The organism is Leptospiraceae bacterium, from assembly GCA_016708435.1.
Classification (GTDB): Bacteria; Spirochaetota; Leptospiria; order Leptospirales; family Leptospiraceae; genus UBA2033.
In genome coordinates, this window is sequence record JADJFV010000001.1 from 979,050 (window position 1) to 1,094,392 (window position 115,343).

The 115,343-nt window shown below is 36.2% G+C and carries 103 protein-coding genes, 1 tRNA gene and 3 pseudogenes (2 of these 107 cut by a window edge); 58 read left to right on the top strand and 49 right to left on the bottom strand.

All coding sequences use genetic code 11. The annotated features are described in order from the left end of the window. Together IPH52_04735 and IPH52_04740 are read left to right on the top strand one after the other, a co-directional pair. Window positions 1-1,229, top strand: partial view of an HDOD domain-containing protein gene (locus IPH52_04735; GenBank protein ID MBK7054348.1) — the 3' portion only. Its footprint begins 241 nt before the window's first position; 1,229 of the gene's 1,470 nt are visible here — the last part of the coding sequence; its start codon lies beyond the left edge, outside the window; it ends in the stop codon at window positions 1,227-1,229. 6 nt (window positions 1,230-1,235) lie between these two features. After that, window positions 1,236-2,006, top strand: a complete 771-nt coding sequence (locus IPH52_04740; GenBank protein ID MBK7054349.1) for an ATP-binding cassette domain-containing protein — start codon at window positions 1,236-1,238, stop codon at window positions 2,004-2,006. A gap of 1 nt (window position 2,007) precedes the next feature. Here the strand turns inward: IPH52_04740 and IPH52_04745 are convergent, their stop codons facing one another. After that, complete coding sequence (locus tag IPH52_04745; GenBank protein ID MBK7054350.1) at window positions 2,008-3,894, bottom strand: response regulator; 1,887 nt, start codon at window positions 3,892-3,894, stop codon at window positions 2,008-2,010. 29 nt (window positions 3,895-3,923) lie between these two features. Here IPH52_04745 and IPH52_04750 point away from each other — a divergent pair, with 29 nt between their 5' ends. Beyond that, window positions 3,924-4,247, top strand: a complete 324-nt coding sequence (locus tag IPH52_04750; protein ID MBK7054351.1) for a (2Fe-2S) ferredoxin domain-containing protein — start codon at window positions 3,924-3,926, stop codon at window positions 4,245-4,247. 73 nt (window positions 4,248-4,320) lie between these two features. Continuing rightward, window positions 4,321-5,115: a sterol desaturase family protein gene (locus IPH52_04755; protein MBK7054352.1), complete on the top strand. Its 795-nt coding sequence runs from the start codon at window positions 4,321-4,323 to the stop codon at window positions 5,113-5,115. A 194-nt stretch (window positions 5,116-5,309) separates the two neighbouring features. On the opposite strand, the gene IPH52_04760 is transcribed toward IPH52_04755, so the two are convergent. After that, entirely contained in the window at window positions 5,310-6,221 is a 912-nt protein-coding gene (locus IPH52_04760) for a glycogen-binding domain-containing protein (protein MBK7054353.1), read from the bottom strand. A 249-nt stretch (window positions 6,222-6,470) separates the two neighbouring features. Here IPH52_04760 and IPH52_04765 point away from each other — a divergent pair, with 249 nt between their 5' ends. Continuing rightward, entirely contained in the window at window positions 6,471-10,295 is a 3,825-nt protein-coding gene (locus IPH52_04765; GenBank protein MBK7054354.1) for a hypothetical protein, read from the top strand. An 11-nt stretch (window positions 10,296-10,306) separates the two neighbouring features. Here the strand turns inward: IPH52_04765 and IPH52_04770 are convergent, their stop codons facing one another. Continuing rightward, on the bottom strand, window positions 10,307-11,254 hold the full coding sequence (locus IPH52_04770; GenBank protein MBK7054355.1) for a hypothetical protein: 948 nt from the start codon (window positions 11,252-11,254) through the stop codon (window positions 10,307-10,309). Between the two features lie 282 nt (window positions 11,255-11,536). Here IPH52_04770 and IPH52_04775 point away from each other — a divergent pair, with 282 nt between their 5' ends. From IPH52_04775 to IPH52_04830, 12 genes are all read left to right on the top strand, one after another. Then, the gene (locus tag IPH52_04775) at window positions 11,537-11,869 is read left to right on the top strand and encodes a hypothetical protein (GenBank protein MBK7054356.1); all 333 of its coding nucleotides are present in this window, start codon (window positions 11,537-11,539) and stop codon (window positions 11,867-11,869) included. A 282-nt stretch (window positions 11,870-12,151) separates the two neighbouring features. Then, entirely contained in the window at window positions 12,152-12,643 is a 492-nt protein-coding gene (locus IPH52_04780; protein ID MBK7054357.1) for a transcriptional regulator, read from the top strand. 39 nt (window positions 12,644-12,682) lie between these two features. After that, entirely contained in the window at window positions 12,683-13,687 is a 1,005-nt protein-coding gene (locus IPH52_04785) for a TRAM domain-containing protein (protein MBK7054358.1), read from the top strand. A gap of 775 nt (window positions 13,688-14,462) precedes the next feature. Continuing rightward, complete coding sequence (locus IPH52_04790) at window positions 14,463-15,770, top strand: TolC family protein (protein MBK7054359.1); 1,308 nt, start codon at window positions 14,463-14,465, stop codon at window positions 15,768-15,770. A 7-nt stretch (window positions 15,771-15,777) separates the two neighbouring features. Further along, window positions 15,778-16,956, top strand: a complete 1,179-nt coding sequence (locus tag IPH52_04795; GenBank protein ID MBK7054360.1) for an efflux RND transporter periplasmic adaptor subunit — start codon at window positions 15,778-15,780, stop codon at window positions 16,954-16,956. A gap of 1 nt (window position 16,957) precedes the next feature. Continuing rightward, entirely contained in the window at window positions 16,958-20,062 is a 3,105-nt protein-coding gene (locus IPH52_04800; protein MBK7054361.1) for an efflux RND transporter permease subunit, read from the top strand. Between the two features lie 5 nt (window positions 20,063-20,067). Beyond that, window positions 20,068-21,786 (top strand): PAS domain-containing protein, encoded by a 1,719-nt coding sequence (locus IPH52_04805; protein ID MBK7054362.1) that lies wholly within the window; start codon window positions 20,068-20,070, stop codon window positions 21,784-21,786. A gap of 45 nt (window positions 21,787-21,831) precedes the next feature. Next, window positions 21,832-22,839, top strand: coding sequence for an SMP-30/gluconolactonase/LRE family protein (locus tag IPH52_04810; GenBank protein MBK7054363.1), 1,008 nt, complete (start codon window positions 21,832-21,834; stop codon window positions 22,837-22,839). Continuing rightward, window positions 22,839-23,771, top strand: a complete 933-nt coding sequence (locus IPH52_04815; GenBank protein ID MBK7054364.1) for a hypothetical protein — start codon at window positions 22,839-22,841, stop codon at window positions 23,769-23,771. Before IPH52_04810 ends, IPH52_04815 begins: the two co-directional genes overlap by 1 nt. Continuing rightward, a complete protein-coding gene (locus IPH52_04820; GenBank protein MBK7054365.1) occupies window positions 23,764-24,618 on the top strand; it encodes a fructosamine kinase family protein in 855 nt (284 codons plus the stop codon). Before IPH52_04815 ends, IPH52_04820 begins: the two co-directional genes overlap by 8 nt. 215 nt (window positions 24,619-24,833) lie before the next feature. Further along, entirely contained in the window at window positions 24,834-25,538 is a 705-nt protein-coding gene (locus tag IPH52_04825; GenBank protein MBK7054366.1) for a FecR domain-containing protein, read from the top strand. Window positions 25,539-25,547: 9 nt separating this feature from the next. Further along, on the top strand, window positions 25,548-25,967 hold the full coding sequence (locus tag IPH52_04830) for an organic hydroperoxide resistance protein (protein MBK7054367.1): 420 nt from the start codon (window positions 25,548-25,550) through the stop codon (window positions 25,965-25,967). Window positions 25,968-26,117: 150 nt separating this feature from the next. On the opposite strand, the gene IPH52_04835 is transcribed toward IPH52_04830, so the two are convergent. After that, the gene (locus tag IPH52_04835) at window positions 26,118-26,315 is read right to left on the bottom strand and encodes a cysteine-rich CWC family protein (GenBank protein ID MBK7054368.1); all 198 of its coding nucleotides are present in this window, start codon (window positions 26,313-26,315) and stop codon (window positions 26,118-26,120) included. A 73-nt stretch (window positions 26,316-26,388) separates the two neighbouring features. On the opposite strand from IPH52_04835, the gene IPH52_04840 reads away from it, so the two are divergent. Further along, window positions 26,389-26,817, top strand: coding sequence for a DUF705 domain-containing protein (locus tag IPH52_04840; GenBank protein MBK7054369.1), 429 nt, complete (start codon window positions 26,389-26,391; stop codon window positions 26,815-26,817). Between the two features lie 129 nt (window positions 26,818-26,946). After that, window positions 26,947-29,025: a TonB-dependent receptor gene (locus IPH52_04845; protein MBK7054370.1), complete on the top strand. Its 2,079-nt coding sequence runs from the start codon at window positions 26,947-26,949 to the stop codon at window positions 29,023-29,025. A 7-nt stretch (window positions 29,026-29,032) separates the two neighbouring features. On the opposite strand, the gene IPH52_04850 is transcribed toward IPH52_04845, so the two are convergent. Together IPH52_04850 and IPH52_04855 are read right to left on the bottom strand one after the other, a co-directional pair. Beyond that, complete coding sequence (locus IPH52_04850) at window positions 29,033-29,521, bottom strand: DinB family protein (protein MBK7054371.1); 489 nt, start codon at window positions 29,519-29,521, stop codon at window positions 29,033-29,035. After that, a complete protein-coding gene (locus IPH52_04855; GenBank protein ID MBK7054372.1) occupies window positions 29,518-30,822 on the bottom strand; it encodes an adenosine deaminase in 1,305 nt (434 codons plus the stop codon). The genes IPH52_04850 and IPH52_04855 overlap by 4 nt, the downstream gene beginning before the upstream one ends. Window positions 30,823-30,921: 99 nt before the next feature. Here IPH52_04855 and IPH52_04860 point away from each other — a divergent pair, with 99 nt between their 5' ends. From IPH52_04860 to IPH52_04875, 4 genes are read left to right on the top strand one after another with little or no spacing between them, the layout of a single operon-like run. After that, the gene (locus IPH52_04860; protein ID MBK7054373.1) at window positions 30,922-31,359 is read left to right on the top strand and encodes a hypothetical protein; all 438 of its coding nucleotides are present in this window, start codon (window positions 30,922-30,924) and stop codon (window positions 31,357-31,359) included. Further along, on the top strand, window positions 31,356-31,901 hold the full coding sequence (locus IPH52_04865) for a YceI family protein (GenBank protein ID MBK7054374.1): 546 nt from the start codon (window positions 31,356-31,358) through the stop codon (window positions 31,899-31,901). Before IPH52_04860 ends, IPH52_04865 begins: the two co-directional genes overlap by 4 nt. An 11-nt stretch (window positions 31,902-31,912) precedes the next feature. Continuing rightward, window positions 31,913-32,995, top strand: a complete 1,083-nt coding sequence (locus IPH52_04870) for a hypothetical protein (GenBank protein ID MBK7054375.1) — start codon at window positions 31,913-31,915, stop codon at window positions 32,993-32,995. Continuing rightward, window positions 32,996-34,333, top strand: a complete 1,338-nt coding sequence (locus IPH52_04875; GenBank protein ID MBK7054376.1) for an MATE family efflux transporter — start codon at window positions 32,996-32,998, stop codon at window positions 34,331-34,333. A 3-nt stretch (window positions 34,334-34,336) separates the two neighbouring features. Here the strand turns inward: IPH52_04875 and IPH52_04880 are convergent, their stop codons facing one another. From IPH52_04880 to IPH52_04905, 6 genes are all read right to left on the bottom strand, one after another. Further along, window positions 34,337-36,103 carry a hypothetical protein gene (locus tag IPH52_04880; protein MBK7054377.1) on the bottom strand — a complete coding sequence of 589 codons (1,767 nt, stop codon included), beginning with the start codon at window positions 36,101-36,103 and terminating at the stop codon, window positions 34,337-34,339. Then, complete coding sequence (locus tag IPH52_04885) at window positions 36,100-37,578, bottom strand: hypothetical protein (protein MBK7054378.1); 1,479 nt, start codon at window positions 37,576-37,578, stop codon at window positions 36,100-36,102. The genes IPH52_04880 and IPH52_04885 overlap by 4 nt, the downstream gene beginning before the upstream one ends. A 281-nt stretch (window positions 37,579-37,859) precedes the next feature. Beyond that, entirely contained in the window at window positions 37,860-39,458 is a 1,599-nt protein-coding gene (locus IPH52_04890; GenBank protein MBK7054379.1) for a hypothetical protein, read from the bottom strand. Between the two features lie 111 nt (window positions 39,459-39,569). Further along, on the bottom strand, window positions 39,570-40,829 hold the full coding sequence (locus IPH52_04895) for a hypothetical protein (GenBank protein MBK7054380.1): 1,260 nt from the start codon (window positions 40,827-40,829) through the stop codon (window positions 39,570-39,572). 13 nt (window positions 40,830-40,842) lie between these two features. After that, window positions 40,843-43,023, bottom strand: coding sequence for a DUF839 domain-containing protein (locus IPH52_04900; protein MBK7054381.1), 2,181 nt, complete (start codon window positions 43,021-43,023; stop codon window positions 40,843-40,845). Then, window positions 43,020-44,687, bottom strand: coding sequence for a hypothetical protein (locus IPH52_04905; protein ID MBK7054382.1), 1,668 nt, complete (start codon window positions 44,685-44,687; stop codon window positions 43,020-43,022). Before IPH52_04905 ends, IPH52_04900 begins: the two co-directional genes overlap by 4 nt. A 370-nt stretch (window positions 44,688-45,057) precedes the next feature. Between IPH52_04905 and IPH52_04910 the strand changes: the two genes are divergently transcribed. From IPH52_04910 to IPH52_04935, 6 genes are all read left to right on the top strand, one after another. Beyond that, window positions 45,058-45,483 carry a hypothetical protein gene (locus tag IPH52_04910; GenBank protein MBK7054383.1) on the top strand — a complete coding sequence of 142 codons (426 nt, stop codon included), beginning with the start codon at window positions 45,058-45,060 and terminating at the stop codon, window positions 45,481-45,483. 60 nt (window positions 45,484-45,543) lie between these two features. Next, complete coding sequence (locus IPH52_04915) at window positions 45,544-47,718, top strand: sulfatase (protein MBK7054384.1); 2,175 nt, start codon at window positions 45,544-45,546, stop codon at window positions 47,716-47,718. Then, window positions 47,715-48,890, top strand: a complete 1,176-nt coding sequence (locus tag IPH52_04920; protein ID MBK7054385.1) for a CoA transferase — start codon at window positions 47,715-47,717, stop codon at window positions 48,888-48,890. The genes IPH52_04915 and IPH52_04920 overlap by 4 nt, the downstream gene beginning before the upstream one ends. After that, window positions 48,866-49,252, top strand: a complete 387-nt coding sequence (locus IPH52_04925; protein MBK7054386.1) for a DUF423 domain-containing protein — start codon at window positions 48,866-48,868, stop codon at window positions 49,250-49,252. Before IPH52_04920 ends, IPH52_04925 begins: the two co-directional genes overlap by 25 nt. 186 nt (window positions 49,253-49,438) lie before the next feature. Continuing rightward, entirely contained in the window at window positions 49,439-49,810 is a 372-nt protein-coding gene (locus IPH52_04930; protein ID MBK7054387.1) for an AAA family ATPase, read from the top strand. Window positions 49,811-49,877: 67 nt separating this feature from the next. After that, the gene (locus IPH52_04935; protein MBK7054388.1) at window positions 49,878-50,648 is read left to right on the top strand and encodes a DUF4143 domain-containing protein; all 771 of its coding nucleotides are present in this window, start codon (window positions 49,878-49,880) and stop codon (window positions 50,646-50,648) included. 16 nt (window positions 50,649-50,664) lie between these two features. Here the strand turns inward: IPH52_04935 and mnmH are convergent, their stop codons facing one another. Then, window positions 50,665-51,738: a tRNA 2-selenouridine(34) synthase MnmH gene (gene mnmH, locus IPH52_04940; protein MBK7054389.1), complete on the bottom strand. Its 1,074-nt coding sequence runs from the start codon at window positions 51,736-51,738 to the stop codon at window positions 50,665-50,667. A 433-nt stretch (window positions 51,739-52,171) separates the two neighbouring features. On the opposite strand from mnmH, the gene IPH52_04945 reads away from it, so the two are divergent. Beyond that, entirely contained in the window at window positions 52,172-54,592 is a 2,421-nt protein-coding gene (locus IPH52_04945) for a SpoIIE family protein phosphatase (protein ID MBK7054390.1), read from the top strand. Here IPH52_04945 and tmk read toward each other — a convergent pair. Next, on the bottom strand, window positions 54,582-55,169 hold the full coding sequence (gene tmk / locus IPH52_04950) for a dTMP kinase (GenBank protein ID MBK7054391.1): 588 nt from the start codon (window positions 55,167-55,169) through the stop codon (window positions 54,582-54,584). The genes IPH52_04945 and tmk overlap by 11 nt on opposite strands. A gap of 147 nt (window positions 55,170-55,316) precedes the next feature. Here tmk and IPH52_04955 point away from each other — a divergent pair, with 147 nt between their 5' ends. Further along, window positions 55,317-55,733 (top strand): hypothetical protein, encoded by a 417-nt coding sequence (locus IPH52_04955; protein MBK7054392.1) that lies wholly within the window; start codon window positions 55,317-55,319, stop codon window positions 55,731-55,733. Here the strand turns inward: IPH52_04955 and map are convergent. Both map and IPH52_04965 read right to left on the bottom strand, forming a co-directional pair. Then, complete coding sequence (gene map / locus IPH52_04960; GenBank protein MBK7054393.1) at window positions 55,730-56,485, bottom strand: type I methionyl aminopeptidase; 756 nt, start codon at window positions 56,483-56,485, stop codon at window positions 55,730-55,732. The two genes, IPH52_04955 and map, sit on opposite strands and share 4 nt — an antisense overlap. Window positions 56,486-56,497: 12 nt before the next feature. Next, on the bottom strand, window positions 56,498-56,683 hold the full coding sequence (locus IPH52_04965; GenBank protein ID MBK7054394.1) for a hypothetical protein: 186 nt from the start codon (window positions 56,681-56,683) through the stop codon (window positions 56,498-56,500). A gap of 275 nt (window positions 56,684-56,958) precedes the next feature. Here IPH52_04965 and IPH52_04970 point away from each other — a divergent pair, with 275 nt between their 5' ends. Next, window positions 56,959-57,174, top strand: coding sequence for a hypothetical protein (locus IPH52_04970; protein MBK7054395.1), 216 nt, complete (start codon window positions 56,959-56,961; stop codon window positions 57,172-57,174). Window positions 57,175-57,205: 31 nt separating this feature from the next. Here IPH52_04970 and IPH52_04975 read toward each other — a convergent pair whose 3' ends face one another. Both IPH52_04975 and IPH52_04980 read right to left on the bottom strand, forming a co-directional pair. Continuing rightward, complete coding sequence (locus IPH52_04975) at window positions 57,206-60,613, bottom strand: hypothetical protein (GenBank protein ID MBK7054396.1); 3,408 nt, start codon at window positions 60,611-60,613, stop codon at window positions 57,206-57,208. A gap of 120 nt (window positions 60,614-60,733) precedes the next feature. Beyond that, window positions 60,734-61,099 carry a hypothetical protein gene (locus tag IPH52_04980; protein MBK7054397.1) on the bottom strand — a complete coding sequence of 122 codons (366 nt, stop codon included), beginning with the start codon at window positions 61,097-61,099 and terminating at the stop codon, window positions 60,734-60,736. A 156-nt stretch (window positions 61,100-61,255) separates the two neighbouring features. Here IPH52_04980 and IPH52_04985 point away from each other — a divergent pair, with 156 nt between their 5' ends. From IPH52_04985 to IPH52_04995, 3 genes are all read left to right on the top strand, one after another. Continuing rightward, a complete protein-coding gene (locus IPH52_04985; protein ID MBK7054398.1) occupies window positions 61,256-63,205 on the top strand; it encodes a hypothetical protein in 1,950 nt (649 codons plus the stop codon). A gap of 232 nt (window positions 63,206-63,437) precedes the next feature. Further along, entirely contained in the window at window positions 63,438-64,859 is a 1,422-nt protein-coding gene (locus IPH52_04990) for a GAF domain-containing protein (GenBank protein MBK7054399.1), read from the top strand. A 42-nt stretch (window positions 64,860-64,901) separates the two neighbouring features. Further along, the gene (locus IPH52_04995) at window positions 64,902-65,810 is read left to right on the top strand and encodes a hypothetical protein (protein MBK7054400.1); all 909 of its coding nucleotides are present in this window, start codon (window positions 64,902-64,904) and stop codon (window positions 65,808-65,810) included. Here the strand turns inward: IPH52_04995 and IPH52_05000 are convergent. The 8 genes from IPH52_05000 to nrfH all read right to left on the bottom strand — a co-directional run bounded on the left by IPH52_05000 (window position 65,793) and on the right by nrfH (window position 73,057). After that, entirely contained in the window at window positions 65,793-66,500 is a 708-nt protein-coding gene (locus IPH52_05000; protein ID MBK7054401.1) for a sulfatase-like hydrolase/transferase, read from the bottom strand. The two genes, IPH52_04995 and IPH52_05000, sit on opposite strands and share 18 nt — an antisense overlap. Then, window positions 66,449-67,744, bottom strand: a complete 1,296-nt coding sequence (locus IPH52_05005) for a sulfatase-like hydrolase/transferase (GenBank protein ID MBK7054402.1) — start codon at window positions 67,742-67,744, stop codon at window positions 66,449-66,451. Before IPH52_05005 ends, IPH52_05000 begins: the two co-directional genes overlap by 52 nt. 172 nt (window positions 67,745-67,916) lie before the next feature. Next, window positions 67,917-68,129 (bottom strand): transcriptional coactivator p15/PC4 family protein, encoded by a 213-nt coding sequence (locus IPH52_05010; GenBank protein ID MBK7054403.1) that lies wholly within the window; start codon window positions 68,127-68,129, stop codon window positions 67,917-67,919. Next, window positions 68,129-69,061: a ferredoxin-NADP reductase gene (locus IPH52_05015; protein ID MBK7054404.1), complete on the bottom strand. Its 933-nt coding sequence runs from the start codon at window positions 69,059-69,061 to the stop codon at window positions 68,129-68,131. The genes IPH52_05010 and IPH52_05015 overlap by 1 nt, the downstream gene beginning before the upstream one ends. A 98-nt stretch (window positions 69,062-69,159) precedes the next feature. Continuing rightward, a tRNA-Lys gene (locus IPH52_05020) sits at window positions 69,160-69,235 on the bottom strand. A 75-nt stretch (window positions 69,236-69,310) separates the two neighbouring features. Beyond that, the gene (locus tag IPH52_05025) at window positions 69,311-70,855 is read right to left on the bottom strand and encodes an alginate export family protein (protein MBK7054405.1); all 1,545 of its coding nucleotides are present in this window, start codon (window positions 70,853-70,855) and stop codon (window positions 69,311-69,313) included. A gap of 287 nt (window positions 70,856-71,142) precedes the next feature. After that, window positions 71,143-72,573: an ammonia-forming cytochrome c nitrite reductase subunit c552 gene (locus IPH52_05030; protein MBK7054406.1), complete on the bottom strand. Its 1,431-nt coding sequence runs from the start codon at window positions 72,571-72,573 to the stop codon at window positions 71,143-71,145. A gap of 13 nt (window positions 72,574-72,586) precedes the next feature. Next, the gene (nrfH, locus tag IPH52_05035) at window positions 72,587-73,057 is read right to left on the bottom strand and encodes a cytochrome c nitrite reductase small subunit (GenBank protein ID MBK7054407.1); all 471 of its coding nucleotides are present in this window, start codon (window positions 73,055-73,057) and stop codon (window positions 72,587-72,589) included. Window positions 73,058-73,217: 160 nt separating this feature from the next. Here nrfH and IPH52_05040 point away from each other — a divergent pair, with 160 nt between their 5' ends. Beyond that, entirely contained in the window at window positions 73,218-73,721 is a 504-nt protein-coding gene (locus tag IPH52_05040) for a hypothetical protein (GenBank protein MBK7054408.1), read from the top strand. 4 nt (window positions 73,722-73,725) lie between these two features. On the opposite strand, the gene IPH52_05045 is transcribed toward IPH52_05040, so the two are convergent. Next, window positions 73,726-74,160, bottom strand: a complete 435-nt coding sequence (locus IPH52_05045; GenBank protein MBK7054409.1) for a DUF2752 domain-containing protein — start codon at window positions 74,158-74,160, stop codon at window positions 73,726-73,728. 211 nt (window positions 74,161-74,371) lie between these two features. Between IPH52_05045 and IPH52_05050 the strand changes: the two genes are divergently transcribed. The 9 genes from IPH52_05050 (at window position 74,372) to IPH52_05090 (ending at window position 80,995) form a co-directional block, all read left to right on the top strand. Further along, window positions 74,372-74,785, top strand: coding sequence for a hypothetical protein (locus IPH52_05050; GenBank protein MBK7054410.1), 414 nt, complete (start codon window positions 74,372-74,374; stop codon window positions 74,783-74,785). A gap of 316 nt (window positions 74,786-75,101) precedes the next feature. Beyond that, the gene (locus IPH52_05055; GenBank protein MBK7054411.1) at window positions 75,102-75,320 is read left to right on the top strand and encodes a hypothetical protein; all 219 of its coding nucleotides are present in this window, start codon (window positions 75,102-75,104) and stop codon (window positions 75,318-75,320) included. Between the two features lie 116 nt (window positions 75,321-75,436). Further along, complete coding sequence (locus IPH52_05060) at window positions 75,437-75,688, top strand: type II toxin-antitoxin system Phd/YefM family antitoxin (protein ID MBK7054412.1); 252 nt, start codon at window positions 75,437-75,439, stop codon at window positions 75,686-75,688. Next, window positions 75,685-76,113 (top strand): type II toxin-antitoxin system VapC family toxin, encoded by a 429-nt coding sequence (locus IPH52_05065; GenBank protein MBK7054413.1) that lies wholly within the window; start codon window positions 75,685-75,687, stop codon window positions 76,111-76,113. The genes IPH52_05060 and IPH52_05065 overlap by 4 nt, the downstream gene beginning before the upstream one ends. Beyond that, window positions 76,106-76,837, top strand: a complete 732-nt coding sequence (locus IPH52_05070) for an NAD-dependent deacylase (protein MBK7054414.1) — start codon at window positions 76,106-76,108, stop codon at window positions 76,835-76,837. The genes IPH52_05065 and IPH52_05070 overlap by 8 nt, the downstream gene beginning before the upstream one ends. 70 nt (window positions 76,838-76,907) lie before the next feature. Then, complete coding sequence (locus IPH52_05075; GenBank protein ID MBK7054415.1) at window positions 76,908-77,891, top strand: hypothetical protein; 984 nt, start codon at window positions 76,908-76,910, stop codon at window positions 77,889-77,891. 3 nt (window positions 77,892-77,894) lie between these two features. Then, window positions 77,895-79,271, top strand: coding sequence for an MFS transporter (locus tag IPH52_05080; protein MBK7054416.1), 1,377 nt, complete (start codon window positions 77,895-77,897; stop codon window positions 79,269-79,271). Then, the gene (gene mtnC, locus IPH52_05085) at window positions 79,271-79,996 is read left to right on the top strand and encodes an acireductone synthase (GenBank protein MBK7054417.1); all 726 of its coding nucleotides are present in this window, start codon (window positions 79,271-79,273) and stop codon (window positions 79,994-79,996) included. Before IPH52_05080 ends, mtnC begins: the two co-directional genes overlap by 1 nt. Window positions 79,997-80,002: 6 nt before the next feature. Then, on the top strand, window positions 80,003-80,995 hold the full coding sequence (locus tag IPH52_05090; GenBank protein ID MBK7054418.1) for an aminoglycoside phosphotransferase family protein: 993 nt from the start codon (window positions 80,003-80,005) through the stop codon (window positions 80,993-80,995). Here IPH52_05090 and IPH52_05095 read toward each other — a convergent pair. From IPH52_05095 to IPH52_05110, 4 genes are read right to left on the bottom strand one after another with little or no spacing between them, the layout of a single operon-like run. Then, the gene (locus IPH52_05095; protein MBK7054419.1) at window positions 80,992-81,618 is read right to left on the bottom strand and encodes an energy transducer TonB; all 627 of its coding nucleotides are present in this window, start codon (window positions 81,616-81,618) and stop codon (window positions 80,992-80,994) included. The two genes, IPH52_05090 and IPH52_05095, sit on opposite strands and share 4 nt — an antisense overlap. A gap of 1 nt (window position 81,619) precedes the next feature. Beyond that, window positions 81,620-82,042, bottom strand: a complete 423-nt coding sequence (locus IPH52_05100; protein MBK7054420.1) for a biopolymer transporter ExbD — start codon at window positions 82,040-82,042, stop codon at window positions 81,620-81,622. Next, a complete protein-coding gene (locus IPH52_05105) occupies window positions 82,039-82,458 on the bottom strand; it encodes a biopolymer transporter ExbD (protein ID MBK7054421.1) in 420 nt (139 codons plus the stop codon). Before IPH52_05105 ends, IPH52_05100 begins: the two co-directional genes overlap by 4 nt. Window positions 82,459-82,462: 4 nt before the next feature. Then, window positions 82,463-83,299, bottom strand: a complete 837-nt coding sequence (locus IPH52_05110; protein MBK7054422.1) for a MotA/TolQ/ExbB proton channel family protein — start codon at window positions 83,297-83,299, stop codon at window positions 82,463-82,465. Between the two features lie 269 nt (window positions 83,300-83,568). Here IPH52_05110 and IPH52_05115 point away from each other — a divergent pair, with 269 nt between their 5' ends. After that, the gene (locus IPH52_05115) at window positions 83,569-84,213 is read left to right on the top strand and encodes a hypothetical protein (GenBank protein ID MBK7054423.1); all 645 of its coding nucleotides are present in this window, start codon (window positions 83,569-83,571) and stop codon (window positions 84,211-84,213) included. A gap of 19 nt (window positions 84,214-84,232) precedes the next feature. After that, entirely contained in the window at window positions 84,233-84,559 is a 327-nt protein-coding gene (locus tag IPH52_05120) for an STAS domain-containing protein (GenBank protein MBK7054424.1), read from the top strand. Here the strand turns inward: IPH52_05120 and IPH52_05125 are convergent, their stop codons facing one another. Both IPH52_05125 and IPH52_05130 read right to left on the bottom strand, forming a co-directional pair. Further along, window positions 84,560-86,113 (bottom strand): hypothetical protein, encoded by a 1,554-nt coding sequence (locus IPH52_05125; protein ID MBK7054425.1) that lies wholly within the window; start codon window positions 86,111-86,113, stop codon window positions 84,560-84,562. It abuts the gene before it with no gap. Beyond that, the gene (locus IPH52_05130) at window positions 86,114-87,646 is read right to left on the bottom strand and encodes a SpoIIE family protein phosphatase (protein ID MBK7054426.1); all 1,533 of its coding nucleotides are present in this window, start codon (window positions 87,644-87,646) and stop codon (window positions 86,114-86,116) included. It lies immediately after the preceding gene. Window positions 87,647-88,019: 373 nt separating this feature from the next. Between IPH52_05130 and IPH52_05135 the strand changes: the two genes are divergently transcribed. The 4 genes from IPH52_05135 to IPH52_05150 all read left to right on the top strand — a co-directional run bounded on the left by IPH52_05135 (window position 88,020) and on the right by IPH52_05150 (window position 91,659). After that, a complete protein-coding gene (locus IPH52_05135; GenBank protein MBK7054427.1) occupies window positions 88,020-89,009 on the top strand; it encodes a hypothetical protein in 990 nt (329 codons plus the stop codon). A gap of 95 nt (window positions 89,010-89,104) precedes the next feature. Then, a complete protein-coding gene (locus tag IPH52_05140; protein ID MBK7054428.1) occupies window positions 89,105-90,058 on the top strand; it encodes a polyprenyl synthetase family protein in 954 nt (317 codons plus the stop codon). Between the two features lie 146 nt (window positions 90,059-90,204). Further along, entirely contained in the window at window positions 90,205-90,912 is a 708-nt protein-coding gene (locus tag IPH52_05145; protein MBK7054429.1) for a hypothetical protein, read from the top strand. A gap of 174 nt (window positions 90,913-91,086) precedes the next feature. Next, entirely contained in the window at window positions 91,087-91,659 is a 573-nt protein-coding gene (locus IPH52_05150; protein ID MBK7054430.1) for a hypothetical protein, read from the top strand. A gap of 70 nt (window positions 91,660-91,729) precedes the next feature. Here IPH52_05150 and IPH52_05155 read toward each other — a convergent pair. The 3 genes and pseudogenes from IPH52_05155 to IPH52_05165 all read right to left on the bottom strand — a co-directional run bounded on the left by IPH52_05155 (window position 91,730) and on the right by IPH52_05165 (window position 94,235). After that, a pseudogene (locus IPH52_05155) lies at window positions 91,730-92,975 on the bottom strand (ABC transporter permease). A gap of 176 nt (window positions 92,976-93,151) precedes the next feature. Beyond that, window positions 93,152-93,845, bottom strand: a pseudogene (locus tag IPH52_05160) (twin-arginine translocase subunit TatC). 279 nt (window positions 93,846-94,124) lie between these two features. After that, entirely contained in the window at window positions 94,125-94,235 is a 111-nt protein-coding gene (locus IPH52_05165; protein MBK7054431.1) for a twin-arginine translocase TatA/TatE family subunit, read from the bottom strand. A 180-nt stretch (window positions 94,236-94,415) separates the two neighbouring features. On the opposite strand from IPH52_05165, the gene IPH52_05170 reads away from it, so the two are divergent. Next, window positions 94,416-94,637 carry a hypothetical protein gene (locus tag IPH52_05170; protein MBK7054432.1) on the top strand — a complete coding sequence of 74 codons (222 nt, stop codon included), beginning with the start codon at window positions 94,416-94,418 and terminating at the stop codon, window positions 94,635-94,637. Window positions 94,638-94,756: 119 nt separating this feature from the next. Here IPH52_05170 and IPH52_05175 read toward each other — a convergent pair whose 3' ends face one another. From IPH52_05175 to IPH52_05190, 4 genes and pseudogenes are all read right to left on the bottom strand, one after another. Continuing rightward, window positions 94,757-94,963 (bottom strand): hypothetical protein, encoded by a 207-nt coding sequence (locus IPH52_05175; GenBank protein ID MBK7054433.1) that lies wholly within the window; start codon window positions 94,961-94,963, stop codon window positions 94,757-94,759. A gap of 1 nt (window position 94,964) precedes the next feature. After that, window positions 94,965-95,393: a hypothetical protein gene (locus IPH52_05180; GenBank protein MBK7054434.1), complete on the bottom strand. Its 429-nt coding sequence runs from the start codon at window positions 95,391-95,393 to the stop codon at window positions 94,965-94,967. 50 nt (window positions 95,394-95,443) lie between these two features. Then, on the bottom strand, window positions 95,444-96,751 hold the full coding sequence (locus tag IPH52_05185) for a DUF2252 family protein (GenBank protein ID MBK7054435.1): 1,308 nt from the start codon (window positions 96,749-96,751) through the stop codon (window positions 95,444-95,446). A 98-nt stretch (window positions 96,752-96,849) separates the two neighbouring features. Then, window positions 96,850-98,830, bottom strand: a pseudogene (locus tag IPH52_05190) (ABC transporter substrate-binding protein). On the opposite strand from IPH52_05190, the gene IPH52_05195 reads away from it, so the two are divergent. After that, window positions 98,822-100,291 (top strand): alpha-amylase, encoded by a 1,470-nt coding sequence (locus IPH52_05195; protein ID MBK7054436.1) that lies wholly within the window; start codon window positions 98,822-98,824, stop codon window positions 100,289-100,291. The pseudogene IPH52_05190 and the gene IPH52_05195 overlap by 9 nt on opposite strands. 187 nt (window positions 100,292-100,478) lie before the next feature. Here the strand turns inward: IPH52_05195 and IPH52_05200 are convergent, their stop codons facing one another. From IPH52_05200 to IPH52_05215, 4 genes are all read right to left on the bottom strand, one after another. Continuing rightward, window positions 100,479-100,832: a hypothetical protein gene (locus IPH52_05200; GenBank protein MBK7054437.1), complete on the bottom strand. Its 354-nt coding sequence runs from the start codon at window positions 100,830-100,832 to the stop codon at window positions 100,479-100,481. 131 nt (window positions 100,833-100,963) lie between these two features. Beyond that, on the bottom strand, window positions 100,964-101,356 hold the full coding sequence (locus tag IPH52_05205) for a HEPN domain-containing protein (GenBank protein MBK7054438.1): 393 nt from the start codon (window positions 101,354-101,356) through the stop codon (window positions 100,964-100,966). Next, the gene (locus IPH52_05210) at window positions 101,340-101,669 is read right to left on the bottom strand and encodes a nucleotidyltransferase domain-containing protein (GenBank protein ID MBK7054439.1); all 330 of its coding nucleotides are present in this window, start codon (window positions 101,667-101,669) and stop codon (window positions 101,340-101,342) included. Before IPH52_05210 ends, IPH52_05205 begins: the two co-directional genes overlap by 17 nt. A gap of 420 nt (window positions 101,670-102,089) precedes the next feature. After that, window positions 102,090-102,959 carry a hypothetical protein gene (locus tag IPH52_05215; protein MBK7054440.1) on the bottom strand — a complete coding sequence of 290 codons (870 nt, stop codon included), beginning with the start codon at window positions 102,957-102,959 and terminating at the stop codon, window positions 102,090-102,092. Between the two features lie 175 nt (window positions 102,960-103,134). On the opposite strand from IPH52_05215, the gene IPH52_05220 reads away from it, so the two are divergent. Continuing rightward, on the top strand, window positions 103,135-103,794 hold the full coding sequence (locus IPH52_05220) for a Uma2 family endonuclease (protein ID MBK7054441.1): 660 nt from the start codon (window positions 103,135-103,137) through the stop codon (window positions 103,792-103,794). A 219-nt stretch (window positions 103,795-104,013) separates the two neighbouring features. Here the strand turns inward: IPH52_05220 and IPH52_05225 are convergent, their stop codons facing one another. Continuing rightward, complete coding sequence (locus tag IPH52_05225) at window positions 104,014-107,730, bottom strand: PAS domain S-box protein (protein ID MBK7054442.1); 3,717 nt, start codon at window positions 107,728-107,730, stop codon at window positions 104,014-104,016. Window positions 107,731-108,419: 689 nt separating this feature from the next. Here IPH52_05225 and IPH52_05230 point away from each other — a divergent pair. The 3 genes from IPH52_05230 (at window position 108,420) to IPH52_05240 (ending at window position 111,168) form a co-directional block, all read left to right on the top strand. Beyond that, window positions 108,420-108,719, top strand: coding sequence for a type II toxin-antitoxin system MqsR family toxin (locus tag IPH52_05230; protein ID MBK7054443.1), 300 nt, complete (start codon window positions 108,420-108,422; stop codon window positions 108,717-108,719). A 13-nt stretch (window positions 108,720-108,732) separates the two neighbouring features. Beyond that, window positions 108,733-109,140: a hypothetical protein gene (locus IPH52_05235; protein MBK7054444.1), complete on the top strand. Its 408-nt coding sequence runs from the start codon at window positions 108,733-108,735 to the stop codon at window positions 109,138-109,140. Window positions 109,141-109,362: 222 nt separating this feature from the next. Next, window positions 109,363-111,168 (top strand): mucoidy inhibitor MuiA family protein, encoded by a 1,806-nt coding sequence (locus IPH52_05240; protein MBK7054445.1) that lies wholly within the window; start codon window positions 109,363-109,365, stop codon window positions 111,166-111,168. A gap of 182 nt (window positions 111,169-111,350) precedes the next feature. Here IPH52_05240 and IPH52_05245 read toward each other — a convergent pair whose 3' ends face one another. Together IPH52_05245 and IPH52_05250 are read right to left on the bottom strand one after the other, a co-directional pair. Further along, the gene (locus tag IPH52_05245) at window positions 111,351-112,580 is read right to left on the bottom strand and encodes a PAS domain-containing methyl-accepting chemotaxis protein (GenBank protein MBK7054446.1); all 1,230 of its coding nucleotides are present in this window, start codon (window positions 112,578-112,580) and stop codon (window positions 111,351-111,353) included. A 438-nt stretch (window positions 112,581-113,018) separates the two neighbouring features. Next, a complete protein-coding gene (locus tag IPH52_05250; GenBank protein MBK7054447.1) occupies window positions 113,019-113,516 on the bottom strand; it encodes an XRE family transcriptional regulator in 498 nt (165 codons plus the stop codon). A gap of 11 nt (window positions 113,517-113,527) precedes the next feature. On the opposite strand from IPH52_05250, the gene IPH52_05255 reads away from it, so the two are divergent. Further along, the gene (locus tag IPH52_05255; protein MBK7054448.1) at window positions 113,528-114,007 is read left to right on the top strand and encodes a transposase family protein; all 480 of its coding nucleotides are present in this window, start codon (window positions 113,528-113,530) and stop codon (window positions 114,005-114,007) included. A 748-nt stretch (window positions 114,008-114,755) separates the two neighbouring features. Here IPH52_05255 and IPH52_05260 read toward each other — a convergent pair. After that, window positions 114,756-114,920: a hypothetical protein gene (locus tag IPH52_05260; GenBank protein ID MBK7054449.1), complete on the bottom strand. Its 165-nt coding sequence runs from the start codon at window positions 114,918-114,920 to the stop codon at window positions 114,756-114,758. Beyond that, on the bottom strand, window positions 114,917-115,343 hold the 3' portion of the coding sequence (locus IPH52_05265; GenBank protein ID MBK7054450.1) for a hypothetical protein. The gene runs 284 nt beyond the window's last position; only the last 427 of its 711 coding nucleotides appear in the window; the start codon falls outside the window, past its right edge; its stop codon occupies window positions 114,917-114,919. The genes IPH52_05260 and IPH52_05265 overlap by 4 nt, the downstream gene beginning before the upstream one ends.

The following is a 115,343-nucleotide window of genomic DNA, read 5'->3' on the forward strand; positions in this document are numbered from 1 at the left end:
CAAATCCTGAAGATTACCAAAAAGGGATGGCCATTTTTGCTGATGAAGTGACGATGAAATGGGCAGACCAACAAGCCTATCTTGATAAATCGCATTTTTACATTCAATTTGATGCGAAGATCAAAGACAATGTTTTATATGTTCAAGCCGAGAATAACGCACCAGTTTTACCAGAAGAGCAAGAACGAATATTTAAGCGAATAGAAGCTGCAAAGAAATACAATGATTTATCGGATGCATTTATGGACATGTCTGATTCTACAGAGAGTGCTGGGCTAGGACTTATTCTAACCCAAATTCTTTTAAAGAATTCAGGAATCGGTCGTGATAATTTCCGCATTGAGTTTCAAGGTGACAAGACGATTGCTCATTTTAAAATTCCTGGTCAAGTCGTTCCGATCATAACCAATAGCAAATTTAATGAGCAAATACTGAATGAAATTGAAGGCTTGCCTCCTTTACCACAAAGTGTTAGCAAAATTATTATGCTTTGTAATAAGCCTGATACTGATATTAATATTCTAACGAATGAAATTGAAAAAGATGCAGTATTAAGTGCAGACTTATTAAAACTATCCAATTCATCTTTATTCATTACTCGCAATAAAGCAAATACTGTATTATCCGCTGTCAAAGTAGTTGGTTTAAAGAATATAAAAAATATGTTATATGTTTCCGGTGTTCGCAAAATCATGGGTAACCGCTACGACAAAGTTCAAAAGATATGGGATCATTGTGCAAAATGTAGTTTCTTTGCAAAGGTCATAGCCTTGGATAGTTCTAAGCATAAACTCGCTGACCTGGCTGCAACCGGTGGCTTGCTGCATGATATTGGTAAGTTAATCATTCTCTCGCTTGATAAGAAGATTGTAGATAAAATGACGAATTTTCAAATGCAAGAGAAAGATAGTTCTGTTTTAATTGAGGAATTTACAGTCGGAATCAGCCATGCAGATATAGGAGGGCGATTGCTAAAGAAATGGTCGTTTCCTGAAGATTTGATTCATATTGTAGAATTCCATCACAGACCTTTTCTTGCGCCTCCTGAGCACAAAGATTTACTAGAAATTGTTTATCTAGCAAATATGATGTTGGATGCATTAGATAATCGAGCTAATTTTTTCACTATTAACCAGGAAATTCTGAAAAATTTCAAATTGGATAATGAAGCTGTTTTTAATAAGTATTTAGAAAAAATAGATCAACAGTTTAAAGTATCCCACTATTAAAATAGATTGCTAGAACTTAAAAATGTTTCCTTCGTTCGAAGTGATAGATATATTTTAAGAAATATTAATATATCTATTGAGCCTAATCAAAATTGGGTGATTTTAGGAAAGAATGGGTCAGGCAAAACAACTCTTATTAATTTGATTTTTGGTTACCATTGGCCGACTGTTGGTATCGTGAAAGTTTTTGGGAAGACTTATGGAGAATTTCCAATTAGGAATATTCAACATAGGATTGGAATTTTGCAAAGCTATTACCAAGAGGAAAGAGTTCAGAGAAATCTCTCTGTAAAAGAAGTAATTGCGACGGGACTTTTAAATTCTATTGGAATATACTCAGATCTAAATTCTTCTCAAGAACAAAAGTTAGATTTGATTCTAAAAAAAAACTTGTGGATTAAAAACCCCGATCAAAATTACAGCTTGTTATCCGCTGGAGAAAAGAAAAAAATATTATTATTACGAGCCTTGATTTCTGATCCAGAAATTTTGATTTTGGATGAACCCTGCTCGTCACTAGATTTGTCCGCGCGTGAGGATTTTTTTGCGTTGCTAGAGGCATATAAGCTTAATGGGCGAACGATAATTTTAATTACTCATAGAACTGACGAAATTCCAAACTACTTTAATTATGCGCTGCTTCTAAAGGACGGAGAAATTGTTGCATCCGGATTAAAGGAAAAAATTTTTACATCTGATAATTTATCCAATACTTACGATCTAAAGGTTGAGTTAATAGAGAGAAGCGGTCAATACTTTACGAATGTTATCAAATAAATCATTGTGAAATTTTATATTTTTGCACAATGTGAAAAATGTATTCTCTAATTCTAGATACATCTAAGGGTTTCGTTATAAAGTCAACCATTCCCAGATTAATGCATTTCTCCCGATCAAAATTATTAGTATTTGCCGATAAAGCAATAATTAAAGGTTTATCAGTAGAATGTTTTTTTGTTTTATTGATTTGCTCTGTGGCTTCAAATCCATTCAAAACTGGCATTCTTAAATCCATGAAAATAATATCAAAATCATTGGTTTGGCAGATTTCAACAGCTTCCATACCATCGTAAGCTGTTTTTACATTGTAGCCCAATTTCTCGAAAACTTTCTTTCCAAGCTTAATATTGATTTCGTTATCATCAACTAATAATATCTTTAAAGGAATCTTAATTAGTTTTACTTCTTGCTTATTCGGTTCAGGAATTGTATTATCACTTGAAGCGGTATCCTTATGAATACTGTCACAGTCTTCAGTTTCAATTGTAAAATGAAAAATACTTCCTTTACCTTCCAGACTATTTACACCTATAGCGCCATGCATCATTTCAACTAAGCGTTTGCTGATTGCGAGACCAAGCCCAGAGCCTTTGTATTGTCTAGAATTAGAAATTTCTCCTTTCGTATACATTTCAAAAATTGTATCAATTCTTGAAGCAGGAATTCCTATTCCAGAATCTCTAACTTCAAATTCTAATATGAGTTTGAAATCTTTCTTTTCTTTAATTGCTACACTCAAATCTATACGACCTGATTTTGTGAACTTCACTGCATTTGCCAGGAGGTTTAAAAGTATCTGAGATAATCGAATCCTGTCTCCCGAAATGAATTTTGGAACGTCAGGCGAAATAGTATATTTTATAACATTATTATTTAAGGAGGCAATGCTAGATGAAATAGATAAAATTTCTTTTATAAGATGTGGTAAATCAAATGGGTTGTGTTCTAGTTCCGTATTGCCTGCTTCCATTCTTGTGAAATCAAGTATATCGCTTATAAGTGTAAGTAAGTTTTTTACACTTGAATCAAGAATTGTAACGTATTCTTTTTGCTCCTCACTTAATTTCGTGCCATCCAAAAGTTGTAGAATACCTATCACTCCATTCATTTGACTTTGTATCTCATGACTCATATTTGCAATGAATTCATTTTTGTTTTGAGTGGCGATTTCTCCTTTTGTTTTTTCCGCTGTAAGCTCTTCCTTTTGCTGCAATATGATCGCATGAGATGCAAGTTCGCGAATTTTAAAACTAAAGCTGATTCTAGATGCGATAAATGCAAGCATAACGGCTACTGTAGAGTTAACCCAGAGTCCTTCTGTTCTCTCTGGAACACTTTGAAATATTGGAATTATGAAAATGAACAATGCTTGTGCAAAGCCCAGCTTCATGAATTCTAAACCGAATTTGAATTTAAAAAAAACGGGTAAGCAGAAAACAGATATAATAAATATTGAAATATCACCAAATAGCATTTGATCGATCGCAGAAAAAAAAGCGCACCAAATCTGAAGCACAAAGGATATTGTGTAACAATAAAAATTTCGAAAATTCCAGCTTGGTATTCTTTTTGAAAAGAGTAGGTATAGAAAAAATGAAAAAGTTAAAAATGCATAGAGTAAACCATGCATAAAAAAGATATATTTATAGCCAAGGTTTGAAACCCAAAGCCCGTCTCGATATTTAGTATAATCTAGATACAAAATTGGAATATGCAGAACAAAAAGAGCAACGAGTCCAATAATCAAATTGGAAAAATTGGATTCATAAATTTTATCGAATAAATTCGATTTGTTTTGATCGCCTAGCTTTTTAAATTGATTTAGAATCAGACTTTCCATTATCGTATTAGAAATTTTTATGTTCTTAAGTTGTTTTAGAGTCAATATATTAAAGTGAGAGTCCAGTGTATCCTATGAGTCAATTTTATGAAAAGCATATTTTTGTTTGTGAAAATATTAGAGAAGGCGAAAATGCTCGAGTTTCTTGCGGAAAGCATAATTCCAAGAAAATAAGAGAGTATTTAAAGCAAAAAATCAAAGAAGTTGCACCGGGTAGAAATATTCGAATCAATATGAGTGGTTGCTTAGACCGTTGTGAATTGGGACCTGTCCAAGTCGCTTACCCGGACGGGGATTGGTTTGCCTTGAAAACGGAATCGGATGTGGATCAGTTTATTAAACACTATATCCAAGAAAATTCTTTGAGTGCTTTAGGGAATTTAGGAATAAAATTATAATTTACTTTTAGTTTTTTTTAAAGTAATATTGAATTGTCTTTGAAGCAGTTTTTAAATTAATAAGGGGTTTTGCATGGAAAATTCACCGATTACACCTCAACTACTAGCTACAGTTTGGTTCATTAATTTTTCTCTTATGACGATTCGCTATCTTTTATTTGCTGGAGTTGCTTATTCTTTTTTCTGGATTTGGAAAAGAGAAAAATGGCAGTATAAAAGAACACAAATGGATTATCCAGATAAATCCAAACTTTGGTATGAATTCAAATATTCAATGATAACTATGACAGTTTTTGCATTCGTAGGCGTTGGAGTATTTACGGCAAAGAAATATGGTTTTACATTTTTATACACTGATATTTCTGAATTTGGAATTGGATATTTTATTTTGAGCATAATTGTGGCTATCCTCATTCATGATACATTTTTTTATTGGGGTCATCGACTTATGCATCATAAATCCATTTTTAAATATGTCCATAAAGTTCATCATAATTCAACAAATCCATCCCCGTGGGCAGCGTTTTCTTTTCATCCATATGAAAGCGTTATTGAAGCTTTGATTGTTCCTATTCTTGTTGTGATCATGCCGATTCATCCTCTGGCGATATTGGCATTTCTACTGTATATGACATTTATGAACGTGTTAGGACATTTGGGATTTGAATTGTATCCGAAGGGTTTTACAACTCATTGGCTTTGGAAATGGAACAATACTTCAACCCATCACAATATGCATCATAGATTTTTTAATTGTAACTACGGTTTGTATTTCAATTTTTGGGATAGAGTCATGGGAACAAATCACCCAAACTACCATAAAGTATTTGAAGAAGTAACTTCTAGAAAGCCTATTATGGAAGCTTAGTGTATAAATACCTCCATTATTAGAAGGCATATCCCTACAACCAACATAGAACTGACCTAGAAGCCACATAGAAGCCGAATTCGGCTCGAACATGGCTTCTATATTAGAGTAAGATCAGAACTAAGTAAATCCATAACCTGCGCAAGACAAAGCGGATTTCTATGTCATGGAAGGTTGGTTTTTAGTTCAACAAATTAAAGAGAAGAAAATTTATTATCTATTACTTTGAGATAAGAGGATAGTTCATCCGTTTCTACGCGATGGCGAGTTTCGGAATTGTAGGTATCTAAAATCTTTTCTCCGTCCACAATGTAGTTGTATAGATATTCACCTGGACGAAGTTTTTTTCTGAGTTTAAAAATTCCATTTCTATCTTTTTGAAGATAATCATGTTCGGGATTCCATTGATTGAAATTTCCCACTAAAGAAATTACGGATGCATTTGGTTTGTAAATTTGGAATTCTACTGTAATGAAATCTAAGTCCTCTGTCATTTCATCAGAAATTACACGAGCCGAGATATGCTTTTCGAAATCAAAATTTTCTAGAAGATATTCGGAGTAATAAGAACCAGCTCCATCTGAGTGACGATTGGAATTTTCGACATCAAAGTCAAAGAGATTATCTACTTTGAATTTGTATTCATAAGAGACTACAGCTTCTTCTTTTCTATTCTTAAAATTTGCTGGAATGAGTGCATGAAAAACACCGAATTTGTTCTTTGTCATTGGAATGCAACGCCAAGAAGAAAAATTTCCACAGATGGAAACATCTGAGTTTTTCAATCCATTGTAAGTAAAAAGGATTCCTGAATTTAAAAATTGTCCACGCTTTGCGTAAGCGTCAATATCAATCATTTTAATGTAGCGAGGGGGAATGGCTCTCTTTAAGCTAGCAATCTGCCAATAAAAATAGATTTTGTTATTGGTAACTTTCTCTTCTGTTCCTTCTAATTCCTTGCTGGAATAAGAGCCGACCCAATCAACAGTGTCTTGTCCAATGACGCCAAATCCGAATAAGGATAAGAATAAAAATAGGAGTAAATATTTCTTCCGAGAAGGTTTTCTCTGGATGATTTTTATTTTCTTTTTTTTGGATTCAGGCATGTTCGATTTTTAAAGGTATAATTCCCGTATTCTTTTGTCTAGTACTTTCAATGCAATCAGTACACAAATTTATATCCGTAGCAATGATAAATAATTAAACAATTGAGTTAAAGTTAGTTATGTACATTTTCGAACTTATGAAAGGAAAAAAAGTAATTTTTTTTTAAACTTTGTGAGATTTGAGAAATATTATATCGAAATGCTCGCCTTTTCCGATAATGGAAATGACCCACTATAAACCGAACGAATATGGCAAAGCTAACAAAAGATGAATTCAGTAAGATCGCAGAGATTTTATCTCCATTAGATAAAGATCCTATAAGAAATGAAACTCTTAATCCAATGTCGAGAGTGCTCCGCAAGATTAAGGGATTGCCTGAATTAATCCCCGATAAAGACGAAGCTTTAAACGAGGTTAAGGAAGAGCCTGATACTATCGAGGGTGGGATAGAGCTTGCCGACGATGCCATTTTAGAATCTACCACGCCTCCTCAAATGAAATACTTTGATGAGAATGATGTAGATATTGATGAACTTTTAAATGATGCTCCGGATTTAATCTCCGGACAGTCAGTTACACCCAAAAAAGAAATAATTCAAGATACACCACCAATCACTCAAGTCGATGAGGATTCAAACGCATTTGGTGTAGATGATCCATTTGCTGTTTCTTCCGAAGCACAGGATGAGCCTTTTGATGACTTGCCCGCAGCAGATGATTCCATAGCAGAGAGTGATCCGTTTGGTGGCTTCGATGACAAGCTGGAAGATTCGAATACAGACTCCATCGAAGAAGATCCGTTTGCAATGGATGATCCGGATTTAGGTCAGCAGAACAATGAGTATACCGATGATGACCCTTTTGGAAGTATGGACGCTGCTTCCGACGAAGATCCATTTGGGGATGTTGGAACTGCATTCAACAAAAGTTCAGTTCCGAATGCAATGGATACAGATCCATTTGCAGATGTTGTTCCAGGCGGAATAGGAATGGATTCAGAAGACGATCCATTTGCTGATTTAAGTGATACTAGCTCATCTACAGAAGAGGATCCATTTGGGGCTATTGGTCAATCTACGGAAGCAACTGTAGACGACCCTTTCTCTGGGTTCAATGAAGATATTGGTAATACAAATGAAGACAATGATCCGTTTGCGGATATTGGCAAGGAGTCTTTAAGCGAAGAAGATTCTTTTGCTGGGCTCGATGACAATGATTCTACCTCTAACGAGGATTCGTTTGGAGATTTAGGAACTATTTCCGACGGTTTCGGTGACTCTAATGATTTGGCTGGATTTGATGATAGCACATCAAACGATATGTTTGGAGATTTAGATTCTAGTCAACCTGTAACTGACGACAGCTATGATAGCTCTTCCTCTTTTGATTCTTCTGGTGTTGATGACGATCCATTTGCAGATATACAGCAGTCCACTGGAATGGGACATGATTTTGAAACAGAGAATACCGTTGATGACTTCGCCTCTTCCTTTGATGATTTAGGAAGTGGAATTGGAGATGTAAACGGGGATACTAGTAGCTCACTCGATGTAATTGATGATGCAGGTACTGCAACCGAATCAAGCTACGATAGTTTAGATGAAGACTTAGATAGTCTTGCCCAAGAAGAAGAAGCGGAAGAAGATTTGAGTGATGAAGAACTCGCAGTCATTCAGCAAGAAATTCTCAAGTATCCGCCAAAACTCAAAAGAACAGTTATCGATGTAATTACAAATGATAAGCTTCCAAAATCAGAGCAACGAGAATTAGTTGAACTTATTAAGTCGTCCCAAAAGCCCGAGGATATTGCCGCATATCTGACTGAAAAACTTGGATACCCGGTTGATCTTTATGATAAGTCGGGCGCATATTCTGAGCGGGGAATCCCTGTTATCTCCACAAAACCAATCTATACAAAAGAAGGGGAGTTAAGACGCAGGGAGTTAATTAAACGAACAGCCCTTATGGCTGCCGCAGGAATTTTACTAGTCGTAGGATTAATTAGTTCTTATAAATATGTTCTTCGCCCTTTTCAAGCCGCAAGACATTATAAAGAAGGAATTGAATACATAAAAAAAGCTGGTGTAGCAAAAGACTCAACGGAAAGATCTCGTGCATTAGCAGATGCCAAAACAGCATTTGTAAAAGGTGAGAAAATCGAACCAAACAGTTTAGAATACTTAAATAAATTTGGTGTTGCTTACAGCAAAATTGGAGAATACGACCAAGCATTTGAAAAGCTCTTTGGGGTCGTGGAGCCTGACTTTGGGGCAGAGAAAAATGGGAAGGGGGAATCCTGGACAGAAAGAACAGAGGTTCCTTACATACAATTATCTTCAAAGACTTCTTGGGATAATGATAAGTTACCCCTTGGCGGTAGAGTTGTTCCAGATGGTGATATGATGGTTCTTGTTTCTGGGGCTCAAAAGAAGCAAGTCGAACGAAAGATAAAGGTTGCAGGTGCTTATATAGTTGCTAGATTAGAAAAAAATATTCATGATAATCAAACCTATATCAATCTAGGAAAATTTCATTCTAATATTGCAAATCTTTTTAATAAGCCTACGATGGGAACTTCTCGTAGTTTTAAGAACGACAATCTTGCCGTCAGTTATTTTAAAGAAGTATTTACAGATGGCGAAGATGAGAACAATGTAGAGGCTACTGCTGGTTTGGCGAAAGTCTACTACAATCAAAAGAACTTCGCGAAATCAGTATTCTATTATAATAAGATTGTTGAAAAATTTCCAGACAATGCGATCGGTCATGGTGGGTTACTCAGTAATTACATTGAAATGTGGAAAGGGGATCAGAATCCCCAGTTCGTTTTGAATCATCATAGACAAGTTCGAAATGCGCTTGGAATAGAAGACGACTTATCGCTTTTTGTCTTAGCAAAATTGGCTGCTTTCTACATTGATTTGAATGCTTCTGAGGTAAGAATTAAATACAATATCAATCCGGAAGATCAAGTTACGAATATGGATCTTGAGGATAATGTTGAACTTCTCCTTAATACCGCTTTCTTCAAAACGGAGAAGGGCGAAGATGGAGAAGATGTCAAAGGAGATGAATTCGCTGAAGGCTATTACCAACGAGGAAGATTCTTAATAAACAAAGGCGAATCTATTCGTGCACTCAAACAATTTGAATTTGCTGCTAGTTATGATCCAGCCCATTATTTGTCTGTAATGGAAATGGGTGAGCATTATATGAGGTTAAATAATTATTCCGAAAGTATTGACTTACTGGCTAATGCAGAAGAGCGTTATGCTAAATATAAGGACTTTTACGGAAATCGAGAAGAAGATGAAACCTTATTAAATGGTGATCCGGGAAGAATCTATTTTGATAAGGGAAAAATTGCCTTCATGGAATCGTCTCTGATTTCTAAAGATGGAAAGATATCAGAATTTCCTGACAGAAAAGTATATCCGGATAAGAGCTTATCGCAATTATCCGAAGAAGAAAGCAATCGTCGTAGAAACCTTATCAATGCTATGCAAAAATTTGACATTGCATTGAAACTGAATATAAAAGATCCTAAGTTAAAGCGAGAACTTTACTATTATAAAGGTTGGATTGAATACATGCGCTCTGATTACGAAGCGGCATTGAATGAATGGTCTAACCTAAGCGAAGATGATACCTATCTAAACAGTAATGTTATGATTGGTCGAGCCAATGCATTTTATAATTTAGATCAATTGAACGCAAGCCTTGGAAATTATATTAAGATTAAAGAAGACTTTGAAGAAAAAGAATCTGTTATAGCAAGACCAACACCAGAAGAAAGCGCACACCAAGAGATATATAATGTGTTAATCGCTGTATACAATAATATTGGCGCAGTGTATGAGCGCAAAGGAAACTCAGCGCAAGCTTTAAAGCATTATTGGAAAGCGATTGAAGTTGCAAGAAAGATTGGTCTCACAACAGAAATCGCAAACTTCAATAAGGATATGGTCTTTAAGGCTAAGCCAAATGGCGCATTACCGTTGTTAGACGATTGGCTTTCTCCTACAATTGATACTGTAAAAGAATTACAAAATACTAAAAAGGGGAGATTGTAAAATCTCTTCCTTTAAGCCGGCATATAGATTTTAAAATAAGACGGATGGATTTGCATACGAGGATTAAATCCTTCTTCTAATTCTCCGTCAACATTCATAATAAGCGGGTTATCATGATGAATTTCAATTTTCTTGATAAAACCTGTTTTAATATGTGGATGATTTACATGATCCCCTTTGAAAATTTTAGGAAAATTTGAGAATAAAGCCAATCTACTTTTTAGCATTGGAGAGATTAGGAATAACTTGCCGTCATTGACTCGTATATGAGGGGCTATTTGCATTTTGCCGCCTGTAAATCGAGAGTTAGATACAGTCACCATATTGCAATTCAATAACTCTTCCACTCCATCAATTATAGTTTTAAGCTCATAGGGCTTATGACTAAATAGTTTAATAAGACTAGCGACTGTGTAATTCATAGATCCTATCTTTCTCATTCTAATTGCTAATTTTGTTATATCGGAAATTAGTCCTACTCCCCAAATATTAAACATAATACGCTTAGATACATCACCTGCGGATAAGTCTGATTTAACTTTGTTATAAGTAATGATGGCAGAATCAATATTGATAGTAGACTCTTTTTCAAAAGCTAAAAAGAACATATCTCGTGCAGTTTGATAATCCTTAATGTCAAAGTCTCTTAAAAAACTATTTCCTGTTCCGCCGGGAAGAAATGCGACAGGCTTTGTAAGGTTAGTAAAATTAAGTTTCTCGGAAATACCCTGAATCGATTCCGAAAGTGTTCCATCGCCACCCATAAAGATTTGTAACTCTTTATCATTGTAGGTTTCATTTGCAGCAATTCGAATATCAGCAAGAGAAGAAGTTGGACGTAATCTTATTTCTGTTCCTACGATGTCTTTCCATTTTTGAGAAAAGTCAATTGCTCTTTCTCGAGCTTTTCCTTTGCCACTTTTAGGGTTAAATATTAAAACTGCGAACTTTCCTTTCATACAACCTCAAACATTCTTTTGAATTTCTACTAGAATCAACCTAAAGTGGAATGGAAAAACACTATGTCAAGGTTGTTTTTTAAAATCGCAAACATAAGCTTCAAATTGAAAAATAGACAGTAGTTTGTTAAACCAACTTCTTAAAATTACTCAGTGTCTCTGTGGCAATCTTTTTTTGCTGAGTAGTTACATTACAACGTGATATTTGAATCCATGGCAAAATACTCTGAGTATTTGCGAAAAAGGATTGATTATTAAAAAGAGAGTCATGAAGTTTGAAAAATGAGCACGGGTGATAATGTAAGTCCAAGGCAAATTCAACTAATCCAAGGTGCTGCAGTTATATTGGTAGAACGTTTATACCTTTCAAAGGAAGAAGCAATTTCAATTATTTCAGAATCATTGAGAGAAGAGTTAAAGGAAAGCAAGGTATTATTTGAATTTTTAGAAATTGGAACTCTCGCTTACAGGCAAGCTTTCATTCGAAATCTTGTCCATCGAGTTGAACTCAAAATTGTTGCAAACAAAAGCGTTCCCCATTCTCGCATCAAGGAAGGTATTGATGCTTTTGTAAAATTACTCTATGCTAGTTGGGCAAGTCTTGGCAGTCAATAAGGAAGGCAGAAAGGGTTCTAATAAGAAATGCCCTATTTTTTTAATCTATGATTTGTTTGAGTAAAGTCGGAAATACTTAAATTTCGCTACCAAAGCCAATTATCGTTGCAATATTTAATTTATTTACTAAAAACTAGGCTAAAAGTCAAAATTTACTTGACTTGCTAAGTCAATGATTAGATATTTAACTCTGAGTTTAACGGAATTTATTTAAATTATTCAACCAGGAGTCAGATTATTTCTGATATAGAATTTAAAGTCGGCGATTATGTTGTTTATCCAATGCATGGCGTTGGTGCTATCACGGAAGTGAGCAAAAAGACAATTCTAGGCAAAAAGCGTGACTGCTATAGCCTCGAGATACAGTCCTCGAAAATGAAAGTTATGATACCCGTCGATAAGGCAAAACAGGTCGGGATTCGAGGAATTATACCCAAGAGAGAAATAAAAAAAGTTCTCAACCTATTAATGAAAGATGAAGTCGACACAGAAGAAGACTGGAAGATTAGATACCAAAACAATATGAACAAGATAAAATCCGGTTCTATCTATGAAGTAGCTGATGTTTGTAGAAACCTTTTCCGTAGAGCAAATGGCAAGGAATTGTCAATCATGGAAAGAAAGCTATATGAAAATGCTTATAATTTAGTGAAAACAGAAATAGCTTTGAGTAAAGGTGTTCCTCAAGAAGAAGCCGGCAATATTGTTTCTGATATTTTAGCAAGTTCAGTGCAACCGCTTCAACAAGCAGCGGCAATTGTGGATGTAGAATAAATACCGAGAAAACTCAAATTTTAATAAAAGGATTTGAGTATGACTCATGTCTATAAGGTTCTATTCGCGCTCTCTTTTTCTATCGTATCTTTCGGATTCCTATTCCCTATGTATGGCGATTTGCTTCAGCCTAGTATTTATACTGGACTGATTTTTATTGCAACTCTTGGAATAGTCTATTTTGAAGATAAAATTTTCCCTACCATCAATGCCGAAGTTGCTTTTTGTATTGCAGTTGGTTTACTTGTTGGTTTTGGTATTGGGAAACTTCTTACTGGTTTAATTGCTGATTCAAAGAATCCAGGATTAGGTCTAATTGTTTACCTTGGACTTGGTTACGCTGGTGTTAAGATCGGCTATGCATTTTCTAAGAAGCCCGGTCTTGCCATCTTTGGTGGAAGCGGAGGACCGATTCGACCATTTATCTTGGGTAACGAGAAGCCAGAAGAAATTCGCGATAAGATTCTAGATACATCTGTTGTAATTGACGGTCGCATTTTAGACATTGCAGATACGCATTTTATTGACGGTCCCCTCATTTTACCTAACTTCGTTCTTCGCGAAATCCAACTGATTAGTGATTCATCCGATCCGATAAAACGAGCTCGTGGTCGTCGCGGTTTAGATATGCTGAATAAGTTGCAACGCAAAGGCACGATTGAAGTTAAGATTACTTATACAGACTACACGGATACGCGCGAAGTCGATGCCAAGCTCATTAAACTAGCTCGCGACACCGGAGCTAAGCTTGTCACAAACGACTTCAATCTCAATAAAGTTGCCGAATTGCAAGGTGTAAAGGTTCTTAACCTTAATAATCTAGCGAATGCACTTAAGCCTGTAGTTCTTCCTGGTGAAGAAATTGCCATCCAAGTTATCAAAGAGGGCAAGGACGAAAACCAAGGAATCGGTTATCTTGAAGATGGAACTATGGTAGTGATAGAGAACGGCGGTCACTTAGTCGGAAAAGATGTTCGAGTGAATGTAACCTCTATTATCCAGACTGCTGCTGGAAAGATGATTTTCACAAAGGCTATAAAATAATCTTTCCCCACGTTTGTTTTATATTACCACAATAAATTTGTTATCCAAGGGCGGGGCTTAAACCCCGCCCTTGGATAATCGGGGCATCGTAAAGACTTGATTAATCAAGTTCTTACGATTTTAAGCTTGCTTTTTCAGAAAGATTCTCCAAGGTAAAAGTATGAAAAGTATTTTTTACATTTTTCTATTTTTCTTTATAATACTCTTCAGCTTTCAGCGCATAATAGATAACGAATGCATTTGTGGTGGAATTGGGGTTAGTGAGAACGACTGTGTCTTCTCTATTCATTCAGAATCTTCCGATAGCGGTGAACATGCAAAAGAGCATATCTGTGTTAACTGTCCTTGTAATTATATTCTAATTTCTTATTCAATATTCTATCTCAACAAAATCTATACACAAATTACTATTTCTTATATCGTATCTCCGCTTTTTACGGCGGTTAATTTCGATTATCTCTTGAATTTAATTCGACCTCCTAGAATTATTTTTACTTAAAAAGATTACCACCGATAGGGTTCAGGCTTATTCGGTCATCTCGAACATGCGAAGGCGTAGGTTCGCGAATACTTGGAGCGAAGGGCGGGAAATCGTGAGAGATCTATCTGACAAGAATACGATAGTGCTAAGCAAGATAGACCCCTCACATCGCTTGGCGGTCGTGTGAGCGAAACGAAAGGGTGGAAACTGTTCGGGGTGACCGGAGAAGTCCATACACCGAACTTAATTAATCTATCTTCATTGGTAAAATTAAAATCTTCAAAGGAGGAGTTTATGAAATCATTTTATATAATTTTAATTCTATTCGCATTTGGAATTTATGCAATAGAATCAGACTCACATGCGGAAAATTCGCATTGTGCGGGTAATGCAAAATTACTCACAATAGTCGAGTGCGTATTAAATCATAGTCCCGAGTTTAAGAGAACTCGAATTGAATTAACCGCAATCAAAGGCAAGAAAATAGCGGCAGCGTATTTATTTCCTTCCAATCCTAGTATTCAGGTAATGAATGCATACAGAAAGCAAGCACAGTCGGAGGTAACAGTATTTAACCCCAATGCTCAAACTGCGATCAATGGAGAATTTCAACTTTCACAAGAGTTTTACATTTCCGGGCAAAGAGGCAAACGAATGGAAGTCGCTGATTCTGAATTTGCAGCTCAAATAAAAAAAGTAGCGACCATGGAAAGAGATACAACTGCACAAGCACTTTCTGCTGCTGTATTTTATAAAAATTCTTTAGAGGAATATAGGATTACTGAATTCCTCTATCAGAATTCACAGGATATGGCTAGTGTTGTGCAAGGTAGAGCAGAGAAAGGACTCGCAGCAGGAATTGATGCTGATATTGCGAATGCAGAAGTATCTAAAATTTCTAGATTACTCAATTCTGCCATTCGAAAGAGAGATGGGGCAAAGGGCAATTTAACTGTCATGATGGGGGTTAATTATGATTTGTCTCTAACTATAATTGATTCAATCCCAGACATCCAATTGAATACAAAGAATACGCAAGAGTTAATAGCTACCGCACTCAAACAAAGAACAGAAGTAGATGCAGGAGTTTTAGATGTTAGGACTGCTCAAAAAAGAATAGACCTTTTAAGAAGAGAGTCTATTCCCAATTTAACAGTATCAGCATATCTACAGCGAGATGGGTTTAATGAAAATGTGATGGGCGCACGAGCCTCTATACCGCTTAGAGTATGGAGAGACAATAGTGGAGAGATTGTAGAATCAGAGGCTCGAAAGGAACAAGCAATGACGAACTTAGAAGTAAATCAGCATACAATTAAATTTGAAGTGATTCGAGCAGTTTCCAATTTTAATTCCTTGAGAGAGGAAACTAAAAATTATCCGCAGGAGTTAATGAAGAGGGTAGATGAAGATTTACTTTCAATCAAAAAAGCTTTATCGACTGGGCAAATGAATATTCGAGATGCGTTAGTCGCTCAAAACTCTCTCGTTACGTTGAAACTCTCTTACATCCAAAGTCAATCTGACTACGATTTATCCAAAATAGAGTTACTGCGCTCTGTTGGATTTCCATTGTTACAATACGCAGTAGTAGCGAAGTGAGGAAAATATGAAATACTATAAAATCTATACAATACTAGCCATTCTAGTAATCGCCTTTACATCATACAGGGCGTATAAATATTTCTCTAAAAAGAAAGCCGCACCAGAAGCGGTAGAATCAAGTAAGCCTCTAGATGATGGCACTATCAGAGTTGATTCGGAAGTTTCTAAAGATGTAAATCTGCATTCGACACAGGTGAATACAGGAGAGTTTCAAGAAGCAATAAGTCTCATCGGCGAAGTAATGGCAGACCCGGATAGAGTAACAAAAATCAGTGCACGTATTCCCGGTAGAGTTTCCGATGTTCGATTTATCGAAGGATCGAGAGTCAAAAAAGGACAAGTTCTTGTTACACTAGAATCTCCTGAAGCAGCAAGGTCAAAGTCTAAATACTTGAGCACATTATCAAGAGTAAACGCTGTTGAGAGAAATGCAAAGCGAATTAGAGAATTGGTTAATTTAAAATTAGCCGCCGAGCAAGAAGCCATCAATGCAGAATCTGAATTAAGAGTGCAGGAGTCGGAACTTAGAGCGGATAAGGGTAATTTGCTCGCACTTGGTATACCTGTCCCTGATACGACAGGTCTAAATAGTGCAGGGGAGAATTCTGGTAGAATAGAAATTCTTTCCCCAATTGATGGAATTATTCTGAGTAGAGAAATTGTAAAAGGCTCACAGGTAGATGCAATCACGAGTCTTGCTACAATCGGAAATCTAGACTCTGTTTGGTTCATGGTAAAACTCTTCGAAAAAGATTTAGGGAAAGTCGCTGAAGGAGATTTAGCAAAAGTAAAATTAAATCCTTATCCAAAGGAAGAATTCGAAGGTAGACTCATGTATATAGGAAACCAAATTGATTTAGGTTCGAGAACAGTGAGTGGTCGAATCGTAATCAAAAACAAGAATCATATGGCAAAGATTGGACTCTTCGGAACAGCCGAGCTTTATACTTCCGATTACAATGTATTAGCCGTTCCAATCGATGCCATTGCTCCCATGCAAGGAAAAGATTATGTTTTCGTAGAAGAGAAGCCGGGAGAATACAAAGCAAGAGAAGTTAAATTAGGCAGAAGAAATTCTACAATCGTTGAAGTTTTATCCGGTCTTTCGGTCGGAGAATATATTGTGGATACTGGTATTTTTACGCTAAAGTCTACATTTTTAAAATCTACTTTCGGAGAATAATATGAAATTTCTTACATTAATTGTAGAATGGTCTCTCGAAAATAGAGTCATCGTTCTAGCGGCTACCGCGTTATTCTTCTTCTTTGGTTTAGACTCTGCGCGTAAAATGAAGATGGATGCGATTCCTGATGTTACAACGATTCAAGTGCAAGTCATAACTTCCGCACCTTCCCTTTCTCCTTTGGAAATTGAGCAGTATGTAACCTTTCCTGTCGAGCGGTCAATGTCGGGTATCCCCCATGTGGAAGAAGTGCGCTCCATTTCTCGATATGGTTTGTCTGTCGTAACGATTGTATTCAAAGACTCAATGAATATTTTTTTGGCGAGACAACTTGTTGGAGAAAGACTTGCCGATGCGGTGAATAATATTCCAAAGGGATATGGAACACCTACCATGGGTCCAATATCTACTGGACTTGGTGAGATTTACCAGTTTACACTGAGTAGCCGCAATCACAGCTTAATGGAATTAACCACTTATTTGAATTGGTATGTAAATCCAATTTTAAAAACAATTCCAGGAGTTGTTGAGGTCAATACTTTTGGTGGTCATGTGAAGCAATACCAGATTATCCTCAACATGGAGAGAATGCAATCACTTGGCATTGTAATGACGGACGTGATAGAGGCACTACAAAAAAACAATGCGTCTATGGGGGGAGGATACATTGAGCACAACAAAGAACATTTTGTAATAGTAGCGAGTGGACTTGCTGGCTCACTAGAAGATTTAGGAAAAGTGTTCGTAGGCAAGACAAAAGAAGGAACACCAATTTCTCTTACTATGATCGCAGAATTAAAATTCGGTGCAAGACTAAGACTCGGTGCAACAACGAAAGACGGAGAAGGGGAAGTCGTGGGGGCAATCGCTCTTATGCTCATGAAAGAAAATTCTCTTCAAGTAAGTGAAGCGGTTCATGCAAAATTAGAAGAGCTTAAGAAGACTTTGCCAGAAGGCATCGTTGTTGAAACTTACTATGATCGTTCTGCAATGGTAAAGACTACAATCAAAACAGTGCTAAAAAATTTAGCAGAAGGGGCTTTGTTTGTAATCATTGTTTTATTTTTATTATTAGGCAGTGTGCGAGCAGGACTTGTGATTGCTGTAACGATTCCGCTTGCGATGTTATTTGCGATAGTCATTATGCGCATTCGCGATGTGCCTGGAAATTTAATGTCAATGGGTGCGATTGACTTCGGACTGATTGTAGATGGTGCAGTCATCATTGTGGAAAATGCTGTTAGGCGCTTATCGATGGCAATCAAGGCGAAAGGCTCCCTTCTTACTACCGAAGAAAAAATTGAAACGATTAAGCAAGCAACTATTGAGGTAAGAAAGGCAACAATATTCGGAGAAACGATTATCGCAATAGTTTATCTACCCGTTTTATCTTTATCCGGTGTAGAGGGAAAAATGTTTATCCCGATGGCGGAAACTGTGCTGTATGCGCTATTCGGTGCTTTCGTTCTTTCGCTCACAGTAGTTCCAGTTCTTGCAACTTATATTTTAAAAGTAGAAGAGCCAGAAGAGCATGAGACTTGGCTTTTTCATAAATTCAAAATCTATTATATTCCACTTCTCGACAAATTTATGAATGCGAAGAACAAAGTGTTCACTGTTGCAATTGTGTCGATTGTGCTTAGCTTTGTAATGTTCGCAAACTTAGGAGCTGAGTTTATGCCTGAGTTAGATGAGGGCTCACTTCTTTTAGAAGTAGCGCGGCTACCTTCTGTTTCCCTCTCCGAGTCTATTGATACAGGAAGAAGAATTGAACATGCTTTAAAGAAAAATTTTCCTGAGCTACTACATGCTGTATCAAGAACAGGCTCGCCCGATATTGCAACTGATCCTATGGGGATTGATCGAACGGATATTTATTTACAATTGAAACCCAAAGAGGAATGGAGATTTGAGCGAGAGAAATTAATGCAGGCGTTAGTAGAGGATGTGGAAAAATCAATCCCGGAAGTAGCAGTATCCGTTTCGCAACCAATTAAAATGAGAACGAATGAGCTAATCGCTGGTATCCGCTCTGACATTGGTGTAAAAATATTTGGAGAAGATATTAAGACTCTTCGTGAACTTGGAGAGAAGACTTCGAATGAACTTCGAAAAATAAGCGGAGTCGTAGATTTAAAAATCGAGCAATTGGGGGGACTGAATTATTTAAGAATCAAACCTAGACGGGAAAGTCTTGCTCGTTATGGAGTGAATATTTTAGACATCAATCAAGTCACCGAAATTCTTTCTTCTGGTTATATGGCGGGAAGTGTATTTGAAGGGAATAAAAGATTTGATATAACCATTAAAACAAACCGCGAGATTCACTTTAATCTGGAGGAAATTCGCTCTTTACCGGTAAAATCTAGTTCAGGAAATTCCATTCCTCTTGGAGATTTAGCCGATGTATATATAGAGAGTGGACCTGTTCAGATCAGTCATCAAAATCAATACAGGAGAATGATTGTGGAGTTTAACGTTAGAGGAAGAGATATGATGAGCGTAGTGAATGAAGCCAATGAATTACTAGCTAAAAATGTCCCTCTCCCTGTCGGCTATCGTTTTGAGTTTGGAGGAAAGTATGAAAATTATATTTCCGCAAGAAATACTTTGATGGTAGTAGTTCCCCTAACGCTTTGTTTAATTCTTTTTCTCCTATGGCTTGCGTTTGGTCAGGTAACTCCTGCTATGATGATTTTTTTAAATGTTCCATTTGCGATTACCGGTGGAGTATTATTTTTATTCCTTAGAGGTATACCATTTAGTATTTCGGCAGGAGTTGGATTCATCGCCTTATTCGGAGTAGCCGTTCTGAATGGACTAGTGTTAATCTCATTTACAAAGGAGCAAGAGCTAGAAGGGATGACTCATATAGAAGCTGTAATCAGTGCTGCTCATATTCGACTTCGACCTGTATTGATGACTGCAATTGTAGCGGCTACTGGTTTTATACCAATGGCTGTCTCTACTAATATGGGAGCGGAAGTCCAACGTCCATTAGCCACTGTGGTCATCGGTGGACTGATAACAGCTAGCGTTCTTACGCTTCTTGTTCTGCCAGTTGTTTATGCTCGTTACTATGAAATGAAAAAGGATAAAGACTAACGGTGTTGCAGAGAACATTATTACTATTATTTGCTGCCATTTACCCTGCATTTTGGGCAATTTTTAAATTTACTAAGATGCCGATAGATGATCCGAAACAGCGGATAGTAGTAAGTATTCTCTGTCTCATTGGATTTAAACTTTATAATTCTGATAATCCCAAAATCAGAAAGAATCAGAATCTTTTAACCTATGCAGCGTATTATATGGTTACACTGCATAGCTTGTATCTTTCTTACTTGAATCATTTTTCTGTAGAGTTTCAAGTTCAAAGTTTTATACTCATCGTCTTTGCTTCCTTAGGTTTTATTCGCAAGTATCATTTATTCTATTATTTATTTTTTACTTTCTTTTGCTTTGTGCCCATTACGGTTGCGGGTTTTATGAAATTGGAAATCTATTACATCCTTTGCAACTTACTCCTAGTATGCATTGGCTCATTTGTGATTCAGATTTTCCATATACAATTTTTAAAACAACTTCTTGTCAATGATGCAACACTTCTTCGCTCAGTAGATAAAATGAAGGATGGGATTATTATCACCGACATTACTAGCCATGTTTTATTTGTCAATGAAGTGGCTCAAAAGCTATTGGATTTTAATTCCGAATTCTTGATTGGTTCAAAAGTAAATCTTCCCATTCCATCGGAAAATAGATTGACGGGGGATAAGACCGTTATCCGCACAGTGGAAGATAGACTCGTAGAAATTAGAATGCTTAAAGTCGAGCGACTCGGAAGACCTGTGTTCTTTATAATGGTAAAAGATATTACCGTCGAAGAAAGAGCAAGGCTTGAGACGGAAAGAAATAGAATTCTTCATCAGAATTTACTCATAAGCGCAAAAGAAGGATTAGTCGGAATCGATAAAGATGGAAAGATTACTTACTTAAATCCACATGCCCAAGAAATTACAGGATTTACAGAAGAAGAAGTTCTCGGAAAAACATTCCATGAAACTTTTCATCATAGTTGGATGGATGGAGTCCCACACGAAGAAGAGAATAGTCCAATTAGAGATACATTATCTACTGGAGTAATAGTTAGAATTAACAACGAAATATTCTGGAAGAAGGAAGATAAGTTTTTTTATGTGGAATATACCTGTTCTCCCATCAAGAAAGAAGAAGAAATTACAGGCGCAATCATTATTTTTAAAGATATTTCAGATAGAAAGAAAAAAGAAGAGTTGGAAAATAAAAGCTACAATGAATTGGCTTTTATTTCTGAGTCAGCAATGCGATTTCTCGAAACAACTACAAGAGAGGAAATCTTTGAATACGTATCATTATCGCTCTTTGAATATACCAAAGCGCGGGCAATCATTGTAAACTCCTATGATCTTGAAAGCCAAGAGTTTAAAGTCGAATCTACTAGTGGATTAACACAATTTATCAGACCGATAGAAAAGCTAATTAATTGCGAAATCAAAGGATCAAAATTTAAAATTGAATTTGAGCGATGTCCGCCAGCGGCTACTCTTAATAAGCTTATCCATTTACCGGATGGACTGTATGCAATGAATTTTGGTAATTTAAACCGAAAAGAATGTATGCAGATTGAATCCATGTTGAACGCAAAGCGTGTTTATAACTTTACTTTTTCGCTTGAGGAAAAAATTCTAGGATCTGTCATGATCCTTTACGGTGAAGATAAATTTCAATTTGAAACTATGTTGGAAATCTTTCTGCACCAAGCTACAATAGCGTTGAATCGGTATTAATTGTGCTAGACAAGGCGTGGCTTTTTACGCAAAAGTAGGATTACCATGAAGAAAATCTTATTTTTAGTTATCATCTTACTTTTAAATTGTTATGCAAATGTTAAATCGAATCCAATTCCGGGATGCAAGCGAATTCAAGGAATGCCAGGTCCTGAGGATATGGCGATGGATAGAGATGCTGGAATTTTATATGTATCGAGTCATGAAAGAAGAGGCGAGCTTGTAGATGGAAAACTTTTTCAATTAAATTTGAATGCAACCGACGAGCCTATGCCTTCTGTGATTAACACGAATTATCCTAAGAATTTTCATCCGCATGGAATGAGCCTTGTAAAAATAAATGGCAAATCTTTGTTATACGTTATATCACATCCAAGTATGGAGCCACCTACACATGCAGTTGAAGTATTTCAAATAGAAAAAAACAAAATCACTCATATCGAAACAATTCAGAATGAGACGCTCATAAGTCCGAATGACTTATATGTTGCGACTGACGGTCGTATATTTGTATCAAACGATAGAGGAGCCGGCAGTATGTTTCGAGCTTATATAGACGCACTCTTTGGAATTAAACGCTCCAAAATAAGTTACTTCGATGGGAAAAAATGGAAATTATTTGAAGACGCTGTTACATTTGGAAACGGAATTTTGCTAAAGAAAATCGGCAATAAAGAATATATCTATCGCGCCGCAACTACACCCGAACAAATATACAAATATGAAATCATACAGAATAATGGTGAGACAGAACTAAAACAAGTAAAGGTTTTTGATTTTAAGGAAGGTCCTGATAATTTAGAAGAGGATGAAGAGGGTAATATCTATTTTGCGGCACATAAGTCTATGTTTCGTTTTTTAAATCACAAGGATAATTCTAATTATCCGTCTCCTTCGCAAATATTTGTAATGGATAAAAATGAAACTGTAAAGGAAATCTATGCAAATGATGGAACCGAAATTCCTTCTTCTAGCACCGGACTCAGATATAAAAATAAACTTTATATCAGTCAGGTATTTAATCCATTCCTACTTTCGTGTCCAATAAAATAATGCTACCACTTTACGAAGAATCTAATCTGGCCGTAATGGCTGTGAACTGCACAGAAGAAGAAAAGGAATTTATCTTTGCCTGTTTGAATTTGGAAAAAGTAAAAACAATTTTTTGGTCTAGAGAATTTTCTATTCCAACTTTAAAAAAAGGCGAAGTAGTTTTGGTTGAATCCTTTGATCGTCTTGCTTTAAGTGAATTTGTAAATTGGTCTATTCAAGTGCAGATAATCGGACGTTTGTCCTACGAAGAGAAAAGAGCTGCTTCCATTTCCGGTATTACAAGTTATTGGAATTTGGATCAATATTCTATTCAGTCTATGTCGATTGGATTTTTCAAACGAACAGAAGAAATTTATCCAATTCATACTCTTGTTTGGACTGATAATAAAAATTTTAATCATAAGATAAAATCTGTTCTCAAATCTTTTTCGGTAAATGAAATAACTACGAATAATACAGATTATGCGTTCCAGGCACTACGAGAGAAATACTTTGATCTATTGATTTTGGATTGGGATACTGCTGGAATTGAAGTAATTCGGTTACTGAGAGAATTTAGAAATATCAAGTCTACATTGAATTATTTTCCTAGAGTCGTTGGTATAAAGGATTTTACCAAGATGAATATTTTTCAGGACTTGACGATGGGTATCAAAGATTTCTGTCCAATTCTTTTTTCGAAAGCAGAAGTGATGGAGTTACTTGTTGATTCGCTTCCGATTGGTCGAGACGAGTTAGTTGGAAAGACAGTTGTCATGGATAAACCATTTCTGAAATTGTATAAAGGTAAAAACAACAATCAGCTAATATTCATTTACCCCGATGACAAGGAATTTAAAAAAGAGAAATACATTCTTTCGGAAGAAGAGATGAATCTGCATATTTTTAAAAGACAATTCGAATGGCTGAAAGACTTAGTGATTCATGAATAAACTCATTGAAGAAGGTTTGGAATTTCTAAATCTAAAGAATGGAAGATTTGAAATTCGTTTTTTTGCGCAAAGTTGTTTTCCGATTTATAAAGTTTCTTTTCAAGATGAGAATAAATCTATCGCGGTTAAAATTTTAGATCGAGAAGATATGGCTCTCTCGGAGCTTTCAAGTCTTAGATACTTGAAAGAAAAAAATTGCTCTGTTCCTTTCACGTATGGAATTTATACAAAGGCAAATCAATCCTTACTCTACATGGCTTTTATTTCTGAGAGGCAAACAGCTAACAGAAAGGAATTATTACTGAACTCACTGCGTCAAATGTATTCAATCAAAAGCGCAAAATGGGGATTTGGCGAAGAAAACTTTATTGGAGCACTACAACAGAAAAATTCTTTTCATGAAAGCTTCGAGTCTTTCTTTTGGTTGGATAGAATTGAGCCACAACTAAAGCTAGGAATCAAGAAAAATCGAATTGAATTAAAACTTATAGAAAGACTGGAGACTTTGATTTTTCAAAAAAGTAGGGATTGGAACTTGAATTCAATTTCTCCAACTCTAATACATGGAGACCTCTGGAGCGGCAATGTATTGTTTGCCGATAAAGCCTATTTTATTGATCCGAGCATTTGCTACGCACATCCAGAACAAGACCTCGCCATGTTAGAATTATTTGGGAGTCAACTCAATAGAACGGAAGTAGAGGATTTCCTAAATGAACTGGGATGTTCGAATAATTTTTCTGAGCGAGTTCCTTTCTGGCAAATCTATCCGCTTTTAGTTCACGTGAATTTATTTGGTGGGTCTTATGTGAGTCAATTCTATCAAAGTGTTGAATTCTATGATTAGTTTGGGAAAATTTCGATAGAAATTTAATATAGGTAGATTCATTGGGTATTCTTGGGAAAATTTACAAGGGCTAATATAATTATACCGCAAATGCTAATAAAATCGATGAATTTCCTGCTATGAGTATTAGGCTAAATAAAAAAATTATTGTAATATAACTAGATAGTTTCTTAAAATGAAAAAACTCGGTAAATAAAGATAGAAAGGAATAATGTATGAAGTTAGTGAGTATGGTGTTTTTGATTGCAGGTATAATTGGCTTATCTGCACAGGAAAAGGAAACGGCAGTTGTCAGTTTTTTGGTTGGCAAAGTTAATCTGAAGACTACTGCGGATAATAAATGGAAACCGCTGAAAAAAGAAGATAAGGTCGATAGCGGAGATTCTGTTATGACCAGTAATGGCTCTGTAGTTACCATAACTTATAAAGGGTCTGAGTTTAAGATTGCTGCGAATTCTACCGTTGTGGTTAATAGTCTTTATTCGAAAGATAAAGATGGCAGTGTAGAAGTGAAAAATGGCGGAGCTTGGTTCAATATAAAAGATCTGGGAGGGAGGAAGTTTGTTGCGGCTACTCCTACTTCTACCGCTGGAGTTCGTGGAACAGCTTTTGGCGCTTTGTATGATGACAAGACGAAAATTGCTATGCATTGTGTTTGTGAAGGCAAAGTAGAAGTAACCTCTACAGAAGCTGGGGCAAAACCTAAGATGGTGGAAAAAGGAAATGGAAGTAGTTTTAAAGAGGGAAGTGCTGATATCGCAATGAATTCTTACAAAAATTTAATTGTAAAAAAAGAAGCGATGCCTGAATTTGAATCGAAAGTAAAAGAGTCTCCTATGTTAAAGAACTGCCTTTCCTGCCACGCTCCAAAAGGCTGGTCTGCCCCAGGAATTATCAAGGACGACAAATACGGTAAATAAGGAATTAACATGAAGAAATTATACACAGCAGTAATGACAGCAAGTGGCGGAAGATCAGGTAGCGTTAAATCGCCTGACGGTAAATATGAATTTGCCTTATCTATGCCAAAAGAACTTAGAGGCGAAGGGGGAGATGGGGTTAATCCTGAATTGCTCTTTGCCGCTGGTTATTCGGCTTGTTTTCACAGTGCGATGAAAGTTGTTGCTACTCGGAAAAAAGTTGAGATAGAGAATTCTTCTGTTACTGCTTCAGTCGATATAGGAATGATTAGTGGGGGAGGATTTGGATTAGCCGTTACTTTGACTGTTCGCATTCCTGGTATGGAAAAAGAAGCAGCAGAAGAACTCGTTGCAGCAGCGCATCTAGTTTGTCCTTATTCCAATGCTACACGCAACAACATCGAAGTTACACTTGTAGTCGAATCGTAATTAGCCTCAAGACTGTCACCTCGAACAGCTTCATCGTGAGAGGTCTATCTCTCTTAACACGATAGTTTTAAGCAAGATAGACCTCTCACTATTTTTCCGCCCTGCGCTTGGTCGCGTCCTTCGCCTACGCAAGTTCGAGGTGACAGTAGTTCACAGACTCGCAATCTTTTTGAGACAATCGACGCATAGGCAATCTGTAAAATTTTCGGCGATATAATTTCTTTGTGTGGTTGTGAGGGTGATTGCTGCACATTCACAATTTTGGATTGAAGCAACTTTGCACTCGAATGACTTTTTACACGATGGACAAATTTTCGATTTTGATTGATTTATAGTTTCCGTATTCATAATTAGATTATTTTGAAGATAAGATCACAAGTCAAACAAATGGCTGTTATGCGAAATAAAAAAGGAAAATAGAATGGTAATTGTATTTGATATGGATAATACTTTAGCGGATGAAATGGGAGCAGGATTACGACCCGGTATCGTAGATTTTTTGCAGAAATTAAAATCCGAGAAACACGAATTAAAGCTCTGGACAAATTCAAAAAGAGAAAGAGCCATTTCCATTTTGCAAGAGCATAAATTAAAAGCATATTTTACAGAATGCATATATCGAGAAGACTATGATCCTGATGATAAGGGGATACGCAAAGATATCCGCAGAGTAAAAGGTGATTTTTTAATAGACGATGACCCAAAAGAAATTCAATTTGTAAAGTCCATAGGTAAAGATGGATTCTTAATTACTTCTTTTCGAAAAGGCGGAAAGGTAAAAGCAGGAGAGTTAGACGAAATCTACAAAGTCATTAAAAGTAAATCAGCATTTATTAAAAATTTTTTTTAATAAATGCTATCAACTTAAGGACTTTCACAGTCATTTCGAACATCGCTTGGCGGATTGATGCGACCAAGCAAATGGGTGACTGAAGTAAAATAATTGTTCTTACAAACTCATTTAGCACTGTGGATGAAAATGTCTTTTCGAATTCAACTTAGTCTGGTAAGTTTTTGCCTCTGTGGCATATCTTTATGCACAACATCACCATTATCCGCACAAGAGACAAAGAAATCAAATACAGTAGAAGTAATTGGAAAATCAACAGAAAGCGAAGCGGGCAAAACAAAATCCGTAAAAACAGATCCAACTGGATTTACAGAAGTAATTGATGCAGAAAAATTTAGAGGGAAATACACCTCGTTAACCGACGTTTTGGAAAGAGAAGCAGGTGTGCGCGTGAGAAGATTTGGAGGCTTAGGTTCGTATTCAACACTTTCTATTCGAGGCTCAAATGCAAACCAGGTGAGAATCTATGTAGATGGAGTTCCACTGAATAACGCACAGGGCGGAGAAGTGAATCTTTCCGATTTGTCTTTTGACAATTTGGAGAAAATCGAAATCTACAAATCAGGCTCTTCACCCGGGTTCAGTGGCTCAGCGATAGGCGGCACAGTAAACCTCGTTACAAGTAAAAGTTCCCGTAAACCATCCACTCGCTTTATAGTTTCCGGTGGTAGTTTAAACACAATCAAGATGAGTGCAAGTCATAACGCAAGTGTGAATAATGTGCGTTATACTCTATTTGCGCAACAGGAAAAGTCAGATCAAAACTTTACCTTTCGCAATAACAATGGCACTTACTTTAACCAGCTAGATGATTTCGATGACAAAAGAAGAAACGCTCAGTTTAATCGTTATAATTTTACAGGAAATGTTTCGTTTGATGTAAGGCAAACAACTGTTACTCTCTTAAATGATTTTAATTATCGCCAAAACGGAATTCCCGGACCCGGTAGCAATCAAACTAAAAAAGTAGAGCGAGAATATCTAAGAAACACAAGCTCGCTAGGAACTAGCACAAAATCATTCTTATTCACGAACCTAAACTTAGACACTAGGCTTTTTTATACCGGTGCTAGAGACCATTTATTTGATCCACTTTCTGAGTTTTCTAGCGGCACTCCAAACTCAAAAGCTGATATTCAGCAATACGGATTACATATATTACCCTCTCTTTATTTACTTGGCTCCAATCAGATTTTGCGATTCATGCTTGCTTTAGAGCGCGAGACATTTAAGCGAGATAGAAGAAATAAATTTGATCAGGTTGTAGATTTTTCTACTCGTAAATTTAGACATCATACTACCTGGCAGATACAAGATGAGATTCGTCTATTTGATAAGCGTTTGACTTTAACCCCTACCATTCAGCAGGAACTTTATATTGACCGCTTTAACTCGCAAGATAGTCTTTTTCAAAATACACAGAGCGATCCAAATAAAAAAACTACACAATATACAAATTACAGAATGGGGCTACTCGGTGTAATCTACAAAAATACAGAAAATACTTTTAGCTTTAAATCAAACATCGCCCGAGAAAGAAGAATTCCTGACTTCTTAGAATTGTTTGGAGAAAGAGGCTCTGTGATTGGAAATCTTTCTTTGAAACCGGAACGAAGTGTGAATATGGACGCTGGATTTGTATACGATACACAAAGGCAAAATGTAAAGTTTACAGGTTCGATTGCTTATTTTCAAAAAAATATTACCGATATGATTTTGTTTGTTCCTAATTCGCAATTCACTTTACGACCGGAAAACATTGACTCAGCAAGCATTAAGGGAATTGAGTTTACTCAGAATTTAACTCTATTTGAACGATGGAAATTGGAGTCTAATTACACTTACCAAAAAGCAATTAATACATCTGATACAACTTACTTAAAAGGAAAATATTTGCCATTACGTCCAGTCAACGAGTGGCATGGTAGCATTAGCCGCCGCTTCGATAAATTTGAATTAGGATTAGAGAATATCTTCATCGGTGCAGTATTCAAAGACCGCGCCAACGAATACCAAAACTATCAACCCGCTCGCTGGCTTCATAATATTTTCTTTACCTATTACATTAAACGGTCTACTGAAGAGGATAACCGAGAGTTTCTACTTACTCTCGAAGTCAAAAACATCACCGATAAAAGAGCAGAGGATATAGTAGGTTATCCTCTGCCGGGTAGAATTTGGTATGGAACGCTTAGTGGGAGATTTTAGATTTTAGCTAAGCAGTATAAATCTCATTCACCGGCTTACCGATATTAGCCCGTTTGCCATAGAGAAATTTTATATGATGATCGAAATGCCAGTTTGCTTTTTCGATGAGTTGTTGTAGAGTTAAAGTGCCGGCTTGCGAATGAATCCCTGTTCTCTGCAAATCCTGTTCGGAAATGGAATTGAGTATTTGTGCAACATACTCTCTATTAGCCGAAAAAAGTCTAACCGAGGCAGAAACATTCTCTGGTTTATAGGCAAGATTCTCTTTCCATTTGTTTTCATCAAAAGCCATGAGAGTAGGGTTCTCTTCGGCGATTACTCGTTTGATTCTATCACTGAATACTAAGTCGCAATCTACAATATGAAGGATAACTTCTGTTAGACTCCAAAGTCCTGGACCGGGCGTTGCGAGTAAGTCCTCTTTTTTTAAATTGGATGTTGCATAACTTAAGATATGTGTTGCTTTCTCATAAGAGGTTGTTAATTGTTCTTTCATTTATTCCTTCCTGTTAAAATTTCTGATATGTATAATTTTGACTTTTGTTTAATTTGTTCCAACTCTTCTATTGATAAACCTGCATTAGCCGCATGCTCATATTCGCTAACTAAAGTGGTATCAAAAATTCCAGGGTCATCACTTCCAATTGTTACTCTCAGATTATTTTTTATAAATCTTCTAATGGGATGTTCCTTCATTCCAGGCAGCATTCCGATATATAAATTAGACGTAGGGCAACATTCAATAACAGCTTTAGATTCTTCTCGCACTAAGTAAATCACAAAATCCTGAAAAGTATTTAGTTCATCAATATATTGTTTATTCATTTTAAATGAAATCTTGGAGTCAATGTTTGCGTTTTCAAGTATTTCTTTCTCGTGCATTAATTTTGAATAGTTCTGCGTTTTTCCGAAGGATTTAATTTTTTCGTAATGTAAAATTTCAAATTTAATCTGATCGAGTCTTTCGCCTATTGTTTCTGAAAATGTTTTGTCAGCGAAGCTTTCCGGGTTGATGCCAAGAGCGATACAATGACCGAGTCGATGCGAACCGTAGAGAGCTGATTCTCCTATCCATCTTACTGCTGACTTAGGTGTCTTATCCGCAAAGCTTTCTCCCACATGATATAATATGGATAAAGCAGATTGCGGATTATCCATATTATCCCGAATAATGGTTTGAAAAAAAGATTTCTTTTCCTTTGGGGGAAATCCCTCTTCAATGTAACAAAAATCAATACCTACTAAATATTCTCTGACTAAATCATTTTTGTTCATTAATTCTTTGAGCCATTTGTATTGCTCCTCATAATTTCCATCTCGATGTAGAGAGACAACAAGTTTTGCTTTCATTGAATTACTAACTGATTGTTCGCCTAACAGCAATCCTTCGCAAGCGGCTATCGTTTTTGAAAAGTAGACATCTTTGGTTGCGTAGGGTGCATACATAATGCGATATTCAGCAAATACAACTCCCTTATTTGCATGTTCGATTACTATATCTTTGCTCACGGATTTAATTTCATCTTCATCGAATTTGCATAAGGCTATGATTAGATTGAATTTGGATTGAAATTCTAGAAAAGGAGCGGGTTTCTTAAAGAGGTATATGCTTTTAAACCGCTCTATGTCTTTGTAGTCATTAAAAAAGCTTTTTGTATTCAATTCTTCTTTGTGAAATTTCTGGTGTAGTTCGGTATATAAATTCCATCTGGGATTCGGATTGTTTAGTCCGATTTCAAAAAGTTTTTCTGCCGTAATGGATCCGTAAAGATGATTGTGTAAATCTAGAAAACTCATACTTTGCATGAAAATATAGAATGAAAAGAACTGTAAAGTCATATTTATTTTATTCACAAGCAAAGTGTATCAACTAAACATGGTAAGCAAGAGAGGCTAATGATGAATATTATAAAACTAATTTTTATACTTTTACTTATGTTAGTGATAAATTGTGAGAGTAAAAATTCAGATGACGAAGAAAAAAAACGAGCGATAGCAGGCGTTTTGATAAATAATATTGGTGGCAATGTTGCAGTTACCAACAATTCGAGTTCTACTTCTGTCGGTTGTTCGAATTCTGCTCCCACATTTTCAACACTTGCTACGGCAGGGGTTACTTCTAATTGTGCGAAGTCTGGATGTCATGTTGGATCTAGTCCGCAAAATGGATTGGATATGACGAGTTATAATTCTGTTCTTGCAAAAGTTACTCCTAAAAATGGGAGTGCTAGTTCCTTATACCAAAAAGTCAATGGAGGAACTATGCAACAGTATACAACATCGCAAATAACTACGGCTATTTACTGTTGGATTCAAGGATGGGCATTGCCATGAAAAGGATAATATTATTTTACCTCGCCATATTTATTTTAAACTTAGAAGCAACTGAGATAAAAGAAGACCATTTAACTATAACCACCGGGAAAATTATTTTTATAAGTGAAGCTCCACAGGAAACAATCAAGGGCATCGGCAAGCAAATTTCAGGCGATGTTTACTTCAAAGAAAAGAAAGTCAATATTTCAATTGATCTTACTGATTGGAAAACAAACAATCGACTCCAAACCTCGCATCTACATGAAAATTATTTGGAAACGGAAAAATTCCCGAAAGCGATATTTGAAGGAGTGATTCAGTCTTATGATACTAAGTCCGGAGAAGTTGTAGTCGTAGGTTCAATTAGTTTACACGGCGTTATCCGCAAAGATGTGAGCATCAAAGGGAATGTAACCGCTACTGACTCAGGCTATTCTCTTGCTTGTGAATTTCCTATTAACTTAAAGGATTTTTCTATTCAAGTTCCAAAGTTACTGATTCTCAAAGTGAGTGAGATCGTGAAATTAGAAGTCAAGTTAGATTTAAAATCTGTAAAATAAGAAGGCAGTCAATGAAGGAATTTAATTATAAACTAATTTCAGGTATACTCATATTAGCTGCTACTTCCTTATTCGCTCAAGCGCAGCCAAAGTCAGCTTTTATGGGCTCTAGCTTAATTAATATGCCTACGACCGAAGATGTAGGTAAGGACAATCTAGATTTTCGTTTTAATCATAGATTTACAAATGGAAAAGCAACATCTGCTACATTCGGTGGATTAGATGGAGGGGCTAATACGCAGTTGTCTCTTGATTATGGGATTACTGAAAAATGGAGTGCGGGGATTGCTAGAACTTCTGCGTTCCAAACGTATGAGGCGAGGACAAAGTATAGGATTTTGACTCAAGATGATTCTATGCCTTTTAGTTTGAGTTTTTTTGGCGTTGTAGGTCAGGAGACTTCGAAGCAAGCAATCAAGTATGACAATTACATTAATCCTCCATCTATAGGGAATTACATCAGTTTGCCGTCACCAGCAGTTTCGCAAATTGATACATTCATTCGACAGGAAGGAAATGAGTATGAATTGAGCGATAAAGATAAGCGAAGCTTCCTTGCATCCTTTTTAATCTCTCGCAGATTCACAGATCGTATTTCGCTACAGGTCTCACCTATGTTCGTGCACAGAAATTTTATCAAGAGTCAATTAGGAAATGATAGAACAGGCCTCGATATTGGCGGTAGAATAAAGTTATTCAAACGAGTTGATCTAACCTTTGAAGCCATCTTTACTCCCAAACGAGATTATCAGGGAGCGAGCTATTATACAGAGGATCGGTATACGAAATATCCAGGTTTGAATACGTTAACCGGCACAGAGATCAATCAACAGTATAATAATCCGCAGGGTATTCAATATGCGGCTATTCGAAATATACTGCTAGATAAACCGGTTTCTTATTATTATGTACCGTTTAGTTTAGGGGTTGATATAGAAACAGGTGGACATGTGTTTCAACTTTTTGTCACCAATATGAGAACGATTGCCCACACCCAACTACTTCGCGGTGCTGATTATGACTATAAAAAAGGGGACTGGACATTTGGTTTTAATATTCATCGGTATTTCTCTTTTGCTAAGGATATTGAATAAATGATTTTTTTTAAATCAAAATTAAATCTTCATATCACAGAGCTTTCTTTACCTGTTTTTTTTGGAATGCTTAGTCATACATTGATTCAAGTGAGTGATACTATAATGGTTGGGAAGCTCGGCTCGGAAGCGATTGCCTCGGCAGGACTAGGCGGCATCGCATATTTTACAATTCTTTCTTTTTTGATGAATGGTTCTGTGGGCATACAAATATTAACCGCTCGCAGGTATGGAGAAAAAAATGAAATAGAAATTGGTAAGATAGGAATTAGCGTTTTATATTTCTCCCTTGTTGCTGGATTGCTTTTTTCAGTTCTGGGATATTATTTATCTCACTGGGTAATCGCTCTTATCTCAAATGATCCGAGTATAATCCAGAGTGCATCTTCCTATCTAGCTTATCGATTTCTGGGAACCATATTTTTCTTTCCTATCTTTGCACTTCGAGGTTTTATGGATGGTCTAGGACATACTTATCTTGGAATGATTGCAGCTTTTAGTTCGACATTCTCTAATATTTTTATGAACTGGGTATTGATTTACGGCAATTTAGGATTTACCGCTCTAGGTGTGGACGGAGCTGCCATTGCCTCTGCTCTTTCCGGAATTCCTGCTATGCTAATTCTAGTGGTTTATCTTTTCAAAAAGGATATTGCTTATTATTTAAAACAGTCCCATTTTCAATTCGACTTTTTAATCCTAAAAAATGCAATTAGCATTGGTTTACCTTCTGCAATTGATGGATCTCTCACTAATATTGCATTTATGGTATTCAACAAATTTGCCGGTATGATAGGAATAGACGCATTAGCCGCTTCTCAAATAATTATTAGTATTATCAGTCTTTCGTTTATGCCTGGATTCGCCTTTGGTGTTGCGGCTACTACTATTTTAGGTCAGGCTATGGGAGCAGGCAAGTTTCAACTCGCTAGGCTTGGAACATTTCGCTCCGCTAAATTTTCGGCTGTGCTCATGGGAATAATGGGAATTTTGTTCATCGTTTTCGGCAAGCAAATCATTGGTTTATTTTCTGCGGAGTTGCCAGTTATTCGAGAAGCATACCCCGCACTCATTGTGATTTCCATCGTCCAAGTAGGGGATGCATACCACATGGTTTTTGGTTCAGCCTTACGCAGTGCGGGTCTTGTTGTGTGGGTATTACAAGTGTATGCCGTTATCTCTTATTTAGTCATGTTGCCATTAGCCTACTTACTTGGTGTTTACTTACGATTAGGCTCTCTTGGACTCTGGTCTGCAGTTTCCATTTGGTTAGTTTGCCTCTCTCTTTGTTTTGTATGGAAATTCAACCAAGGCGATTGGAAACATCGAAAGATATAATCTTTACTTCTGCTTACTCTTATCCAATATTTTATCCATTTCCTCATCACTAACAGGAACTTTTACTATATCATTTCCTTCTTTTTTTACTTGCTCTAAATCCACAACAGCACCGGATAAGAGTGATTTGGCTTTACCGGAAGTATCCTTAACAGCGTATACTACCCATTTTCCGCCTTCAAGAGACAATACTAAATAAGAAAAATCACTCACTGCCAAAATGGTGTGGGCGGATAATTGCGAAGCCATTTCGTAGTTCATGACAACGCCACTTTGTAGAGTAATTCCAATTGGTATTCCAACTGCTTTACCAATTCTATAAACTCCATTTCCGACTGCGACTCCAAGAGAGGCAGTTGTGCCTGTCACAGCAACTGATCCCGCAGCCGCTTTTGAACTTCCATAGGTTACCACCTGCGCTGTTCCTGATGCAGTTGAAACGGTAGTTCCTACGGCAGATCCTGCAACAGCCACACCGCCGCCAAGAATGGTTTGACCTGTAGTGACTCCAGCTAGGCTTAAGTTGGCGAGGATATAAGTTCCTGCGCCTTCTGTGACTACTCCCACTCCTTTTACAGTCTTTGCACTTGCGTATAATCCAGTGTTAGCCGTTGCACGGGTGGATGCATCGGCTGCATTGTATGATTCCTGTGCTAAAAATTTACCACTGCCAATGAGTCCGGCTAATGCCAATTTGGCGGTTGGGGCTACTAAGTAGATAACTCCTTTTGTTCCAACGGTGACAACTTCTACCATGACTTGTCCTACGCTGTAGCCGGATACACTTACAAACATCACGGGATAGATTACAGCGTTTACTGCTACGTAGCCGACAGAGATTACTCCTAATTTAGTTAGAGGCTTAAATATTGCATCGTAGAAGATACCCTTTGTTACCCGCGCAAAGGATTTAAGGATTGCAAAGGAAAGTCCTGCTCCGTCTACAACATTTGCATAGTCTCTACCGGAAGCGCTAAATTCTTTTGCCGTATCGCTTCCCCATTCAAAGAAGACTTCTTTTAATTCTTTCGTCAAAGCCTCATTACCCTCTGAAATGAATTTATTGATTCCACTAAATCCTTTCGAAAAAGAGTTTGTTGAAATTTCTGCATCATCGACTGTCTTGGCAAGATAGTCATTTAGATTTGTGTATCCGATTACAAAAGAATTTACTCCATCGCGAAATTCTTTTTTGTATTCTTTTGCGCGCTCGGAAAATTCAGGATTATTTGCATTTGGAAAATCATTCTCTGTTAATTCATCCGCCCATTTGTTCATGTTAGCTCTTAGTTCTTTAGAACTCTGCACAACAGTTTCGTGGACTTGCATTCCATTTCGAAAAGAACTTCCAACAATTCCATACGAGCTTGCAAGAGAAATCGCTATGATATAAACTCCGCCTTTGGTTCCTGAATCGTAAATGTATTTATTGATTTCTTCACCCTTGTCTGAAACTTTTCCCGCAGTCTTAAGAGAAATATCAGTTCCTTCTTTCAAAATATAAACAGACTCTCCCGCTTTTTTTACATTTTCCGAAAAGGCTTCTTTTGCTAAGCCAACTCGCTTTCCATAAATAAAAATTTCTGCTTCAGCAAAAGGTGGAATCAATTTAATCGACGTTCCCTTAACGTCAAAAGCACCGTTGTTATACAGAGATTTATGTCCTTCCTTGACGAGCTTTCTAGAATTCTTAATTGGATCGTCTGGATCTGATGCTGACGCGCAGCCTAACAGTAATATGGCGATGGTTAAGTTTGTGAGTAATTTCATTTATCCCCTCCTTCTTTTTGTTTTTTCATTTCCTCTTCTCTATTTTGAATTTCTTTTTCTAAAACTTTTTTTACGATCGTTTGATCATCGGTAAGAATTTCTACTTTCCCCTGTTTGCGAGCCTCTTCTAAATCTACAACAGAGCCGACAGGCAGGCTATCAAATCCTTTGTAATTTCCTTTTACGCTTGCAATCACAAGTCTCGGTCCATCCCAGGCTAGAAAAATAGTAGCATCAGGAACGGTTAATAGCAAATGAGTTGGAATAACGGTTAATGAAGCGTAGCTTAATACGACGCCTGACTTAAGCGCATAATACACACTTTGCGTTGAACCTTTAGAGAAGTCGTAAATCATTCCAGTAGCAGTGGCACCTGTCTCGTAAGCCGCACCTGCGACCGCCCCAGTTGCTCTTGTCGATTCTACTCCTGTAAATGTCGCTACCTGGTTAAAGGCACCTACCGCAGTTCCGCCAACTATTGTAGGAGCGGTAGCTGTTGCCGACAAGACTCCCATTGAGCTTAAAAATCCTGCTTCTAAAGTGGGGCTAACAACTCTATACCCAAGCTTTGTAGGATAATAGATCACAAGTCCGGTTGTGACAATGGTTTGATTTAAAAAGGTTGCGACATACGCGACAGGAACGGCTACTCCGTTGATTGCAATTATTTTACCTGAATCGACAACAGTTGTGCTGACAGGTGCAAAGGCGAGTTCTTTCATGGCAATCGTATAACCCTGAAAAATATCCCATAAAGCAACTAACGTATTTGATTTAGTTCCTGATTCTTCGTATTCTTTGGAGTAAGAGAGGACTGCTCTTTTATAGGCTCCCGACCAGGCTTTAGAAATAGTATCTCCATTTTTTACGGATACATCTTTAAACAATTCAGAGATAGAAGAGTAGTTCTGCATCCTATCTTTATTAAAGTCTTTTATGGTAGAAAATATTTCTTCCCTGTCTTTTTTTTCAATGTCGCCTAATGAGATGTAGCCGATTACGAATGAATTTCCAGATTCTTTAAAAAGATCACCCGATTGTTCCAATTCCCATTTTGCAAGGTCAAACGTTCCTTCGTAAATGTCTTTACTGAATTGGTAAAGAGCCTTTTCTTCGTTTTTTCCAAGGCTTCGAATCATTTTCATTGTGTCACCCAAATTACCTGGATATTTATCCGCTCTCTCCTTCATGGATACAAATACCATTGCCTTTGCTGTTCGAAAAGACATCGCACCATTTTCGATTACCGTCTTGGTAGATTTTTTAGAAGAGGGAATGATATACCAACCCTTCTCGTGAATATTTTTTCTCTCTCCAAGAGCGTTAGCCGTAAGAGGTGCAATCTTCTGGAAATTTTGCGGTTTGACATTATCCCCAACTACATCTTCTCCAATTACTTTTTTTTGCACATCGCTTGCACAGTGTAGCAGAAAAAGTAAAATCAAATTCAATCTAAAAAATTTTTGTGCCTTCATTTATTTTTACATCCTCGCGGGTTAGGAAACATTAGTTCGATAGTAGAAATTTGTATTATCTTGTCATCCCCGAAATTTTATTCGCGCCATTAAGTTAAAAGTTGTTTACCCCTGTCACCTCGAACTAGCTTCATCAGTGAGAGGTCTATCCGACAAAAAAATAAATAGTTTTTCTCGCATTAAGAACTAAGGTAGATTTCTCACGGCGCATGTTTGGATGTGCCACCTATTTGCTTATCCGCAAATCCATCACCTTCGTATAGTTCGAAATGACCGTTAATTCAAAAAACTATTTTCTCAATTCCTGTTGTTTGTCCGTCGGGGATTTTTTCAAATACGTTTGCGGGTTTCTTTAAAATTGCGTCGCGTCCATATCGAAAGGACTGGGTTTCGACGATGGCGCGGTAGGATTTATTTAAGAGAATGCTTCTTTCTTTAGAAGGATTGATTAGAATTGTTACATCCAATTTTAGTTTTGTAAATGCTTCTTCGTTAGGAGTTCCGTCTTTTGAGAAAAAGATTTTTTTAATTTCTTCATTTTCTCTAAATTCGTCTCCTGCTCCGTTGTTTTGTAAATAAAAAGAATACTCATTTTGGTCTCCAAAGTTTATGAAATTTACTCGTCTATCGGCTACTCCCGATAAGCCTTTACTAGTCCAATGTCCCCATCCAAAATCTGGTTTCGATTTATCACTTCCTTCCATTTTACGCTTAAAAGAAAATGTTGTATCGGCTAATACTCCTAAACTGCTATGACAACCCATACAAAATAAGGTTTCTTCGTTTGTTTGCGGTCTTAGATTTCCCTTTTTGTCTTCGATATATGCTTGATATATCCAGCCTGATTTATTATCAAATCCATGCTCAAAGTCTCCGTAAAAGCCTTCTGCTGTTTTCTCAGTTTGAAATTTTCTTTCCTTATTTTCTCGAGAGACTTTGTCTTTTAGCTCGGAGTAATTATACCATTCTTTTTTTCTTGCGTATCTTAGTTCTTTCATTCGGTTCGAAAGCTTAACGCTATTAGCCTCTTTATTCCAATCTAAATAGCGAACGGAATGTAAAAATTCTGTCCCTACCGGAAAAAGTCCACCTGCGGATAATAGCTCTTTGCTTGTCTGATACTCTTCTGCCATTCCCGCATATTGCATAGGTTGAGAAGGCCAGTTATACTTTACTTTATTTGCTTTTTCCAGTTTACCATTTTGATCTAAGTCTATTCCTGAAATATTTTCATCTAAAGTTTCTGTTTGGATTGTCTTTTGCTTTAAAATTGCTTCAACGATTGCAAGATTCGTTTTATAAATTTCAAGATTGAACTTTCGGCTTTTATCAGAACGAAAGGGAAACGGAAGACGTATTAATACATCGTCCGTTGATCCATTGGTAGCCCAAAAGGTTCCAAGAAACGGATAATAACGATAAGCCCTCCAGCCGGAATACTCACCAGTCTTTGGATTTTTATCAAATCCATCTTCGTCGAAATGAAAATAGCAATCAGGAATATATCCTCCCCAATTACTTGGAAGACTTTTACTGAGAAGGATTTCGCCTTTCTCGTCTAAATAATTATTTTCTTGGATATAAGATTCAATTTCTTGATCTGAGTAAAACTTTGATTTGCTTGTGCTAAATAAATTTTTCCAGGGATTTATTTTTCCTGATTTGGGAAATTCATAATGCGTTTGCAAGTCTCCATCGTCTAGAAAATTTGGTTTTTCCCCTTTTGTATGACAGGAATAACAAGGATTATGCGCTTTATTGCTAGCGTCTACTGTCTTTGTATAACACATCGGTGGGATATAGGCAGTGGGATTTGAATTCTTGGAATAATCTATATTATCCTCTATTTCTATTTTACTTATATATTCTTTTAAATCTATTCCTACCCCTTGACCGGAGGTAGGTTTATATAAGTAGGTTTCATACTTTGGTAGCGGGTCTGGCTTGCAAAAAAGCAGGAAAAGAATTATAACAAAGAAAAAATGGAACATCTAAAAAGTTTTTGTATATCCAATGCTAAACCAGAAAAGATTCTGCTGAATCTTTTGAAGTGTCATTTTTTCTTTTAAATAAATATTGATTGGATCATTTGGTTTATTGAATACCTGATCTATTAAGTCAAATACATACTGATTATCTGCCCCATTTACCTTCGATGGATTTACAATCATTCCATCATTCGTTGAGCGATTTGCTCTGCCGCCTGTCGCACCAAAATAATAATCGGAATCATACATATATAGATTGGGTCGATACACATGTGTTGTCTTTATAAAAAAATCAGCAAAATTAAATTTTAAAGCAGTTGTTAAATCTTGAAATCCATTTCTACTTTCTACATTGTTGTTCGAAAAAGTATAACCAAGATTTGTGCTAGGAGTTATTCTAAAAAATTTCCCCTGAAAAAATTCATGACTCAAATGAATGGAGAAATAATTTTTGCCTACCTGTGCGCCTGAGTTTTCTTGTGATACCTGTGTATAATACGACAAAGTGGGATTAGCCGCTTTCAAGAATGGCAACTTCCAGAAGAGGTAGTATTCCTGCCAAGCCATTCTTGATTGACGGGGCTTCGTAGGATTATTCGGATCTACCACTGTATTGCTATAAGATTTATTAAATGTATTATAGAACCAAGTTCCAACTGTAAAAGTTCCCCAATTTGTTTTGTCGAAAGAGTAGGCAAAAGATGTAAAAAGGCCGTCCGAGTTTTTCATTCCATTGTGTTCTTTGTAAGGTTTTATTCCCTGCCCAAAGACTTGATTCGGAGCGCATTTCGAACTTATCTGCGGATTTCCTAAACCGTTAGCCATTATGCTATCGATACACTGATCACCAGAAGCAGGTTGTCCTATATAAGAAGGTCCGGGTCCTCCGGGAGAGGATTGTAAAAGCTTTCCATCCGTGTCTCTATTTTCTCTGTCGGTTAATTGAAAGTTGCCCCAAAGCTGGACTTTGAATCCTTCGAGTGGTGTATGAATGTCAATTGTTGGTTGAAACGAAGGAACAAAATTCATACTCTTATAAGAATCATTATTTCTACGGTTGTATGCTTCCCCTGAAAAACTCATACCTCGCCAAATAAAATCGGAAACGATTTCTGAAGATACATCAATCGTAGTGTTCTTTTTTGTGCTAACTTCTTTTTGTGGATCAGAGGAAGTAGAAGAAGTTGTAATTTCTTTTTGCGCCAAAAGAGTATTATACGCAAATAGAACAAGCAATAGTAATGTAAAATGTATTGTTTTCATGGAATTTCCTATTTTATTGATTTGGATCTGGCGCATAAGTAGTATTAGTCGTATTTGAAACGCGAGGCAAACCAAATATATACCCAACGTATCCTCTTTTTGCATCCTTTGTAGCATTTGCGTTATAGCCCCAATTGATTGGTTGTTCTGTATTGCCATCGAAAATTTCTTCGCCATAAGGGTGTTGAACATTCACAAAAATACTTAATCTGTCTTCGTCTTCTAATGGAATAAAGTTTCCGGTAAACTCGGAACCGGGGGGAATCGTCATTATCCGCGTAAGCTTTCTAGTCTTTGTATCATAAGCCCATGAAGTATTGTTGAAGTGACTCGTTGAGTCCTCTCCAATAAAAAGAGTTCCTCTGTAATAATTTAAAGCATCTGGAAGAGAAATGTAATCCGGGTGGCAACGGTTCTTATCCGCATACACTTCTCCAGCATTTAGTCTTCGACCGGTCAGAATGGATTTCATTTCTGTTCCTACGTAAGTCGAGCCGATTGGATTTCCAACAGTGTCATTTTGGGAACCGTTAAGCGCTACCTGATAAATAGCTCCGCAGTCATTTCTTTCTAATTGAATATGATCGTCACCTCCACTTGGTCCGAAAGAACTAGAACCAACTACATCCATTCCAAATCGAAGGCGACCGATTGCAACGTAGAGAACATTTCTATCTGGATTATACACAACACCTTCTTCTTTTTCAAATTCAGTCGTTCCTCCTAAGTAGCCTCCGTATTTTCTTGTTTCCAGAAAGGCGGCAGCTTTTAAAAGTTCAGCCTGGCTTGAAAATTTCGAAGAGATAGTCGTTCCATTGTTTCCATCTCTTAAGCGCAAACACATATTTATCCCTCTGTATTCAACATCGTAGGCTCCAGCGGCTATTAGCTTGTAGCCGGTGCCGAGTGCAGCACAGGATGCTTTTGTGCCGGTAGCAATGGCTCCACCTACAGTTCCAATTTGAAAGATATCGCTCAGCGTTGGTTTCTTATCAACGATAGCTTTAATTTCTGCGTCTGTGGCAGAGCCAAGTCTTACCCAGGTTAACGCGCCTTTGCCTCCATCGGAAGTATCTCCTTTAATTGTGGGAGTTCCGTCTGGATAAGTAGCAGGTAGTGTTGTGCTTGTAGTCGGATATGCAGAAGTTTGTGTCCATTTAGCTATATATAACGAGCCAGATGATAAATCTCCTGCTCTGTCAGCGACATACATGTAGAAACCGCTAAAGGAACCGTCATCCGACATATAAGCTGTTCTGTTGTCAGGCATTATTACCGCAAGTTCCGGTGTAAATTTTCCCATGCTGTAATGGCGCTTAACGCTTGTGCTTGCATTGCTATCTACTGAAATTTCTGTGATATATCCGTAGTTGTATGGATTTGTTTTAGTATAATCGAGTCCAGTATAAGATCGCATATTGTCCCATTGTTCGCAAGTCCAAGGCTCGACAGAACTACAAGGAGCGCGGCTAACATGGAGTAGCTTTGGGTTAGAGCCAAATAATGCCGCAACTTGAGAGTCATAATAATACGCATCAAAGATATAATCTTCTTCGCCCGATAAATGAGTATCCCAAGAAGTATGACTTGCTGCACATAAGAATGCAGTGCCTTCAATGGAAGAAAAATCTACGTATCGATAGCGTTTGGGATTGTAAGAGCCATCTGTTTTTTTGTCAAGCTCTGTCATATAGGCGACACCCGGATAGTTTTCAAAATGAGTCATCAAATGATATTTTCCATTTCTTTGAAAAATACTATTACCATCCGGTTGCACACTTATTCTAGTAGAACCATCTGACTCTAGAATATTTTTTCCATTTTTGTCTTTGATGGCTCCAACTGTATTTTGAAATGCATCTGTATCGCCGGTTCGATAGAGCGTTTTATATTCGAGATTGAAATACTTTGAATAAGTCCCATTGTTGTAACGTATTCTAGCTCTAGGCGATACACGAATGGAAAAAAAATCTTCATACTTTGTAGGAAGTTGCAACTCATCAAACTCAATGCTATCTACTTTGGGAACAGTGTTTTGAACAATTAGTGTCGTTAGGAGCTTACCTTTATTATCCTCTTCTCTGTTACATCCAGTTTGGAGGAATAAAGTTAAAGCCAATAAAAATAAAGTCAAATGTTTCTTAGTCGGTAAAGGCAGTCTTAAATTAATTCCTAAAAATTTAAATTTTTTCATAATCCTGTTCCAGTGATCCTTCTTATTTTGTGATTTTGCGTGTCACTTACATACAGACACGGCGTTGTTGAACTACAACCATTTCCAGCAGTGGTAAATGCAATTCCTTGTGGATACCAAAAGGATGTGTAAATTCCTACTCCATCTTGACTTCCTTGCGTCCCTGTTCCGGCAACCGTTGTAACAATTCCTGTTGTCGTAACTTTTCTAATCAGATTGTTATTTGTATCAGCTACGTATAAACTTGAGGATACGCTAGAAAATGCAATGCCGCGCGGGTTATAGAATGTAGCCGCTGTTCCTGTTCCATCGGCTTTGCCAGGAGTTCCTACTGAGCCTGCAATTGTCGTTACGGCTCCTGTGGCGCGCACAATTTGGCGAATGGTATGATTGCCTGAGTCCGAAATATACAGGTTGGTGCTTGTGTTGTCTATGGCGATTCCTCTTGGCAAATTGAACTTAGCCGCTGAGCCTGTTCCATCTGTAGAGCCTTGTGCTGTTTGGACTGCCGCAGAAATTTGAGAGGCTGTTGAAGATATTGCGAGTGCTGCAGTGCCTGCCAATGTGGTAGCGACCCCTGCTGTTGTAACTGCTCTTATCGAGTTACTATAAGTATCCGCTACATAAATAATGTTATTTATTGCATCACAGGCAATTGCTTGCGGATAATAAAATCTAGCCGCAGTTCCCGTTCCGTCTGTATTAGAAGGATTTGCTGGAGTTGTAGGTGCTGCTGTAGGAGAGGGAGCGCTCGATACAGATGTATTCGCGCCGGCAAGAGTTGTTACAACTCCATTTGACGTGATTTGACGGATAGCATGATTTGTGCTGTCAGCAACGTAAACTGTCGTTCCAATTACACAGATTGACCAGGGATCAAAAAAACTAGAAGTGAGCGGGGTATCACTATTTACATTTCCCCATGAACCGACTCCTGCAAAAGTGCTTGCCTGTCCTTCAATTGCATAGGCAACACCACCGGCATTTACCAAATCTCCAATCCGTGGAGAAATTTTTCGAATCAATTGATTGCCACTGTCGGCTAAATAAAGAAATCCGTTGCTATCAATTCCTAAACCCTGCGGAAAACTAAATTTAGCATCATAGCCATCTCCGTCAGTATTGCCAATTACACCTTGACCAGCGTGAGTTCGAACAGCTAATCCATTGGCTGGGACTGCCGTTGCTTCGTTTGAAAGTGTTTCGGAACCGTTAGCCGCTACTCCTGCTATTTTATAGAAGTAACGAGTGCCAGAAGTTAAGCCAGCCGAATTCTTTGCAGAAGTCACCAAGGAATTTAACGGAGTAATTAGATTTCCTCTTGGAGAAATCAGTGTAACAGTTGTTGCGGTGGATATGATTTCATTCGATGAACTAGGAGTAAATCCAGAGTTAACATCTCTATAGACTTTGTAACTTACCGCAGAGGGTAATTGTGTCCACATCAGTTGTATCCTGCTACTACTTTCTGCGGCAGCAGTGAGGGTAATGGTAGTTACACTCGAAGTTGGAGTATTCATATAGGTAGGAGAAAGACCGCCCGCTATTCTCTGAAGAATCGAGGACATTGCTAATACAGATGACTTATCATTCGTATCATTTTTACAATCTAAAAAAGATACGAACAGAAGCGTTATCAGAGAATAGAAAAGCTTATTGTTCATAAAAGGCAACCTTTGAAAAAAATGTGTAGTATGACTGAATATTTTTTTAAAAAAAAGTCAAGTGCTTTTGCAATAAAATTTAAAAACGAAAGAAAAAGATGAAAGAAGAAAGCGCGACTGCGAATGATAGCTGTTAAATGAAAGAATTTAGAATCGTTATAGTAGTCTGACGATAGAAATTTTTTCTTATCATACTTTATATTTCAGAGAATTTCCTACCGCAAACTCATACCCAGCGATTGACCTGATTATGTAGGTTGAAAAAATAATTTTTTGTTTCACACTAAAAAAAGAGTGGAATTTCCAATCAGATAATGAGTTTATTTGAATTATGTTGTCAGACATTGAATCTGAAATTTTGCTCACTGCAATGAACTTCGTTCAAATGGAAGGTGAGTTCGTGTTAGAGACTTCAGCGAAAATTATGAAGAAGGCAAATCAAATCTTATCGTGGTTTGATGTGTATTCTAAAAATTCATTCATTTCAGAGCAACTTCACAAAGATTGGGTTCAAAAAAATTTGGATACAATTTTGCTAACACCGCTTTTAGAAGAAATTAAAGTGAATTTTATTCCGGCTGAGAAATTTGATACCTATTCAGTTTCGCCTGATATGGCCTGGTCTGTTTTTTTTACAATTACGAGACCTGGAATTTCTACCGATGGACGAAATGCTCTTCTAAAAGTTACTGCTAACTGTGCGTCGGGTCCTCCCAACTATGCAAGCTTACTCCTCCTCGAAAAATCAGTTCATTTTTGGAATGTGAAATCTACTCACGGTCTTTATAATCAGTGAAAAGCTTTTTTCTTGCCACAGTAAGTTGTTTTGATAGTTTAGAAATTAAGTTCAATGTTAATGCTACGTATTTTTCCAATTCTACTATTTCTATCCATTCTATCAACTTCTCTTTTTTCAGAAGAAAACAGTATTAATCTTCTCTACTATCACCCTAAAGTAAAGATATTACATAAGAAAAAAACTCTTCCCAAGAAAGTATCAGCTAATACGTATATTGCGAAAGCAAATTCTATTGATGCACGATTCTTAAATTCGCAAGAAAAAATCAAAGGTATAGATATTGTAAAAAAAACAATCACGATTCCTGCTGATACAAGCGTAGAATTTAAAATTTCTATTCCTTTAAATCACACACTTCATTTTCAAATGCGCAAATCGAAAGAAAGGCAGAATGCAGCCAATCCAGAAGCAGTTCAAGTTTTCTTAAACGAAAGTCCTAGCAGTTTTGATTTAAAATCTGAATTAAATTCTAATCTATTAAAAATAAAAGCTACGAGCGACGATGTTATTTTAGAAAATGTATTTCTAATTCGAAATGCGGTAAATGGAGATAAGCCGGATATACTTTTTATTGTGATTGATTCTTTGCGCGCTGATGTCTGTGGTTTCAATGGAGCAAATTTTAATGCAACGCCTAATTTAGATAAATTTGCAAAGTCATCCTATGTTTTTCAAAAGCATCTTGTAAATTCGAGTTGGACTAGACCTTCGACTTTGGTTTTTTTTACGGGACTTTATCCTTCTAAGAGTTTTATTAATCTCTGGGATTATTCCGTTTTTCCCGAAGAGAAAAAATCTTTTTACAAATCAAAGATTCTTCCCCTTCCTGCCAACCTAGCGCAAAATGGGTATAAGTCGGTGATGATTGGGAATAATCCTTTCTTAACCGACCACAGAGGGATCGGTGTAGACGTTGGATTTGAAGAAGTATATGATTATTCCAATTATGAAAATGATACAATTCCAATCACAGAAAAAATTCTCTCTCATCTAAAAGCATTGCCGCCAAAAGACAAACGTCGTCCTGAATTTATTTTTTTAAATTATAACGATCCGCATAAACCGTATACTCCTCCTGCAAAATTTCTATCGCAAATTAAAAATGCTGAAAAGGTAGATCCAAGAAAAAAAGATTACTTAGGTGAAGTTGCCTTTGTAGATTTTGAGCTAGATAAAATATTGCAAGCTTTAAAAGAAAAGGGAATAGCAGATAATATGATTATTCTGGTAACATCAGATCACGGCGAGGTGATGAATCCTACTCATGGTAAATCAAAATTTACCGGTGTCTATACTCTTTATGGACATGGACAGGGACTTTATGAAGAAGATATTCATACTCCTTTGTTACTAAAACTTCCGAGTAAGAAAGAGCAAAAGAATATAGCGAGTGTTAGTCGTTCAATTGATATTATGCCAACTATACTAGAAGCGGCAAATCTCAGTAAACCGAAAGATGGAGATGGAGAAAGCTTATTTCCTTTGATTGAAGGAAAAGAAAAAGAGGAAAGGCTCTATTATGGTGAGTCGCGCGGTGTGATCGGAGTAAGAAAAGATGGATGGAAGTGGATGCAAAAGGTATTTCACTTCCATCGTCCGGGAGCGCACTGGGATGGACTTGTATCACAGGAGCCGATGTATCTTTTTAATTATAAGTCTGACCCCGAAGAAAATACTCTCATCGAAAATGAAGCCAAGAAAAAGGAACTAAGAAAACTTGCTGATTCCTTTTTGAAAAAGACTTCTATTTACGGAGTGAGGATTACAAATCCAGATAATTCCGAAAGTAAAGATGTTACTATTTCGATTCAAACAAATGTAGGCAAAGTGGTATTAACCGATGAGAAAGGAAATTCTATCACAAGAGAAAATTTCACAACGAATTCGCGGGGTTTTGTATTTTCAAAGTCGATGGAGAAAAATTCTAACATTGAATTTAATTTTATTCCTTATCCAGATATTTCTTTTCCCCGTGTGGATATAACTGTAAATGGAAAACCTATCGGCAAAGGGGAATTAGGCGTTGGAGAAAAAGATATTTTTCCGGGGAAATGTAATAATAAAGCGGAATGTGCTGAAATGTATTTGATTCACAATAAAAAACCAGAGATTCCAAAACAATTTAGAGCGCAGGTATGGCTTGAAACAAAAACTCTACAGTTAACAAATGAAAAAGTAAAATTAGAAAATGATGCAATTGATATTCTAAAAAAACAGGGGTATATAAAATGAGCGGTCCTTTAGCAGGTGTAAAAGTAATAGACTTAAGTCTTCTTCTTCCGGGTCCACTCTGCTCGATGTATTTAGCTGATATGGGAGCAGAAGTAATCAAAATTGAAAATCCTCGTGCCTACGATGGAACAAGAGCAATGGTAAAATCAAAAGAAGGTTTACCGGGATTATTCTTCATGACCAATCGAAACAAGAAGGCAATCACTCTTAACCTCAAAAAAGAAAAATCCAAAGAAATACTTTTTAAGCTCTTAGAAAATGCAGATATATTACTAGAAGGATTTCGCCCTGATGCGTTAGACGAAATGGGAATTGGATATTCTGTTTTAAAAGAAAAATTTCCGCGCTTAATCTATTGCGGTATATCGGGATACGGCACTAGCGGTCCTTATAAAGATTGGGCAGGACATGATGGAAATTATTTGGCACTCTCTGGTGTTCTAGATCAACTCGGCGGAAGAGACAAACCATCGTTAGCCGGATTTCAACTGGCTGATATTGGAGGCGGAACACTTACAGCAGTAGCGGCAATCCTCGCAGCTCTCTACTCACGCGAAAAAACAGGCAAGGGACAGAAGATAGATGTTTCGATGATGGAGTCTAGTTTGCAATTCATTTCGCTTTATGCAGGAATTTATATGTCTACTGGAAAATTACCCGAGAGAGGCAATGAACTTTTATCCGGTAAATTAGCGAATTATAATATTTACAAAACAAAAGAGGGACGTTTCGTTTTCCTGGGCGCTTTAGAAGAAAGATTCTTTAGAACTTTCTTAAGACAAATTGGAAAAGAACATTTGATGGTAGAAGGAAAGAATCTAGAAGAATTATCAGAAGAATTTAAAGAGACTCTAGAAGATTTCTTTTTATCGAAGACTTTTACTGATTTGAAACCTTTGTTTGAAAATCCCGATTGTTGTCTGACTCCAATTAAAAATCTCTCTGAAGTTTTGCAGGATGAGCATTTACTAGAAAGAGGCTCTGTGTTTAAAAAAAATCATCCTGTCTATGGAGAATACTTTCAGTTTGCCTCCCCATTTCGTTTTTCGGAAACAGTCTGTGAATATAAAACTCATCCACCCGAGCATGGCGAGCACAATTCTTCTGTGTATACTTCCCTTGGTTATAGTCTAGAAGAATTGGAAAAATGGAAAAAGGAGCGGGTAATATGAATAAGCTATTAGTCATAGCTTCTGTTTATGGATTTTTTGCTGTAGCCTTCGGGGCATTTGGAGCACATGCGTTAAAGGATGTATTAGGTGATCGAGTTGGAATTTATGAGACAGCCAATCGTTATCATTTTTATCATACGTTCGCGATTTTTGCTTCTGCATTTTTGTATAATATTTATCAGAGAAAAGTCTTTTTAAAATCCGGTTATCTATTTGCCGCTGGAATATTTATTTTTTCTGGTAGTCTCTATGCTCTAAGTATTTCTGGAATTCGAATACTTGGAGCAATCACTCCCATCGGCGGAGTTCTTTTTCTCATTGCATGGGCTACTCTCGGTTATTCGGTTCTGAATAGAAAGTAGATATTTCAAAATTAAAAGGAGGACAGGCATAGATTCGACCATGCTCACTACAAGTCCCTGCCTGTTATTCTCTGCCTACAAATGCAGACCAAAAACACAAATAGGAAGGAATTTTTGTTCTGACTATTTTAGATAAATATATAAATAAGTATTGACTTATTTATATATTTATTGAAGAATGTCAGTATGTCTGAATCCGAGCGCGCCTTTCCCCAATTGATTGAAACCCTTCATCCTGTGGAAAAAATGGTTTTTCTTGCAGGACCCAGGCAAGTTGGAAAGACTACAATTGCGCAGTCTTTACTAAGTTCGCTATCCGATGGCGGAATGTATTTAAACTATGATATTCCAACTCATAGAAGACTGATTATTTCTGGGAACGATTTACTCAGTGATTTGCGTAAGCCAAAAAAAAGACCGATGGTTGTTTTCGATGAAATTCATAAAATGGCAAAGTTCAAAGCATTTCTAAAAGGATTTTATGATGAGAACAAAAACGATTCCAGAATTTGGGTGACTGGCTCTGGTCGGCTCGATCTATTTCAAAAGGGGCGATAGCTTACTCGGACGTTATTTCCTATACCATCTTCATCCTTTTTCCATTGGGGAGTTAACGAAACAAAAGTTGATTGAGCCAGAAACATGCTGGGAAAATTTTGAAGAATCAAACTCCATAAATTTTGATTATCAATCCTTACTTGATTTTGGTGGTTTTCCGGAACCTTTATTTAAAGGAGAAAAAAGTTTTCATAAAAGATGGATTACTTCTAGAAAAGATAGAATCACACGTGAGGATATTCGTGATTTAACCCGTATACAAGATTTGGATAGATTAGAAAAATTAATTGATTTACTTCAGTTTAAAATTGGTTCCCCTTTGTCTGTAAATTCTTTGCGTGAGGATTTGGGGGTTGCGTTTGAAACAATCGAAGCATGGTTAGAAACTCTTGCTCGCGTATACTACATTTATTTTCTAAAACCTTTTTCGAATAAAATCAATCGAGCGATTCGCAAAGAAAGAAAAATGTATTTCTGGGATTGGTCAACTATTAGTGACCCGGGAGCAAAGTTTGAAAACTTTGTTGTCTCCCATTTTCAAAAAGCTTGCAATGCGTGGAATGATTTTGGAATTTCCGAAGCAGAGCTTTGTTATATTCGAGACAAAGAAAAAAGAGAAGTCGATATAGTTATGTTAATCGATAAAAAGCCATTTCTTCTAGCAGAAGTGAAACTATCGGATACGGATCCTTCGCCTCATCTGCTTCGCTTTTCGGAAGCGACTGGTTGTAAACGTCTTGTTCAAATTGTAAATATTCCAAAGACTAAAAAGACTTTTAAGAAAGATGGGAAATTAATTCATATTGTTTCACCAGAGAATCTTTTTTCTTTTTTCTAAAATGTAAAAATGTAAACTAAAAAGATTTCAAATAATCTAAGACATTTTTCTGTAATTCATTGAATGATTCTGCTTTAAAAACCATTGCGTATTCCCTATTTGTTCCAGTCTCAGGTGAGCCTTTTAGGTAATGCTTATCATAATGATGCTTTAATAATAAGAGTGCGGCAGAATAACGATCATTAGCCGCAATTGCTGTAGTAATGGCTAGAAATATTTTTCCATCGATAAATCGCTTTAAGTATTGAAGCTTTTCCAAAATAAATTCATTCGAGTTATTGTATTCTTTTGCAAGACGTTCAGCTCGTATTTCTAAAGGAAGCTCAACCCAGATTTTTTTTCCTGTCATCATCTTGGAGTAAAACTTTTCTGGTAAAATAATTCCTCCAATTTTTTTGCTTTCGCCTTCTACGATCATATGACTAGAAATATTTTTCTGTAGAGCCTGATAAAGGTAGGACTCGAATAATTTTTGGGAAGGTTGGTTAGAAGGATTCCCACCAAGTAAAGATCCTTTGTGATTTGCATATTTTTCTAAGTGAACTGCTGGTAATTTGGATTCTTGTAAAATAGAGATTAATTCTGATTTGCCGCTACCACTCGGTCCGTAAATGGAAATTGCTTCTGGTAAATTTTCCTCGTGGAAGTAATGATTTACGAAGCGACGATATGCCTGGTAACCTCCATCAATCAAGCTTGTTTTATATCCAATTAAATCCATTACAGTAAACAAAGAACGAGAGCGCATTCCGCCACGCCAACAATATACAACGAAATGGCAAAATGGTTTGTGCTTCTCGACACAATCTTTATTGAATGCAAGAATCAATTCTTCAACTCTTTCTAAATTATTTCTTAGATTGCCCGCTATTAATTTTGCACCGAGTTGTCGTGCGGTGAATGGATTTTGTTTGTATTCCGTTCCGACTTCGGCTCTTTCTTTATCATTTAGAACTGGCAGATTGATTGAGTCGGGAATATGATCTTCTGCAAATTCAGATTCACTTCTTACATCAATTAGAATATGCGTGTTCGGAGAGAATTCTTTGAGAATAGTATCTATGGTTTTTGTTTTGGAAATTTGTATCATGGAAATTGTTTTATATTTAAACTCATCCTTGAATGGCATTTAAGTCAATAAATGTTCTTACTTCTAGAAAACTAAAAGACTTAAAAAAATATATATTTTTTTATTTGCAGGAATTTTTTTATTTTTCCAATCGTCTTAAGTCTTTACGTAGATCATTGAATTATCTGAAAGAGTAGACTAAAAACTTAGGTAAACGTAATATTAAGTGAAATGCACTTTAAAAATGCAACTTTTTGCTAAACTAAAACTTATTTCAAGAAAATTCATATTAGGATAGACAATTTAGAAAACTGATGATACATTATCACAACCTATGAAAATTTTTGCGCTTATTTTTTCTTTTTTGATTTCAATTCCAATATTTAGCAACCCGTTTAAAATTGATTTAACTCAAGACTGTAATTCAGAAAAATGCGTGCCACGAATATGGTATTTGAATGATTCATTTGAGACTACTTTTCTTTCTATGAAGGCTCCCCCTGAAAGCTGGACAAAGGCAAATAAATTTCCAATATGGCTAAATAAGTTTTACTCGAAAAATGAATCTCTTTGGACATTCACGATGGTAAGTTTTTTCGATGTGCCGGAAAATATTTCTATTAACCGGCAAACAGGTATTAAACTCGGAGAGATAGGGGAAGTATTTGAGATATTTATTAATGGAAATAAAATTGTAAGTGAAGGTGAAATTAAAGATGGTAAAGTTTCTTTTCATAGAACTGTTCGCGGAAAAATATATGAATTTGATAAGAGTATTCTGAAACCCAAAGACAATCTATTACTTATAAAAATTTCGGGAGATCCAAGGTTTGATCACACTGGTTTTTATTTAACAAATGGCTATCAAATTGGACTTTATGAAGACTTACAATATGAAGAGCAAGATAGAATTACATTAATTCTAATTGGAATTTATTTAACAATTGGGTTTTATCATTTGTTTCTATTTACAAAACGTAAGCAAGATAAGTATAATCTTTATTATGCGCTATATACCATTGGACTAGGAGTATATATATACACAAGAACGTCGGCAATTTTTGAGAATAATTGGGATACCACTTTGATTCAGCGTGTCGAATTATGCGTGTTATATCCAACAATATTTTTTAACTTTGCACTTCAGGAAGAAATCTTCTTTCACAGAATCAGAAAAGTTACAAGTTACTATGGATATTTCTTATTTGCTTGGTCTGTATTGACGATTTTTCTCCCTATGTTTATGGCAGAATATTTACTTAGAGTATGGCAGATAACATTTATTACCCTCGGATTAGGAATAGCAATTAATATTATCTATATATCAGTAAAGAATAAAATTCCGAATGCCAAAAGATTAATGTTTGGAATTATTTTTCTGACCTTTGCTGCAATTTTTGATGTAATAGATTCACTTGTTTTAAATACGGGACTTGCGTTCAGTAAATACGTTTTCTTTTTATATGTATTCGGATTTGCTACTATTCTTGCAAATAATTTCATTCAGGTGCACAACGACATAGAGCATTTGAATAACACACTAGAACGAAAAGTGGATGAGCGCACAAAGGAATTAACAAATAGCTTACAAAAAGTAAACGAATTAAAAAAACAGCAAGATGGTGATTATTATCTTACATCCCTTTTGATTGATCCTCTTGGAGTCAATCATGCAGAAAAAGAAATCGTTAATGTTGAATTTTTACTTCGACAAAAAAAGAAATTTAGTTTTAAGGGAAATGATTCTGAACTCGGGGGAGATTTATGTAGAACTGAGACGATTCAATTAAAAAATAGATCATTTACCGTTTTCTTCAATGCAGATGCAATGGGAAAATCTATGCAGGGCGCAGGTGGCGCGATTGTAGTAGGCGCGGTGTTTGATTCGATTATTGAAAGAACAAAACTCAGTAAGCTTGTGCAAAATTCTTATCCAGAACGTTGGCTAAAAAATTCCTTCGTGGAGTTACATAAAGTATTTGAAAGCTTTGATTGCACAATGCTTGTTTCTATTGTTGTAGGGCTTGTTGATAATTCTTCCGGCTTACTATATTACATCAACGCAGAGCATCCTTATCCGGTATTGTATCGTGACGGCAAAGCGTCGTTTATCGGTGATGAATATATTTATAGAAAACTGGGAATGCCAGTCAGTGAGAGCGCATATATTTCTGTAGAGACATTTCAAATGAAACAGGGCGATATTTTTATCTCAGGCTCAGATGGTCGTGATGATGTAATTGTAAAAAATTCTCTGGGAGAAAAAATTTTAAACACAGATGAAAAAGCTTTTCTCAGAATTGTAGAAAAAGCAGAAGGAAATTTGGAAGCAGTATTAACACTGCTCACATTAGATGGAGAGCTCACCGACGATTTATCTTTATTAAGAATCAATTTGAATAAAAATCCTTTTCCATTTGACGTTTCCGACTTAGATGAAGTAATAAATTCAAATCCTATTTTAGAAAAAATGGATTCCGAATCAACGCCTATTGCGGATAATGAGTATTTGCTTTCTAAAGAGATTAATATACGAGCACTTAAAGGTATCTGTCTTAATTATATGAAATTGGGTAAATACCAAGAGGCAATTAAATTTGGGAGAGAATATTTAGATTTGGTGCCGGCAGATGTAATCATGATTTTTCGAGTGTCTGAGGCTTTTAAGAAAGTAAAAAATTTTGAAGAAGCAATTGAACTTGGTGAGCGTTTACGATTAAGAAGAAAGCAAAACATAGATAATTTAATTAATCTTGCAGAGTGTTATATCGCGTTAAATCAAAATGACAGAGCAAAATTATTATTGCACGATGTTCTGTTATTGGAAAGAGATAATGTTTCTGCTCTTGAAATACTTGAAGGTATTAGCGTATAATATGACTTATGCACAACTCTTTCAATTTTGCTTGTGAAAGAGTTGCATCTAACTTTAGAGCTGTTTTGGGAATAACTTTCTCATAGGCAAGGCTTACTTTTTTTAGCGTCTCTAAATTTTCAAAATGTTCATTCGCATTTCTACGTTTTGTTCGGGCTAGAGAAATTTCTGGATTTATCTCCAGGTAAATGATTAAGTCCGGCACTGGATAATTTCGATTTAAGTTCATACGTAGAATCGTTTCTGGCTGGATACTTTCATCGGATTGATATGCTGCCATTGAATAAAAATATCTGTCAAGTATAACGCTATTACCCGCTTTTAAATTTGGGTATACATTTTTTTCTAAAGAGTCTTTTCTATCGGCTAGGAATAATTCGATTTGCTCTTCTCTAGAAAGAGAAATTTCTTTTCGCAAGAATTTTCTAATTTTCATTCCCGTTTCAAAGCTCGTAGGCTCATTGAATTTTACGATTGGAAAATTTCTTTCTATAAGAGAATTTAAGACCATTGTAGAAAGCGTGCTTTTTCCGCTTCCATCTATTCCTTCAAAAACAATAAATTTAGTTTTATTCATAATGATAATTTTTAAAACATTGAAAATCTAATAGGATTAAATGCCAAATGAAAAATAATTCTAAGAGCAAAGTAAAAGTTTTAATCTGCAGCTTAGGGGATGATTTCTTGATTGACATGGATTTTTTGATGAGAAATAATTTTAAGAATGGCAAGTGTTGAACCACAAGATTTAGTTTCTTCTCTACAAGAAAATCGAGTAGATGAATACAGGGTTTTAGAGCAAAAGAAATTGTTATCACAAATTTCGGAAGAGGAAATTAAATTAAAGTATGAATCATTTTTTTTAGATGTAAGTGAATTTGAAGATATTCTGCTAAAAAAAGGGGTTTACTACGCGTTACTCGGAGCACTTTATGCATTTCACGATCGTGAACTTGATCCGATGGAAGCACAACATTCTCCACTATTTAAAATTATCCGAGCAGATATAATAAAAGTATATGGAGAGATTTCCGATTCCTTGGTCAGCGAAGAAACTTGGCTATTCGAAGCATTTGATTATGGAATAAAGCATGTTTACTATTTGGATTGGCAACTGTATTTATCTAAAATTTGTTATTAAGGAGGAAGGGTTAATATTTCGTAACCTCTGTGCGTTACCAAAACAGTGTGTTCAAATTGAGCAGACCATTTTCCATCCTTTGTCCGAACAGTCCATTTATCAGATTTAGAGACTACTACGTTGTATGCCCCAAGGTTAACCATTGGCTCAATTGTGAAAGTCATACCCTCTTCTAATTTTGTGAGCAACCTTGTTTGTTTGAAGTGGGGAATCTGTGGATCTTCATGAAATTTTTTTCCTATTCCATGACCCATTAAATCGCGAACGATTCCATAACCATGAGTTGTAAGAAATTCATCAATTGCATTGGAAATATCATTCACGCGGTTACCAGGCTTTACCTGCTCGATTCCAATCCACATGGCTTTTTCAGTGTCTGTTACAAGTTTTTTAATTTCTGGTTTGACTTTGCCTACTAAAAAAGTTTTTGATGTATCTCCATGGTATCCATTTAGTATGGGTGTTACGTCAATATTGATAATGTCTCCATCTTTTAAAACATCGGTTGTTTTTGGAATACCGTGACAAACAACATCATTGATTGAAGTGCAAATGGATTTTGGAAAACCTTTGTAGTTGAGGGGAGCAGAAGTGGCTCCACGCTTTAATGTATACTCGTGGCAAAGATCGTTTAGCTCCTGTGTATTAACACCAGGCTTAACAAAAGACTCAATGTATTGCAAAAGTTCTGCGGCAAGTTTTCCTGCCGCTCTCATTTTTTCTATTTCAGCTTTATTTTTTATGTGAACCAATTAACTTCTCAATTAAAAATCTGATGCTCTAACTGTAGATCTTTTATTGGATTTAGTTCTTTCGATCGCTTCGTCGATTAAGCGATATACTTTCTCGTTTAATCCTTCTACTACATCACTTGATGTCATAAGCTCTTTTGACTTAATATATTCTTTTACTTTACTGGATACGATTAGAATTGATTTTTCTTCAGACATAAAACCCTCTTATTTTGTGTTTATGTATCAAAGAAAAGGAATATATGTTTTTCGTAAATTAAGAAAAACAAAGGATAAATTTTTATGGAAAAAAAGATACGTTTTCGTAAGGAAATTTATTGCAAAATGAATGAAATTTATTCTTAAACTACGTAATATTTTCTTTACTTTTCTTCCTTTTAAAGTATAATTTTATATCTGCGCGATGAATAAGCTCCAACTTAGAAAAACGAATGAACTGCTAGGTTTTAAATAAAAAAATTAGGTAAACAAGAATGGATACTACTAAAATATTTAATTTTATTCTCGGATTAAGTGGTCAAGCTTTTGAGGAAGCCAATAAGTTAAAAACTACATTTGAAAGAGAGTATGCTAGGATTCGAACCATTGGAAGTAATAATAATTCAGACTCAGCTATTGCGCTTAGGGAAACTGCTGAATCTGTTATTATTTTTTTCGAAGAAATGAAATTCAAATTCCCACAATTATAAATCCCAAAATTCAGCCAGAAAAAAATTCTAGTTAGCTTTTATTATTAATAATCGCATCCACTAAAGATTTTTCTAAGTTTAATTTTTCTGCAATCGTATCCGAAGTCCAATCAAACTTTTCATACAAACTTAATACAGTCGCTTTCTTTCTTTTTAGAATTTCGGTCGTGTCTTTATCTAGTTTAAAATTCTTAGAATGATTTTTCGTTCCAGTTGTTGTAGTTACTGCGTCCACTACGACAAGGAAATCAGAAAGTTTATCAAACTTATCATCAGCCTCTGCAAGTAAATTTTCGAAGCCGCCTTTCATTTCTTCTGTTTCCAATTTTAATGTTTCAATTCGTTTTTGCATTGTAGCAATTTGTTTATGACGAGCCGACAAATCAACCATTAGATTTTCTACTTTATCAAATTTCGACTCTATAGATTTTACATCTATGTTTTTGGAATTTAGTGCTTGCACTTTTTCTTCAATATGATTGATTCCATATTCCAACTCAGACTCTCTCGATTCAATTTTCTCTACGGAGCGAAGAACTTTTTGGACTCTATCATTTATTTCAAATGTAGATTTGTTAGAGTTATTTAACGACTGGGTTAGATCATTTATTCTTTCATTTACAATCTTAACCTCAGAAAGTTTAAAATCTAACTCATTTTGAATTCTTTCGATCTCAATTAGCTTTTGATCTACGGAAGTAATCATAGAAATTTTATCATGAAGTTCATCAGTGCGTTGATTGATTAGATCACATACGTTAGTTGCACGAGCCAATTCATTTTCGATTTGATCTATTCTCAGTTTATGTGTTTCGAGAAGACGAAGCTCGGATTCTATATCCTTCTTTGTAGACTTAATTAATTCTGCATGTTTTAAGAATTGATTTGCAGTTCCACCTTCTTGCTTTAAGTGATCAAGCATATTTCCGAGTTCTCTCATCGTATTTTCTGAATCATGAATCAATTGTCTTGTCTTATCAAAAAGTCCCGAATAAGATTGAATATCCTCAACTTTTGTTGAAATCATATCTAATGTATTTTTTAGGTGATTGCTTTCTTCTTGCACATATTCAGCTAAACCTTTTTTGATTTCAACAACTTTGTCTAAATCGCTGTCGATACTGTTTTTAATACGCAAGAATTCTTCTCGTGTTTTTGCAAATTCATCACGATTTGTATCGATGAAATTAGTGTTCGACTTCTCAATGTCACGGAAAGTTTTTTGAATTTGCGAATTGAATGAAGTGATTTGTCTATCACTATCTTCTTTCGCATTCTTCAGAGTTTGCTCAATGTTTTGTTTTACATCTTGGACATAGCTGGTTATGCGAGATTCCAATTTGCCAAGCTGCAATTGTCCTTTATCCATGAGAACTGTGAGTTGACGAGAAATTCTTTCATCAATGGTTTGAGTAAGTTTATCAATTTTCTCTTCTTGCTTTTCGAGGAGGTTCATTCCTGCTTTTTGAATATCTTCTAAGAGTTCTTCTGATTCATAACGAACTTTTTCGAGTTTGTTCTGCAAGTCACGATATAGTTTCTCTCCGTATTCAGAAAGAAGTGATTCTTGTTTTTCATAAAGGTTTAATCCTGCTTTTTGAATTCTACCTAGGACCGAATCTACGTCTTCTTGCGATTTTTTCACTTTGCCCTGAACTTCGGAAATAATTCCATCTGTTTGAGACGCAAGCATTTCAGAGTGTTTCTTGAGAATTGCGTCTAATTGAGATTTGCCGGCATTAAATTCATTTCTAAATATATCAGAAAGCTCTTTGCCTTCAATATGAATGTCTTTTAGTCTTTCGACCAAGCTATCCATATCTCTTTGAGTTCTAGATTTGATTTTTTCTAATTCTAGATTCCATCCTTCAATGAATAATTCTATTTTGCCGTCAGTCTTGAGTTTTTCTCTATCTAGATTTTCTACAACGCTACTTACCTCTGTTTCGACTTGTTTTACAATATCCTTTGCGCTTTCGAGTAATGCATTTTTTAAATCATAAAAGTAGTCATCTACAGTTTTAATTTTTTGTAATGTATCTTTCCCGAGTTCGCGGATTTTTAGTTCTACCGCTGCAATATCATCGAGGATTTCACTTTTCTTTTTACCATGTAGAGTGACGAGACTATCTTCAAGTTCATTCTTGAGTGCAATGAATCTATCTCTAGTATTGTTTTCAATTTGGTTAGAGACGCGGCTCATTTCTGATTCAAAATTCTTCAAGCTATCAACAATAGAGTCTTTTTTGTTTTCTGTTTCCTCGTGAAATGTTTCTTTGACTCGCTGAAATTCATCTTGAAATTTTACAATTTCCTTCATTAATTCTGCTTTTTTAAAGTCTGCTTCGCGTAATAACTTGTTATCCGCTTCAAGATATTTCTCTTGGAACAATTGAATGTTTGAGGTAATGTTGTCTGCTTGACGACGAGTGTCGTTTAACAATTCATCTCTTCTTGTCATTGTTTCAAGACTCATTCCTTCAATTTCAGCTCGGATTGAATCAACTTCCATTTTGAGTCCGCCGAGGATTGCTTCTTTTCCTTGATTGACTTGGTCTAAAATTGATTCAAAGCGATCTTGAAATTTCTTTTCAAAGAAACCGAGTTTGTCTTGCACAATACCAGCAACAGCTTCTGCTTTTTCTTCGAAGCGAGAGTCTAACTTCTCAATCTTCTCGGCGATAGCTTCGGAAGAGTCGCGGTAGCGAGTGATTTTTACTTCGAGAGACTTTTCTGATTCACGAATAAATGTATTGTAATCGTCTAGTTTCGTATTGGCTAATTCTACTTTGCCGACAGTTTCTTCTGCCATGAACTCTACTTCAGATTTGAGTTTTTCTTTAAATGAATTTAAAACAGTGTTCAGGGACTCATCTACTTTATCGGATTTTGCTTCTAGAAGTGATTCTAGTTCAACGATTTTAGTTGCGAGAGATTCTAAAATATCTTGGGTTCTATTTGAGAGAGTATCATTGAATGTGCGGACAATCCCGTTTACCTCTTCGCGAACTTCTTTAATATCGCGCTCAACGTCTTTAATATTTTCCCGTTGCGATTGAATGACTTGCATTCCTTCTTGGATGTATTCAGCTTCGTGACGAATTTCTGATGCGAGGTTCACCACATTTTTTAGATCTTCAGAAATATTGTCCAGATACTCCTTGTTAGCCTTAAGAGTGTCCATTAAATTTCTGGTTTCATTTGCTTTCGCTTCCAAGTCGGCAATCACTTTGCGAGCTTGCTTACCCATGATATCGAGATCAATGGTTGTATCTTTAACGGCTTGGATTCCAGCCATAGCCGCTTGGTTGATATCCTCATTCATTTTAGTAGAATGTTTTTTAATTTGGCTGAGTCTATAGTTCGACCTATCCAATTTTCTAAATAATAAAATTACGATTACACTCGCAATAAATGGAAATAAAAGCTCTGAACCCATGGTATATAGTATGTCCCATGCTAAGAGTTAAGAATTATGTCTTATATTGCAACAAAAATTTATGTCTCATTAAAAAATATTGTAAATTTTTCACTCACTTGAAAAATCAGTGTGTCCAGTTTACAAAGCCCACATATTACTTAATGCTCCAAGAAATTTGACTTCTTGTTCTGAGTGAGTATGATCGCTCATTGCATGTTTGACTGCCTCAAAAGTTATTCTTAGATCTTTATCGTTCAGATTTTCCTTTAAAAACAGGACAGAAGTTGTCGTATGCTCAAAGAGTTTTTCGGGCGTCATCAGTTTTGTTTCTTCAATGACTGCTGCCAAATAATCCAACGGATTGTCTTCTCTCCCTATACCTTGAAAAAGTTCAGTAAGAATCGCAATCATATTATCCAATTCTTGATCAGAAATTACACCATCGTAACCGGTTGCATATAACAAAACTATGCAAAGATTATATTCAAGTTGATTATTATTCATAAAAATTAAAAATATCCTTAAATACAGAATTCATTGAGTAAGTTGATTGTCTACACAAAACAAAGTCTTTTCTTTATGTATTGTATAAGTAGAAAGGTAACGACAGAAAAGTCCTTCAAATGAGAACTTAGCGCAAAAAAACTGGATTGTGAAGGCATGATTTTTTTTAGAAAAAAGAAAGATTCTTCAGCGTTGATTGAGCATTATTTCTCAGCTTTAGCAATGAAACTTGAGTTTGATGCAAGTGGAAAACTAATTAATATTAATATTGGAAATCAGAAAGAGTCTACTCAAATTTATGCCACTACAACTCTAAAAAATTTTTTTATCAAAGAAAATATTTCTCACAGGCAAGAAGCCAATCAAATCGAATTCAAAAAAACTCTTATTAACAGGCAAAACAAAGTTTGTCGTTTGATTGAACGTTTTATTGCAAAAGAAAAAAGTGTTAGATGGGAAATCGAAATAGAAAGTAATGATTCGGCTTGGACAACAGATATTATTACTGAATTAAAATATCCGGTTTCTTCAAAAAGTCGATTCTGGACAACATGGAGTGATCCAGAACAAAAGAAATCTGGATGGCGTGATCCTCGAATGCTCAAGCCTTTTTCAAATCGAGTATGGGAATATTCAAATCTAACAAAGAATACACCCGAGAACGGGAATTTTTTTTCTATTCCTCTGGCAACTTTCGCGGAGTTAGATATTGATTTAGCGCATAGCATCTTGTTATCCCCTGAAGATTCAATTTTCAATATGTATCTTTCTACCCGTAAAAGCGGAGAAATTCTTTTTGTTCGAAAAGGACATCGACTTGGAGAAGGGAAAAAAGTTTCATTTGCAATGGATATTGTCTCGCATGAAGCGGATTGGAGAGGTGGATTGCGCTTCTATGTTGAACGTTATCCGCATTTTTTCAATCCGATAAATCCCATTGCTGACTCTATGGCGGGTTGCGGCGCTTATTCGGGATATGAAGGTGCGATAGACGCAAAACGTTTAAAGAAAATGGGTTTTAGCGTTAATTGGAAATTATCCGATGACTTTCCTTGGATGGGAATGTTTATTCCGCCCGTCGACAGTCCAGAAGAAACATGGACTCGATCTTGCAACGAGCCTTCTCCAGATGGAAAGAATCCTAACACGTCATGTAAGCAAATGAATGATTATGCAAAACGTATGAAAGAAGAAGGCTTTTATGTTTTAAGCTATTTTAATGTAACTGAATTTGGAAAGAATATGAATGCAAGTGAATGGAAAAAGCATTTCTCAGGAAAAGAGATTTGGAAAAATCCAGTGCAATTTCTAAAAGAAAGAATGCCGAATGCAGTTCTTGATCCAAAGCTTAGAACTTTTTATGGTGCAAAGATTACAGATTGTGGAGATAAAGAATACCAGGAATTTTTAATTGAACAAGCCGATAGGAATATACGCCTGTTACCCGACACTTCAGGTGTGTGCATTGATCGCATGGATTGGTTGAGATACTTTAATTCAAATGCAAATGATGGAGTTAGTATGATAAACAATCGGCCGGTAAGAGCTTTAGTCGAGTCGTGGAAAAGCTTTATGAAGAGGCTCGATTTGCTGATGCATATAAACGAGAAGGTAATCTTCGTTAATCCCATGACAATGCGAATAGATTTATTTCAGTATGTGGATGGATTTTATTCGGAGCATGGCGAGTCGGGTCCCGGTCTTAATTCACTGGCATTTGTAGGGATGCGGAAAACGGCGATTACCTGGACATGTATGTGGTGGTATTTTCCTGAATACAAATTAAAACCAGACCCTGATCGCTTTTTTCAGAGGCATTTATTGATGGGAGTTTTTCCAACTGCCCCTTTTCCTTTTAATAACCACGCACTCAGACCGCATCCCAAAACAGATCAATACTATTTGGATTATGGTCCGTTATTAAAAACTTTACGTGGAAAGAAATGGGTATTAGCTCCTAGATGCATAGAGACAACTACCAAAGATGTTAAAGTGAATTTATTTGAAACAGTGAATGGATTTATCGCACCAATAACTTTTGGATTTGGGTCAACGAATGCTATTGTGATAATAAGGAATATTTCAGGTCTAAAAAAATGCGGGTAACGGCATTTTTTCCTGGAATTGAGGATTCAATAAGTCCATTGGTTGAATGGAATGATGACGTTCTTGTAATTGATGTTCCCTTACTTCGCGGATGTGCGGTTTTAAAGTTAGAGTAAAAATTAGATTCATGATAAACTGCTATAAAGATGAAATATTTTTATAATTTCTATCTTTTTTTTGAGTTGAGTTTATAGAAAATATTTTTTTTAATCCAAAAGAGAAAGGTATTTAAGTGCAAAATCATCCAATACAAAAAGGCTTTGAGAAATGTGAAGTCAACTTGACAAATACTGGATTAATTCAGGAATTTGGTTGCATTCTCTGGGTATCAAGAGAAACTAAAATAATTACAAATGTATCCGAGAATGCAATGACTATGCTTGGCATAGATTCAATTCTAGGAAAACCTCTCTCTGAAATTTTGGGTTATGAATTTGCTACCCGTCTTTTTGATCTATCGCATACAAAATTCTTTCATGAGTTATGGGAGCGATTCCATTTATATGGACATGCAGAGGATACTGGAATACTAATTGAAATAGAGCCTATTTCCGATTATCCGCATAAAAGAAAAATATTTAGACTTTATAATGCGCATTCAAGAGAAGAGTTAGTTGAAAAAACTTTATCTCGTCTTGCGGAAGAAACTGGATTTGAGAGAGTTATGCTTTATGAATTTCTTTCTGATGGAAGTGGACAAATTTCAGCCGAAATCTACAAGGGAAATAGAGATAGTTATCTTGGACTTCGCTATCCAGCAACGGATATACCCAAAGTTGCAAGAGATTTATATTTAAAAAACTCGTATCGCTATATTCATAATGTAGATGCAAAGCCAATTTCGGTTTTAAGTCTGAATGAATCAACGAAAGATTCTTTAGATTTAATGCATAGCTCACTACGAAATGTATCTCCTTTCCATATTGAGTATTTAAAAAATATGGGAGTAGCTTGCGCGCTTTCCCTTTCTCTTGTTAAAGATAAAAAATTGACTGGAATGTTTTCTTTGCATCATTTTGAACCAAAATATATTTCACATGATCAGCGAATTAAATTATCTGAAATTGTAAGTCAATATTTGCAGAGGATACAGATTCGAGATAGTGAAGAGAAAATGCAGTTTCTAGATAGCTATAAGAGAGAAGTATCAACATTCATTACAGCGATTCACTATGGATATTACAATGAGAATGAAATTACAAAGATGATTTCTCTTATGGGTGCTACTGGTCTTGTTGTGCGGCAGGGTGAACGTTGGTTTGCTGTTGGAGCAGTAAGGATTTCAGAAACATTGAAAGCAGTTGAAGAAAGTATTACGCATGGTAAATCCAAGGGAGTTTTTGACACAGACTGCATCTCTTCCCTTTATGTGGGAATGGAAACACAGAAAGAGCAAATTTCAGGGTTAATGTGTGTCTGGTATTCAGATTTGATTACACGCGAAAAAAATTCATTTCTATTTGTTAAACCGGAAGTTGTCCAAGAGGTAGTATGGGGAAGTAAAGTGGATATTTATCAAGGCGGTATGAATCCGATTAATTCTTTCGGACAATGGAAGGAGTCAATGAGTTACCACAGCGAAGCCTGGTCAAAGCAAGCAAGGAATGCGGCTCAGACCATTCTATTTCTTAGTTTAACTGGCCATAAAGATTAATTTTTTGTTTGCGTTGATTTGGAAATAAATTATTAATAGGTTATGAAAAATTTATTACTATTAATTTTCCTTTTATTCTTTATGCAATGCAACAAAAACTCGATTCGTGGAAGCATTCCTATCGACTATATTCTGATTCATGAGAAAATTCAAATTGATTTGCTCGAAAGGGAATATATTCTATTTAAACCAAAAGAAATAAAGAAAAATGTAATATTAATTGGTCTTCATGGAAGAGGAGGAACTGGGGAAGAACTCATGTGGAAAACAGAGTTTAACCGCTTGGCAGAAGAAGAAGGGTTTATCATTGTTTATCCCTACGGAATCAATCGTGCTTGGATAGATGGAAGAAGACTTCCCGAAGAAGATTCAAAGGCTAACGACGAAAAATTCCTTTTAGCATTAAGAGAAAAATTAGAAAAAGAATTTTCTATTCAAAAGTTTTTCCTATTCGGCTATTCAAACGGTGGTTTTATGACTCAGAAAATGGCGTTTACTTATCCAGAAGCTTTTATAGGCTACGCAAGTGTAGTCTCTACGATATCCGACAAATTAAACAAAGAAAAACCGAAGCAGCCTGTTCCTGTATTATTTATTAATGGAACGGATGACCCAATTGTTCCCTACAAAGGCGGAATGATTAGCGGCAATAAAGGATTAGTCGTAGGAGCAGAGGATACAGTTAAACAATGGGTAAAATGGAATAAATGTGGAATTAAACCTGATGCAGAAATTGTCAATCAGCTTAACGACGGAGTAAAAGTTTTTATTCATACCTATACCAATTGCAAATCAGGTAAACCAGTTCGATTTCTAAAATTAGAAGGAGCCGGTCATGGCTGGCCCGGAAAATTAGTAGAAGAAAAACCAGGCTTCGGAAAGTTTACGACTGAAATTAGTGCAAATGAGGAGATTTGGAAATTCTTTGAGTCATTACCAAGGAAAAACTAAATTTTTTTCCATTAGGTAAATGGGGAGATTGAGGAAAGCGTTTGTTTTGCGCTCCGTTAGCTTGCATTCGGGAGATATATTGCAGTCTTGTCTATCAATGAATGGTTCAACGAGAGGGAAATTAACTGTCGGTCGTGTTGCATCTAAGTTTTGAAAATAAAAATGGTCTTCTTCAATCCAGCCATATAGGTAACCAAAACAAAAATAGGCAAACGATTTTGAGCTGGGGGCAAATAAGTCTTTACCCATTGCAGAGAATAATATCGGTTTTGCAACAAATCCGAGTAGTGTAGGAATCAAATCTATCTGCGAACCAATATTCTCTCGAATTTCGGGCTTTAACTTAGAAGGCGCATAAATCAAAAGTGGAATATTCCTATCTTCGTAATGATTCAAGTCTCTATGATGTGTATGGTCTGCCAGAAAAACAAAAACAGTGTTCTCAAAGTAAGCTTCTTTTTCTGCCAAGCGCATAAATTCACCAATTGCAAAATCAGCGTAATGATACGTGTTCAAGTATGCAAAATCTTTTGTCTTTGAGTCAAATACTTCAAACTTTTTATCGGGAACTCTATAGGGATAGTGTGTAGAGATTGTTAAGTAGGTTGCTAGGAACGGTTTATCCTTATTTTGCGCTTTTAGGTATTCATTGAATAGTATAAGTCCATCTCCATCATCAAAGCCCCACACTCCTTTTTAAAACGTTTGGTTTTATCAATCGTTCTTTCATCGACAATTGTATTGAACCCCCATTGCTTAATATGCGGCTCAATATTTTCAAATGACAAATCACTGCCTGTCATGAAAAGACTTTCATAATTTGCCTGCTTTAAAAGTTTTCCAATACCGGATACTCTTGCGTTAGCCTCTTGTGTGTGAAGAAGACTCATCATTGGTCTATCTGGAATTCCTGTCAGTGTAGCAATTAATCCATTAGAGGTTCGCCCGCCAGTAGCAAAAAACCTTCGAAAGAAAACTCCTTTCTCGGCGAGATGATTAAAATTTGGAGTGACTTCTATTCCATCGACAAGTCCATCTTTAGAAATAGGTTTAACAAATTTTCCCGTCCAGCTTTCCAAAAGAATAATTACTAGATTGGGTGGGTTATTTTCATTAACCGCTGTAACTTTGCGCAGGATTGGAAAGGCAGGGTTCACAAACTCAGCACCGTCATAAGATATTGCCTCCCTGACAAATAGAGCAGATTCCGCAAATGGAACTTTTTTTGCATTCGGAATTTGCGTTTGACTCAAATCATAATAGGACGTAAATACTCCGTTGAGTCCTAAAATGTTTATAAATCCATTGTTTGAAATGATCGCATGACTGGGTCGAAGAGATGTAGGCTGTATTCCACCACGAACAAGCAACACAGAAAGGAAAAGGAATAAAAAAAATTCCATTCCTCGACTCAGTGGCTTACGAGTAGTTTCCTCATAGACAAAGTAATTTTTATAAATATAAATCGCAAGAGTTAAATAAGAAATTACAACTCCAATCAAAAAAAGAAACAACGCTGGCTGCTCTAAAAAGAAAGATTGAATTAATACAAAAATATCTTTGTTTAAGAAAACAAATCCTTCATAGCCCAAATGTTTATTAGCATTCGCAAAATAGATAGTATCCCCAACCAAGTGCATTGCTATCCAGGCAATAATTACGTTAGGCAAAAAAGCCCAGAGAAATTGATAGGCACGAAAACGATTTAAGGGAAATAGGAGTGATAAAAAATAAAACGGTGCGATAACGCTCGCAGTGACCGATGCATCAAATCTTAGTCCGACAAGAAAACTCTGCAAGATAAGACTAACACTTCCCCCGTCTAATCGATCTTTGTAGGCTAATAAGAATATAACTCTATATAGAAAGAAAATGAAAATACAAAAACTGAAATAAAAAAGAAAAAACTTTGTGCGAAGGTTTATTTTTGACATGATTCAAGATTACCACCGATGAACACCGATAAACACCGATAAAAGATACGATAGGTCTTATTGTTCGTAATTAGGTTTGAATCCATATCATTTTCTATCGTTCTTCTCTTCGCGTCCTTCGTGCTCTTCGTGGTAAAAAAATCTTTTTATACAACCCCAAGGTGAGATTTTGCTAGAACATTGCACCGGCGGCGTTGATTGCTTCTTTGACTTGGTCATAAAGCTCGGGTGGAATGGCGATTCCTTTTTGTGTTGGTTTATACTCGTTATTCGCATCTGTATACCAAACTCGTAAGTTCAAAAGTTTTTTTCCTTTGAACTCGCTGATTTCTACGCGAATAATCTCGCCTTTGCCTTTGTCTATATCTTTAATAATTCCACTCATTAGTATGTCTCCACAAATAGTTGTTTTTGTTCTTTTAATTTTTCTTCAAAATGCGACAATTCACCGTTATCTCCAAGAGCTTTTTGTAATTCTTGTATAACACCTTTCTCCATTCCTTTTGGTCCGCCGCAAATGTAAAGACGACCATTGTTCACGAAGGATTGCTTTATTTGATCTGCATATTCTCTAATTCTATGACCAATATACATTCTACCTCCATCAAATGAATTCTTTTGTTCGCGGCTAATCGCTGTTACTAGCTTGAAGTTCTTGTGTTTCTTTTCTAGCTCTAAAAATTCATCGAGTAAAACGATTTCATCAGAATAAGGAGCGCCGTAGAATATTGTAATATTGCCGGTGAAGTTAATAAGTTTATGCTCCAACAGTTCATAAGTCATTCCATAGAAGGGAGCGATTCCAGTTCCAGTAGCGCAAAAGTAGATGTCACCGCTAAAGTCAGTCGTTGGGAGTAAAAAGTTTTTACCCGCAGGTCCAGTCATCGTCACTTCATCGCCTTCTTTTAGATCACACATATAATTTGAGCCGACGCCAGTGAATTTGACATTACCCTCATCATCATAAGCATTATCGCGTTTGATGATAAACTCAATCGAGTCTTCTTTCATCCCCATGGAATAGGTTGGAGAAGAGATTGAATAAAGCCGTATCGCATAATCCGTATTTTCCGCTCCTTTGGCTACCTTATCGGGATCCTGTCCAGGCGGAATGATTCCTGCACTTTGCCCGATTACAAATGGAAACTGAGAATGATCAATGCCGATGATTACTCTATGGATACAGGCAATGCCTTCTTGCTTTGGACGCTTACCTGTCCCAGGATTAGGTGTTAGCTGAATGTTTTTTAAAACTTTTGCTTTGAGTGGGGCAGATTTTTTAAATAGATTGATCTTTGGCTCTCTAGGTGCTTTCATTCTAGTTCCTTATTTTTAAAAACTTACGACAAGCATTCTTTGTGAAAATGTAAGGTCAATAAAAAAAGGAGGGGGGATTCCTAGCGCTAAAGAGAAAATGGTGCGTCGTGTAGGGGTTGAACCTACGACCCATTGATTAAGAGTCAATTGCTCTACCAACTGAGCTAACGACGCGTATTTCTTTTACAAGTTCATTTTTTTTAAGGCAGACATTTCGAAAAGCTAATTTTTTGAGCAATCATTTTAAAATTACATTACTGCTGAAATCATGAAATAAAAATATCGCGATGTAGGTTCAAAATTATACCGATTAGCCTCACCCACTTGTCTTACATTTCGAATCGCGTCTTGTGCTTGAATCAAAGAAAAGCCTGACCATATAGAAATATTTTCACTGTAATTATAAACCCAAGTTATATCATACTGAAAAAAAAGTCTCTTTCCTAAATGAGCATTGGGATCATACTTGAATCTTTCATTTCCTTTGCTTTCCGAGCTACCACCGTCTACTGTTCCTCCTGCTACATTATACCAGGCATCTTGCGATTTTGCCTTTTGGGTATCGTAAGCGGCTAATATGAATGTGCCGTAACTTTCTGTTTTATAATTGATCCTGGCTGAATAAGTTTTTATGTTTTGAAAACCTACTATTGTAGATTGTCCATTCATCATATTCCAATATGGCAAGGCACCGGCGATTTGAGGGAATAGAGGATTCCATGTATTAACCACACCATCATTTCGATTTGCATCACCCGATGCATAAGTATATCCAATACCAAGGCGAACATTGTCTAATATGAGAAAGCCTGTCTCTGCACTGACAAATTTGGAATCATACTTTACTCTTTCTCGATAAATTCTTTTTCCATCATAGGTTACTTGTGCGTAATCCCAACTTGCATTAATAATATCCCCATTCTTTCCTGTTTGTAAAGCAGATTCAATCGTCCAATCCCATAGCTTTCCTTTGGGCAAATTGTTGTTATTCGTTCTATTAGTAATTCGAATTCCGGCTGTAATTAGATTGTCTTTTTGCTTTTGTCTATCTTCCGTTGTAATCTGAGCATTCGGTAGCGCATAAGAAGGACTAGTCGCTGGAATCCATTTTTTGTGAATTCCAAACGCATAGAGGTCAATCCAGAAATGCTCCCAGGGTTTAACCGTATTATACGTTCCCGTAAAATACGCATCATCAATACTCCCTCTTCTTCTGCTGTTAGTTGTAACTAAGCCCCCCGGAGCGTCGTGTTGCTCTGATAAAACACTTCCCAATACATGAGAAGAAAAATATTTACTGTCGTGCATAAAGCGAACACCATCAAAAGAAAATCCATTGTTTAACCAATTAAGTGGTCCGAGTAATTTCAGATCTCCATAGGCAAAAATTTGTCTTCCTACTTGAATATTGATCGGAAGTTTGTCAGATTTTTTAAGAAGAATATAAGCCTCTCTGATATCCGTGCTTGATCTTTGCACTGTAGGAGTTGTTGTGCTTGCGGGAGTAATTTCTCTACCGGCATTATTTGATAGCGCATAACGCGTGTCACCTCCAGCACTTGGATTTTGGTTTCCCCAGAGCCTTGCATCTTGAATTGTAATCTTTGCTGCAAAATAAGGTGATGGATCTAGTAAAAACCAGACTTGTGAATTTTGACCAACAAAATTTGTATAATCATCTGTGTTTCGATTGAAGTCAGCATTCTGTCTTGACTCATATCGTGGACGTAGATGAAAACCCACTTTCAGTTTGTCATCCAACCAAAAAGTCTTGCTTTTTCGTAATGCTCCCATTTGTTCGGGTGTTACGAGTATAGATCTAAGATGTTCAATATTCGTATTTCCCTTTTGATCGCTTTTGTAGGATTCTGGCAAAACGGTATTAACCGCATCTTTCACTGTAGATGCATTTTCTTGTTTCGATTCAGATGTTGTTTTAGCATCTAATGGCTGTTTAGTCGGATCGACGATTTCACTCGTGGTCTTTGATGAATCACCTTTGTGGACTCAGGCTCAATTTTTTCTTGAGCCGTAAGTATCGAAGTAAAAAAAATAAATAGTAGTAAGATTAATTGCATGTTTTATTTCCCAATTTTTTGAACATTTAATTGTCCTTGTCTTGCATAGTCGATTGCTTCCGCTAAAATTCTAAGAGATTCTCCGGGAGCATGAAATCCCATTGAATTTTCGGCTGCAACAAAATCAACTCTCCATTGAGCTTTTCGGTGAAAGTCTCTTGCTGACTCAAGAGATGCATCCGATGCACCTTTGCCTTTAGCCGCTTCAATATCTTTGATGAGTGATACAGTAACGCCCTCTGCTTTTAGTAATAGTTCTTTTGTTCTATCTTGAATGATTTCAACTCTTGCTTTGATTTCTTTTTCCGGATAACGGTGACAAGTCTCACAGGATGCAGCAACATTTAACATAGGGCTTCGAACATGGTGATCGCTAATTTTGATTGCCCCTTCCCTTTTATATGGCATATGACAATCAGCACAGGACACACCGCTTCGTGCATGAATGCCTTGACTCCAAGTTTCAAATTCTGGATGTTGCGCCTTCAGTACCTTAGCCCCTGATTTTTTGTGTTCGAAGTCTTTCCAGGCAACATCGTCATAGTATTTTTCGATTTGTTCCATCTTAAGACCGTTGTGCCAGGGATAAGTAAGATTTTTTTCTGGACCTTTGAAATAGTATTCCACATGACATTGACCGCAAACAAAGGAGCGCATTTCCTGTCTTGATGCCATTTTGTTTACATCGTATTCTCCTTTCTTTCCTTCTTTTCGCCAGCGTTCAATGCTCGGTAAATGAGGAGTAGGCGCAGAAGATTGAGCTAAATTGCGGATACCATTGATAAACCCCGGGCGGTTTACCTCTAATTGCATTGATTCTACATTATGACAATCCACACAGGAAACTGGATGCTTAACATTTTTTGCAGCGTCTTTATAGGACATAGCGCATACTAGATCGAAGCCTTTCTGAATTTGTGCTTCTTTTTGATCATCAGGAACGCCTGCTTTTTTTCCTTCCGATTTATAGAAGGGGATAACGGAAGCATGGCAATGAAGACAGGCACCTGGTTGTTTGAATTGTTTTACTCGCTCTGTTTCATTTTGATCTTGCAGCATATAGGCATGTCCTCTCTCTTCTCTAAAGTCAACGCCGAACGCATAACCGGCAAATAACTCCCGAAGAAGTGGATCGTCATCCAATTTTTGAAATGCTTCACTTCCACCGTGTTTGGTTCTTTCAATATCAACAGTTCTTTTGTAACTATCGTATTGACGTGGAAAATTTTTCCCCCATTCAGCGGGATCAACAGTATCTTCTGTTAAATTGACTACGCGAAATACATGATCTTTAGCTTCTGCTTTTCTTTCTAGAATACTTCCGATTAACAGCATTATTGCAAAGACTGCGGCAGACACAGAGACTAGTAAGCCTATAAGTATTTTTCGATTTCCACTTTCTATTTTTTTTAGTAAACTTTCTATCCAGTTCATTTCTAACTCCTGTTTATTTTGTTGGTCCATGCCCGACAGCTGCATGGCAATGGATGCAGTTCAATTGAGACTTATCACTGTTACCCTGATGAATTTCAGCGACAAACTTTTCATGACAATTTACGCAATTTTCTAGAAGAATTTTTCTATTGGATTCGCGAATTCGAATAGGCTCATGATAATCATAAAAAGTAAATCCCTTTGAATGCCAAAAGCCGTTATTCGCCTTACTAATATATTTCGCTACGATGTTCGTTGGCGTGTGGCAACTATTACAAGTTGCATTTGCATGGTGACTGGACTTTTGCCAACCATCATAGTGCTCTCGCATGACATGACAATTGGCGCATACTTTGGGATCATCAGAAAGGTAAGCTGCACCTTCTGCAAAGTAAAAAGTATAGGCACCAAGACCAAATAGAGTGCCGAGAGATAGAATCGCAATGAAAAGAGCAACAGATTTTGGATAATTTCTTTGGGACATGAAAGATATCATCGATATATGATGAAAAGAATTGCAAGTATTTCTATTAATTAGTGTAAAAAAAATACATGATATATATCAAATACACTAATACGGTCGTTGATAAGTAAGGCTTTTTTTACTGTTCATAAAGAATTCGCCTAAGAAAATGACTCAGTAAATGCAGAATAATCTTTACAATCAATACAAATCAGAACAAAAAAGATATAAGCTTTTTGTTCCACTGCTTCGCTATTTTGGATTTTCTATGCTTGGGCTTTATCTCTATCTTCTTTTTTCAGTGAAAGGTCTTGATACGAAATATTTTTTATTAAATATCTACGCGCTCTATTGCAATGCTTCTGTCATGATTTTATTTCAGTATTATAAAATTCCATCTTTATTTAGAAATCTTTTTTCCCAAACCGATTCAGTGGTAATTGATTCTTACGGGATAATTAATAGTAACCGCATTGAAATACATCGTTCTTTTTTAGTTGAACTTTATGGTCGTAATTATACCGAAGAGCAGATGAATTATAATCTTGACGAAATCAAAAAATTAATTATGTCTTTAGAAAGACTAGATTGGGAAAAAATCGGCAAGATCTACTTTATAGTTTTTTTTATTATCTCCATTTTGCTGTTTAATTTACTTTATCCGCTTGAAGTAAATTCTATTTAATTGGCTAGGTTTGTAGCCATCGCATGAGAGAGAATGTTTTATGGAAGTCATAAAAATACTGTAGTAAATACGCATTTGCCGTAACGAAAGCCCAAATGCGAACTAAGCCGAAGCCAATAAATAAAACCCCAAAGATATACTGACCCGGGACAAAGAATCGGTTGTATTGTTGATAAATTGAAACAAAGGAAGGAAAAAAGAAACTCAAAATCACATAACACTGTGCAGCCGCAACTAGAAAACCGAATGGGTTGAAGTATAACGCTTCAATAAAGTGCAAATGAAATATATGAACTAACGCTCGCCCCATTCCACAGCCCGGACAAGGAACTCCTGTTAAATGAAAAAAAGGACAAATAGTAAAATGAGAATCTCCAGTCGGCATAATAAAGTATGCCGGCAAGAGCAAGATTGCTAGAAGTTGAATGTTTTTTATCATATAGAGTTAAATTATTGAAATAGTAAGAAAAATGCAAATTAAAATAGTGCGTTTTTTATTAGGGTGTCCTGCTAAATATTCTTGATATTTTGAGGTTGCTCGCTTACTATGGCTAAGCGAATTTAACTCCAATGTTATTAGAGGAATATTTGTTAATAAAAAAAGCCTAATATAAAAAGTATATTGGGTAGTAAAATTTAGGAGATTTAGTATGAAAGACATTTCATTACTTCCAGGTGAAGAAAAAGTTTTTGAACTTGAAGCGGATTTTTGGAATAGAGGCAATAATCCTATTCAAAGAGTGTTTGGTAATATCTTTAGGGTGATTGCTAAACTGCTAGGAACTAGAATTCATGGCAAGCTAATTGTTACCAATCTTAGAGCCTTAGAAATTAGAGAAACAATCAATTGGTATTGTTTCCCTACTCGAACAGAAGTCAAACTATTGACTAAGAGCAGTATTAAGGAAGTTGGGTATACTATGGAGAAAGTCTGCTTAGTTTTTTGTCCAACTTTTTCATTGTATTATGAAGGACATACACAGGCTACTATTATTGCTATTGAAAATGGATCTGACGAAAAAATGTTAGATTTGTTAGCCAAATTCTATAATGTAATTAAGTAAAGTTTATAAAAGGGATTGTATAAAAGCAGAATAGCTTGGCGCAGATTGATGCGAAATCACATTTTTCCGTGACCTTTTGTAATGCTTTTAGACAGTCTCGTATAGATAAGAAATTATGGTTACATTGATTGATAAAATAAGATTATCCTTTTATCCATCTGTGATAGTTTTATTTTCTATATTCTTTACAGCGTTAGCTTTTCTTTTCACCCAAAATCTTCTTATTCGAATTTCAGCAGTTGGTTTATCATTATACTTTTTTCATTTTGCTATAATACTGTTTATGACTATTCCGTCAAAAATTCGCTCAGTAATAATCTTAGTAAATAAAAATAAAAATCAAATAAAAATCCAGTCCTTTGAAAAATATATGACTGCTCCATGCGGGCGACAAGTAACTAGAATAACTTTACAAAAACTAATGCGATTAGATGTATACAAATCATTAAAGAAAGATTTTCCCTTAAATTTATTTAGTATAAAAAAAAATGAAACTCGCATCGTCTATTACAAAGATGGAAAAAAAGTTACTTAGTGTCATAATCTCATTCTGAAAAATCATCCCCAGTGATTATCCTAATCCTTTTTATCCTTGACAGAAAAACCTTACAATATTACAACTGACTAGACTGACTAGATGGGAGGCTTCCGATGAGTATAGCACAGGCATGGCAATTACAGGATGCAAAAAGTAAATTTAGTGAATTAGTTGAGTCTGCGATTTCTAAAGGACCTCAGTTTGTTACAAAGCGAGGCGTAAAGTCGGTCGTTGTTATTTCCATTGACGAATTCAATCGACTCAAAAAACCAAAAGAGGATCTACTTTCTTTTTTTAACAGCGCACCTAGAATTGATTTAGTCATAGAGCGCAAAAAAGATTTCGATAGAGATATTTCTCTATGAAGTATTTACTGGATACTTGTTTTATTTCGGAGCTAATTAAAAAAAAGCCGAATCGTGGCGTCGTCAATTGGCTAGAAGATAAAGATGAACATTCCTTATTCCTAAGTGCATTAACGTTAGGCGAAATTAAAAAAGGAATTTCCAAATTACCAAACTCAAAAAAGAAAGAAGAACTCGGACGATGGCTCCTTCAATTACAAAAAAGATTCGATGATCGAATCCTTCCAATCGACTCAGATGTCTCTCTCAAATGGGGACAAATACAAGGCGAGTTAGAGCAAAATGGAAACTCGATGCCATCTATTGATGCTCTCATCGCCTGCACTGCCCTAGTTCACAATCTAATCATTATTACCCGCAATGCAAAAGATATAAAAAAAAGCAAGGTAGAAACCATTGACCCTTGGGAGCATATTCATGATTAACCAGCAACTTATAACTAAAATCAAATCAGCAAAGCGTGTAGCAGTTTTAACTGGTGCGGGAATTTCTGCGGAGAGTGGTATACCTACATTTCGTGGTGCTGGTGGGTATTGGAGAAATTACCGAGCAGAAGATTTGGCGACACCGGAAGCATTTGCCCGTGATCCTAAGCTTGTTTGGGAATGGTATGCCATGCGAATGCAAGTTTGTCTAGATGCAAAATCAAATCCCGGACATGAAATCGTTGCCAAGATGGAATCTTACTTTCCAGAATTCCTACTCGTCACTCAAAATGTAGATAACCTTCATGCGCGTGCGGGTAATACCAAATTAGTCGAAATTCATGGAAATATTTTTACGGCAAGATGCACTTCTTGTCAGAAGAAATTCAAACTGGAAGGCGTTCCGAAGCAGATTCCTGTTCGTTGTGAATCCTGTGACGCATTAGCAAGACCTCATATTGTTTGGTTTGGCGAAACGTATGATATGAATTTACTACAGAGCGCTAGAAGTTTCTTGCTTAAATCAGATTTGATTTTCATAATTGGAACTTCTGGTCAAGTTGGAGTGCCCGTTCAATTGGCAAGCGAAGCAATCGCTCATGGTTCCTATGCTGTAGAAATCAATCCAGAGAACTCAACCATTTCAAATCAAGTGGATATGCATTTTGCAAATTCTTCTGGAGAAATTCTTCCTAAGATTTGGCAAGAAATTATTGAAAAATAAACTTGATGTTTAAAGCTGAATTTGAATTGTTTAAATCTGTATTCAATTTTTTCACCTACGGGAGTTTTTCATGAGACAATTTTCCAAGAGTATTCTTTTTCTTACAATGCTATTTTTTATTTCTTCCATAGCTCTTGCTAAGACCGGTGATGACAAAGGAATTCGAAAAGCAATCAAAAAGGCAGACACGGAATTCTTTAAGAATATCAAATTAGAAGATTTAGAAGCGGGAAATAAACCTGATGCCGACGGAAAAACATTGATTACCCGCATGGAAATAGATGGAGTCAATGCTCTCGTCGGTGCTTTCAAAAATCCAAACGTAGAAGTCAGAAAGCGCATTTACAAAGAGCTTTTATATCCTGATATTTTCCGGGATTTAGAGGGAGTGACTGTTTCCGATTTCATGTCTCAAGATAAACAGTTAAAGCAGTATCTAGAAAAAATCAGATTAGCCATTTATTCTGTTGATGAATTCGAAGACTCGGAAGCTAGCGATGCGTTATCCGCTCTAGTGAAACAATATGGCTACAGTGTCAAAGAAGCAATTAAGATGAAGAATCCAAAAGCATTAGCCTTAATGTCACCTGAGTATTTTAAAAAATCGAATCTCGAAGATCCTAAGACTGTAATTGTTAGATTCAAAAAGAATGGTGTAAAGACACTTGTGAAAGCGTTGGAGTTTGAACCAGCGAATCCTGATACTAGAAAGCTAATCATAGAAAGTCTCTTTTATAAAACGTTAGGTGGACCGGAAAAAGTAATTTCCAAAAAGAAGACAAGAGAAGCAAGAGCCGAGAATTTATTCCTGATCGCAGATAAAGAAAAGAATCCAGAAATTAGAACCCAACTGATAGAATTAGCAGAAGCTTATTATTTACCAGAAGAAGAGATGGTTCTTGAAGAGAAGGGTGATAAAGGAGATAAAAAAACTCCAAGTGACAAAATTGAATCAGCTAAATCTTCTGATGACGACGAAGATGAGTTGCCAGCGAAAGAAGTAAAGAAAACAAAGTCCAAGAGTAAAAAAAAGAAAACCAAATCAGAAGAATAATCGATGTTAGCCACAGAACATCGAAAAACATTTCTATCTTATATAGGTCTTGGTGAGCTCAGTTCGCAGGGAAGTCGGGTTATACTTGCGTTCTGGATGATTATAGGAATGACCTTTTTTCTTTTCGGAGATCAAAACTTAATTGCACCGAATCTAAAAAATATCGCTAGCTCTTTTGGCATAGTAGACCAAAAAGAAATTGATTGGTATATGGGTGGTCTTATACCTATTTTCTTTTTTATTCTTGGTGGATGTGTCTCAATTTCTATGGGATATTTTTCACAGAAGTTTTCTCGTAAAAATCTACTTATCTTTTCTGTTTTAATGGGGGAAATTCCTTGTATGCTCACAGGATTTTCTACTTCCTATGCAGAATTTTTTATCTACCGTGTTTTGTGCGGATTTGGACTCGGTGGTGTTTTTCCGATTTTATTTTCTATCGTAGGTGATTATTTTTCTTCTAAGTCGAGAGTAACGGCTACTGCCTATGTGTCGCTTGCTATGGGTCTTGGTGTAGGTATAGGACAATTAGTCGGCGGACTTTTGGGACAGGCAGATCCAATCAATGGCTGGAGAACAAGCTTTGTTGTTATGTCTGCGCCTTCTTTTTTATTTGCTTTGATTTATGCTTTTTTTTGTTCTGAGCCAAAGCGTGGCGCAAAGGAAGAAGAATTTCAAGACATTGATGTGGATGACTTAAACAATCGACTTTCCTGGCAAGATGTAAAAGTAATTTTAAGTAGTAAAACAAATTTAGGAGTATTCTTGCAGGGGATTCCGGGTTGTGTGCCTTGGGGAGTTTTCTTTGTATTTCTAGTTGATTATTATGAGACTGCTTATTCATTAGGGAAGGCAGAGGCTTCTGGCTTACTCACATTTGCCGCTATAGGAATTTTTCTTGGGACTTTTTTGGGTGGAGTGATTGGACAGAGATTATTTAATATTAACCGCACCTATCAACCAATATTTGTAATGACATCTATCTTTTTAGGAGTATTTCCCTGTCTCTTTTTATTACATGCAGGTCCGATTGTAAATTCTCCTCTTTTTATTTTGGTTAATATTTTTACTGGAATGATTATTACATTCCCGCTTTCCAATGTGAGATCTATTTTGATTAGTGCGAATGCTCCTAAGAATAGAAGTGCTGCATTTGCCCTATATAATTTGACCGATGACTTAGGTAAAGGGCTCGGTCCCGCCTTGAGTGCAATCATATTGACGTTAGTTCCAGAGAGGACGACGGCTTTGTCAATCTCCATTTTGTTTTGGATTCCATGTGCATTATTTTGGTTGCCAATCGTGCTTTATTTTAAAAAAGATGAATTGAATGTAAGAGAATCTTTGGTTCAAGATGCTCTGAGGATAAAGGCAAATTAATGAAACTCGAAGAATACGCTGTATGTTTATTTGATATTGAAGGAACTACTACACCGATTAGCTTTGTTCATGAGACCTTATTCCCTTATGCAAAAGATAAGATTGGTGATTTTATTTTAAATGGTAAGCTCGATCCAAAAATAGTAAAAGAATTAATTGAAGAAAATAGAAAAGACATTTCTGAAGGTTTCTTTTCTGCTCCCATTCTCGGCACTGATCATATAGTGAATTTACAGGTGCTCGTTTCCTATTTACAATACTTGATTCGAGTAGATAGAAAGAGTAAGCCTCTAAAAGAAATCCAAGGTAATATTTGGAAGATTGGATATGAGAAGGGAGAATTAAACAGTATTCTCTTCAGTGATGTCCCTGATTTTTTTTCCAGATTAGAAGAACGTAAAATTAAAATTGCAATTTACTCTTCAGGAAGTGTTGAAGCTCAGAAATATATTTTTAAGCATTCAAATTTTGGTGATATAAGTAAATACATTTCTGCCTACTTTGATATTAATGTTGGATCAAAGCGAGAGTCTGATAGTTATATTGAAATCGCACGGCAACTTGGCTGTAACCCTAATCGTGTATTGTTCTTTACGGATGTAAAAGAAGAAGCAGATGCTTGCTCTCATGCAGGCTCTTCTGTATACATAGTAAATCGACCGGGTAATCATCGTCAGCCTACACATACCTATCCAATATTACAGGATTTTACATCTCTAATCTAAATTTTTATGACCGATCAAAACTCTACAGCAATGAATCAATTTCTTTCTTATAAAGGAGAGAAATTTCAAAAGATAACTCTTATTCCCAAAGAAGCGTCTGTGCGAAATTATTATCGTGTCCACTATGAAAGCTCTGAATTAGTATTAAGCATTGATGAAAATTTTACAGGCACTCCGTATCCATTTTTAGAAGTAAGGGACTTTTTAAAACAGAATGAAATTCCAGTTCCTGAAGTAATTCGATTTGATACCGATTTACATGCTATTCTGATGAATGATGCTGGTGAAAAAGATCTTACATCGATTGAGGATGATGATGAGTATGTGCTAGAATTAAGAAAGTCACTTTCCTATATTTTAAAATTGCAAACAATAAAGCCAATTCCTCTTATTGAAGGTAAATCATTTCATTATGAAAAATTAATGTTTGAAGTAGACCACACCTATTCCGGATACAATCGTTTTAAAGAAACATACAAGATTGATCTTGCGATTACAAGTGAGATGTATGCCTTCTTGCAAGAGGCTTGTGGTTTTTTAGCAGGCTTTCCTGATAAAGTAATTTGTCATAGAGATTACCATGCACGTAATATCTTATTGAATGAGAGAGGCAAACAGACTATCATTGATTTTCAAGACATGATGATGGGCACCCCACAGTATGATCTAGCAAGTCTAGTCTATGACGCCTATCGTCCTCTTTCTCTAGCAAAGAGAGAAGATTTATACAAGTTCTTCAAAGAGCAATCCCCACAGAAGGACAAACGCTTTCGCGAATACTACCTGACGCAAGCGTTACAACGTTCTTTTAAAGCCCTTGGAACCTATCTTGTTCAATTCCATGATAAAAAGAATTTTCGATTCAAAGAAAGTATCACCAAGTCTCTTGATAATCTAATGGAAATCTCCCAGTTAGGAAGGTTTCCTGATCAGCTTTACGTATTCTTCTATTTATTAAAACAGCAGCTAATAGATAATGAGTTATTTCAGAAGAATTAATTTAATTTAAATCGTATTGGAACAAGAACTTTTACAGTAATTGCTTTGCCTTCTAAAAAGGAGGGTGAAAACTTTTTAGATCTATAAGTCTTAATAGCTTCTTCTTCTAATCCAAAACCAAATTTCTTTCCAACAGATCGGACTTGTAGCACATCACCAGTATCCGCTATAACAATTTCTAGAGTCATGGCACCTTCTATACCTGCTGCTCTTGCTTCTTCGGTATAGTCTGGCTTAACACTTGGACTTAAATCAATGGGGGCAGTTGCTCCCGAAAGAATTGAATCTTGCGCTCCAGCAATTCGTGGATCTTCCTTTATTTCTTTTTTTAGTTGATCCGCAAGTTCTACATCTCCATCTGTTGGAGTATCAGCTGTGTTTTCTGTAATAGCGACAGAGTCAACAAAGGCTACTTCATCTACGAATTTATCCAGAGAGTTAAATTTTAAATCAGGTGTATACCAAAAAAACAATACGAGCAATTGTAATATGGTAGAAATCGTTAGACCAACATTTAAGCGGTTACGATCTATAAACCGGTGAACAATTGCGCGTTTAGATCTTCTTGGTTTTACTTCCGGATTATTCTGATTATGCTCTTTATCTAAAGTTGCTTGTGCCATTTTAGTTTCCTTTGGGTCCGCCACCCGCTGATGTCTGGGTAACGAGTGATATACTGAGTGCACCGGCTTCTTTTAGCATATCAAATACATTATCTACTTCATTGTAAGTCAGGTCTTTGTCTGCATGGATTAAAACCTTTAAATCTGGCGTAGTTGCAAGCTTAGCACGAACATTATTGATTGCTTCCGGAAGTGGAACTCGTAGAGAATTATAATATACGGTTCTATTTTTATCAGCACTTAAGTATATATTCGATACTTTCTTGTTTAACTGCTCTCCACCTGGAACATCTGGAAGTGCAATTGGTAAATCAGGATCAGAGTCTAACACAGATGTTACCATGAAAAAAACCAAAAGCAAAAAAGCAATATCAGCCATGGAACTAACGGGTATAGATGGATTTGTTTTATTTCTTCTTATCATTTCTTTTTCCTTACATTCACTTGGGTAAATCCTCTTAATTGTATGGCGGATAACGCATCTAACATATTGCCATACTTTGTTTCACCACTTGTAGAGATGATTGCTAATTTTTGTGACAAATCAGGAATTTCTAATTTGTTTAGCTCTTCTCTAAATTCTTTGAGTGACTTATAGTATTTTGTTCCCACAGAAGTATTCCGCAGAGATACAGTATCTCCACTAACGTTTATTTCAAATACATTTGAACGTAATACTTGTGTTGGAGGAACATTCTTTCTTGGGAGTTTGATATTCAATCCTTCTTTCACAAAAAATACTGCGGTCACCATAAAAAATACCAATAGGAGAAATGCGATATCCGACATAGATGCCGCTGATATTTCTTCTAGTTCTACTTTTTTCTTTAATTTAACCATTGTCTTACTTTGCGGCTAACGCGCCTTTCTTGCGTAGTAGTTCTTTGTAGATTTTATTTGCGCCTTCTTCTACTTCAGTTGCAAATCCATTTACCTTACCAGTTAAGAATTGATAGAATGACATTGTAGGAATTGCTACAATTAAACCGGCTGCTGTTGTGATCAGGGCTTCTTTAATACCACCAGCTACTACTTTTGCATTTACTTGGTCAGCATTTGCGATTGCATCGAAGGCATTAATCATACCGGATACAGTTCCAAGGAATCCTATGAGAGGTGCGATTGTAGAGACAGACGCTAAGATGGTTAAACCTCTTTCTAGGAGAGTGATAACTTCAGCGGCTTCTCTCTCTACCCCTTTTGCGAATAAGTCAGGGTCTCCACTTGATACATCAATTCCATCTGAAAGAATTTGGGTAATTCTTTGTTCTCCATTTTCTTTTAGAAAAATAAGCGCCCCATCGTATCCTTTTTCTTCTATCTTATCCGATAAGATTTGATTGTAGCCTTTAGAAACAAGCTTGGTTGTAAAAAAGAAATAGAGTCTTTCGAATGCGACTCCAAAGCCAATAATGGAAGAGAGAGCGAGAGGCCACATAGACCAACCACCAACAATGAATAAATCAACTAAACCCGGACTTTTCTTTGGCGCTGCTTCTGCAGGCTTTTCTGTTGCTACAGGTGCATCTTTTGTGTCTTTTATTTCTGTCTGAGTAGTCTTTGCTGGTGTATCCGTGCTGGATTGAGAAAACAGGGCAGGCGTAAGTAAATAAAGTAGTGTAGTTAGTATCGCTGTAAAGGTAAGTGTTCTGACAGCAGTTTTAGGAATTAGAAATTTCATTTTTTTCTCCGTAAATTCATTTTACCAAGAGATAGTATTAAACTCTCTTTTGATTAGGTTATTTTTCTCAAAAAATCATTACAATTGAATTACAGGAAAGTTAAGAGTCTATTCTACTGAGATAAAAAAATGGCTAAAATCATTTAAAATCATTTGTAGATTGTTACAGTTTTCCAGCCTGTTATAAATTAAATATTAGTAGAATTTACTTTCACTATTAAAATTTTGCTTTACAAAAAAAGAATTCCAACTAAAAAGTCTTAGCACCTATGAATTCTCATAATATTGAATCGGCTGAATTTCTGCGAATATTTCACTCAGGGCAGCCTGTAGTAATTAAATTTCAGCAGGTATCGCCGCTCGATATGGATTATGTCCGCAAGGTCACAGAGACTCTTCTGGAAGAAAAAAAATTGACTCATTTCTTTGCCTTTGCGCACACTGTGATAAAGGAGTTCTTACAAAATGGCGTCAAAGCTACACAAAAAAGAATTTTCTTTAAAAATAACGGATTAGACATCGATAAGAATCATAAGCAGGCAATTGAGCAATTCAAAGAGTCTATGTCTAATGGAGATATTCACACTCATCTTCTAATGGAAGGGATGGAATTTCTAGTCGAGCTGAGTTTTCAAGAAATAAATAAGAACAGTATACTTATTGTGGTTAGAAATCATGGCGAGATGAATGCAAGTGAAATTAAAAATGTGAATTTTATGATTGATAGAGGAAGAAAGACGAACGAAGTTTCGGACTTGTTATCTGATGAGACATCCAACAAAGAGGGTGGAGGATTAGGTTTAAGTATGATTGTTATTCTAATGAAAAAGCTTGGATTAACCCCGGATTGTCTCTATTACGAAGTAAAAGATTCATTTACTTCCTTCAATGTTAGAATTCCTTACACTATATAAATGATTTTTCGGAGGGGAAATGGAACTTAAAGTTAGAAACCTTAATAAAAGCAAAGTATTTCAATTGGTAGGAAGTTTAGACATCTATACTGCATCCAAAGTAAAAAAAGAAATTACACAAATAATTGATGATGAAGAAGTTGAATCTGTGATTCTAGATATGGCAAACGTAAACCATATGGATTCTTCTGGAATTGCACTGCTTGCAAATATACAAAAGAAAATGAAGTCAGGCGGAAATAAGTTCGGTTTACTTTCTCCTACGAATGATATTATGGCAGTGTTGAAGCTTTCTTCTCTCGATTCATTTTTTACGATTTACAATTCTGAAGCGCAAGTTAAATGATTATTTGATTGTTATTTTTTGAATATCATCGACATCGATGGATTTATCTGACCGGCGATCGTTCAGTAGAAATGAATCGCCGGAGTCCCTCTTAAATTTATATCCCAATAAAGTCTTACCGTTCTTCAATTGAACTGCGATTGGTGGATTCTTTAATTTGAGATTTTGATTCACAGTAATTTCACTTAATAGGGTAGTCGGAACTTTAGATGAGAAGGTATTAATGGAGACGTTAATCTTCTCTTCTTCGAATGTGATTACCTTTCCTTGAATACTTCTTCCATCGCTAAAGGTTAGTTTCATGATTAGGCTTTCCGGGGAATCAAACTTTTCTTCTTCAACAGGCGGTGGAGTAGGTATCGCTGCTTGTTCTCGAATGACAGCTACTTCCTTTGATACCACTTCTGTGGATTCTTTTCTTTCTTCTTTGTCCTTTAACTTAATCGTTTCCAATTCTTTCTTGAGTTCTACTAATTCTTTTTGAACTTCTGGATCTGCATTTGTTTTTGCTTCTTCGTTTGTGAGCTTTTCAACAATCAAAGATTTCATGATTAAAGCAGAGCCTTCATCGACTTTTTGAACAATGTCTGTATCGCCTAACTTCTGAGCATTGGATTTTGAAAAATCTGTAAGGTCCTCATTTTTTTCGTAGATACTACCAATGAGAAGTAAACGACGATTAGCTTTTATTGCGACTTCTTTGTCGGCTTCTTTCTTATCTAAAAGACTTAGATATTCGGTGATGGCTTTACTTGTTTGACCTAATTCTTCAAGACTACGAGCACGCATATAATTCTGATCATTAGAACGATTTTCTAATCTTTCTAATTGAGCAAGAGTTTCTTTGTATTGACCGGTTTCATACAAAAGACTTGCTCTTTCAGCCTCAGTCTTGTTGCCGCTATTGATATCATTTATTTTGCGCTCACCCTCCAAAAGAACATTGATCAGAATACGTGCGTTATCCGCAAAGTGACTTCCTACAAACATATCTTCTGTCTTTCGAAGTTTTTCGATTGCTGACTTTGTATCTCCCATCATGGCGATGCAAAATCCACTGTGAAGCATTATAAATCCATATTCATCGCTTTCTTTATTTGCGAGGGTTTTTTCCATTTCTTCGTATTTCTTTACGGCAGTTGCAAACTTACGAGTCCTTTCCATATAAAAACCAAATTGAATTTTCATCATATCATTCTGGTCTTCTTCTAAAGTAAGTGGGCTCTTTGTAGAAATAACACGAACAATATTAACGATACCTAAACCAAATTTTTCAAGTGGAGACAACTTGGTAGTAGTCTCACCCAATTGAGCGTTCATGACGCTCGATTCTAGGATATTTACTTTAATTTCATTGGTATAATCGTCTTTAGTGAGCATCATTTGACGAATCTTATCTTTTAAAACCTTAGAAGATAATTCATAATTGAGAAGTTGTTCTTTGGTAAGTTGGAATCTTAGTTCTTGGATTTTTACATCAATGATGGCACGCGAAGCCAAACCGAAAATAATCAGTATTAGTAAAAAAAGCAGGATGAGTATCTTTCTTTGCATTCACGGTATCTCCACGAGAATCATAGAAACGTCATCTCGATAATCTATTGCAAATTTATCCAATTCTTCTGCAAGTAGCTCTAAAAGATCTTTATTGGGTATATGCATATTAGCCTCAATAATATCCAGAACTCTTTTCTCAGAAAATTGCTCATCATCTTTTCCGGGACTTTCAACTAGTCCGTCTGAATAAATTAAGAGTTTATCGCCTGGCTTTGCTGGCATTTTAATTACTTTATAATCAAATTCATCCACCATTCCTAAAGGAGGTCCGACACTCTTAAAATAAAAAATTTCACCAGTCGAAGGACGAAAGCAAATAGGAGCGTTGTGTCCTGCATTACTGCATAGAATTTCTCCATCTTCAGCGATTAAAAAGAAAACGGCGGTTGCGAAGAAAGAAGATTGAAAGCGGTTCCCGATAATATCACCGAGTTTTTGAATGATGTAGCCTGGATGAATGGACTTGGCGATGATATTTTCGAGGCTCATTATAAGAACAGTTGTGACAAGGGCAGCCGATACTCCATGACCAGAAGCATCCGCAAAGAAAATCCCTTGGTATTCTTTTTTGTTCATTTTACCAGCAGGGAATTTGTAAAAATGATAGATATCCCCACTCACTTCTCGCATTGGACGATAGGAAGTCGCGACCTTAAGGGCTTTGAGTTTCTTATTAGAAGGAAGAAACATTTCCTGCACTTCACGACCAATTTTTAATTCTTTATTGATTTCTTCGTTTAGAGTGCTAATAGTTTGAATCGTTTCTTCAATCTTGCCAGCCATTCCATTGAATGCCTGTCCTAGAACATCCAACTCATCTTCTCGGTTGAATTTCCAGGTCGCTCTAGATGTAAGATCACCCAAAGCCATCTTGTCTGTAGCATCCTTCAATTGACTTACGCGAGAGAAAATAACACGATAGATATAAATTCCAAATAGAATATGAGAAATAAGTCCCCATATAAAGGCAACACCGATTTGGTAGTAAAGCTTTGTTAAACGCTCTTGCATGGTCTTAATGCTTAGTTGCGTGCTTAAAAATAGTGGTCCTGCCTCTTCTGGCTCAGCAACGAGAGGAATTAAAAACTTAATAGTAAAGTCTTCTTTGTTTAATTCTAGTTTGTATTTGGAAGAAAAAACAGAAGTGGTATCAGAGATTTCTTTTGCTTTTTTGGTTAGGTCTTCTTCTGCCATTTCGCCTGTGACGATTCCCTTTTCGTTGTACCAAACTTCTCCGGTTTTATCAAAGATTCTAAATTGAAAGATCTCTAAGTAAAATAAGTTTTCCTTTAAGGCTTTTAGATTGGCTTCGTCAGCTTTGGATATTTTTTTAGAGTTCAAGTCGGTCATTACCGAGGTAACAAAGTTCTCAGACTGGTATTTAAAGTTTTTTACCAAAAGTTCTGTTTGGTTTTCAAAAATCATAACAGAGAAGAATAGAATATTAACTAAAGCCAAAAAGGAATACAAGATACCGATTTGTAGTCTTAAGGATCTAGAATTTTTAAATTGATTCAATATTGGATTCATTGACTTTTGATTTTTTACTTAAAAATACTCATTTTTACAAAAATGCTCTTTTACTAATTCGCTTTTTCAGAAAAAACTTTCATTACTTATAATATAAAATCCTTTCAAAATGGTCTACTGATTTTCTTAAGCGAAAAAATAACAAATTCTGTAAATATATGATGCTATTCAATTCTTATTTTCGGATAGAAACTCACAATTTCGTAGACGTAAAGTAGTTTTTACCAAAAAAATTAAAATATTATTCATCTTATTTGTTAGTATTTATAAATAGGATGAGGAAGTTTCAAATCGCAACGAAATTCAATATAGTTCTTGCAATTCTTGGGGAAGATAATTATATCTCTATTTTTCCTAAATTTAGGATTTATTCATGAGACTATTTACAGCACTATTCTTACTTATTGTCAATACAGTTCTCGCCGACATGGTTACACTTAAAAATGGGCAGGTCCTGATCGGTAGTTATATCAGTGAGGATGATAAAAAGATTAAATTCCAAGTTTTTAATGAAGTTAAAACCATCACGAAATCTGATATCGAAACCTTTGAATTGGGTTATAGCGGAGTCCCCGTTTGTTATCAATTGCAAAGCAAATGGTCGCAGACATGCGGGGATGTAATTCACCTCCTAGACAAAAACAAAATGGTTTTAGGAAAGGGAAAAGGGCTTCTTGACAAAGAAGAGTTACAACTCAAAGATTTAAAGAAAATCAGTCTCAAAAAGAACAAGAAGGAAGAGAAAATCTTCTTCATTCTTAAGCCGGGACTTACTGTTACCTTGCAATCGAAAGGAAAGACCATCACAGGGGAAATTCAGTCTGTGACAACCGATACAATGTCTGTAAAGACTAAGAATGAAAGCCTTTCATTCAAAGAGATTGATGTAGAAGAGGTCTCATGGCAGGGAGGCTCACAAAAGATTTCTCTTTCTTTTTTAAGGTATGTCGTTCCAGGACTATTTCAGTTCCAAGAAGGCAAAAGGTTTAAAGGTATTTTATTAGGCTTTTTATTCTTAGGATTTGCGGGAGGCATTGGTTCTGAATTCGCATCGGCTCGCAGTGCCTTGCAAAATGATACAGATATAATCCTGTTAAACAATAATATTTACATTGGAAGCAATATCTATCCAAATCAGGAATATGAAAAGCATCTGAAAAACATGAATTATGCAATCGGTGGTCTAAGTTTAATCTACCTATTTCATTCTTACGAAGTGTATTCATTTACGAGTTCTAAAGGGGTTAAGGCTTCTATTCATATGCAATTGCCCCCTATGGAATCATCGCAAGCATTCCGACCCGACCTAGACCCGGGTAGAAGAACAACTGGAATCGAATTTCGAATCTCGTATAGTTTCTAATTCGATTTTATTAATCCAATAATAATGGAATTGTTGAAAAAAGAATCATAGATAAATACTGTCCTATCGAGGGTTAAATAATTTTGGCAAAACCACTGAAGATAGAAGTACCTCTATTAATTAAACAATTTAATAGCAAATTAAATGCAATTATCAAAGAAGATCTTCCTATTCTAGAAGACATCAAAGAAAAAGTTATCGAATCCGGCGGTAAACGAATTCGACCATTGACTCATTATTTTCTCACTCAGCTTTTGGGTTATCGAGGTAAAGAGTGGTTAGACGTTGGAACGATTGCGGAACTCATTCACGCAGCTAGTCTATTACACGATGATGTAATTGACGGAGCAGATATGAGACGCGGCAAACCTACGATCGGAAAACTCTACGGCAATAAGACTGCAATTCTCGCAGGAGACTACTTACTCGCCTGTGGAATTGATCACCTCAATAGATTAAACAATCCAAAGCTCATGAGTGCATATACGAGCGTTATCCGCGATCTCTCTGTCGGAGAACTCATACAAATGCAATGGGAAAAAAATGCAAAGATCACAATGAACGAATACAATCAAATCATCTATGGTAAGACTGCATCTCTTTTCGGAGCCGTTGGTTTGACTGCGGGAATACTTTCGGAAGTAGAGGAAAAGAAAAAACAACGACTGCATCAGTTCGGGGTTAATATGGGTATGCTCTTTCAAATCAAAGATGACTATATTGACTATTTCCAGAGTTCCGAAAATTCAGGAAAGACACAGATGAAAGATTTTATCAATGGTCTATATACCTATCCTCTCATTGTCCTTCGAGAAAAAGCAAATAAAAAAGAAATTGCTGAAATTACTAAAATCCTTGCTCTTCCAGAACGAGGGGTAACAGAGGTTATGCGTATTAACGAATTGCTATTCGCATATTCTGTTCAAAAAGAAATCACTCTTCGCTTGAAAAAGCTTTCGGAAGAATTAGTCAACTTTCTAAAAGAATTCACCGAAAGCCCTATTCGCAAAATGATGATTGAGAAGATTGAAGAATTAGTAGAAGGGTAAGTGGTATGTGTGTATGGTTAACTTATACGTTGGTTATACGGTGGACAATACCCCGACAGAAGCATTGGACTAACCGCCTTTCTTTAGAAGCGACAAAAATGGAGTAATCTCACATTGTGGTTTCGCAAAGTGATTTAGGAATTACTATGAAGATGAATAATATTTATTTAACGCTATCGAAAAGCTATATCAGACAACTTACATCAGTCATTTTCTTCTTATTCCTATTTTGGACAAATTCCATTTTATCTCAATCGGAATCTAAATCACAATCAGAGATTAGAAAAGAGCGCAGGTTTCAAGTAGCAGGCTTTAAATCTAGAAATGAATACCATTCTGCTATGATTAGCTATAATTTGAATGAATCATTTACTATTGGATTAGATGCGCGTCAGGTAAAAATAACAGATGAAAAATCATTGACTAATTATTCAGATCAAACCAAAACCAATGAACGCGATAGCTATCTATTTCTGCAATGGTTTCCATTTAAAGTTGGTGGACTTTATTTCTCTGCACGTGCCGGCTACTACAAAGTAACCTTAGAAAACGAAAACTGGTATTTGAAATCCTATTCTTATTCAAACTTCAATTATGAATTCAAATCTATGAATCTTTCAAAATCAATGTATGGTGGTGGAGTTGGATATCGCTGGGTGTTTGATAATGGAATATCTCTAGGTATAGAACTGTTTGAATCAAAACACTACAAAAGATCTTTGCGGCAATTCAATTTTATCCTCGACTCAGATAAACAGACTAGCTTGATGGATTATTTTTTAAGTAAATACGACCGTCAGGATTATATTGCTAAGCCAACTAGTTTCTTTATTTCAATTGGTTATAGTTTTTAATTGGGAGAATAAAATTTTACCCATTCTTTAAAATGCTTTGCATAGTCTACTACGCATTAGCCGAGGTGTGCTTGGAATATAACTATTCTGTTGCTTGTGTATTTACGTATTTAATACTTGCATTAAAAGAACTTAGATTAGAATTTATAAAATAAATTCTCCAAAGGATTGTTTATGAAATATACTTTACTAATTTTACTTTTTGCTTTGTCGGCATGTGTAAGTTACCCCAATCGTGAAGAAGATAAAACTCCTAAGAACAATGCTTTCACTGCTTATTTAAAAGATAGAGCAATGGATTTTAGGGATATAATAACAGTAACCGGTTCTTTTGGTTTTATGGGTGGAGTGAAAGCACAGTTGGGTCCTGTTGGTCTTGGTCTTTATGCGGAAGATGGAGGTGGACTTGGACATTCTGGAATACCACTCGCAGTAGAAGGAGGACTGAGAGGCGGAGAACTGGGAGAGCATAAGACGCGGGAATTAATTTTTGTTCTGAACAAAACATCGAGTAACCCCTCTGATAGTGATAAACTGTTTCGTGCTAGTGAGAGATGCAAAAGTTATGAGAACTCGCTAGATAATCTTTCTTCTTATACAAGGCTTGGTGTAGGTGGTGGAATTATTCTTGGCGCAAAATTAGAAGTAAACCCCGGAGAGCTTTTAGATTTTATCCTGGGAATTTTTCTAATTGATATTTATCGTGATGATATTTATCTAAAAGGAAAAAAGAAATGCGCTTGGTGATAAATACGATATTCAAGTAGAATAACTCACCTTGCGTAAGGTGAGTAGAATAATTCTGTTTTTGTAGTGGTTAATCGTTCTTAATCGTTTCGACTGGGTCTAAATTAGCTGCCCATCTAGCTGGGAAATATCCTGCGAGACCGGAAAGAATTGTAGCAGCAGTTGTAACCATAAAGATAAAAGATATATCAATGTCTACAGGCAGATGATCAAAATAATAAATATCCTTAGGAACAAGCTTTACATCTCGCCATTCACCGGATTTACTGAGTCCACGACCGAATGTATTAATGACTTCGCTCAATCCGTCTATGATAGATTCAAGATTATTCGCGTAGTATATACCGATTATCCCCCCGATGATGGAGGCAAATAAACCAATGATCATAGAGTTCAAAGTAAAGATTAATAAAATAGAAGAAGAAGGAAGTCCGAGTGCTTTTAATGTTCCGATAGATTTTCTTTTCGAGCGAACTAAAGAATATACAGTTGCAACCATTCCGAGTGCGGCTAATACAATGAACAAGAATACGATATTAGAGATGATTGTCTTCTCCATTCTAAGTGCGCCGAGAAAGTTTGCTTGCTCTTCTGCAATGGTTCGAACAGAAAAATATGCACCCGCTGTAATGCTGCTATCAAAGTCAGAAGACCCGATTGTTTGTAAAATCAATTGCTTACAGTATTGTAAATCATCTAGTGATTTGACTTTAACCGTTATTTGGTTTACTGAGTTTTTCATTTTAAAAAACTTTTGTGCCGTAGGTAGAGACATGAAGATAAACTTAGAATCGTAATTATAGTATCCTGTCTTAAAAAGTCCAGTCACTGCAAAAGAGGAAATATTTAATTCTACACCGCGGCTAACATTGAAACTGCCGCTCGGAACAGCAAGTGTAATTCCCCGACCTAAATTGTAATTATAAAGGAGAGACATTTCTTTTCCAATCACTACAAGGTTCTTGGAGTTTAATTCTTTTATATCTTCTCGATTGTAGTATTCTAGTTTTGGAAAATTGGGAACTTGGTTTTGCACTAACTCTTCTTCGTTTGGAATTGAATTACGCGAATCATCACCTGCACAAACGTATTGTTATTCTGCAAGAGTCCGTGACTTGTGATATTACCTTTGCATGGAGATAACTTTCTTTGAGAGTAGGGTTTTGCAAGAGTAATTCTACCATTCTTTCGTACTTTGAATTTCGCCGCTTGCTGTATTTTTCAATGGTGATATGATGACCACCACTCCAGAGAGATTCTTTCACCTGACGTTGGAATCCGTTGAAGATAGATAACACAACGATCAAAAGAGAGATGGCCGACCATCATCGCAATAAAAGAAAGTCTAGATTTAAGAGATAAAGACAGAATACGCGAGAGCCGCGAATATAACGAAAGGTAATCAGGGGAAATAATGTTCATCGAATTTATAGATTTTATTAAATTACTAGGCTGTCAACGCAATCAGCCGAAAGGATTTGAAAATCATTGCTTAATTCGCTTTTTCTGCATTTTTTCTGTGACGCAGATTAGGGATGGATGCAAAAAATAAAACTAGAAGGGAGCAAAGCATCATCATCGAAAACACTATGGTCCTGGAGAAAGTATTGCTGAGAATACGGAGAGGATAACGATCTTTTCGCGCCACTTAGCAAGTAGATAACCAGAAGTCCCAATCGTCCTAAAAGAAATAATACGACAGGAAGTTCGAAGCTCAGTCCAAAGATGAGATGAATATTAAAAACATCGTAGTATTCGTCAATCGGAAGCTTCATATCATATCAGGGAGGTCGAAACATTACAAGAAAAATCTTTAGAAAATTTTCAAATACAGTAAACCAGCAAAGTGCCAAACCACCCCAAAAAGTATAGCAAGGTTATCATCAATTTGCCGTAACGCTCCATACTGACATCGACAGCAGGAGCGATGAAGCCCCAGAGGATATAGAGAAGAAGGGAACGCTAAACAATATGGCTAAGACAATGAAGTTTTTAAATAAATGAGCATTGGAGCCATAGTTGATTTGATAGGTAGCATTGGCTCTAAAACTTTCTTATAAGGAGAGCAAGATAGTATGCACTTCAGAACCGAAAACATAAAACCCAATAGTAAAAACTGTAACAATAAGGATACAATGAATTAGCCGCTGACGTAACTTTTCTAGATGATCGCCGAGGACATGAATTTTTCTCGATTGTCTGTGGGGATAACATCATTTTGCTCTTCTGCTACGATTGGAAGAGTTGGCTTTGTGGCAGTCAAGTTGGTTCACTCCGGCTTCGAAGAAATATCTTTCATTTTAGAGACTTTTTGTTTTTTCGATTTTACTGCCATTTAGTTAAGACTTCTTTTAGCCGCCTTTTTTTGCAACAGGCTCTTCTTCTTTGAATGCAGGTAGCAGGTGGACTCTCAGCTCTTCACTTGCAGCACTAGAAAGTGATTTTTAAATTCTTTAATTCCGCACCTAAATCTTTTGAGAAGGAAGTTTTTTGCCTCCAAAAAGCAATAAGACAATTAATAGAATGATAGCAATTTCCCAAGGACCAAGATTAAACAATGCAAGTGGTGGTAACATAAAAACTCCTTAAGTTTTAGTCCGATTATACGTTCCTGAAACGGTATTTGATAGTTTTATAAGTGCAAACAAGACGTCAATGAATTCTCAACTCTCTTTTATCGCCAACTACCTAAAATAAACTGTCCACAATAAATATTTGACCTGAGGCTTACTGTAATAATCATAGGCAGTTGTTATATGAATATTCCTAATTTAATCGTTATGTTATTTCTTTTTGCTGCCGGCAGTGCTTTCGGGGTAATTGCTAGTTTCCTCACTGGAACTTTTAATCATTTGGTGATTAACAAATTCATGAATGAATCTTTGTTTCGTAACATGATTAATCTATTTCTGATTTTGGTTTTTTCCTTTCTCGGATCTATGATTGGTTTTATGGATAATAGGATTTGCCGCAGATGAGAGTGCCGGTGATATATTTCCTTATTACATCGGAATATCCGTGTTAGTCTCTATTCTTTGTTCAATAGGTTATTATTTCTTTAAATTGCGATAAGCTCTTTGGTTTTGAACGGATATATTTAAAACCTTTCCTCAGACAGTAAATACGCGCGTCCATCTTTCCAAAGATAATCAAGGAGTGAAGCAAGAACTGGAGTATTCCAATCTTTTTGAAAATTTAGTTTTAGCTTTGCTTTTTTATCCTCTTCCGAGTAAATACAGAGTATCCCCTCATCGGAATACTTTCGAAGATTTTCCATTCCACAAAATGGATTTCTTTTTACCATACTAGCGTCGGACTTGCATAGAAATTCCTTTTGGTTTTACTTCGACTTTCTCCATTAAGAAAGATTTACCTTGTTCCAAATTTTGGATTGCTTCCTCTACAAGCCGTAGAGTCACATTGCTCCAAAGACAATTCACAATAGAAAGATAGACTTCTTCCATTTTTTTATTTGTGACAAATACACGAGCAGATTGAAACGTTATTCGCAATGGCTTTGGGGAATTCCCCTTTATACCAATCTCGTAGATTCGATTGGCTTTGATTCCATTTATATACAACTGCAAAATTCCATAACGGACTTCTTTTACTTCGTTACAAAGAATCGTTTTGTTTTCATAGCTAATGCTTTTTGAATCAATGAGGAGCCTTCTTTTAAAAAAATCAAGAAAGCTTCTTCTTAGGATAATATCAATTTTGCTTTCTGCGTCCATGAAAATTCTCTATGAAGTCTTTATTTGGTTTAAGCTTTTGAATTTTAATATCAAAGCCAAGTTTGGCATTGCTGAAAGTCTGATTTGACCTGTTCGGTATAATCATTGCCAAGTTTTACAATGGTATTTCTCGTTCCCGACCAAGCCTTCATTGCGGATAATACTGTATTGGCGAACGAAAGAGACGTTGATCGTATAAAGATGGATTTGTAAGATCTACTATGAGCATAGGCAACGGCTCTAGCTGAATGCTTGAGATATTTTTTGAAATCAGATTCAGAGTGAAAGTCTTTAGATTCTAACTTCTTCTTAAAGGGAGAAATTCTAGTGACGAGATAAGAGTGATTCGCCGTAACCATCGTTCCTAAAAAACTATCTGGATTTGCAAGCATCGCTTTGCAGGCAGTCTTCGTTCGTTCTGCGTGATTGGTAAAGAAGGAATTGTATTCCGATTCGGACATATCTTTCATTAGAAATAGACAGGGTAGTCTTTGTTCCTTGACTTCTAATAAAAGGGGACTTGAATCTCCTTGGATTAGAACATAATACTTATGAACCCCCTGGCTTCCCATTCCTGAGTGGAGTCTACGAGCAATGTCTTGAATCTGAAAAAATACACTTCTTTTTTCAGCGGAGAAATCACCAAGACTTTCAATGTAATCACTCCAATTGGAACGAATCTCTTGTGATTCTGTTTCGGTTAGGGCACATAGTTCTGGATTTGATAGATCGAAACAAATCTTTCCCTCGACTGGCTTTGTCCATTTGGCAAGAAGAGTGGTGTTAGATTTTTTATCTTTTAATTCATCTACTGTATCTTTTGGAAAGCCATCGAGGTTATTCTCTATTAGCTCCAATTCTTTTCCGTCTTCGCTGATTTCAGAGAGAGTCTCCTGATATTCTTCTAAAAAGTATTCTGCTAGATCAGAGGCTTCTTTTGGTGAGAATTTAAAATCTACGTCTTCTCTTTGTAAGAAAATGCTCGTTACAAATCGAATCAGGTCTAGATAAAATGGAGCAATGAAAGATTCATCGAAATCATTTACATCTAGTTTGATTTGACCATCAGCATTTTCAAAGAAGCCAAGATTTTGCGTATGCAAATCTCCTTGAATCCAAGTTTTAATACGCGGTGTTTGTTTCCATTCGGAAGGAATTGGAATCAAAAGAGAATCAATGTCTTTATAGAATAGATGAGCCGTCGCACGGAAAAAAGGATAAGGCGATTCTTTCATCTCATTGAATTTGGATTTTAGAATAGTTTCTTCTGTTATAAAACTATTCCAAGAAGTGATTTCCTTTTTCAGAAAATCACTTCTTTCTATATTTGTGTTATTTGTTATTTGTTCTGATGGCATTTATTTTTACTTTCGTTAGTCTAGACTGGCTACCCTTTAGAGGACAGGCAGGGATGCCTGTCCTACTTTTCGTTGAGGGAATGACTGCTTACTTTACACTACTTTTTCTTTTCTTTCTCTTTCTTACTTGTCTTTGTCGGTTTCTCTTTCTTAGCCGGTGCCTTCTTTTCTACTTTTTTGGGAGCAGGTTTTTCAACTGCCGGCTCAGTTTCTTCTTCTAAGATTTGAGGAGGCTCTATCTTAGGAAGCTTCACTTCTTTTGGACTTGCCGGCAAAGCAACGTTATCCTTAATTGCTTTTTCAAGCTCTTCATTTTTCTTGGCATCAAACCACCAGAAGTCAGTCGCATAGTCCTCTGTTCCGTAACGTCCCAGAGGCATATCGGGCATACCGAATTTATTCCAATACATAAGGCGCGTATTTGTTAAGTGCCATAGCAATACATAAGGATACTCTTTGTAAATAATGGTGTCGATTTTTTTTACGATTTCATTTCTCTTGGCAAGACTAAATTCTGATTTTTGTTTTTCAATGAGGGCATCGACTTCTTTATTCTTAATACCAGCTAAGTTGTTTTGTCCTTTTTCGTCTGCATACTTTGCAAACCACATAGGCTCAGGATCTTTAAAAACTCCACCTCCCCAAGCAGCCCAAGTAAGATCAAAATCATAATTGTCTTTTCTGGCACTCCAAGCGGCAAGGTCAGTAGTTTCGATGTTTGCCTTTATCCCCAATTGCTTTGCAGCTTCCATGAAGACTGTGAAATATTTTTCAGTGCTCTTATCTCTATCCAGTATTGTGATGGAGAATTCCTTTCCACCTTTTTCTAGAATTCCACTTGCGTTTGGTTTCCATCCTGCTTCGGTTAAAAGCTCTCTTGCTTTTTCTGGATCAAATTCGATTGCTTCATTTGGATTAACTTCTCCATTCAAATAAAAGTCAGGATAATAGCTATTAGTCGGATCATATTCATTGTAAGCGAGTTTTTCAATCATCTCTTTACGATTTACAAGATGAGCGATTGCTTTACGAACACGTTTGTCTTTAAAAATATCTCGCCTTGTGTTCATTGCCCAGCCTTGAAACCCAAGTGGCTTTTCGTTAAAGATTCTTTGCTTAACGATATAATTCTTATCAAACTTTTCACCGACTGCTTCTGTTACCCAGGTAGCCGCTTTGTAAGAGGGAAAATGTCCATATCTCCTTTAAGCATAGCCTGGTAACCAATCGCTTCTTCGTTATAAACTTTATAGAATACATCATCAAAATTATAGCGACCTTTATTAAAAGGATAAGCTCTTTGCCAGTAGTCACCACGACGAACCATTCGCACATAACGTCCCGGCTTTGACTCAGCTAGTTTATACGGACCTGAAATTACGGGAAATTCAAAATTCTCTTTGTTGAAATCTTTTCCTTCATAGTAATGTTTTGGTAAAATATAAATTCCTGTTGCAATGGTATTAAAATTGTCCCAATGAATATTTTTTGCAGTGAACTCTATTGTATAATCGTCAATGACAACTGGCATTTCAAAACGAGATAGACCGATGCGGAAAACGGCTGTATTATTCTTCTTTTCCATAATTGTATTGTAAGTAAAAAGAACGTCATGCGCAGTAATTGGTTTATCATCTGACCATTTTGCATTTTGATCTAGAATAAAAGTAAATTTCTTTTTATCTTTTGAAATTTTCCATTCTTTAGCAATTTGAGGAATATTTTCTAAAGTGATCGGATGATTTGCTGTTAAAGGCTCAAACATGGAAGTATAAATTCGGGCTGTGGTCGAATATTGTTCTAGATAATAGTTCAGAGATTTTGGAAATTGGTGACTATAGATTTTGAAGGAGCCGCCTTTGACTGCATTGGGAGATGCGATCGGATTGGATTGCTTAAGGCATCGGGAATAGAGTTTTCATCACCAGTCCAAGGCACGTCATCAACTTTGATCGCTTGAATTTCTTCCACTTTTTCCGTTTTCTTGCAAGAAAAGAATGGATGAATTAGCAAACTTAATAGGAATAGGTTTGTAATTAAAATAAATCTTGGTTTCAATCGAGTATCCTTATGAATCATAATAACTTTAATCAACTTTTTATTTATCAATTAAATACAAGAATTTTTTGTATAGAGAAGGGTGTAACCATACTAAAGGCACCTGAAAGTTTCTTTACAACTCCTGAGATTATAACGGCAGATGCAGTTTGGCTCATGGGTGTCTGGCTTCCATCACAAGCTTCTGTAAAAATATGCAAAGAACACGAGGGATTAGGACATGAATTTCGTAAAACTCTGCCTGATTTGGTGGATTCAGATTTAATTGGATCACCTTATGCTATTTACGATTACAAACCAAACCCACTGATAGCAGAGCATATTTTAGAATTAAAACAATTTAGATACAAGCTAAATGCAATTGGTAAGAAGTTGATTTTAGATTTTGTTCCCAACCATGTCGCGGTTGACTCACCGTTAGTCGAACAGTATCCAGATTTATTTCTCTATAAAAAAGAAGAGAACGCAACTGTTTGTAAAAATTCTTTTTTACATAAGAACGGAAGAATTTATTATTATGGAAGAGACCCATACTATGATGGATGGACCGATACAGTTCAATGGGATTTTTCTCATCCCAAAACACTTTTAGTTCACAAAAAAATTCTATTAGAAATTTCAGATGCCTGTGATGGTCTTAGATGCGATATGGCAATGCTTCCACTCCAGGATGTATTTGAAAAAACACACGGCATACGCGCATTATCCTACTGGAAAGAATTAATTGAGACAATTAAAGAAGGTAGACCTGATTTCTTATTTATAGCGGAAGTCTATTGGAATAGAGAATACGATTTACAACAATTGGGATTTGATTATACCTATGACAAGACTTTATACGATAGATTAAAAAATCGAGATGCAGAAGGAACGAGACTCCACCTTGAAGCTGATTTAGAATACCAAAATCATTCTTTAAGGTTTTTAGAAAATCATGATGAAGAAAGAGCGGCTACTGTGTTTGGTGAATTGGCTAATTCTAATTTTGCGCTACTTTCTTTTTTACATGGATGCGTTTTATTTCATCAAGGACAAAGAGAAGGAAAGAAAATAAAAATTCCAGTTCAACTGGGAAGAAAACCACACGAAGAAAGAGATGATGTAACGGAAAACTTCTACGATAGAGCATTTTACAGAATTCACAAAAGAAAATATAAGAAACTTTCTTTAGAATTATTCGAGCTAAAAGCATACGGGGAAAATTATCCTCTCAAGGATTGCATTGTCCGTGCGGTAATCAATGAAGACAATCAGTGCATTGAAATCCTAATTTTTAATTCTTATCAAAATGAAATTATCGGGGCACTTCATCTACCGGAGACTTTAAGGCAAATGCTTATTAACTCCCCACTAGAAGAGCTTACTTTAAAAGATACAATCTCCGGAGAATCATATGCAAGAGAAAAAGAAGTTCTTTTACGGGGAATGTTTATAAGACTAGATGCCGGAAGAGCTCATTGGTTTACAATCAATTTGCGCTAGCTAAATTTGGTTTTCTTTTTGGAAGATTTATTAATATTTTTCCAATTTCTTTCTTTGTTGTTAACTAATGGATTTTGAATCAGAATAAAATGTAGATTGTGTTTTAGATAGTTATTGGGCGAATCGGCGTTATCCTTTTCGCATAGCAGAAGTTACACTTTGTTATTCTCAATACAATCTCTTTTCATCAATGAACAAACTCTAACCTCGGTTCAATATTATATGCGCTACTACCAATCAATACAATATACCTTTGTCCTTTTACTAAAGTTGCAGCTTTTTCTTTAGAATAATATGTTCCGTGTTTACCTTTAATGGGTTCTCCGTAATAAAATTTTACACCGTCTAAATTTTCAAGATGACCAAAGTCTACGAACCAATTTCCTGCTACGTCGAAAGAATCCAATTGCTCAAAATTTGTAGAGTTATTAATAATAAAATACCTCTGACCTGTTTTATCATCGATCCCAGTTTTAATTGTTACGCTACTGCAAGAGGCGTAACAAAATAGAAAGAGTAACCAAAATATTTGTTTTCTCATGTTTATTTTCTCCTTTGGTTATAATTTACTCGTAACGATTTAGCTTAAAGCAAAATCGGATTGCGTTTCTTTTATAATGAGATGTTTTGAACGAAACTGGGAGAAATTTTGTTTTTGTAAGTGTTCATGGTCTATATATTCAATTTTTCTAATATTCGATTTCTTACTTGGTGAGCAATGGAAACTGCTTCTCGTGCTCGCTCAATGCTAAGGCTATTTTCAGGTTCAGGGTAACGTGCTTCTACCGCATACGAAGTCAGCTGGTCTGGCTCTAAATCTTCAAGGCTTAGGTCTTTTTCGTATTTTCTCAATTCATCGAGGAGTCGAGAAATATCATGTGTATACGAAAAATCTCCATCTAGATAAATAATTAGTCCTTTAATATACTTCTCAACAGCTTGCTGACAATGGAAACAGACTGAGCGCAAAACAGGATCTTCATACTGCATTAATTGATCTGCCGTAAGTATATCCTCGTTAGCCACTTGAAACCAAGACCTGGCTAAATCAATTCTTTCGCTCATATAGTAATTTTCCTTTTTTTATTACTGAGGTAATAAATGCCTGCCTTACATTTGCCCATTTCTTAACTTCGTCTTCTGTATACACAACCAAATCCTTCGGATAAGAGGAATAATCCTTTAGCATTGTATATAAATCACCTGATCTCTTGTATCTCGGCAAAGAAGAATCTTTCAATATCACAAGAATATCAATATCACTTTCCTTACTCGGAGTCCCGTAAGCATACGAGCCAAATAAAATTACCTTTTCAGGATTCACCCTTTCTACAATGGCTTTAGTTATAGTATTGATATATTCAAAGGGTTCATTCATAAAAATATGTTTATTCTTAAAAGAATTTGTCTTATACTTTTAATCTATGGAATTTGTTATATTTGTAAAGTAAAATTAATAACTTTTCCTTCTTGTAATATGCATCCAACTTCTCCCATTTTTCTATCCTATTCTATCCGATAAATTAAAACCTTAAAGCAAAATCGGATTGCGTTTGTTTCATAATGAGATTTGCACGAAACGGGGATTTTTTTTGGAATCAGAAAAGACTTAGAAAAAAATGTAGAGGAAAGATTAACTACTCGCCAATACAAAATTCTAATGAGACGCCGGTTTCACTAAAAAACTAAAATTCCCAAAAAAGGCTTTTTTGAAATTCCCATTCGTGTTCATTCGAGTAATTCGTGGCTTATAAATAAAAGGTTATTCACCACGAATGGGGGCAGTCGCATCAAATAATTATGGATTAATCCGGCTTTGGACTTTCATTTGCTGGCTGAGGTTTTTGGGAATGTTTTCGAATAGGGATTTTGTAATCTGTAGGTCGATTTCGTCATTCACATTGGAATCTTTTTTCTTGTCATTTGCGATAGTTATAGGATTTGCATCATAGAGTTCTAGATCGGAAAGCAATTGGAAATTCACTATTTGAAAATTAGAGCCCGGGTTGTTTTTGAATGTGATCTGCAATTCAAAAAAATTCACATGTTTGTCTTTTCTTTCTGATTTTAGATGAATCACATTTTCACCAGGTGATTCTGTTACTTTATAATTTACAAAAATAGGTCTTTTGTTGATTCGGGATTCTGATTTATTGTCTTCACCGAGAATGGGGATGGACAAGGATTTATTCTTTTTTTTCCCAAATAAACTTCCCAGCTTGCCTAACTCTTCTCCCACTTTACTTTTACCGGTCGCCGATTTTACAATTTCTTTAGCGGAATCCGCATTTATATCGGAAGGGACTTGCAGGTAGAGGATGATTGGAACCGATTTCCCCGATTCAATTTGTTTGGAAACAGATTCATTTGACCCAGAACTGACTTCCGGAGCAAAAATAGTTTTATCAAAAAGAAATTGTATATTTTCCGGAATTTTGAAAAGTCCTAAAATGGTTTCCCCATTGCCCGAGACCAAGCATGCAATACTTGTATAGTATTTCGGAATCGCGGTCGAAAGGTTTGCAAATTTTACATTCTTTGCAATTCGTATTGGTTTGGAATTTCCAAAACAGGGTAGGGCTTCATTTTCTTTTATGAAAGCAGACAAATCCTGAGCTTGCAGGTTTATACAAAAAAGTAAAAGGGAAGTAAAGAGCGTGAATTTCATGATAATTCTCCTTGTGTTACTCTTTGATTTCACTTAGAAATTGCAAGCAAAAGGTTTATCAATAAAACCCTGTTATTTATCTTTCAATCTTCTTCCATAATTCTATCTCTTTCTATCCCACAAATTAAAAGCTTAGTGCAAAAGTGGACTTTCGTTACTTTCACAAAAATGTGTTATGAATGAAGCGGGTAAAATTTTATCCGCTTTAAGCAAGACTTGTTCTCTTTTTCGAATTGACAGTGTTTCATTTAAGGTAAAATATAGAGTCATGTTAGCAGAAATTCTAGAAGACCCTCTTACTAAAGACTCAATACTTCTTCTGACTGTGGAACAGTATCATTATTTGGGAGAAGTGGGATTAATTCCTGAAAAGACTGAATTACTCGAAGGAGTTATAATTACGAAGATGCCAAAATCTCCTGTCCATAGATTCATAGTAATCAAACTTTATAAAATTCTATCCAAATTAATTAATGAAAATTTCGTTATTCAAAAAGAAGATCCGCTCACTTTTATTCATTCTGAACCGGAGCCGGATATTTCCATTATTCCAGCAAGTCCCGACGAATATAAAACATCTCATCCGACAAGTGCCGAATTTGTAATAGAAGTTGCAGTATCCAGTCTCCGCATAGACAGGCTAAAACTAGAAATATATGCGGAAGCAAAAATTCCAGAATACTGGATTGTAAACGTAACAACAAAATCTATCGAAGTCTATAAAAATCCAGAAGGCAGAGACTACAAAGAAAAAGGAGTCTATTCCGTTGAGGATATTCTTTCTTTTCCTGCCTTTCTAAACGGTGAAATACAAATTAAAGATTTATTTGAATAGGCAAATTCAGCCTTTGAAAAAATACGCTGGTTTAAAATAAAACAGGATTCACTTGAAGGTTATCTAAGCGAACAAGTTTTAGAAAAAAGAGAAATTGCAAGCTTTAAAGAGACTCTTATTCCTGAAGAAGCTTTTATTACTGCAAGTTCATTTCTTTCTAGTAATTTGCATCCAACTTCTCCCATAATTCTATTCCCTTCTATCCCACAAATTAAAAGCTTAAAGTAAAATCGGGTTGCTTTTTAATTGCCTCATTAATTCTTGAAAACCCCTTAAAGTTTTCGGTAAATTTTCTAAATCAAACAATAGAGCCTGATTTTTTAAATCACTCGCCCAATTAGCCAAAGTTTGACAATGATATTGCCCAGCAATTTCCAATAATTCATTCGCTAACTCGGCAAGCTCAGATATTTGTAAACCAGCTGAATTAATAAAACTGGCTATTTTCGGGCTATAAACCGAGTTTAATAATTTAATTAACTGTGGCAGATTTTCAGCGACAACTTCTGGTGCAATTGTATCAATTGTTTGTGTTGCCAGTTGCGCAATAGTTGTTTCTATATTGTTATCCAACGGCAATAAAGTTTGCATCGCTGCCAGTAAATCTGCTTTAGAAATTGGTTTATTCAATTGGATATTATAAAAAGGACTGTGCTGATCCTCTGGCAATGCGATTGCAGAAGCGGTAATCATAATAATAGGAATAGCAGACTTGTCTGGCATGGCTCTGATTTTTTCACAAATGCTATCACCCACCATATCTGGCAAACGTCTGTCCATAAAAATCAAGTCAAACTGTTGTGCCTCAATTAAAGCTAATGCTTGTGTTCCAGTTTCTGCTTCAACAATTTGCAGTTCAGGATAGGGCTTTAAACACGCTTTAATTAATAGCCGATTAGATTCAACGTCGTCTACCAATAGAAGCGTAGCGGGTTGAAAGGGTTTAATTTGAACTGCTGAAGTAGTGGTTAATGTTTGAGGTTGAAATGTTTGGCAAATTTCTACTTTCGGTAAATGAATAGTAAAACAACTGCCTTGCCCTAATTGACTGGTGACGGAAATTTTACCCCCCATCATTTCGACTAACCGTTGAGTAATGGTTAGTCCTAATCCTGTGCCGCCAAAGGTAGCACTTTGATTTTTTTGCTGGGTAAAGGATTCGAAAATAACATCAATTTGATCGGACGGAATACCTATGCCAGTATCCGTCACGCTGATAGTCAAATCAGCATAATCAGAGTCTGCTAATACATGTCCTACCGCTGTAACTGCAATGTTACCTTGTTTAGTAAACTTCACTGCATTGCTCAGTAAATTGAGCAAAATTTGCCGAATCCGAATTTCATCAATTAATAATTTCAACGGAATTTGTTCACTGATTGCGGTACTAAAATGCAAACCTTTCTCAGCGATTTTTTGACTGAATACCAATTGAATATCATTAAAGATGCTGTGAAGTGAGCCTTCTTCATAATGTAGCTCTAATTTTCCGGCTTCGATTTTGGACAAATCCAGAATATCGTTAATCAGTTGCAACAAGGTTTTGCCGCTGCTTTGAATGGCTTTGAGATAGTGACGTTGGCTGTTATCGGTGATTAATTCAGAAAGAATGTCACTAAATCCTAATATCGCGTTCATAGGAGTGCGGATTTCGTGGCTCATGTTGGCTAAAAATTCGGATTTGGCTTGATTGGCATGTTCTGCGGCTTGTTTTGCATGCTCAAGCTCGGTTTCGATTTGTTTACGTTTAGAAATATCTTGAATAGCACTGACAAAAAAAAGTGGTTGCCCTTTTTCATCTCTAAGCAATTGCACCGATAAAATCGCCCAAACCCAATGCCCGTCTCTATGTATATAACGTTTTTCTACGCTATAACGGTTTTCAATACCGGCTAATAACCTTTTAACATGCGCCATATCAACGGCGGCATCGTCGGGATAGGTGATATTTTGAAAACTTCGCGTTAAAAACTCTTCTTTGCTGTAACCTAATAAACGGCAATACTCCTGATTGACTTGTAAATAGCGTCCATCCAATGCGACTTGCGAAATACCAATCGCCGCATTGTCAAACAAGGCTTGTAACATCCTTTCTCTTTCGATTAATTGGTTTTCTGCTTGTTTACGCTCGGTAATATCTTTAGAAGACGCATAAATACAGGGTTGACCGTCTAAGGTAACGCCGACAGCACTGATTTCTACATCAATCACACTGCCGTCTTTGCGGCGGTGCTGGGTTTCAAAAACAGCTTGTCCAGTCAATAATTGCTTAATTGTCGTTTGAATTTCATTCTCTGTGAATTCGACATCCCAATCACTCACATGTAGCTTTAATGCCTCTTCCTCTAAATAACCCAACAAACGGAAAAACGCTTTATTGGCTTGCAGAACATGACCTTTAGCATCCAGTATGTGAATCCCCTCAATGGCATTATCCATTAATACCTGATTACGGTGTATTAAGGCTTGTTGTTTTAATTCGGCTTGTTTGCGTTCGGTAATATCCGTTAAAACATCCGTTAAATAAGCAGGTTTGCCCACCCCATCATAAATAACGGCATAACTTTCCTCCGTTGGAATCATTCTGCCGTCTACGGTTAAAAGTTCTAACTCACCGTGCCAATGACCGGTTTCCAATAAAGCTGGCAAGACTTGCGTTTTTAACTTTTCCTGAATGGCAGGCGAATAATAATTACTGATAAAATTTTTGCCCAAGCAGTTTTCAGGCGTTTTTTCACCCAATAAGTCAGCTAAAGCGTGATTGGCATAAGTAATGTTGCCTTGCAAATCCGCCATGCCAAAACCGTATCGTGAGGCTTTGGCAAATCCTTCAAAACGGGCGGTAATTTCCTGCAAGCGTTGTTCGGCTTGTTTGCGTTCGGTAATATCAACAATCGTGCCGATATAACCACGAATGTTGCCTTGCTCATCGTGAATCGCTTGGCTAACTCCATAGCCCCAAATAATCTGTCCGTTAGATTGTTGAAAACGGGATTCAAGATTAAACTGGCGTTGCTGCTGAATAGCGGCATACCATTCTTGATAAACTTTTTCTTTGTCGTCAGGAAAAATCGCTGCACTCCATCCGTCATTTAACAATTGCTGTTGTGTTAAACCGGTGATGTCACAGCATTTTTGATTGGCAAAAATACATTTGCCTTCTGCATCGGTTTGATAAATGCCTATCGGCGTGATTGTCGTTAAGGTTTCAAAGAAATCTTTACTTTCTCTCAGTTGTTTTTCTAACTGTTTGCGTTCGGTAATGTTTTCATGGCTAACCACCACGCCTTTTTTACCACCATATTTCAAAGGAAACACGCGCATAAAAAACCAGCGTTCTACATTAGGCGCGTGACAAGAATATTCAAAATGAAACTCATCGCGTGTTCCTGCCAATACCGCCATAATCCCGTTTTGTACGGTAATGGCTTCGTCTAAATGGGCTCCGTCATAAGACTTTTGGCAGGCTTCAAAGTAACTTTGCCCTAAATTATACTGTTTGTGTTCTGGTAAGCCGTTTTCGACAGCAAATTGTCGCCAGGCATGATTAACCGAGATAATAATCCCTTCGTTATCCAATACTGCAATGTGCGAGGTTAATGAATCCAACACACTGCTGATAAATATTTCACTATCTTTTAATTCAACTGTGCGTTCTTCAACCCGCAGTTCTAATAAATCCCGCTCTTGCTTCAATTCTAACGTTATTTTTTTTCGTTCACGCAAATTGTGTAATAGCGCAGCAATCAAACCCAGTTCAAATAACATGGCCGTAAATGCAGCGGCAATTTGCGAGCGTGTGAGTGCTTGATCATCAAAATAATAACCCGTCGTAAGTTTGCCGATTTTGTCCGCTGACAGCAGATAACCCCCATAAAGAAGTACGCAACCTAATAGCAAAAGACAGAGTAAAACTATTATTTTTTTCTTATTCATTAGTGTAACTATTTGCTTTTATTTTCCTAGGAATTTGCATTTCACTTCTTACCCCTCGCTCCCCAAATTTCTACTAAAAAGGTTTTTTCCAAACTAAATGTTTTCCCTAGGGTTGAAATATAGTGGCTAATCATCTGTAAACTATACGAGGTTTACTTGAAACGGGTAATATTTTCGCCGAAAACTGATTGTGCATAATAACGAAGAAATACTTCTAGTCACATAGGAAAAACTAGCTTTAAAAAATGTCAATCTCATTCAAAATTCAAAATTGCTCATTTATACCGAACGCCAAAAATAACTACCCATTTCTTTCTCAAAAAAGCACGTTCGGTCTATACCAAATGCTACTCATGAAGAGTCCTTGCGAGTAATTACTTTTGTCATTTGGTATATAATGGTGCTCGTGCCTTTAGTCGAAAATATCCCTTTCAATAATCAAGCGTCATTTTTAATACATCAATCGTTTTAGCTTAGTAGGAATAAACAACGGTTAGCTGCATTTTTCCTCTTTTGTAAACATAACGTTACCCACAAATAATAAGAAATTGATTACCGGCAAATAACACTGATAAAAGAACGATAAAAAACGATATGGGTAAGGTTATGTTCATAAAGATGTGTTATGAATGAAGCGGAGTAAAAATTTAATTTATTTGACAATGTAAAATAAATTAAATATACTGTAAATGATGAAACCATATCATCCGCTAGGAGAAGTTAAAAGATTAATCCAAGAGGGGAACTATGATATTACCACAAGAGCTTCAATGGAAGGAGCATTTGACTTTGGATTAGATGACAGGGGAATGATTTCTGTTATTTTATCTTTAGAGGATTCTGATTTTGAAAAGACTCTTGAAGGAAAAAAGAAAAAAGGTCTTATGCAAGATGTGTATAAGAAGGATGTTGATGGAAAGGATGCATATATAAAGTTACAGATTCTAATGAATCTCACAGTAGTCATATCCTTTCATGAATATACTTAAAGGGAGAATGAAAATGGCAAAAGATAGAATTTACAAAGATTGTCCTGTTTGTGGAACAATTGGTTCTATGCAACATAAAAATGATTTAACATTTGAAGGCAAAAGCAAATTAGCCGGAGAAATAAAATTGAAAAATTTGCATGGTTTCCTTTGTAATGAATGCAAGGAAGGTTTCTTTGATATTGCCTCCAAGAATAAAATCTCCCAGGCTATTGCAGATGAAAAAGCAAAGATCCTTTCTAACAAACTCAAAATTTCTGAGATCGTTGATGTTAATGCAATTGTGAAAGTTTCTGGACTTACGAGACAAATGATTCATTCTTTAATGAAAGAAGGAAAGATTCCCTATGTATACGCTGCCGGAAAACGGACACCTATTAGAGAAACTGAAAAAGTAATCAGGGAAAGGTATTCTAATTAAACCCCGATGCACTTACTAGCACACAGAAGGCGCACCACCCACCTAGCGGGTTCCTAACGAAAGCACACGCCGGATAAGCGCTTGTAACCCCAAGGTATTCCCCTTTCGTGTTGCTGTTAAGTATTTAGACATCTTAGCAAAAGCGTATATCAAGTCTAACTGAACACAAAAAAGTATCGACATTTCATTTCCTGTTTTCAAAGTTAGGGAACGGAGACTACAATGTATAAAAAATTGATTCTAATTCTAATTTCTTTTCCAGTTTTCTTTCTAGGGGCTGAGCCTGTTAGCCGCGAAGGAAAAATACAAGATGTCATTCTTTATCGCAATCAAGCTTTGGTAACGCGAGTTGTTGAAGTTGATTTAAAAGAAGGCTCTCATGAAATTATTGTCACGAAACTTCCATCGGAGATAATACAAAATAGCCTTTACGCTGAATCTGTTGGTGCAGATGTTAGAGCTGCAAAACTGAAAATCACTGAACTAAAATCTGATACTGATCCTAAGCTTGCTGCCCTTGACGAGAAAATTGAAAAGGCAAATAATGATTCTATTCGGTTGAGCAAACTCATTGAAGTGAATCGTCTCAAGCTTTCTTTTTTAACTAAACAAGAAGATTTCATTGCTACAACAGAAAAAGTCGAACTCAGTCGTGGTATACTGAATGCTGATACAATGAAGCAGCTAACATTGTTTAACTTCGACCAAAAGAAAGAACTTGCTCTAGAAGAATTAAAATTGCAGGAAGATATTAAAATTTTACAAAAGGAGAAAGACCTCCTATTGCGGGAACGAAAACAACTTGTTAAAACTTCTCTCAAAAGTATAGATGCAAGTATCTTTATTGATAAAATTGGTAGCGGCAAATGTGAGATTAGACTCTACTATCTTGTTCAAAATGCTGGCTGGTCTCCCATTTACAATTTCTATTCTAAGCTAGGCTCAAAAACAGTTAGAGTGGAATTCAATGCCCGCATTCAACAGGTCAGTGGAGAGAATTGGGATAATATTAATTTAACCCTTTCCAATGCTACTCCCGCACTCAGTGCTCTTGCACCGGGACTATCGCCATTTCGTATTAGCCTCTCTAACCTTGGCAATACTCTTGGTCCTGATGATTTAAAGTCTGCCTCTCAAGGTGTTTCCAAAAAAATGAGTGCTGCGTATAATAAGCAAATTGGCGCTCAGAGTTGGAATGAAACGCAAGAAGGAAGTTGGGCTATGAACAGTGCGGCTAATGAATACCAAAACTTAGAGCTTCTAGCTAAAGATGAAGATTTAAACATTCTGAAAAAAGATGCAAAGCAAAATAGTTCTGCGCCGAGCGTTAGTTTTCTTCTCAAATCAAAAGTTTCTTTTCTTAGCAAAACAGAACAACAGTTGGTAAAAGTAGAAAAATCAGAATTACCTGCTAAGTTTTACAATGTTGCAATTCCTCTTCTTACTACTTACGTTTTTCGAGAGGCTGAAATCGAAAATGATGGATTTGAAAATCTTCTTGAGGGACAAGTCAGTGTTTATCTTGATGAGAAATTTGTCGGTCATGGTGAAATCTCGAATGTTGCGAAAGGTCAATCCTTTGTTATGGGATTTGGCGTTGATACACAAATTCGTGCTAGACGAGAGTTATACGAAAAGAAAGAAAAAATTCTTGGTGGTAACAAAGAACTGAGTTTTAAGGTTCGAGTCATTCTTGAAAACTTTTCTAAGAAGCCTACCGACTTACGCGTGTTAGACCGAATCCCTGTGGAAGATGAAAAAGAAAATGTTCGTATCACTTTAGATTTAAAAAACAATACTTTGAGTGCTGATGAACTCTATCAACAATACGAGCGGACAAAGGGTATTTTGCGCTGGGACTTAGCTCTTCAACCGGAAAGCGCAGCTTCTAAATCTAAAACATTAGATTATTCCTACAAATTAGAATTTGATAAAAATCTACAGGTATCGTTGCCTTCTCCCGCCAAAGCAGATCAAATGCGAACTGAGTTTGATGAAATCCAAAAAATGAAGTATAATAGGAAGTAACCTCTTTTTGCCACAGAGGATTTTCGAATGTTCTTCGTTAATTTCTATTATTGAATTTAAAGAAGGCTTATGTAAGACTTTGATATTGTTAGCAAAAAATAATGAAAACGTTAACTCTCAGAAAAATCATACTCAAGCCTTTATTTCTTCCCTCCGCGTCTCTGTGCCTCTGTGGCAAATCCCTATTTCCCGTTTGTTTTTTGCACCGTTAAAAGATTGATGAAATCTCGGTTAAGTTGATTGATTGAATCCATAACCGAATGGACATTGTTCATTTGTTCTGTCGTAATATGTGTAATTTGAATTGCTTCATTGTTAATTTGCTCAATCTTTTCACGGAAAGTATTGTAAATTTCTGTTTGACTCTTCATTGTCTCGTCAACAGAATTTACCAGCGAATCAATATTACCCACTTCGCTAATAATTTTTTTAAATGTTTCTCCGCCTTCGGTTACATTTTCATTTCCTTTCTGGATAATGGAGTTAGTCTGCTTCACCAATTGGTTAATTCCTTTTGTGCTCTCTGCTGATTGTTCGGCTAACTTCGATATTTCTCTCGCAACTACGGAGAACCCCAAACCAGCACTTCCTGCTCTTGCAGATTCTATGCTTGCGTTAAGCGATAGCAAGTTTGTCTGATCCGCGATCGTATCAATCATCTCAATAATGCCTTGCATTTGCTTTGCATTCTCTTGAATCTTTGCCATTGATTGCAACATCAATTCCAGGTATTGACCGCCTTTATCAGCAATATCGCTCGTGTTAGTTACAATATACAAAACGGCAGACATCATTTGTATCGACTGCGCATTTGACTCGATGATTTGATGAGCGATGTCTGTTAGAAAACTGAGATTCTCTGATTGCTTCTTGGTGCTGCTTACAACTGAGTTTGCCTGTTTTAAAATGTCTTCAATTTTTGATGTTACATCCGTAACGGCGGCTAATAGCTTGTTCATCGCTTCTTCAGCGCGATTTTGCAATTCCATTTTCTCAGTCACATTCATCGAGAATCCAAGAATATTAGAAGAAGTTCCATTCTCTTCAATGATTGGAGTTTTAATCGTCTCTAAATAAGTCGCCTTTCCATCTTTGTCCAAATATCGCGTAATAGGGGGCAAAAATTTTTCTTTTGAGGCAATGATATCGCGGTCTTGTTTTTGAATCTTTTCAACTTGCTCTTTATTAGGATTAAAATCGAAATCTGTCTTCCCAATAATATCTTCCATCTTACTCGCCTTGAAGTTCCGGGCAAAGTTTTGATTTACAAGAACAAATCGTCCTTTATCGTCTCGAACAAAAGAAATATGTGGAAGGTGCCAAAATGCTGTCTTTAAGAGCTTATTCTCAGCTTCTAAAGCTTCAATTCTAGCTTTATCTTTTTGGAAATATTTCTTTATAAACTCTAACATGAACTGCTTCTGCTTCTATTAACGATACTTCAAAGGTTTTATTTAGCCTATTATTTTCAATTCGTATAATCTATACTCATAAAATAAGATTAATAATTTATTGAGTGAAGGAAAAATCGATTTTTTGCCTGATTAATATGATTTAGGAATAAGAAATTCAAAGAAATCAAGGAAAAAACGGGGAAAATGGATAATTTGTCTTTAGTATAAAGGATTTAGGATTATCCCAGAAATGGGCTTATTGGAATGTTGCTACCAATGCATCCTGATTTCGCGAAAGAGAGACACACATCCATGCGTCTCTACGTTTTTTTAAAACGCATCGCCTTGATCGCTTTCTGCAGGAGTAGGTAAGGCTTGTTAGACTTAAATTACCTTGCAGATGCATTTTGGCGAACGACAGGATAGTATTTTGGGAAGCCACAGCTATGGTATAAATTAAGCAGCAATTTTTTTGAATTGAATTTTCGCATGAACTCCAATCGCACCTAATATCCTTAGCATTAGATCCGTAGATATTTCTTTAGATTGGCGATTCATAAGCGCAGTAACCCTTGTTCTTGAAGTCTTCGCAAGCTTTGCCACTTGAGCATGAGTTAGCTCTTGCTTTATTACCGTCTCAATGATTTTATCATTTAAATCGCTACGGATTTCAAGTTCTAAACCAACAACTTCATCGAGTCCAAGAGCAACTGCAAGTTCCTTTGCATTTTTTGCTATAACGGGTTTAATCTTTTTCATTGTATAACTCCTTAAATCTTTTACGCGTAATTCTTCAACGCCCTTTTCAATAGATGTCATAGGTTTAGCCAAAGGCATTGACAGATGATTACCTTTTTGTAGTTCAAAAATTGCCTGACCTAATTCACGACGTACTTCCTCTGGAAAATCTCTCAGTGTTGCAAGGGCTTTAGGATGAAACTCGACTTTCTTCATTTTACTTAGCAATGTCTCATATCTGGGACATTGCTACAAGAAATATTTTTGATTTTTTAAAAATACTTTTCCCGAATAACAAAGCTAGGCAATATTGGAAAACTTTTCTTTCAAACCATGCTGATAAAATTATCGCTATGGACTTTTGTGTTTCATATACTTGGAACTTTAAAACTTTGTATACTCTTTTTATCATCTCGCACAAAACCAGAGAAATCATTTACTTTCGTTCTACCTTTCATCCAAACCCTGCTTGGATGAAACAGCAGATTCGTAATGCTTTCGGTTTTGTAGAAACTCTTCCTAAATGCCTTATCATGGACAACGATTCTAATTTCTCAAAAGACTTTCGTTCTTTCTTGCGGCAATTCGGGATTATCCCAAAGAGAACAGCGTTTCATTCTCCTTGGCAGAATGGGATTATGGAAAGATTCAACGGAACAGTGAGAAGAGAGTTGTTGGATCATGTTATTCCGGCGAAGCTCCGTTAGCCATCAGGCGGTAGGAGCTGAGGCCTGCCAGACATTTCCTTCAGAAATGGGGGTGGAGTGAGCATCATCTTGATAAACTTCTCAAGGAATATATTAATTATTACAATCAATCTCGGTCTCATCTTTTTAGAAATAAAGATTCACCGCTTGGTAGAATCTATGAATCTCTCCCGTGCAGACTTCGTTCACCAAATGCAATTCCTATTCTCGGAGGGTTACACCATGTATACCACTGGCATTCCTCCTCCAAGTAATAATTGCAGATTGCATTTTGGCGAGGCACAGCTCGCTCTATGGTCATGTTTTTTCTTACGGATAAAAAAACATGACCCCGTTTGATCCCTAACGCATAGTCGTTGGTTGACTTTTCTTTTCATAAGGTTAATCCTTATTATCCTTTTACTTCAAAAGTTACACTTTTGAGATTCTCTTTCTCTTCTCTTTCCAGAGCGGGATTCTTTCTTATTCCACTCCCGTGGGGGGATTCTTTTTTATAACGCTTCCCAGCGTGGGTGATTGATTTCTTACTTCTTTCTTTCTTTCTTGGGAAGAGAAAGAAAGAAGTAAGCAAGAAAGAAAAGAAAGCCCGACGAAGCTTCGAGAGCATCAGCGAAGAAGCTGAGGTCTGCTAGACATTTCCATCAGAAATGGGGGCGGACTCAGACTCTTTTGCTTTAACACTTCGCCAATGCTCCATTAAGACCCTTTTGTTTTCCTTTGCTCTTTCGCTTACTGTGTGTTATCCCTTTCACTTTAATTTTCGGTCGGTGAGTAGATGCGACAAATCGGAAATAGCTACTTGAAAACTCGCATCGTATCGAACCACCGTTGGCATTCCTCCTTCAAGTAACATTGCGGATTGCATTTTGGCGAAGGAAAGAGCGACAGATTCTTTTTTATTCCTGTAAATCATTTAAACCTGATGGAAAACAAAATCTTTTTTGCTATTGTTGGTGTTAATAAAAGCTGGTTATTAATACAACATAATTGTAAATTATATGTATATTCACCATTCCATGCAATAAGCCTAAAATTTTGTTCCGGGTACATTATATCTCTGCCAACGTCAAAAACGCCAATCCAATTATTGAACTCAATTTTTTTTGTCCCATCAAATGGGTAAGCAATGCAATCTAAGCAAAAATTATAGCTTACGCCATTATCGATTTGACTCTGATCGATTTCGTCCATGTTCAATGCAAAAAAATTTAATCTAACTTTGGTTATATGAAGAATACCATATTTTTCTAAGTAGAGAGTATAATCCGAGTAATGTGTTGTTTTTGATTTAAAATACACCTCCGCTTCTTTTTGCTTTAAATATTTAATTGAAGGT

Bases quoted from the DNA above. Each gene is read 5' to 3' on its own strand.
- IPH52_04785 (MBK7054358.1), top strand. From the start codon at position 12,683: ATGACTCATGTCTATAAGGTTCTATTCGCGCTCTCTTTTTCTATCGTA.
- IPH52_05040 (MBK7054408.1), top strand. From the start codon at position 73,218: ATGCAGAATAATCTTTACAATCAATACAAATCAGAACAAAAAAGATAT.
- IPH52_04980 (MBK7054397.1), bottom strand. From the start codon at position 61,099: ATGAATAATAATCAACTTGAATATAATCTTTGCATAGTTTTGTTATAT.
- IPH52_04915 (MBK7054384.1), top strand. From the start codon at position 45,544: ATGCTACGTATTTTTCCAATTCTACTATTTCTATCCATTCTATCAACT.
- IPH52_05150 (MBK7054430.1), top strand. From the start codon at position 91,087: ATGAAATATACTTTACTAATTTTACTTTTTGCTTTGTCGGCATGTGTA.
- IPH52_05170 (MBK7054432.1), top strand. From the start codon at position 94,416: ATGAATATTCCTAATTTAATCGTTATGTTATTTCTTTTTGCTGCCGGC.
- IPH52_05195 (MBK7054436.1), top strand. From the start codon at position 98,822: ATGAATCATAATAACTTTAATCAACTTTTTATTTATCAATTAAATACA.
- IPH52_04925 (MBK7054386.1), top strand. From the start codon at position 48,866: ATGGAAAAAGGAGCGGGTAATATGAATAAGCTATTAGTCATAGCTTCT.
- IPH52_05095 (MBK7054419.1), bottom strand. From the start codon at position 81,618: ATGGCACAAGCAACTTTAGATAAAGAGCATAATCAGAATAATCCGGAA.
- mnmH (MBK7054389.1), bottom strand. From the start codon at position 51,738: ATGATACAAATTTCCAAAACAAAAACCATAGATACTATTCTCAAAGAA.
- IPH52_04975 (MBK7054396.1), bottom strand. From the start codon at position 60,613: ATGGGTTCAGAGCTTTTATTTCCATTTATTGCGAGTGTAATCGTAATT.
- IPH52_05185 (MBK7054435.1), bottom strand. From the start codon at position 96,751: ATGCCATCAGAACAAATAACAAATAACACAAATATAGAAAGAAGTGAT.
- IPH52_05070 (MBK7054414.1), top strand. From the start codon at position 76,106: ATGATTAACCAGCAACTTATAACTAAAATCAAATCAGCAAAGCGTGTA.
- IPH52_04755 (MBK7054352.1), top strand. From the start codon at position 4,321: ATGGAAAATTCACCGATTACACCTCAACTACTAGCTACAGTTTGGTTC.
- IPH52_05120 (MBK7054424.1), top strand. From the start codon at position 84,233: ATGGAACTTAAAGTTAGAAACCTTAATAAAAGCAAAGTATTTCAATTG.
- IPH52_05145 (MBK7054429.1), top strand. From the start codon at position 90,205: ATGAAGATGAATAATATTTATTTAACGCTATCGAAAAGCTATATCAGA.
- IPH52_04970 (MBK7054395.1), top strand. From the start codon at position 56,959: ATGGATACTACTAAAATATTTAATTTTATTCTCGGATTAAGTGGTCAA.
- IPH52_05025 (MBK7054405.1), bottom strand. From the start codon at position 70,855: ATGGGAGCATTACGAAAAAGCAAGACTTTTTGGTTGGATGACAAACTG.
- IPH52_05135 (MBK7054427.1), top strand. From the start codon at position 88,020: ATGAGACTATTTACAGCACTATTCTTACTTATTGTCAATACAGTTCTC.
- IPH52_05115 (MBK7054423.1), top strand. From the start codon at position 83,569: ATGAATTCTCATAATATTGAATCGGCTGAATTTCTGCGAATATTTCAC.
- IPH52_04765 (MBK7054354.1), top strand. From the start codon at position 6,471: ATGGCAAAGCTAACAAAAGATGAATTCAGTAAGATCGCAGAGATTTTA.
- IPH52_04995 (MBK7054400.1), top strand. From the start codon at position 64,902: ATGAAAAATTTATTACTATTAATTTTCCTTTTATTCTTTATGCAATGC.
- IPH52_05180 (MBK7054434.1), bottom strand. From the start codon at position 95,393: ATGGACGCAGAAAGCAAAATTGATATTATCCTAAGAAGAAGCTTTCTT.
- IPH52_05125 (MBK7054425.1), bottom strand. From the start codon at position 86,113: ATGCAAAGAAAGATACTCATCCTGCTTTTTTTACTAATACTGATTATT.
- IPH52_04920 (MBK7054385.1), top strand. From the start codon at position 47,715: ATGAGCGGTCCTTTAGCAGGTGTAAAAGTAATAGACTTAAGTCTTCTT.
- IPH52_05110 (MBK7054422.1), bottom strand. From the start codon at position 83,299: ATGAAATTTCTAATTCCTAAAACTGCTGTCAGAACACTTACCTTTACA.
- IPH52_04790 (MBK7054359.1), top strand. From the start codon at position 14,463: ATGAAATCATTTTATATAATTTTAATTCTATTCGCATTTGGAATTTAT.
- IPH52_04855 (MBK7054372.1), bottom strand. From the start codon at position 30,822: ATGAGTTTTCTAGATTTACACAATCATCTTTACGGATCCATTACGGCA.
- IPH52_05230 (MBK7054443.1), top strand. From the start codon at position 108,420: ATGATGAAACCATATCATCCGCTAGGAGAAGTTAAAAGATTAATCCAA.
- IPH52_05005 (MBK7054402.1), bottom strand. From the start codon at position 67,744: ATGTCAAAAATAAACCTTCGCACAAAGTTTTTTCTTTTTTATTTCAGT.
- IPH52_05210 (MBK7054439.1), bottom strand. From the start codon at position 101,669: ATGAATGAACCCTTTGAATATATCAATACTATAACTAAAGCCATTGTA.
- IPH52_05060 (MBK7054412.1), top strand. From the start codon at position 75,437: ATGAGTATAGCACAGGCATGGCAATTACAGGATGCAAAAAGTAAATTT.
- IPH52_04775 (MBK7054356.1), top strand. From the start codon at position 11,537: ATGAGCACGGGTGATAATGTAAGTCCAAGGCAAATTCAACTAATCCAA.
- IPH52_05255 (MBK7054448.1), top strand. From the start codon at position 113,528: ATGTCTCATATCTGGGACATTGCTACAAGAAATATTTTTGATTTTTTA.
- IPH52_05075 (MBK7054415.1), top strand. From the start codon at position 76,908: ATGAGACAATTTTCCAAGAGTATTCTTTTTCTTACAATGCTATTTTTT.
- tmk (MBK7054391.1), bottom strand. From the start codon at position 55,169: ATGAATAAAACTAAATTTATTGTTTTTGAAGGAATAGATGGAAGCGGA.
- IPH52_04885 (MBK7054378.1), bottom strand. From the start codon at position 37,578: ATGAAGGCACAAAAATTTTTTAGATTGAATTTGATTTTACTTTTTCTG.
- IPH52_05165 (MBK7054431.1), bottom strand. From the start codon at position 94,235: ATGTTACCACCACTTGCATTGTTTAATCTTGGTCCTTGGGAAATTGCT.
- IPH52_05065 (MBK7054413.1), top strand. From the start codon at position 75,685: ATGAAGTATTTACTGGATACTTGTTTTATTTCGGAGCTAATTAAAAAA.
- IPH52_04880 (MBK7054377.1), bottom strand. From the start codon at position 36,103: ATGAAATTACTCACAAACTTAACCATCGCCATATTACTGTTAGGCTGC.
- IPH52_04840 (MBK7054369.1), top strand. From the start codon at position 26,389: ATGGTAATTGTATTTGATATGGATAATACTTTAGCGGATGAAATGGGA.
- IPH52_05200 (MBK7054437.1), bottom strand. From the start codon at position 100,832: ATGAGAAAACAAATATTTTGGTTACTCTTTCTATTTTGTTACGCCTCT.
- IPH52_05175 (MBK7054433.1), bottom strand. From the start codon at position 94,963: ATGGTAAAAAGAAATCCATTTTGTGGAATGGAAAATCTTCGAAAGTAT.
- IPH52_05105 (MBK7054421.1), bottom strand. From the start codon at position 82,458: ATGGTTAAATTAAAGAAAAAAGTAGAACTAGAAGAAATATCAGCGGCA.
- IPH52_05260 (MBK7054449.1), bottom strand. From the start codon at position 114,920: ATGATTTACAGGAATAAAAAAGAATCTGTCGCTCTTTCCTTCGCCAAA.
- IPH52_04860 (MBK7054373.1), top strand. From the start codon at position 30,922: ATGATGAATATTATAAAACTAATTTTTATACTTTTACTTATGTTAGTG.
- IPH52_04795 (MBK7054360.1), top strand. From the start codon at position 15,778: ATGAAATACTATAAAATCTATACAATACTAGCCATTCTAGTAATCGCC.
- IPH52_05080 (MBK7054416.1), top strand. From the start codon at position 77,895: ATGTTAGCCACAGAACATCGAAAAACATTTCTATCTTATATAGGTCTT.
- IPH52_04780 (MBK7054357.1), top strand. From the start codon at position 12,152: ATGCATGGCGTTGGTGCTATCACGGAAGTGAGCAAAAAGACAATTCTA.
- IPH52_04985 (MBK7054398.1), top strand. From the start codon at position 61,256: ATGATTTTTTTTAGAAAAAAGAAAGATTCTTCAGCGTTGATTGAGCAT.
- IPH52_04830 (MBK7054367.1), top strand. From the start codon at position 25,548: ATGAAGAAATTATACACAGCAGTAATGACAGCAAGTGGCGGAAGATCA.
- IPH52_04905 (MBK7054382.1), bottom strand. From the start codon at position 44,687: ATGAACAATAAGCTTTTCTATTCTCTGATAACGCTTCTGTTCGTATCT.
- IPH52_04870 (MBK7054375.1), top strand. From the start codon at position 31,913: ATGAAGGAATTTAATTATAAACTAATTTCAGGTATACTCATATTAGCT.
- IPH52_05130 (MBK7054426.1), bottom strand. From the start codon at position 87,646: ATGAATCCAATATTGAATCAATTTAAAAATTCTAGATCCTTAAGACTA.
- IPH52_05015 (MBK7054404.1), bottom strand. From the start codon at position 69,061: ATGAAAGCACCTAGAGAGCCAAAGATCAATCTATTTAAAAAATCTGCC.
- IPH52_04760 (MBK7054353.1), bottom strand. From the start codon at position 6,221: ATGCCTGAATCCAAAAAAAAGAAAATAAAAATCATCCAGAGAAAACCT.
- IPH52_05030 (MBK7054406.1), bottom strand. From the start codon at position 72,573: ATGAACTGGATAGAAAGTTTACTAAAAAAAATAGAAAGTGGAAATCGA.
- IPH52_04850 (MBK7054371.1), bottom strand. From the start codon at position 29,521: ATGAAAGAACAATTAACAACCTCTTATGAGAAAGCAACACATATCTTA.
- IPH52_04750 (MBK7054351.1), top strand. From the start codon at position 3,924: ATGAGTCAATTTTATGAAAAGCATATTTTTGTTTGTGAAAATATTAGA.
- IPH52_05240 (MBK7054445.1), top strand. From the start codon at position 109,363: ATGTATAAAAAATTGATTCTAATTCTAATTTCTTTTCCAGTTTTCTTT.
- IPH52_05010 (MBK7054403.1), bottom strand. From the start codon at position 68,129: ATGAGTGGAATTATTAAAGATATAGACAAAGGCAAAGGCGAGATTATT.
- IPH52_04810 (MBK7054363.1), top strand. From the start codon at position 21,832: ATGAAGAAAATCTTATTTTTAGTTATCATCTTACTTTTAAATTGTTAT.
- IPH52_05225 (MBK7054442.1), bottom strand. From the start codon at position 107,730: ATGAATAAGAAAAAAATAATAGTTTTACTCTGTCTTTTGCTATTAGGT.
- IPH52_04930 (MBK7054387.1), top strand. From the start codon at position 49,439: ATGTCTGAATCCGAGCGCGCCTTTCCCCAATTGATTGAAACCCTTCAT.
- nrfH (MBK7054407.1), bottom strand. From the start codon at position 73,057: ATGTCCCAAAGAAATTATCCAAAATCTGTTGCTCTTTTCATTGCGATT.
- IPH52_04900 (MBK7054381.1), bottom strand. From the start codon at position 43,023: ATGAAAAAATTTAAATTTTTAGGAATTAATTTAAGACTGCCTTTACCG.
- IPH52_04770 (MBK7054355.1), bottom strand. From the start codon at position 11,254: ATGAAAGGAAAGTTCGCAGTTTTAATATTTAACCCTAAAAGTGGCAAA.
- IPH52_05205 (MBK7054438.1), bottom strand. From the start codon at position 101,356: ATGAGCGAAAGAATTGATTTAGCCAGGTCTTGGTTTCAAGTGGCTAAC.
- mtnC (MBK7054417.1), top strand. From the start codon at position 79,271: ATGAAACTCGAAGAATACGCTGTATGTTTATTTGATATTGAAGGAACT.
- IPH52_04955 (MBK7054392.1), top strand. From the start codon at position 55,317: ATGGCAAGTGTTGAACCACAAGATTTAGTTTCTTCTCTACAAGAAAAT.
- IPH52_04865 (MBK7054374.1), top strand. From the start codon at position 31,356: ATGAAAAGGATAATATTATTTTACCTCGCCATATTTATTTTAAACTTA.
- IPH52_04845 (MBK7054370.1), top strand. From the start codon at position 26,947: ATGTCTTTTCGAATTCAACTTAGTCTGGTAAGTTTTTGCCTCTGTGGC.
- IPH52_04875 (MBK7054376.1), top strand. From the start codon at position 32,996: ATGATTTTTTTTAAATCAAAATTAAATCTTCATATCACAGAGCTTTCT.
- IPH52_05090 (MBK7054418.1), top strand. From the start codon at position 80,003: ATGACCGATCAAAACTCTACAGCAATGAATCAATTTCTTTCTTATAAA.
- IPH52_04800 (MBK7054361.1), top strand. From the start codon at position 16,958: ATGAAATTTCTTACATTAATTGTAGAATGGTCTCTCGAAAATAGAGTC.
- IPH52_05220 (MBK7054441.1), top strand. From the start codon at position 103,135: ATGAATGAAGCGGGTAAAATTTTATCCGCTTTAAGCAAGACTTGTTCT.
- IPH52_05250 (MBK7054447.1), bottom strand. From the start codon at position 113,516: ATGAAGAAAGTCGAGTTTCATCCTAAAGCCCTTGCAACACTGAGAGAT.
- IPH52_04895 (MBK7054380.1), bottom strand. From the start codon at position 40,829: ATGAAAACAATACATTTTACATTACTATTGCTTGTTCTATTTGCGTAT.
- IPH52_04820 (MBK7054365.1), top strand. From the start codon at position 23,764: ATGAATAAACTCATTGAAGAAGGTTTGGAATTTCTAAATCTAAAGAAT.
- IPH52_04910 (MBK7054383.1), top strand. From the start codon at position 45,058: ATGAACTTCGTTCAAATGGAAGGTGAGTTCGTGTTAGAGACTTCAGCG.
- IPH52_05050 (MBK7054410.1), top strand. From the start codon at position 74,372: ATGAAAGACATTTCATTACTTCCAGGTGAAGAAAAAGTTTTTGAACTT.
- IPH52_05215 (MBK7054440.1), bottom strand. From the start codon at position 102,959: ATGAAATTCACGCTCTTTACTTCCCTTTTACTTTTTTGTATAAACCTG.
- IPH52_05045 (MBK7054409.1), bottom strand. From the start codon at position 74,160: ATGATAAAAAACATTCAACTTCTAGCAATCTTGCTCTTGCCGGCATAC.
- IPH52_05235 (MBK7054444.1), top strand. From the start codon at position 108,733: ATGGCAAAAGATAGAATTTACAAAGATTGTCCTGTTTGTGGAACAATT.
- IPH52_05100 (MBK7054420.1), bottom strand. From the start codon at position 82,042: ATGATAAGAAGAAATAAAACAAATCCATCTATACCCGTTAGTTCCATG.
- IPH52_04965 (MBK7054394.1), bottom strand. From the start codon at position 56,683: ATGTCTGAAGAAAAATCAATTCTAATCGTATCCAGTAAAGTAAAAGAA.
- IPH52_05245 (MBK7054446.1), bottom strand. From the start codon at position 112,580: ATGTTAGAGTTTATAAAGAAATATTTCCAAAAAGATAAAGCTAGAATT.
- IPH52_04815 (MBK7054364.1), top strand. From the start codon at position 22,839: ATGCTACCACTTTACGAAGAATCTAATCTGGCCGTAATGGCTGTGAAC.
- IPH52_04825 (MBK7054366.1), top strand. From the start codon at position 24,834: ATGAAGTTAGTGAGTATGGTGTTTTTGATTGCAGGTATAATTGGCTTA.
- IPH52_04835 (MBK7054368.1), bottom strand. From the start codon at position 26,315: ATGAATACGGAAACTATAAATCAATCAAAATCGAAAATTTGTCCATCG.